The sequence below is a fragment of the Photobacterium obscurum genome (assembly GCF_026191635.1).
GTDB classification, from domain to species: Bacteria; Pseudomonadota; Gammaproteobacteria; order Enterobacterales; family Vibrionaceae; genus Photobacterium; species Photobacterium obscurum.
The window spans coordinates 288,358-376,288 of record NZ_JAKRRW010000005.1 but is presented as its reverse complement, the minus strand read 5'-3'; the positions used below and the strand labels follow the sequence as shown (position 1 = coordinate 376,288).

General features: G+C 48.1%; 64 protein-coding genes and 1 riboswitch. Of the genes, 30 read left to right on the top strand and 34 right to left on the bottom strand.

What is annotated here, in order from left to right; translation table 11 throughout:
- Both MD588_RS09635 and MD588_RS09630 read right to left on the bottom strand, forming a co-directional pair.
- Positions 1-621 (bottom strand): thioredoxin domain-containing protein (locus MD588_RS09635; protein WP_265696927.1); only part of this gene is annotated, 621 nt, incomplete at its 3' end.
- Positions 622-661: 40 nt separating this feature from the next.
- Complete coding sequence (locus MD588_RS09630; protein ID WP_265696926.1) at positions 662-1,822, bottom strand: ADP-ribosylglycohydrolase family protein; 1,161 nt, start codon at positions 1,820-1,822, stop codon at positions 662-664.
- 532 nt (positions 1,823-2,354) lie between these two features.
- Here MD588_RS09630 and MD588_RS09625 point away from each other — a divergent pair.
- Positions 2,355-2,735 (top strand): VOC family protein, encoded by a 381-nt coding sequence (locus MD588_RS09625; RefSeq protein WP_265696925.1) that lies wholly within the window; start codon positions 2,355-2,357, stop codon positions 2,733-2,735.
- Positions 2,736-2,909: 174 nt separating this feature from the next.
- Here the strand turns inward: MD588_RS09625 and MD588_RS09620 are convergent, their stop codons facing one another.
- From MD588_RS09620 to MD588_RS09610, 3 genes are all read right to left on the bottom strand, one after another.
- Positions 2,910-3,224 carry a heavy metal-binding domain-containing protein gene (locus MD588_RS09620; protein WP_265696924.1) on the bottom strand — a complete coding sequence of 105 codons (315 nt, stop codon included), beginning with the start codon at positions 3,222-3,224 and terminating at the stop codon, positions 2,910-2,912.
- 69 nt (positions 3,225-3,293) lie between these two features.
- Entirely contained in the window at positions 3,294-4,265 is a 972-nt protein-coding gene (locus MD588_RS09615) for a Gfo/Idh/MocA family protein (RefSeq protein WP_265696923.1), read from the bottom strand.
- Between the two features lie 186 nt (positions 4,266-4,451).
- Positions 4,452-5,189, bottom strand: coding sequence for a dienelactone hydrolase family protein (locus tag MD588_RS09610; RefSeq protein WP_265696922.1), 738 nt, complete (start codon positions 5,187-5,189; stop codon positions 4,452-4,454).
- Positions 5,190-5,375: 186 nt separating this feature from the next.
- On the opposite strand from MD588_RS09610, the gene MD588_RS09605 reads away from it, so the two are divergent.
- The gene (locus MD588_RS09605; protein WP_265696921.1) at positions 5,376-6,347 is read left to right on the top strand and encodes a glycosyl transferase family protein; all 972 of its coding nucleotides are present in this window, start codon (positions 5,376-5,378) and stop codon (positions 6,345-6,347) included.
- Positions 6,348-6,497: 150 nt separating this feature from the next.
- Here the strand turns inward: MD588_RS09605 and MD588_RS09600 are convergent, their stop codons facing one another.
- Together MD588_RS09600 and MD588_RS09595 are read right to left on the bottom strand one after the other, a co-directional pair.
- Positions 6,498-8,501, bottom strand: a complete 2,004-nt coding sequence (locus tag MD588_RS09600) for a methyl-accepting chemotaxis protein (RefSeq protein WP_265696920.1) — start codon at positions 8,499-8,501, stop codon at positions 6,498-6,500.
- Positions 8,502-9,120: 619 nt separating this feature from the next.
- Positions 9,121-9,882, bottom strand: a complete 762-nt coding sequence (locus MD588_RS09595; protein WP_265696919.1) for a TIGR01458 family HAD-type hydrolase — start codon at positions 9,880-9,882, stop codon at positions 9,121-9,123.
- Positions 9,883-10,088: 206 nt separating this feature from the next.
- On the opposite strand from MD588_RS09595, the gene MD588_RS09590 reads away from it, so the two are divergent.
- From MD588_RS09590 to trmY, 4 genes are all read left to right on the top strand, one after another.
- Complete coding sequence (locus MD588_RS09590; protein ID WP_265696918.1) at positions 10,089-11,216, top strand: bactofilin family protein; 1,128 nt, start codon at positions 10,089-10,091, stop codon at positions 11,214-11,216.
- Positions 11,217-11,857: 641 nt separating this feature from the next.
- Positions 11,858-12,820, top strand: a complete 963-nt coding sequence (locus tag MD588_RS09585) for a TDT family transporter (protein ID WP_265696917.1) — start codon at positions 11,858-11,860, stop codon at positions 12,818-12,820.
- A 140-nt stretch (positions 12,821-12,960) separates the two neighbouring features.
- On the top strand, positions 12,961-14,304 hold the full coding sequence (locus MD588_RS09580) for a nicotinate phosphoribosyltransferase (RefSeq protein ID WP_265696916.1): 1,344 nt from the start codon (positions 12,961-12,963) through the stop codon (positions 14,302-14,304).
- 254 nt (positions 14,305-14,558) lie between these two features.
- Positions 14,559-15,155: a tRNA (pseudouridine(54)-N(1))-methyltransferase TrmY gene (gene trmY, locus MD588_RS09575; protein ID WP_265696915.1), complete on the top strand. Its 597-nt coding sequence runs from the start codon at positions 14,559-14,561 to the stop codon at positions 15,153-15,155.
- A gap of 1,091 nt (positions 15,156-16,246) precedes the next feature.
- Here the strand turns inward: trmY and MD588_RS09570 are convergent.
- From MD588_RS09570 to MD588_RS09550, 5 genes are all read right to left on the bottom strand, one after another.
- Positions 16,247-17,440, bottom strand: a complete 1,194-nt coding sequence (locus MD588_RS09570) for a NupC/NupG family nucleoside CNT transporter (protein WP_265696913.1) — start codon at positions 17,438-17,440, stop codon at positions 16,247-16,249.
- A 486-nt stretch (positions 17,441-17,926) separates the two neighbouring features.
- Positions 17,927-18,799: a nuclear transport factor 2 family protein gene (locus tag MD588_RS09565; RefSeq protein ID WP_265696912.1), complete on the bottom strand. Its 873-nt coding sequence runs from the start codon at positions 18,797-18,799 to the stop codon at positions 17,927-17,929.
- Positions 18,800-18,882: 83 nt separating this feature from the next.
- Entirely contained in the window at positions 18,883-19,758 is an 876-nt protein-coding gene (locus tag MD588_RS09560) for an AraC family transcriptional regulator (RefSeq protein ID WP_265696911.1), read from the bottom strand.
- 165 nt (positions 19,759-19,923) lie between these two features.
- The gene (locus MD588_RS09555) at positions 19,924-21,225 is read right to left on the bottom strand and encodes a Na+/H+ antiporter NhaC family protein (RefSeq protein ID WP_265696910.1); all 1,302 of its coding nucleotides are present in this window, start codon (positions 21,223-21,225) and stop codon (positions 19,924-19,926) included.
- Positions 21,226-21,484: 259 nt separating this feature from the next.
- Positions 21,485-22,411 (bottom strand): aromatic alcohol reductase, encoded by a 927-nt coding sequence (locus MD588_RS09550; RefSeq protein WP_265696909.1) that lies wholly within the window; start codon positions 22,409-22,411, stop codon positions 21,485-21,487.
- 298 nt (positions 22,412-22,709) lie between these two features.
- Positions 22,710-22,809, top strand: a riboswitch (purine riboswitch).
- 25 nt (positions 22,810-22,834) lie between these two features.
- On the opposite strand from MD588_RS09550, the gene add reads away from it, so the two are divergent.
- Positions 22,835-23,830 (top strand): adenosine deaminase, encoded by a 996-nt coding sequence (add, locus tag MD588_RS09545; RefSeq protein ID WP_265696908.1) that lies wholly within the window; start codon positions 22,835-22,837, stop codon positions 23,828-23,830.
- 146 nt (positions 23,831-23,976) lie between these two features.
- On the opposite strand, the gene MD588_RS09540 is transcribed toward add, so the two are convergent.
- Entirely contained in the window at positions 23,977-24,906 is a 930-nt protein-coding gene (locus tag MD588_RS09540) for a LysR family transcriptional regulator (RefSeq protein WP_265696906.1), read from the bottom strand.
- 112 nt (positions 24,907-25,018) lie between these two features.
- Here MD588_RS09540 and MD588_RS09535 point away from each other — a divergent pair, with 112 nt between their 5' ends.
- The 3 genes from MD588_RS09535 to lpdA all read left to right on the top strand — a co-directional run bounded on the left by MD588_RS09535 (position 25,019) and on the right by lpdA (position 27,970).
- Positions 25,019-25,312 carry a putative quinol monooxygenase gene (locus tag MD588_RS09535; RefSeq protein WP_265696904.1) on the top strand — a complete coding sequence of 98 codons (294 nt, stop codon included), beginning with the start codon at positions 25,019-25,021 and terminating at the stop codon, positions 25,310-25,312.
- 62 nt (positions 25,313-25,374) lie between these two features.
- Positions 25,375-26,031: a nitroreductase family protein gene (locus tag MD588_RS09530; protein WP_265696903.1), complete on the top strand. Its 657-nt coding sequence runs from the start codon at positions 25,375-25,377 to the stop codon at positions 26,029-26,031.
- A gap of 529 nt (positions 26,032-26,560) precedes the next feature.
- On the top strand, positions 26,561-27,970 hold the full coding sequence (lpdA, locus tag MD588_RS09525; protein WP_265696902.1) for a dihydrolipoyl dehydrogenase: 1,410 nt from the start codon (positions 26,561-26,563) through the stop codon (positions 27,968-27,970).
- Positions 27,971-28,109: 139 nt separating this feature from the next.
- On the opposite strand, the gene MD588_RS09520 is transcribed toward lpdA, so the two are convergent.
- Positions 28,110-29,303 carry an acetate/propionate family kinase gene (locus MD588_RS09520; RefSeq protein ID WP_265696900.1) on the bottom strand — a complete coding sequence of 398 codons (1,194 nt, stop codon included), beginning with the start codon at positions 29,301-29,303 and terminating at the stop codon, positions 28,110-28,112.
- 363 nt (positions 29,304-29,666) lie between these two features.
- Here MD588_RS09520 and fabV point away from each other — a divergent pair, with 363 nt between their 5' ends.
- Complete coding sequence (gene fabV, locus MD588_RS09515) at positions 29,667-30,869, top strand: enoyl-ACP reductase FabV (protein WP_265696899.1); 1,203 nt, start codon at positions 29,667-29,669, stop codon at positions 30,867-30,869.
- A gap of 210 nt (positions 30,870-31,079) precedes the next feature.
- Here the strand turns inward: fabV and fadA are convergent, their stop codons facing one another.
- From fadA to MD588_RS09500, 3 genes are read right to left on the bottom strand one after another with little or no spacing between them, the layout of a single operon-like run.
- The gene (fadA, locus tag MD588_RS09510; RefSeq protein ID WP_265696898.1) at positions 31,080-32,249 is read right to left on the bottom strand and encodes an acetyl-CoA C-acyltransferase FadA; all 1,170 of its coding nucleotides are present in this window, start codon (positions 32,247-32,249) and stop codon (positions 31,080-31,082) included.
- 14 nt (positions 32,250-32,263) lie between these two features.
- Positions 32,264-34,405: a fatty acid oxidation complex subunit alpha FadB gene (gene fadB, locus MD588_RS09505; RefSeq protein ID WP_265696896.1), complete on the bottom strand. Its 2,142-nt coding sequence runs from the start codon at positions 34,403-34,405 to the stop codon at positions 32,264-32,266.
- A gap of 26 nt (positions 34,406-34,431) precedes the next feature.
- The gene (locus MD588_RS09500; protein ID WP_265696894.1) at positions 34,432-35,739 is read right to left on the bottom strand and encodes an acetyl-CoA hydrolase/transferase family protein; all 1,308 of its coding nucleotides are present in this window, start codon (positions 35,737-35,739) and stop codon (positions 34,432-34,434) included.
- A gap of 479 nt (positions 35,740-36,218) precedes the next feature.
- Between MD588_RS09500 and MD588_RS09495 the strand changes: the two genes are divergently transcribed.
- The 3 genes from MD588_RS09495 to MD588_RS09485 all read left to right on the top strand — a co-directional run bounded on the left by MD588_RS09495 (position 36,219) and on the right by MD588_RS09485 (position 40,731).
- Complete coding sequence (locus MD588_RS09495) at positions 36,219-37,241, top strand: linear amide C-N hydrolase (protein WP_265696892.1); 1,023 nt, start codon at positions 36,219-36,221, stop codon at positions 37,239-37,241.
- Between the two features lie 248 nt (positions 37,242-37,489).
- On the top strand, positions 37,490-38,542 hold the full coding sequence (locus tag MD588_RS09490) for a helix-turn-helix domain-containing protein (RefSeq protein ID WP_265696891.1): 1,053 nt from the start codon (positions 37,490-37,492) through the stop codon (positions 38,540-38,542).
- Between the two features lie 158 nt (positions 38,543-38,700).
- A complete protein-coding gene (locus MD588_RS09485) occupies positions 38,701-40,731 on the top strand; it encodes an oxidoreductase (protein ID WP_265696889.1) in 2,031 nt (676 codons plus the stop codon).
- Between the two features lie 82 nt (positions 40,732-40,813).
- On the opposite strand, the gene MD588_RS09480 is transcribed toward MD588_RS09485, so the two are convergent.
- A complete protein-coding gene (locus MD588_RS09480; RefSeq protein ID WP_265696887.1) occupies positions 40,814-41,479 on the bottom strand; it encodes a CatB-related O-acetyltransferase in 666 nt (221 codons plus the stop codon).
- Between the two features lie 98 nt (positions 41,480-41,577).
- Between MD588_RS09480 and MD588_RS09475 the strand changes: the two genes are divergently transcribed.
- Together MD588_RS09475 and yieH are read left to right on the top strand one after the other, a co-directional pair.
- Positions 41,578-42,048, top strand: a complete 471-nt coding sequence (locus tag MD588_RS09475; RefSeq protein ID WP_265696885.1) for a hypothetical protein — start codon at positions 41,578-41,580, stop codon at positions 42,046-42,048.
- Between the two features lie 193 nt (positions 42,049-42,241).
- A complete protein-coding gene (yieH, locus tag MD588_RS09470) occupies positions 42,242-42,937 on the top strand; it encodes a 6-phosphogluconate phosphatase (protein ID WP_265696883.1) in 696 nt (231 codons plus the stop codon).
- A 60-nt stretch (positions 42,938-42,997) separates the two neighbouring features.
- Here yieH and MD588_RS09465 read toward each other — a convergent pair whose 3' ends face one another.
- Complete coding sequence (locus MD588_RS09465) at positions 42,998-44,251, bottom strand: tetratricopeptide repeat protein (protein ID WP_265696882.1); 1,254 nt, start codon at positions 44,249-44,251, stop codon at positions 42,998-43,000.
- Positions 44,252-44,485: 234 nt separating this feature from the next.
- On the opposite strand from MD588_RS09465, the gene MD588_RS09460 reads away from it, so the two are divergent.
- Together MD588_RS09460 and MD588_RS09455 are read left to right on the top strand one after the other, a co-directional pair.
- Complete coding sequence (locus MD588_RS09460) at positions 44,486-44,881, top strand: DUF3302 domain-containing protein (RefSeq protein ID WP_265696880.1); 396 nt, start codon at positions 44,486-44,488, stop codon at positions 44,879-44,881.
- Positions 44,881-46,011, top strand: coding sequence for an HlyD family secretion protein (locus MD588_RS09455; protein ID WP_265696879.1), 1,131 nt, complete (start codon positions 44,881-44,883; stop codon positions 46,009-46,011). Before MD588_RS09460 ends, MD588_RS09455 begins: the two co-directional genes overlap by 1 nt.
- A 106-nt stretch (positions 46,012-46,117) precedes the next feature.
- Here MD588_RS09455 and MD588_RS09450 read toward each other — a convergent pair whose 3' ends face one another.
- The 5 genes from MD588_RS09450 to MD588_RS09430 all read right to left on the bottom strand — a co-directional run bounded on the left by MD588_RS09450 (position 46,118) and on the right by MD588_RS09430 (position 54,407).
- Positions 46,118-47,212 (bottom strand): porin, encoded by a 1,095-nt coding sequence (locus tag MD588_RS09450; RefSeq protein ID WP_265696878.1) that lies wholly within the window; start codon positions 47,210-47,212, stop codon positions 46,118-46,120.
- Positions 47,213-47,688: 476 nt separating this feature from the next.
- Positions 47,689-49,185 carry a sodium/proline symporter PutP gene (gene putP, locus MD588_RS09445; protein WP_265696877.1) on the bottom strand — a complete coding sequence of 499 codons (1,497 nt, stop codon included), beginning with the start codon at positions 49,183-49,185 and terminating at the stop codon, positions 47,689-47,691.
- Between the two features lie 157 nt (positions 49,186-49,342).
- Entirely contained in the window at positions 49,343-50,041 is a 699-nt protein-coding gene (locus tag MD588_RS09440) for an aldehyde dehydrogenase family protein (RefSeq protein WP_265696876.1), read from the bottom strand.
- A 28-nt stretch (positions 50,042-50,069) separates the two neighbouring features.
- Positions 50,070-53,198, bottom strand: a complete 3,129-nt coding sequence (gene putA, locus MD588_RS09435) for a bifunctional proline dehydrogenase/L-glutamate gamma-semialdehyde dehydrogenase PutA (protein WP_265696875.1) — start codon at positions 53,196-53,198, stop codon at positions 50,070-50,072.
- 423 nt (positions 53,199-53,621) lie between these two features.
- A complete protein-coding gene (locus MD588_RS09430) occupies positions 53,622-54,407 on the bottom strand; it encodes an AraC family transcriptional regulator (protein WP_265696874.1) in 786 nt (261 codons plus the stop codon).
- A gap of 777 nt (positions 54,408-55,184) precedes the next feature.
- On the opposite strand from MD588_RS09430, the gene MD588_RS09425 reads away from it, so the two are divergent.
- The 4 genes from MD588_RS09425 (at position 55,185) to MD588_RS09410 (ending at position 59,015) form a co-directional block, all read left to right on the top strand.
- Positions 55,185-56,141, top strand: coding sequence for an AEC family transporter (locus tag MD588_RS09425; protein WP_265696873.1), 957 nt, complete (start codon positions 55,185-55,187; stop codon positions 56,139-56,141).
- Between the two features lie 107 nt (positions 56,142-56,248).
- Positions 56,249-57,436, top strand: coding sequence for a putative manganese transporter (locus tag MD588_RS09420; RefSeq protein WP_265696872.1), 1,188 nt, complete (start codon positions 56,249-56,251; stop codon positions 57,434-57,436).
- A 517-nt stretch (positions 57,437-57,953) separates the two neighbouring features.
- On the top strand, positions 57,954-58,664 hold the full coding sequence (locus MD588_RS09415) for a helix-turn-helix transcriptional regulator (RefSeq protein ID WP_265696871.1): 711 nt from the start codon (positions 57,954-57,956) through the stop codon (positions 58,662-58,664).
- 186 nt (positions 58,665-58,850) lie between these two features.
- On the top strand, positions 58,851-59,015 hold the full coding sequence (locus MD588_RS09410; RefSeq protein ID WP_265696869.1) for an addiction module component: 165 nt from the start codon (positions 58,851-58,853) through the stop codon (positions 59,013-59,015).
- A gap of 77 nt (positions 59,016-59,092) precedes the next feature.
- Here MD588_RS09410 and pdxH read toward each other — a convergent pair whose 3' ends face one another.
- Positions 59,093-59,728: a pyridoxamine 5'-phosphate oxidase gene (pdxH, locus tag MD588_RS09405; RefSeq protein WP_265696868.1), complete on the bottom strand. Its 636-nt coding sequence runs from the start codon at positions 59,726-59,728 to the stop codon at positions 59,093-59,095.
- Positions 59,729-59,929: 201 nt separating this feature from the next.
- Here pdxH and MD588_RS09400 point away from each other — a divergent pair, with 201 nt between their 5' ends.
- The 3 genes from MD588_RS09400 to MD588_RS09390 all read left to right on the top strand — a co-directional run bounded on the left by MD588_RS09400 (position 59,930) and on the right by MD588_RS09390 (position 65,599).
- Positions 59,930-61,741 (top strand): sensor histidine kinase, encoded by a 1,812-nt coding sequence (locus MD588_RS09400; protein ID WP_265696867.1) that lies wholly within the window; start codon positions 59,930-59,932, stop codon positions 61,739-61,741.
- Complete coding sequence (locus MD588_RS09395) at positions 61,738-63,090, top strand: sigma-54-dependent transcriptional regulator (RefSeq protein ID WP_265696866.1); 1,353 nt, start codon at positions 61,738-61,740, stop codon at positions 63,088-63,090. Before MD588_RS09400 ends, MD588_RS09395 begins: the two co-directional genes overlap by 4 nt.
- Before the next feature lie 526 nt (positions 63,091-63,616).
- Positions 63,617-65,599 (top strand): bifunctional diguanylate cyclase/phosphodiesterase, encoded by a 1,983-nt coding sequence (locus MD588_RS09390; RefSeq protein ID WP_265696865.1) that lies wholly within the window; start codon positions 63,617-63,619, stop codon positions 65,597-65,599.
- 156 nt (positions 65,600-65,755) lie between these two features.
- Here MD588_RS09390 and MD588_RS09385 read toward each other — a convergent pair whose 3' ends face one another.
- From MD588_RS09385 to MD588_RS09360, 6 genes are all read right to left on the bottom strand, one after another.
- Positions 65,756-67,426, bottom strand: coding sequence for a DUF342 domain-containing protein (locus MD588_RS09385; protein ID WP_265696864.1), 1,671 nt, complete (start codon positions 67,424-67,426; stop codon positions 65,756-65,758).
- A 652-nt stretch (positions 67,427-68,078) separates the two neighbouring features.
- Positions 68,079-68,477 (bottom strand): hypothetical protein, encoded by a 399-nt coding sequence (locus MD588_RS09380; protein ID WP_265696863.1) that lies wholly within the window; start codon positions 68,475-68,477, stop codon positions 68,079-68,081.
- A 350-nt stretch (positions 68,478-68,827) separates the two neighbouring features.
- Positions 68,828-69,568: a phosphatase gene (locus MD588_RS09375; RefSeq protein WP_265696862.1), complete on the bottom strand. Its 741-nt coding sequence runs from the start codon at positions 69,566-69,568 to the stop codon at positions 68,828-68,830.
- Between the two features lie 79 nt (positions 69,569-69,647).
- Positions 69,648-71,729 (bottom strand): tRNA(Met) cytidine acetyltransferase TmcA, encoded by a 2,082-nt coding sequence (locus tag MD588_RS09370; protein ID WP_265696861.1) that lies wholly within the window; start codon positions 71,727-71,729, stop codon positions 69,648-69,650.
- 409 nt (positions 71,730-72,138) lie between these two features.
- Entirely contained in the window at positions 72,139-73,119 is a 981-nt protein-coding gene (locus MD588_RS09365) for a ParB/RepB/Spo0J family partition protein (protein ID WP_265696860.1), read from the bottom strand.
- A gap of 8 nt (positions 73,120-73,127) precedes the next feature.
- Positions 73,128-74,342 (bottom strand): AAA family ATPase, encoded by a 1,215-nt coding sequence (locus tag MD588_RS09360; protein WP_265696859.1) that lies wholly within the window; start codon positions 74,340-74,342, stop codon positions 73,128-73,130.
- Between the two features lie 332 nt (positions 74,343-74,674).
- Here MD588_RS09360 and MD588_RS09355 point away from each other — a divergent pair, with 332 nt between their 5' ends.
- The 5 genes from MD588_RS09355 (at position 74,675) to MD588_RS09335 (ending at position 84,711) form a co-directional block, all read left to right on the top strand.
- Complete coding sequence (locus MD588_RS09355) at positions 74,675-74,878, top strand: hypothetical protein (RefSeq protein ID WP_265696858.1); 204 nt, start codon at positions 74,675-74,677, stop codon at positions 74,876-74,878.
- Between the two features lie 739 nt (positions 74,879-75,617).
- The gene (locus tag MD588_RS09350; protein ID WP_265696857.1) at positions 75,618-77,618 is read left to right on the top strand and encodes a replication initiator protein RctB domain-containing protein; all 2,001 of its coding nucleotides are present in this window, start codon (positions 75,618-75,620) and stop codon (positions 77,616-77,618) included.
- A gap of 230 nt (positions 77,619-77,848) precedes the next feature.
- Entirely contained in the window at positions 77,849-80,137 is a 2,289-nt protein-coding gene (locus MD588_RS09345) for a patatin-like phospholipase family protein (protein WP_265696856.1), read from the top strand.
- A 402-nt stretch (positions 80,138-80,539) separates the two neighbouring features.
- Positions 80,540-81,613, top strand: coding sequence for an efflux RND transporter periplasmic adaptor subunit (locus MD588_RS09340; RefSeq protein ID WP_265696855.1), 1,074 nt, complete (start codon positions 80,540-80,542; stop codon positions 81,611-81,613).
- Positions 81,613-84,711, top strand: coding sequence for an efflux RND transporter permease subunit (locus tag MD588_RS09335; RefSeq protein WP_265696854.1), 3,099 nt, complete (start codon positions 81,613-81,615; stop codon positions 84,709-84,711). Before MD588_RS09340 ends, MD588_RS09335 begins: the two co-directional genes overlap by 1 nt.
- A 36-nt stretch (positions 84,712-84,747) precedes the next feature.
- Here MD588_RS09335 and ptcA read toward each other — a convergent pair whose 3' ends face one another.
- The 3 genes from ptcA to arcC all read right to left on the bottom strand — a co-directional run bounded on the left by ptcA (position 84,748) and on the right by arcC (position 87,740).
- Positions 84,748-85,794, bottom strand: coding sequence for a putrescine carbamoyltransferase (gene ptcA / locus MD588_RS09330; protein WP_265696853.1), 1,047 nt, complete (start codon positions 85,792-85,794; stop codon positions 84,748-84,750).
- A gap of 345 nt (positions 85,795-86,139) precedes the next feature.
- Positions 86,140-86,760, bottom strand: coding sequence for a TetR/AcrR family transcriptional regulator (locus tag MD588_RS09325; RefSeq protein WP_265696852.1), 621 nt, complete (start codon positions 86,758-86,760; stop codon positions 86,140-86,142).
- A gap of 65 nt (positions 86,761-86,825) precedes the next feature.
- Positions 86,826-87,740 (bottom strand): carbamate kinase, encoded by a 915-nt coding sequence (gene arcC / locus MD588_RS09320; protein ID WP_265696851.1) that lies wholly within the window; start codon positions 87,738-87,740, stop codon positions 86,826-86,828.
- Positions 87,741-87,931: the final 191 nt, after the last annotated feature.

Genomic DNA, 87,931 nt, shown 5'->3' with positions numbered 1-87,931 from the left:
GTTTAACTGAGCATCCACGCGAGCTTTCAATGTTTTCAGATCGAGTTGAGCGCCGCCAAGATGCGTCAAAGCATGCTCAGTTTTCAGAAAAAGTGAAGGGAACCCCGTCCCAGCTTGCCGCGCAAATTCGAATGATTTTTCGGTCATCTCAACCAACTCTGGTGTCGACAATATCAATTCCACCTCTTTGGCATCGAAGCCGCTTTCCTGAACCACGTCAAGACAGACCGACAATTCGGAGATATCGCGCGCCTCTATGAACGCCGCATCGATGAGACGCGCCGCAAAGCCAAACTCAGCCCCTGGCGTTTTCATCTTGACCGCGTTGATCACCTGACACGGAACCAGGCTGTCCAGATGCCCGGTTCCCAGAACTTTGGAGAAATAATCGTCGGCAAAATTAACGCCGAACATCTGCTCGACGCGTGCTGCGATTGGACGCTTTTCCTCGGCAAAATTAGGTCCGGTAACTCGGGCGGGATGAAACAACCCACCCGTAACCAATGAAAGCTCCAGACGGTCATCACTTTGAAAATGAGCGACAATCTCATGCATGATGCCAGAAAATCCGAAGCACCATCCACATTGCGGATCCATCAGATAAATAAGTTGAGTACTCATACTTAAAATTTCCTATTTTCAATCATCTTTATTATCAAGTTCATGAGTCGATTAATGTCTGTAGGAGTTCATCGACTTCTTGCCTCTGTGTAAGATTCTCAATCCATTCGAGGGGAATTCCAGTTTCTCCACCGATACCATTGGTCGCCCCAAGAACAGCACCTAAGAGGATAGCTCGACCACAAGAATCCCCCCCAGCGTAAATATTTTTCCGGATAGCCTCGCGATAAGACCCCGATGTGATCAGATTATGAATAACACTGGGAATACCGCAGGTAAGGTTACAGCTCATGCCAAATTTGGAAGTAATCACCGTAGTGGTTTCGTCCCTAAGAGATAAGGCTTCGTCGATCAATTTGGTCACAATGGGATCCGCGTTATCGCATCCGGTAGAAATAGCTGCCAATGGGTCTGCATAGTAGATTGCCGCTTCCATGATAGACGCCGCTGTGTGGCCAAATAGTACAGCTAGATCATTGTCGTTGGTGACGCGAACAGCAGATTCAACAACGTCATGCAACGCGCTGTCTCCTGCATAAACGGAGACTAAAGCAGGTAATTTGGAGATAGCAGGCAATTGCTCGTCATTAGCACCATGGTAACCAGATATATTTTCCACTTCGGCGGCAATGTTCAATGCGTAAGCTACCATTCTATTGTCATCATGGGTCTGCCTGGTGGCATCTTCCACCTTCTGACGAAGTTGTTCACCTTTGGCCTGTTTGACGTTCGCGAGAACTTTGGTGATCATCATGCGCTGCGTGTTGTCATCCCCGCCAAATGGGATCGCTTTTGCGCGTTTGATTACGTCATTTTCTGCTCTGGTAATATTGTCCAGGGTGTCGCGTGTTGCATGGTCGATGTACCCGACATAATTCCCACCATATCCAAAATGCTCGCGAAAAGAATCCTCGTAATGTGTTTTGTTGTAGCGGCCCCCGTTTGCAACGAGTGAACGCATAAGCACCATTGATTGCTCTCCATACTGTGAAAAATCCCCAATCCGCTTACTTCCATGGGCAAAAAAACCGGAAACGTTGTCATAGTCACTAAGTGTTGGAGGGTGAAATTCTGGGGAGTCCGCTGCAATCTCGCGGATACGTTCCTGATCATACAACCAATGGAAACCAACGGAGGCTGCATCAGCGACCAATGCCCCCAAAATAGTATTTCGCAAACGATTTTTTCTTTCTTCGTACATAACAACTTCTCCCTCTATTAATGCTTATGGGATAGTGCTCTGAACCAGTAGAACTGGACAGACTAAGCATGCTGTTATTCGTGATTAACCTATGAATTAATTTTTGGTCTGCTTTACTTAAACTATACCCTTATAAAATCATGGTCATCTACCCATGCTAATTTTAGGATAACATTCAGCTTTCATTTGCCCATAGTAATAATAAAATCCCAATGCAAACTTAAATTAAATATTCACTTTGTAGTAGATACAGGGTTCGAATAAAAACCTATAACAGTTCTGCTTTTTTATACCAGATTTGCTTTTTAAGCAGCCTCACAGAGTAAATATTTAGTTTTTATACTAATTTCACTGTCTTCATATATTTTTAAGTGATTTTATAGAGAAACATAACAAAGAGTTAAACGATATATTGTCACTTGTTATATAAACTAAACTAGTAAGTTCATTAACAATGGTGATTATTATAATATTTCTAAACTTAGTTTTGGGCTAATGTTTGAGGTGGCATAGCACACAAAAGGATCTCATGATGTTAAATAACCCTATCGGTTGGTTTGAAATCTATGTAGACAATCTAATGAGAGCGAAATGCTTTTATGAAGCTGTTCTAGGCGTTAATTTGGAACATATGGATAACCCGGCTAACCCAAGTATTGATATGTGGGGCTTCCCTTCAAACATGGAACAATATGGTGCAACTGGTGCTCTAGTCAAAATGGAGAGGGACTCTGCTAGGCGCAATAGCACGATAGTTTATTTTTCTTGTGAAGACTGTGGAATTGAAGAATCGAGAGTTGTAACTGTAGGTGGAAATATCCAACAGTCAAAAAAATCAATTGGGCAGTATGGGTTCATGTCTCTCGTAATAGATACTGAGGGCAATATGTTTGGCCTACATTCGATGAAGTAAAGTGGCAATATCTAAAAATAATGCGGCACTCCTGCTTAGAGCATTCATCCTAAACCTATAATATAAATACATATGTTCTTCAAAATAAAGCCCCCTAACGGAGGCTTTGATTTGTATCTATTTTGTTGCTGAAAGCGGGATATGCTTTCAGCGACATATTTTAAAGCACATAACTCAACGTAGCTTTACCGCGGTACCATAGACCAGAATTTCAGAGGCACCTTGCATAATTGCACTGGTGGTAAACCGCATATTCACAATCGCATCGGCGCCCATGGCTTCCGCCTCGGCAATCGCCCTTGCCTGCGCCTTTTTACGGGCCTCGGTCAGCATTTCGGTATAACCACGGATCTCACCACCGAAAATCGTTTTGAAACCCGCCATAATGTCACGACCGACATGCTTGGACTGCACGACATTCCCCGTTACCGTCCCTAGCACTTCCTTAATAGCCTGATTGGCAATATCAGGTGTTGTTACACACAACATACATCCATTCCTCTCGATAAAAACAACGTTTCTATTTTTGACTCAAGCGCAGCAGAAAGGTTCACCGACTCAGTTAGTTAGGATTTGTTCCATCACCCAGCTGGTATGGGCAGCACTCACTCCGGTTGATGGATGGCAACCCTGCCCTTGCAAATGACGCCGGATTGCCGCGACGTGATATTGCTGAATATGCTTGGGATTTTCAACAAAGCGGCTTTGTTCGCCGTCCTTGGTTATCAAGTTAACTGGCGCCTCATCAAAAACAGAAAACACCAATTTGCCCCGACTGCCGAGGATCTCGACCCGATCTTCCCGTTTCAAAGTGCCAAAATTCCAGCTACCGGATCCCGTCACCCCGCTCTTATGCTTCCAGCATCCCGTCACGGCATCACTGGCAGAATAGAGGCCCTGCTGGTTTAGGCTAAAGCCGGTTGCTTGCTCAACCTCGCCCAGTAAATACACCAGCAGATCAATACCGTGGCTGGCGAGATCATCGAAATAACCACCAGCAGCGATCGCGGCATCCGTTCGCCAGTTATATTGCCCGGAGAGATCAAGAGGATTGGCAGGCTTATTCAACTGCCAGCTAACATGACGTACATCGCCAATTTTTCCGTCGTCCAGCCAACGCTTCACTTGCTGAAAACGAGGAAGAGAGCGCCGATAGTAAGCAACAAACAAGGGCAGTTGCCGCTGCTCAAAAGCCGTCACAATAGCGGTACAATCTTCATACCTTGGTGCCAGTGGTTTTTCGATACAACAAGGTTTTCCCGCCGCAGCGACTTTCAACGCATAGTACTTGTGACTGTCCGGTGGCGTGGCGATATACACCGCATCAACGTCTTCATCATTGATAAGCTGTTCAGCATCGGAGTAATACTTTTTCACCCCGTGGCGCTCAGCATAGTCACGGGCTTTCGCCTCGTCGCGTCGCATCACAGCCACCAGCTCAAAACCGTCCGTTTGCTGGTAGGCCGGGCCACTTTTCAGCTCGGTAACATTACCGCAGCCAATGATCCCCCAGCGGGTTGTTCGTCCCATGTTTAGGCTCGCTTTCCTTTCGTGGTATATCCACTCAGCATGAACAACAAGCCACAAAAAATCAATGGAAGAGTCTTGGTATAACAGTGATTTATAGCTACATCATCAGAGGTGTGCCGATAATGGCTCTCCACGATGACGCAACAAATGCATCAAGCAACAAAGAACCATAAGGAGTTCGTCAATTTAGTTTACCGCCTTGAGGTAGGCCAGAAAGCGCTGCCAGGATTTGTAATCCGCCACCTCGCGATAATTGTCTGAACCATAGACGGTAAATGCATGAGGTGCGCCACTATAGACAATCATTTCACTCTCTAGCGAACTTTTCTCCAGCTCCTGAGCCAGCGCTACAAGATCCGACATCGGGATCGCTTGGTCGGCAGCACCATGCATGATCAGCAGGCTGGCTTTGGTTTTCGAATAATCCTGCCCCGCAGGGGTTTTCAGGCCACCGTGAAAGGTCACAAAGCCTTTCATATCCGCCCCCGACCGGGCCATCTCCAATACTGCCGCACCGCCAAAACAATAGCCTATTGCTACCGCCTGATCAGTATTAGCACCTAATGAGTCAGCCATCGTCATCGCGCCTTGCAGCAAATCCCGCATTTTCTGACGGTCCTTATACAGCTCACCGGTGTGCTGGCGCTTATCCTCAACCTTGGTTGGCCTGACACCGGCGCCGAACAAGTCGGCGGCAAAAACCGCATAACCTTCCTCAGCCAGCATCTGAGCCCGCTTCACTTCATAGTCGGTTAAGCCATCCCAGTCGTGTATCAACAGCACCAACGGCGCCTTGGCATCGGGCGAAATATAGTAACCTTCATACTTCTCGCCATTGACCTTATAGCTAACGGAGCGTCCTTCCGCTGATACCGTAGAGGTAAAAAGCAAAATTAGCACTGCAATCATAAACTTGATATTCATCGAGCCACCTTAGACAGTTGCGGTGATTTCTAAGCAGTCCTATCAGTGTAGGTGATCTACAACCGCTCACTCGAAGCAATAAATCCACTAGCACCGGCTAGCCGCGATGTTGATAGCCCAATGTTCAGCAACTTGAGACCACTTGGGTATACTATGATCCAAATAACTCAATAATCAGGGATTGAAATGCCAGCCTTTTCAGAATTTATTAAGCACGTGGGCCGCGGCGAGAAAGGCCGCAGGCCACTTACCCAAGAAGAAGCCCGCGAGGCACTGACGATGTACCTTGACGGCAAGGCGGACCTGCTTCAGCTTGCCGTGCTATTAATGCTACAGCGCGTGCGCTGCGAAACCGGCGAAGAAGCAGCCGGCTATATTCAGGCCCTGCGCAGCCGAATCGACACCGACTGGCAGACACTGGATATCGACCTCGACTGGCCGTGCTTTGCCGGTAAACGCCGCCAGCCACCCTGGCTGCTATTGGCCGCTAAGTTGCTGGCGCAAAATGGTATCCGGGTACTGTTGCACGGCCATGCAGCAGTTGATGCCGTTAAGTATCAGATTGAATCTGCCTGCCCAGATCTTGGCATAAGACAGGCTGACACACCGGAGCAGGCCAAGTTGATCCTTTCGCATGACAACATCTGCTATGTGCCTCTTTCCGCCTATTGTGAGCCTTTAGTCGATCTGCTGGCGTTACGCAGCAAAGTCGGCCTGCGCACCCCACTCAATACCGTCGCCCGCGCCCTTAACCCATCTGCGGCACCTTTTGCAATCCATGGCATCTTCCATCAGGGCTATGAAAAACTGCATGCCGAGGCTGCGGCTTTGGTTGGGGATGCCAATATGGTTGCCTTCAAGGGCGAGGGGGGCGAAAGCGAGCGCAGTCCGCGTACGGCATGCCGCATTGCCGGAGTATCTAACGGCCAACTATTCAATGAGGAGTGGCCAACCTTCCTTGAAGGCTCCTCCGGCAAGCATGGTGAGATCAGCGGTGAGTACCTACAGAAGGTTTGGGACGGTGATATCGACAACAACTACGGTTCTCATGCGGTTGTCTCAACCATGGCCATTGTGCTCAAAATGATCCAGGTATGCCCAGATCAACAATCAGCACTGGTTCAAGCCCAGCAATGGTGGGATACACGCCACCAATAACCCTCCCCCTCAGGAAAGTGATCTGCGCCTGTATATCAATAAAATCCGGCAACACTCTTAAAATTGCAGACAACATTCTTAATCATGAATATAAAACACCGGGCTAAATAGCCCGGTGTTTTTATCCACCATGAAGCAGCTAATCTCGGCTTACGTGCCACTAATAGTAAAAGTATTCACTTCATCAACTAGCTCGGTCATACGCAGTTTCACCTGCTCCATCTCATTCTGAATATCGACAATGGTATGCTTAGTATTGTTGGCCATTTCCAACAGCTCATCAATATCCGTATCGACACTCTTCGCGGTTTGTGATTGCTGATTCGTCGCTGTTGCAATACTGAGATTGAACTCTGCGATTTCGTTCACTGTCACAATCAGGTTTTCCACTCGGCTCTTGGTATCTGACACCACATCCTGAGTTTCATAACTGGCTTCTCGGCTTTGCTGCATATTATCGAACGAGTCTTTCGCATTCTGATCGATACCATTGAGTAGCTGACGAATATCTTCCGTTGACTGCTTGCTGCGCTGAGCGAGCGTCCGAACCTCATCAGCCACCACGGCAAATCCTCGTCCCTGCTCACCAGCGCGGGCCGCTTCGATTGCAGCATTCAATGCCAATAAGTTGGTCTGCTCTGAAATAGCATTAATGGAATCCAGAATTTCCGACACATTACCCATCTGTTTTTCTAGGGTTTCGATACAGCCGTAGGTCTGGTTAACGCTCTCAAGCAGCGTCGTGGTCGAGCTAAATGACTGCTCGCTCTGCTTATAGCAAGACTCGGCATTCGCTTTCACTGAGTCGGTACCACGCTGAGCTTCGACGGTAATATCAGCCACCTGCTCGCTGGTTTGCGACATCTCGGTCATCGCAGTTGCAATATTATCGCAGCGCAAATGTGTCTTCTCACTGGCATCACGGGCCTGCTCGACAAGACCAACCATCGCAACCATTTCATCCTCAGTGCGACTGGCGACCTGATGCGCCTTATTTAGCGTATCACTGAGACTCGCCGCCAATTGGTCAATATGACGCGCGATCTGGCCGAATTCATCTTGGCTGTCATCGGAAAGGCGGATCGTCAGATCCTTATTGGTCGCCATACGATCAAGTTGAGCAGTGAAACTTTCAACCCGGCGGCGTAGATTAATCACTACCTGAATCGTCCACAAGATCAGCGGCAGAACGATCAGCAGTGAAATCGCGATATAGATAATCCGCTGCATGCTGGCATCGGCATGATCCTGAGTCGCAACCTCATTAATGGTGGAGGTAAAGTCATCACGCAATGCTTTTACCATACCGATCCGCTCAGTTGCCATCGCAAACCAAACCGATGCTTGCGGCCCATCAATCGCCGCTAAACTATTCTTCTGCTCAAGATACTGCTGCTGAATCGTCATGACCTGCTGCCATGTCGGATTTCGGGTAATTGATTGCAGACGAGCTCGCTCATCCCCCTTTAGCAGCATCTCCGCTTGCCTCAACGCATAGCGCTCGGCTTTGATGTAGGATGTGATCTGCGCATAGCGATCAAGCGTCGATTTTTTGCCGGCAAACACGCCATTAAGTGCACCTCGCGACATCCCTGCCTGCTCTTTTATCACCAGTAAAGAAAGCAACCCCTGTAGATCCTGCTTCAGTAAGGGATTACTCACCTGGGACATCACAATCGCCAGGTTATCCAACGCCAGACGGTTTACATTGGAGTAATAAGCAAAAGGCGAATCCACTAGGTTGAGACTGTCAACCTGAGAGCGGATGGCCTGCCGGTTGTCTAATTCACCACGGACCTCCCTCAACAATGTTTCCACCATCGTCAAATCAAGACTATGCGGTTGAAAAGCCAGTAGATTATTGTAGGCAACATCAGCTAACCGGCGTTGCTTAAGCAGCGCATCACGTTGCTTGCCTTGCCCTTTAGCTGCAATAACCCCCGCAGTCAGGCCACGCTCCACCGCAAACTGGTGCGCGACTTCGTCATAGAGATTAAACAGCTCGACCGTTTCCTGCGAAACTTCCGCGCTGGTCAAGCTCTCATTGGCCCCCTTTATCTGCATGCCAATAAATACCAACAGTAAAATCGTTGGAATTATAAAGACAATAAAGAGCGTTGTTCTAATGTTGAGCAAACGGGCCGGATTAAACATAATGTCGCCTCATAGCGTTATAGTTGTTTTCATTTCTAAAACAAAAATAGCAAAAGCAACAGCCATGCCAAAATACTCTATTAGTATAATTCCGATAATCATGACCTAGCTCAATCAGCGTCAAAATATTGGCGTAACACGTCAAAAAGGAGCTACTCAAATTATTAAAAAACAATAGGTTACGGAAACCTTCAAATATAGACCACCACTCTCAGTAAATGGTGTTTCATAATATGCACATTTTCTCACTGCGACGACATTCTGATAAGAATGTTAATAACAAATTACCAGCAAGTTAAAACACCAGGTATTTATCCTCCTTACTTCGGGTTTCCGACAATCCATTATCTGCACTTGCCTGACACACAACTCCTCCTCTATACGAGGCTCTGTTTTAAACGCTGAAAAAGTCATCAACACGCTGTTACATTTACCATAAAGTTACCCACTGTTTTTGTGGATAAAGTTATTTATATCTTTAAAAACATGATGTTAATAATTGCAATGTTATTGGTGGGATTTATTGGCGAATGTTTGGAAACTACAAGAGATGAGTAAACACCGCATGAGCTGAAAAATAAAACCACGAGGATTGGCAATTTAACTAAGCCCGGCAAATTTAGTTCTGACCACTCAACGCAATATCCACCGCCTCGACCACGGAATCCACACACCGAAATGGCTTATCAACCAAATGTTCATCGCCCGGTTGGTATTTTCCTGTTTTCACCAAGCAGGCTTGTAATCCGGCGTTTAACGCCCCTTCGACATCGCCAAAGACATCATCTCCGACCATTAACGTTTCTTCTGCCGGCGCTGCTGTCGACGCGACAACCTGGGCAAAAAATTCAACAGAGGGCTTACCGACAATAATCGCCTCGGTGGCTGCGGCGTACTCGATCGCCTGAATGAAAGGGCCCGCATCGAGATGTAATTGACCCCCGAGCTTAAAATACCGGTTACGGCCAATACCAATCAACGGCGCGCCGGATTGGCACAGCTGAAAGGCAAAATCCAGAGCCCGATAGCAAAAGCCTTCTTCTGCATCGGCAATGAGCACCGCATTTGGCTGAGATTGATCGATGTCAGAAAATTCTGACCGGATATTTTGATGGAGCAGGCAATAGGGGCGCCATTGGCGCTGCTTAACCAGAGCCTTGACCGCTGCGGGAGCCGTATAGATCTGCCGCAAATGAATTTTAAAACCCAATTGGGTCAGATCGTGATAGATCTGAGCGCAAGTCTTACGTGACGTATTGGTAACAAAGCGAATTTCCAGATCGCTAGCCTGAGCCTGCGCAATCGCCTCAACAGCCCCAGGGATAGCCTGCGTACCATCGTAGAGCACACCACTCAGATCAAAAAACAGAGCCTTGTACATGCTGCCAGTCTCCTTTTTACTTTCTAAAGTATAGAACTCAAAACCCGCTTCACTTCACCCTCATCCCCTCAAAATTGCCTGAAAACTACCGTAAATTTCCACTGGTTTGCTCTTGCGCATTGTTTGAGTATTCATTGATTGTACGGCCGTTTTTCTATCCTAGAATCAAGGTGGTTAGGCTCGTGTATTTTTTGAGGACAAGGATAATGAACAAGCGAACTTCTCCCAAGTGGTATTTTGTTGCTGCTATGCTAGCCCTGCTATGGGGAGCCATGGCTCAGGCACAGGTAATGGACGAAACTGTCCTGATCCGCACCCCTGTTACCCATGATCTGTATATCGCTGGACGACATGTAGAAATACAAGCTGAAGTGACTGGCGATATCGTTGCAGCCGGACAGCTAATCAGCGTCAACGCAACAGTTGAGGGTGATATTATTGCGGCCGGTGAGACCATTAACCTGCAAGCCCGGGTAATGGATGATGTCCGTGCTGCCGGTCGACAAATCATTGTCAGTAACGAGATTGCCGATCACATCGTTGCTGCTGGCGAAAGCATTACTTTAGAATCAAGTAGCCGGATTGGCAGCTGGGCATGGCTTGCCGGCGAGACAGTCCGGATATCAGGCCTGATCGAGCATGAACTTAAGGTTGCGGCCAGAAAAGTGATCATCAGCGGAGAAATAAAAGGGGACGTCGAACTGTTCGCCGAACAGATTGAGATTCTTGAAGGAGCCCATATTCACGGCGATCTGATCTGGTACAGTAAACAGGCGCCTATGCTCCAAGAAGGGGGAGTCATCGGCGGCCAGGTTATTGAAAAACCGTTTGAACATAAAAAGCATGATCGGGGCATTCCTCTGGCTGGCACCGCGTTTCTGACCATCAGCCTGATGGCTACCGGAACTATAACCTATTTGCTGTTCCCGCGGCTAACAGAGCAAGCCAATACCGAACTGCAACGCAGTCGCTGGCTGAGTCTTGGGCTGGGACTTGCGGTGCTGCTTGTCACCCCCATCGCTATCATGTTGCTGTTTGCCACCGTCATTGGCTCCTTGCTGGCATTGGCGCTCTTGGCCTGCTATCTGGTAATGGTATTGTTTAGCGTGGTGATCAGTATTTTTGCCGTTGGCAAGCAAGGTCTCCGTATTACCGGCAGGGACGAGGGCGCTGGCAAAGGCCTGCATATTCTCGCCTTTCTCATCGCCGTCATTGCAATTGGAATTTTGCAACTGATCCCAATCATCGGAGGCTTCATTCAACTTGCTATCGTACTCTTCGGGCTAGGAGGGCTATCATTGGCACTTTATCGCGGCAAGCCGCTTTCCGTCTGAACGGTTTGATTTTATATCATCATATCGACAGCAAAATACAGACAGCCCCAACGTGGGTTCTGTCTGTGTTTTTTCTTTATGATCATAAATATAGACAAAAGAAAAGCCACACCGTTGCAGTGTGGCTTGATTATATTTCTTGTATCACCCTAGTCTACCTACTCAGCACACATAAGGCGTTTACAATGTACTTTTTCTACCTTGAGGCTTCGCCACTCATTACGTTGAGTATGCCGTGCCCGATGCAGTCACTTCTTTAAATCGGACATCTCTATAGTTTGGCGAAGAAGTATAAATATCTTTTTTTGTCACTTAACCAAATTGTAAGTCACTAAGCAATAAAGCACTTAGCTTTTCGCTTTGTTACTGTTGATTCTCATCAACATGAAATCTGCACCCTTGAACCTATTGAATACAGCTTAATCCTCCAGAAGCTAAGCAAGAAATGGCTCATCACAGACTTCAATTTAAATATGGTATGAAATTCTACTTTTAGCAACTTCAATTAGCGAAAAAGCTGTTGGAATCGTGACGCACAGCACTTTTCTGCCAGGGTCAAACAAGCGCTATTGAGGGCTGTTCTGGTGTAAAATTCACCACTATACCCCAATTTGCTCATTCGATAAGGAAATCGAAATTTCATGGTGGCAATCCGAAATGCTCTGCTACAAGTACCTACGGCACAAGCTGCACTGGCCCTGGCCACAATAGGAACAGGACTCGCATGGTCACTATTCTTGCCCGGTGGCGGAGAACTGATCCGCAGTCTCTGCGCCTTAATTGGCGCCACCTTGCTGATGCCCGTGGTACTCAAGTACATTTTGAACCCACAGCGATTTGTTCAGGATCTGCGCCACCCTCTGTATGGCAGCCTGATGGCTCCAATGACCATGACAGTGTTGGTTCTGGCTGACTACCTGTCGTTAATCCATGTCGAGAGTGCCCGCTTGCTCTGGTATCCGGCATTACTCCTCCACTTCGCTATGCTGGTATACTTCTTTTGTTTTCAGCTGAAAAGGTTTCGCCTGACCAACCTCTACCCTAGCTGGTTCCTGTATCCTGTCGGGGCTATTAGTGGCACTTTGGCAGGGCCGCAGCTGGGTCATACTGACTTTGCCATCACCATGACCAACACTTGTGTGGCAATCTACTTCCTGATGCTACCCGTGGTACTCTACCGGCTTTGTTTTGCCGGGCGCCTACCTCGCCCGGCCAGACCGACACTGGCAATAATGGCTGCGCCCGTTAACCTGTCTCTGACCGCTTACCTGCTCAATGTCGACCAACCGGATCCGGTACTGACCGGCGCCTTGGCCGGAGTCGGTATTACCATGACAATTCTGGTCTACCTATGCTATTTCAACCTGCTCAAGCAGCGTTTTCAGCCGTCACTCGCCGCTGTTACTTTCCCGTCAGTGATCAGCGCCGTCGCCCTTGAGCGCCTAACCCAGTGGCTGGTTATCGATTTCCCCCACAGGGCCTGGCTGGAAAACCTTGGCTTATTCGAACTGATGGTCGCAACCGGACTCGTCATCTGGGTTGGTTGGAACTACATTGGCTACTACTTGCCCAAATCAACAGCTTCCAAGCAGCTATCCACGTAAGCGGATTCGGAGTAGAACTATTTCGCCGAACCAAGCCTGTGATAACAAGGTTAAATCAGCCCTTTGTTTATCTCATAAGAGCGTGAAAATGAACTAGCCTATAGTAATGGCGTAAAAATACCATGAAGAGGACAGGGTAAATGGCATTCTATGATAGCCCGCAGCTGACCGATCTTTACCAGCTGACTATGGTGCAAAGTTACCTTGATCATGGCATGGAAGACACTGCGGTCTTCGAGTTTTTCGTGCGCTCCCTGCCACCTAAGCGCAACTTCTTACTGGCCGCCGGGCTGGAGCAGCTACTGGACTTTCTTGCCCATGCCAGATTCGATAACACTGAGTTGAAGTATCTGGCCGATAGTGGTTATTTCAAGGAAAACCTGATTGAATATCTGGGCAATTTCCGCTTCACTGGGCAAGTTGATGCGATGCCGGAAGGCAGCGTGTTTTTTGCCAATGAGCCGATAGTGCGCGTAACAGCACCGCTACCGCAGGCGCAGCTAATTGAAACGCGCCTGATCAATCTGCTGCAGTTACCAACCCTGGTTGCTAGCAAAGCCGCCCGGTGCCGGTTAGCTGCTGACGATCAGCAGCTGGTAGACTTTGGCTTGCGCCGAGCTCACGGCGCAGATGCCGGGATGCTGGCGGCCCGTGCCAGTTACGTGGCCGGCTTTGACGGTACATCCAATGTCCTCGCCGGTCAGCAGTATAGCATCCCGATTTATGGCACCATGGCCCACTCTTATATTCAGGCTCACGACTCGGAACTAGAAGCCTACCGCCACTTCGCAGACAGCCACCCGGGTAACCTGGTACTGCTGGTCGATACCTACGATACTTTCCGAGGCACCGAGCGTGCTATCGAATTGGCGGAAGAATTGAAAGCCAAAGGGACAACGGTCAAGGCCTTACGGCTCGACAGCGGTGATGTAGGCGATGAGGCTGTGATGGTCAGAGAACTGCTTGATCGTGCCGGACATCAAGAGATTGGTATCTTTGCCAGCAGCAATATCGATGAATACCTGATCAAGCAATTTCACTACGAAAGGGCCCCAATCAACGGTTATGGTATCGGCACCCACCTGATAACCTCAGAAGATGCCCCTTATTTAAATTGTGCCTACAAGCTGCAGGAATACGCGGGGATCGCTCGCCGCAAACGTTCATTCGGCAAAGCGACCTGGCCCGGCAGCAAGCAAGTTTACCGTCAGCTGGGAGAAGACGGAAAGTTATCCTACGATGTACTCAGCCTGGCTGGCGAGACAGTCGAAAGCGGACAGCCGCTGCTACAGACGGTGATGCAGAACGGTAAGCGGCTGGCTGAGCCGGAGCCTCTCGAGACGATACGCCAGCGGGTAAAACAACAGTTACCGACGCTCACCACAGACCTAGCACACTTGTCACAGCAGGCCAGCTTCGAACTGAAAATCTCACCGGCCCTGCAACAACTGACTCGCGAGACTGACGAACGCTTTAACTTCTGACTTTAGGTGCTCCACTCTGGCAACTCAAGGACGAGATCCCGGGATCTTCCGCTACAACAGTGGCCGGATGGAACTAATCGCCCATAAAGGACAAAATTTAAGCCACCGACGACCGAGTACAGTGAACGCTCGGATTATTCCAGTTACATCCCCCACTAAAGCTGTGATAATAGGGCAATACGATGCATGGCCACCCAAGTGCCACAGCATCGGTACTTATAAAGTACAGACTCAAACCAGTAGGATTTTCATCTATGCGCGCCTTTGTATTACGAGCCCGATCAGCACCTACCGACAGCCAGCAATTATTGGCTTCGGTTGGGCAAGAGGCCCACACCGAAATTTTAGCCCACACCCTGATGAACACCATCTTTGTTGCGCAGTCGCACCGCGAAGATGTCGTTGTGTACCTGGTACTCGAAAGTACTAAGGACTTCTCCCGTACTATTCGCTTTAGCTCTAACGATCTTAGCAATATTGGTGGTTTTCACGAACAAGCTTTGCTCGATATGGTCGCCAAGGCATTAGATATCTCTCAGGGAATGGGCAAGGAACAAGAGCGTAATGTCGACGCGGGTATTACTGTGCGCACCATTAGCTTTGAAAAACTCGTACAAGAGTTAGCCCAAGACTATCAGTTATACATGATGGACAAGAAAGGGACGCCAATGCGCGAGCAGGAATTTGCAGCCAACCCATGCTTCTTGCTTACCGACCACATCCCGATGCCGAAGAAAAGCTTTAACAGCTTGAAGCGCCTCGGCGCTGAAAAAATCAGCCTTGGGCCTAAGATGCTATTTGCTTCCCAGTGCGTGGTACTGATCCACAATGAGCTGGATCTAGCTCAATAGTTAGATTAAAAAATCCATAAACGAAAAAACGGCCCTGAGCTAGTGCTCAGGGCCGTTTTCCGTTCCGTAATTATCCTGTGTTCCAAGCAGGATAAGCTGGGTGCCCCCAGCAAGATCAATTCGGCGATATTTCGCTCCCGAGATCTTTGCCGTTCCCCTTCCTACAAAAAGGGCAACCGCATAAATGTTTGCGATTTGATTCGCTCAAATCTGGGTATAACTTATCATATATTTTTAGTAATGCAAAAAATATTTGAATGATTACCACCAAATTTGATTTTCATCATCCGATTTGAAAGTTGCTACGCAATCAAGTTTATATCACTTTACAAATCCATTTTTTACCCTTCCAAAAGGTAAGCAACTTGGGATCATTTGGTAAAACAAATAGCCAACACATCACCCATGCTTATACTTACCATCCATTTAAGTTATTAATATTTAATCTTTTTATTTTCAAGAGTTATACTACACAACCCATCAAACCCGAACCGTACCAAGCATGACAAACGAACATAAATGAATGAAATTAATGAGCAGTATTGTCAGAGTTTCCACCGAAAAAAACAAAAGCCTCACTCATTGTCTAATTCAAGGTATAAACAAAGAGCGAGCACTCTCAAATTTTGTTGAGTTTTTTACGTAAAGATATGTAACAGCACACCTTTACAACAGCGACAACCGCCTAGATAGCTCTTGACCCACCAAGCCTACTTCAGTTGCGCCATGGTATTTTGATAAAGTGGGATCCGAAATGTTTGGCCCATCAGCACTCAAGGCGCTCATAAGCAGAGAAATAGTAAGAAATTTGCTGTTCATAATCACTCCGAGAGAATGGGTAAGTTCCAGGATAGAATAAGCCACAAAAAAAGCAGAAAAAATCAGGTTTGCAGGATTAAAGTCTCAGGTAAACCCTTCGTCGGCTTTGGCATGCTTGGCCAACATGGCGCTTTCGCTGCATCGCATCAGTCAGTACTCAGGCTACTTATTCGCGCTCCTGAAAGCACAGAGAAAGGAAAGCCGTTTCTAAAAGCAGATACAAAAAATGCCGGCGCATGGCCAGCATTCTTAATGCAATAGTTGAGGAAAGCTTAACTGATCATAACGTTGGCAATCATTGCCGACAGTACACTCACGAGCGTCGAACCGTATAGCAGACGCAGACCAAAGCGTGCCACCATGTTGCCTTTCTCTTCGTTTACCCCTTTTACCGCACCGGCAATGATGCCGATAGAGCTAAAGTTTGCGAAAGAGACAAGGAAAATCGATAGTGTGCCAACCGTTTGAGCCGATAGGTTCGCCATTTTGTCCTGCAGTGCCATCATTGCCACAAACTCGTTGGAAACCAGTTTAGTCGCCATAATGCTACCAGCCTGCAATGCCTCAGCTGAAGGTACACCCATTAGCCATGCAACCGGGTAGAACAGGTAACCGATCGTATCTTGGAAGCTGATACCAAATGCCCAGGTAAATGCTTGGTTAACCATCGCAATCAGCGAGATAAAGCCGATCAGCATCGCTGCAACAATCACGGCAACCTTAAAGCCGGTAAGGATGTATTCGCCTAGCATTTCAAAGAACGTCAGCTTCTCTTCGCCACCGCTTTTCACCAGATCATCGAAGTCCATTTCCGCAGCATGATCATAAGGGTTAATGATCGACAGAATAATAAACGTACTGAACATATTCAGGATCAGTGCTGCCACCACGTATTTAGGTGCAATCAGCTGCATGTATGAACCGACAATAGACATAGATACTGTCGACATTGCCGTTGCCGCCAATGTATACATGCGGCGCTCTGACATTTTGCTAAGGATATCTTTGTAGGTGATGAAGTTTTCGGACTGGCCTACCATCAGCGCACTAATCGCGTTGAAAGATTCCAATTTCCCCATACCATTTATTTTCGAGAGTACTAAACCAATAAACTGAATAACCACCGGCAGAACTTTAATGTGCTGAAGAATACCGATAAGCGCCGAGATAAATACAATCGGCATTAGTACATGCATGAAGAAATCGAACTGACCAATATTCACCAGGCCGCTAAATACGAAGTTGGTCCCTTCCGCAGCAAAGGCCATCAGGCTTTTAAATCCATCGGAAAACTTAGTCACGATGCCGGTTCCGGCCGAGGAACCGAGAAGGAAATAAGCAAGCCCTAACTCAATCACAAAAAGCTGAATAATATAACGAATTTTTATGCTCTTTCGATCTTTACTGGCAACCAATGCAAGAGCGGCCACAACCACGAGGCCTAAAATGAAATGTAGATAAGACATGTAAAACGTACTCATTGGTGATTTATCTCAAATTATTTTTGTATGTTCTTATATTTATTTCACCAATAAAGTGACGGGCATCTCACTTTGTATTCTGTCTATTTCACCACCACTTTGAATAAGTCATGAAAGAATATCCATATACCTTCTAGGAACCAAAACAGCACATTTGGCAGGCACTCAGAACAGATGACAACCACTATCGTCGATGCAACCACCAATAGTGCAATCTGATTCCTATAAAATACAGCATTCCAAATACAATCAATTCAATTTGGTAATCGTTATTTGCCCTGTTTTTTCCAGAAGTCATCTTCTTATCGCCATAAAAAAGCCCTGAATAAAGTCAGGGCTGATTTTCATCAAATATTAGGTAGCCGCACCGATGGTCAATTAATACCCTATCAGCAACCGTTGGTTTGCTTATGGGTTAATCAATAGGCTCGTCTAAACATATCGCTGTTTTGATTTTAGCTTCAAAAATAATTATTCAGATTTAAAGCCAAATTTTCCGTTATTATTTTTCCACTGATCTTTTGCCGGAATTGGCTCGATAACATCCCAGTGCTCGACAATCTTGTTTTCTTTAACACGGAACAGGTCGTAGAAAGAAACATGCTTGCCGCCGAAACGTCCTTCGCTGATAGACAAGACAAAGTTACCTTCCCCAAGCACGATATGGTTCTTGCTATATACCATCGTGATACCTTGGTCTGCCATCGCTTTCAATGCCTCACCAAGGCCACTCAGGCCATCAGCAATTGCTGAGTTATGCTGCAAATAGTTTTCTTCGCCCTCATCAATAAAATGCCCAAGCTGGGAGAAGTCCCCTCTCATCAATATAGTGTCGACAAAATCAGCGACTAGGGCTTTGTTTTGCTCGGTCTTGCCTAAATCAGTGACTTCGGTCTGGCCATCAAGCTGAGTACGGCCGCTTGGGTTTGGCGCAGCTTTCTCGGCCAGGTTATCCCAGTGCTCAACAATTTGGCCGTCTTCAAAACGAAACACATCAAATCCCACCTTGGGACCAAAGAAATTGTAATCCGTATGGGTAAAGACGTAATCACCATCTTGGAACACACGCTGAACATCAACTTTCGCACTGCCTTCAGGAAGCACCTGCAAGACGGCACCAAAACCGGCCAAGCCATCGCCGACAGCAAGGTTATGTTGAATATACTTATCTGGATTGACATAGCTGGCGGCTTGCTGATCGCCCGTTTCAATACTGTTGAGCAGCGCGACAGCCTTTTCTCGGTTAGATAGGGGCACATCTTTTTCCTCAGCTGTAATTTGACTGGTGCATGCCGCGGTCATTAGAACACTGGCGGCAATAACCGCTGAAATACCTTTTTTCATAACACTTCCTCTTGTTGAATTGAGGAAATTGTAATGAAAGGGAGGCAGCCTCACATGGTCAGTACAGGTAGGATAATGGTCAATTACGAACCATCAAATTGTTTGCGAAAACGGGCGGGGGTAAGCAAGGTATGCTTCTTAAAGTACTTCACAAAGTTACTGGCATCCTCGAACCCTAGCTGATAGGCCAGCTGCTGGGTGGGCAACCCATCAAGCACCAGCCGTCTTTTGGCCTCCAGGATAGTATAGGCATCGATAAGCTGTTTGGCTGTCTGGTTGGTTGCCAACTTACAGATCTGATTTAAGGTCTTATAGGTTGTATGCAGCCGCTCGGCGTAATAGGTGGCATCTCGGGTGCGATGAAAATCTGTTTCAATCAACGCCACAAATCGAGTGAACTTACCGAGTTGATCTTTGTTTAATCTATCATTGTGATTCTCGGGCATCACCCGGTGCAGTATCAGCGACAGTGAAGAAAACAGAAACATCACGATCAGAGGGTTCGTTTCCTGATGCACTAGCTCCTTGCCTATTTCAGCAAATAGCTTTTCGCTACTGCTCAAAGTATCGGGATCGGGCGTAAAAACGGGTTGATAGGCATAGTCTAAGTGAGTGGGTGTAAAACCAGGTAGCCGCATGTTAGTAACCGCTTGATCGATAAATGCTTGGGTAAAGAGCAGCACTTTTCCTTTCGGGTGGCGGTTTAGATCAAAAGCATGAACCTGATTTTTCTGAACAAAAATATAGGAGCCTGACTCATAAGGGTAATTAACAAAATCGATCAGGTGGGCCCCTTCCCCCTCTTCGATATGAATCATAAGGTAGAAATTAACACGATGAGGCAGGGCGGGGTTATGATCGAGGCTATCTTTACGCTGATACAGCATTTCAAGATCGATCACCTCAATTTCGCTGTTTGCTGTTTTAGCGTGGTTAAAGCCAACTTCTGGGATATTCATTTCGCAACAACAATTCCAATAACTTTCAGACTATTTTGAAGCCTAGGGTATACCCTTAATAACTTACACCCTTAACAGAGAGACACCCTAGCCTACATCACATAACGGCAGGATCCTGCAGCCGCGCTCGCAAATTCAAGCACGATAGTGCCACCTTATGACAAATTAAACGCTGCTGCCAACCACAAGATAAAACATGAGTGACAATAGCGCTACCGCCACCGTGTAAGGCAGCTGAGTCGCGAAATGCCGTTCTGGGGTACAGTCTGCCGCTGTTGATGCAATGATCACCGAATCAGATATTGGTGAGCTCTGATCGCCAAATACCGCCCCGGAAATAACCGCGGCAATGGCAAGCGGTATAGAAAGACCAATACCAACGGCGAGAGGAATAATAATTGGGATCATAATGCTGACGGTTGCACCCGAGCTGCCAGTGGAAAACGAAATCAACACACAGATAACAAAGATGGATGCCGGCACCAACCGAACAGGAAGCTCGCCAGAAACAAAACTCGCCAAGTATTTTCCCGTTCCGAGCTCTCCCGTCATACGGCTTAATGAAAAGGCTAACGTGAGCAAAATAACCGCTGGCAGCATGTCTTTCATCCCCTGAATGCACCACTCTACGTAACGGTGCAGCTTAACCTGACTGAAGCAAAAGTAGCCCCCGGAGCCGATCAGCGAGATAAACCCACTCCAATACACGGCCGAAGCGATATCACCCGCGAGAATGTCACCATTACCCGAGCTGTATGTGATCACCAGAATAGGGATCAGCAACATCGCAATAGGCAGTAAAATAGCCCATATACTGGTTGGCGGCGGGCTCTCCACTGCGCACGCAGTATTATCACTCTCAGCCTCGGACATACTCTGGCTTCTGGCAAAATCATGCTTGAACAGCACCAGCAAAGGCACGATTAACAGTACGCTAATGGTGTAAATCTGATAGGGCAATGCGGACAACACATAGTTCATGGGCGGCTCGGTTAACAGGCCGTTTTCAACCTGAGCCATAATCAAGCTAATCAAAAAGATCCCTGCACCACTGAACGGTACCAGCCAAGCTAGCGGTGCTCCTGTGCAGTTAGCCACGAATGCCAGTTTCTCGCGTGAGACATGAAACCGGTCAAACAGCGGACGGCCAATAAGCCCAATTAGCATCATTGATCCCACGCCCTCAAGACACATCAAAAAACCAAAAGCAAAGGTGATCAGCTGGGCACCTTTTTTAGACTTCACAATATTTCGTTTGCGTGTCAGGTGATAAATAAGCGTCTCGATACCGCCAGACTGCTTCATCACGTTGATAATCGCGCCGATCATCAAAATAAAGATCAAGCTTTTCACTGAACTTGATGACTGAAAAATGTCAGCAATCGCATTAAAGCTGTTGGCAATACCCTGCAAAACATTTTTCGACAGCAGAATAGAGGCGGCCATGACGCCTGAAAAGATGGCCACGTAGACCTGCCTTGTGGCTATGGCGAGCAGTATTGATAATGCTGGAGGCAACAGGGTTAACCAAGAATCCATAATGAGTGTTATATCTCTGAGCTATTGATACCGTAGATATTAATCACCAGGCTCATCACAGGCGCGGTCAATAACAAGCGAAATATGGTCAATATCGAACCTTGACTCTTTCACAACCCCCTTAGCCGCAAAAAGAGAGCCCCAAAGCTCTCTTTTCCGTTTAGTTACGTTGGCAACCTCGCAGCTGCTAGTTCTCGAAAACAAACCGCCCGTCACTCAATGCGTCTTCTGGTCGTTTGCAAACATAATCAGGGTATAGCTCAGTGGTTCGAAGGGTTTGATCGTTAAAAGCGGCTAATTTGCCAATCACATAAATGACGTAATTGATCCCCCATCGCTCTTTATCCGTTTCTGCCCCTTTCTTAGCACTAATCTCATCCCCGGCGCTCTCTTTCATTGCCGTAATGTACTCTGAAGAAAAGTGCTCATACTCAAACGGGTAATCTGGCCAATTTTTTTCAAGCAAAGCCAACATCGCTTTCTGAGTCAGGGCGTTATTGTCAATCTGAACACACTTGTTGAGTGTTCGTTCATCGGTGACAGCCATTGCGGCAAGGTAGCCAATATCTTCAATATCATGGGTATAAATAGGCAACTCAAGATCGTCAAATGTCGTGATCTTGCGGAAAAAGCGCAAGTTTGGCAGGAAATAGTCGAAAATGCCGCCGTTGTAGAAAAGCGTCCAGCCAATTCCCGACTGCGTCAGCAAGTCATGGAAGCGCTTCTTGTTGTCGAAAACCTCGCCATCGCCCATTTCTAATGCCTGGGTATGGGCACCAAATTCAGTCGGAACAAACCGCTTCACACCGGCTTTGACCGCGGCTTCGAGCCAAATAGGCTCAGATTTCTGGATAATTTCTTTTGCGCCGGGTACCGCCACGACCAAAGTATCGACCCCTTGCAGATGCTGGGATACGGAGTCCACATCGTGCATATCAGCACACTTAACGACCTTTGCTCCCTGCGCTTCGAACGCCGCCAGTTTTGCCTCGTTGCTCGCTGTTTTCGCCCGGGTAATGATAGTGACGTGATGCCCTAACGAGAGCAACCCCCTCGTCAAAGGAGTTCCGATTTGACCAGTCGCACCAATAACAGCAACATGTTGTTTGTTCATAGAAATCTCCTTTCGGCTTTACTTAATATTGTCGATAAAGCGAATATGGCATGGATACGGTAGTAACCGTTCGGGCCTTACCCGACCTTTTTCTGTCACTCAGTTTAATGAATTCCCCGCACCAGCTCATGGTTAGAGCAAGCCGAAAAATGGTTAATACCGAACCGGAAAGCCGTTAGAAGCTACTTGGTGAGATAGCGCCATGATTTTCAGCAAGTGGCGCGATAGAGCTTGATAGAAGAAAGGTAGGAGCTTGCACGCTAACCACCTAAATTGCAGGGCATCGTTCACAATGATAGACTCATTCGTCAAATTACTTCGTATAATCCCAATGATATGGTTTGGGAGTTTCTACCAAGAGCCTTAAACTCTTGATTATGAAGTCTGTAACTTTATTTAACCCTACGATAAAGATAGAGGCTCATGAACTATTTTAACCTGCCAAAAATCGACCTCCATTGCCACCTTGACGGCAGCGTCCGTCCACAAACCTTTATTGATCTGGCTCGCCAGCAAAACTTGCCGTTGCCCAGCGAAGACATCAATAAGATCAAATCATTAATGGTTGCTCCTGAGACTTGTCAGAATCTTGATGAGTATCTGATGCGGTTTGACCTTCCGCTTTCCGTCATGCAGACAGAAGCGGGTATCGAACGCATCTCTTTTGAAGTGTTTGAAGACGCTGCAAAAGAGAATGTTAAGTATTTGGAGGTACGCTTTGGTCCTCTGCTTCATCTTCAACAAGGCCTCACTGTCGACCAGATAATTGGCAGTGCCGTAAAAGGCATGAAAAGAGCTGAAGAGCTGTATGACATCAAAGGCAATTACATTCTGTCGATCTTGCGCACTATGCCGAAAGATCGAATCAACGAGGTCATTGATGCCGGTGCAAAATATCTAAATAACGGCGTGGTTGCATTCGACTTGGCAGGTAGCGAACTATCGGGATTCTGTCATGAGTTCATCCCCTATGCCCAATATGCCATCGAGAAGGGATATCGGGTTACCATCCATGCTGGTGAGCAAGGGGATGGCCAGAACGTACATGATGCTGTCTCGCTACTGGGCGCTGAACGTATCGGACACGGCATCCATATCAAGGGCCACGCACAAGCCTACGCGCTGGTAAAAAATGAAGCTGTCGCCTTGGAAACCTGCCCAAGCAGCAACATCCAGACCAAAGCCGTGGACAACCTTAGCAGCCACCCAATCAAAGCGTTCTACAAAGATGGTGTACTGATCACCATTAATACTGACAACCGTACTGTCTCTAATACCACGATGACCGATGAAGTGCGTAAAGTAGTAGAGGAATTCCAGCTAAGTCGCGAAGATTACTTTGAGATCTATAAAGTAAGCGTTGAGCACTCCTTCGCTTCCGAGTCGGTAAAACAGCACCTGTTGAAATACGCAGAATAAGCCCTCAGGTACTGAGCTCTCTACCGACGAGTTCTCTTAATATCCACACCATAAAGGCCGCCAGCAGCAACACTGGCGGTTTTTATTATTTTAGTTTCAAGGCTGGCGAATATTTTAAGGGCGGGGTGAAGTAGGCTTCTCGATATTCAATCAATGTTCACTGATCCGTGTTCAATCTTTAAATTACCTACCTCTTCTTCACATTTACGGCGAAAAAAGTCTCTCAACATCAGCATTGCCGGGGTGACTTGGGTTCGACTCGGACAAATCAACCATAGGCTTAAAGGCGGGGATTGAAATTCAGTGAGGAGTTCGACAACATTGCCAGCGCGTAAGTCCGCAGCCATGTCCAATCGAGATTTTAAAGCGATCCCTTTGCCTGCAACCGCCCAGCGATGGACAACATCCGCATCGTTGCTTACACGATTGCCAACAACCCTGATATCGTACTTACCGTCATTGTCAAAAAACGCCCAATGATCAAACACGCTGTTGCCTATCCGATAGAGTAAACAATTATGCTGATATAAGTCTTTAGGATGCTTTGGCTCATCAAATTTAGCTAGATATTCTGGCGCAGCACATATCACACGATCAAGCTTTGCGATAGGAAAAGCGACCATCGATGAGTCCTCTGGTTCACCATAGCGAAGTGCCATATCAACGTTGTCTTGGTAAAAGTCCGCCAGCGTGTCGCCGACATTAAGCTGGATAGACAGTTCAGGGTGTAAAGCAATGATCTCATCCATCCAGGGCAGCACCAGGTTTCGACCTAAGTCAGAAGACGCCGACAAACGCACTTCACCTGCAATTTTACCCTGCATTTCATTCAGTGAGGCTTTACCTTTTTCAAGCGAGGCCAAGGCTTCACTGCAATACAACAAGTAACGCTCGCCTTCAGCGGTAATACGCAACTTACGGGTTGAACGTATAAATAGCTGAACCCCCAGCTGCTTTTCCAATCGTTTTAATGCTGCACTGGCAGAGGGCGGCGTCATATCCAATTGCTGAGCGGATGCGGTAATGCTGCCGGTTTGGGCAGTACGAACAAAAAGAGCGAGATCGGCAATATTCATTATCAAAAAATTTTTGAAACTGTTTAGTGGATTACCATCTTTTTAGCATATCCGAGATGAACAATAATGTCTTCCCACGATGAATTGATGCCTAACTCAAAGGAAATCTCACATGACTAAGACACTAACGATTGTTGCTCGAATTGAAGCAAAAGCCGATAAAGTGGATTTAGTAAAGTCTGAGCTACTAAAGCTAATCGAACCGACTCGGAAAGAAAAAGGCTGCATCCAGTATGACCTACACCAAGATGACAGTAACCCTGAGCTTTTTATTTTCTTTGAGAACTGGGAAAGCCGAGAGTTATTGCAAGACCACTTGAACAGTGCTCATCTAAAAACCTATGTCCAAGCAACCGAAGGCTCAGTCGCCAGCTTCACATTACATGAAATGACGAAGATCGCTTAGTTTGGCTGAAAGAAACCCATCGCTCACCGTAAACAAGCATTGCTAAAAGTTAAGGATACCTAATGACTCACCCAATTATCGGCGATTTAACTTCGCGTTATACAACCAAAAAATTCGATCCTGCCAAAAAGGTTTCTCAGCAAGATCTTTCAGTAATAATGGAAGCCATTCGTTTATCAGCATCTTCAATAAACTCCCAACCTTGGAAGTTTATTGTTATCGAAAGCGATGAGGCCAAACAACGCATGCATGATACCTTTGCCCATAAGTTTCAGTTCAACCAGCCCCATGTATTTAACGCGTCACATATTATTCTTTTTGCCCACAACCCTGCCTATACGCGCCTTAACTATGAGGCCGTTGTTGATAAATGGATTAAAGACAAACGCACCAAGCCGGAGGATAAAGAAAGTGCATTCGGCGGATTTGCTTTTGCTGAACTGAACACGGATGAAACGGGCAACACTGAGGCATGGACTAAAGCCCAAACTTACCTAGCCCTAGGCAACGCACTGCACACCGTTGCGCGTTTAAATATCGACTCTACGCCAATGGAAGGGATCGACAGTGAAATGATTAGCAAAGAGTTTGCTAAAGAGCTTGATGGCCATGTTTGTCACGTTGCGCTTGCAATCGGGTATCGAGACGAGGATGCAGACTATAACGCGAAAACGCCTAAATCTCGCCTGGCGATGGAAGATATCATGGTAAGGCTGTAAATAACGTTTTCAGCATATAGGTAACGAACACCTCTCAGAAAAGAAAAACGGCCCAGAGCTGATACCCGGGGCCGTTTCGAATTCAGTCATCACCCGTAGAGCCAGAATCAATTAAGCGTACAGCAGTTCCATTGATTCTTTTGCCGACCCACTCTTCGTTGGTTGGCAAAAGTATTGTATTGCAAGACAGCGTTTTTTGAGAAAAAACATGTAGGTAAATTTGTGCTGATTCCACTGCAGAATTAAGGCGGAAATGGTCAATTCAAATCCAACCTCAGAAATTTCTTATCGCTATAACGCCTGACATTAAGAACAAAAGTTTCCTATAGGAAACTTTTGTTGATCACCCTATGGCTGATGCGTATATTAAACGGACAGCTAGTGCAAACCTTAACCAGGCAACTAAGCGTAAAACCTCGTAATACATGGCTGGTAACAACAATTACTTAAGGATAACCACTATTCGTTGGGATGCACCGACGGGCATTAGCCTCACGTCCTGACAATACGGATACTAAAGGAGAATCAAATGACTGAAGCTATCAACGTCGATGTTGCTGTACTTGGTGGTGGACCAGGTGGCTACACCGCTGCTTTTCGCGCTGCGGATCTGGGATTATCAGTATGTATCATTGAACAACAAAAAAACCTTGGAGGGGTATGCGTTAATGTAGGCTGCATTCCTTCAAAAACATTACTGCACGCTGCTGCGATCCTTGAAGAAGCCAAGGACACAGAGCTTATGGGCATTAGCTTCGGTGAAACAAATGTTGACCTAGGTAAGTTACGAGACCACAAAGAAAAAACCATCACTAATTTGACCAGTGGACTGGATGCTCTTTGTAAAGCCAGGAAGATTATCAAAGTGCAAGCGAGGGGCTACTTTCAGGATAAAAACACACTTAAAATCGAAGGTACTGGCGGTCAGTTGGTGAACTTTAAACACGCAATCATTGCTACAGGATCACACCCATATTCACTACCAATCGCGCCTGACGATACCCGTATCTGGGATTCTACTGAAGCATTAAATTTAAGTAGCATACCCGAGAAACTGCTTATTGTAGGTGGTGGTATTATCGGCCTTGAGATGGCACAGGTCTACTCCGCACTCGGTTCAGAAATCACGATTGTTGAAGCACTTGAGCAAGTCATACCCCAGGCAGATAAAGATGTCGTTCAACCCCTGCTCAAAAAGCTGAAAAAAGAATACCGAATATTTACTAAAACTAAAGTAACAGAAATGCAGGCTCAGAAGGCTGGAATTCAAGTTACCATGGATGGAACCAAAGCACCGGAGTCAGAGATCTATGATGCCGTACTGGTGGCCGTTGGTCGTAAACCAAATTCTCATGAAATTGGTTTAGAAGAGCTAGGGCTCCAGGTCGATGAAAAGGGGCTAATCCCAGTTAACGAACATATGCAGACTATTTTTCCGCATATTTACGCCATTGGCGATATCGTTTCTGGGCCTATGCTTGCTCATAAAGCTACCCATGAAGGTAAAGTGGCAGCTGAGGTCATCGCAGGGCATAAGGTGAGCTTTCTCCCGATGACAATTCCTTCGGTTGCCTACACCAACCCTGAAATCGCCTGGATGGGACTAACTGAAAAAGAAGCTAAAGCAAAAAATATTGAATATCACGTAGGTAAAGTGCCTTGGATAGTCAGTGGCAGAGCTCAGAGCGTTGGTGCTGCAAACGGGGTAACTAAGGCATTGTTCGATAAAAAATCAGGAAGGCTCATCGGTGCAGGAATATGCGGTGTGAATGCAGGGGAACTGATTCACGAAGCGGTGATGGCGTTACAAATGGGGGCTACGGTGAAAGATATCGTTAATACTGTTCACGCTCATCCGACACTGGCAGAAACGATGGCCTTTGCCGCTGAACTGGTGGATGGCACCATTACTGATATGCTACCTCAAAGGAAACGTTAGGGCGAAGAGTGATCTTCCCAGCAAGATTGGAGCAATGAGCTAGCTTTAACGAGATTATTAACGTCCATGAAAAAACGGCCCGGAGCTGATGCCCTGGGCCGTTTCGAATTCAGTCATCACCCCGTAGGGCTAGAATCAATTATGCGTGTAGCAGTTCCATTGATTCTTTGGCGATTACCCACTCTTCGTTGGTTGGGATCACCATCGCAACTGGCGTGTTTGGCTTGGTGATGATGCCACGGTTGCCAAAGCGAGCTGCAGCGTTTGCTTCTTCGTCTTCACGGTAGCCGAAGATCTTCAGGTTCTCTAGGATCTTGCTACGGATTGGCATAGAGTTTTCACCGATACCCGCAGTGAAGATGATGCTATCAAGCTCATCCAGTGCCACCATGTAAGAACCGATGTACTTAGCTACACGGTAACAGAAGATTTCAAATGCCAGGGTTGCACCCTCGTGGCCATTTTCCATCGCTTCGATAATACCGCGGCAATCGCTTGTCAGGCCTGAAACACCTAGCAAACCAGATTTCTTGTTCAGTTCGTCGAACACTTCTTCCTGAGACCAGCCTTTTTTCAGCAGGAACTCGATGATGCTTGGGTCAAGGTCACCACAACGTGTACCCATCATCAGGCCAGCAAGAGGAGTAAAGCCCATGCTTGTATCAACACTCTTACCGTTCTTAATCGCACAAACCGATGCACCGTTACCCAGGTGAACAGAGATAAAGCTGCTTTCGTCAACTGGCTTATTGATCATCTTGGCTGCTTCACGGCTTACGAAATAATGGCTCGTACCGTGGAAACCATAACGGCGGATACCGTAATCATTGTATAGCTTCTGAGAAATCGCACCCGTGAACGCCTTCGCTGGCATAGTCTGGTGGAATGCAGTATCAAATACAGCATACTGAGCCAGAGTAGGGAAAGCTTTAATCGCAGCGCGCATACCGATAACATGAGCAGGATTATGTAGCGGAGCCAAGTCGCTCAGCTTCTCGATTTCTTCAAGAACGCTATCATCAATCTTAACAGTTTTCGTAAACTTCTCACCGCCATGTACAACACGGTGACCTACAGCTACGATATCCTGTTTGATACCAAGCTCTTCAAGCAGGGCTACGATACGGTCAACTGCTTGCTGGTGGTGGTTACCAGAATCGTTTAGTTTGTATTCTTGTTTCTCGCCGTTGATTTTCCAGCTGACAACAGCTTCAGGAAGGCCGAAACACTCACCCAAACCACTCAGTGTTGCTTCGCCGCTGACAGTGTCGATTAAAGCGAACTTAAGTGAAGAACTACCGGAGTTGATTACAAGAACTAAAGAATTGCTCATGGTTATCTCATCAGAATATTTAGGGCTATAGGACAACTTGTTGTCCCGTTACACGTCTTTTTTAGACAGCAGAGGAAAATGTGTGGAGCAGCATTTTCTCGGCATTATATGTTTTAGTACATTATTCAATTTTTTTTGAATAACTCAACTTTTGTTTTCAGAAAATTGAAAAAAATTGAAAAATCACTGGTTCAGATCAAGTTTGAAGCAACGAAAACGATTAACTTTGTACAAATTTCGCTCTCAGCTTAAATTTTTGTTGAAATCGATGTGCAATAATTCAACTAAAGTAAGTATCAATTTGAATATGCCATGACATGACCTATTCAAATTGAAATTCATGAATTCAGGATACCCATAACGATGATCATCAAACCGGTTATAAAGGGAGTGGTAGCCCGATCAGCACACCCTCTCGGCTGTCAGGAAGCCATCCAACGTCAAATTGCTTACTGCCAATCTTCGTCCCCGATAGCAGCAGGCCCCAAACGGGCTCTTATATTGGGAGCCTCTTCCGGTTTTGGCCTCGCTTCGCGGATCAGCCTGGCATTTGGTGGCCCCCGTACCGAGACCCTCGGAGTCTCTTTTGAGCGCGGTCCATCAGACAAAGGCGTCGGCAGCGCTGGCTGGTACAATAATATCTATTTCAGGCAAGCCGCCGAAGCCGCCGGGCTCAAGGCTACCAACCTGGTCGGTGACGCATTTTCCCAAGAGCTGCGCCAGCAGGTTGTCGAACAAATCAAATCGGAGTTCGGCGGAAAAATCAATCTCGTTATCTATAGTCTAGCGTCCGGCGTTCGGCCTAACCCAGAAACCGGCGAGTTTTGGCGTTCAGCCATCAAACCTGTCGGGCAGTCGGTACACGGTGCCACTATCGATATTGAGCACGGCAAAATGCTGGAAACCACGTTACCACCAGCGTCCGATCTGGAGATCCACGATACGGTGAAAGTCATGGGCGGCGAAGACTGGGCTCAATGGATGCAGTTCCTAGCCGACGAAGGTGTGTTAGCCGAGGGATGTAAAACCATCGCCTATTCCTATATTGGCCCGGAATTCACCCACCCAATTTACCACCAAGGCACTTTGGGCATGGCCAAGCAGGATCTCCACCGTAAAGCCGATGCCATCCACCAGCAGCTCCAGGCCATTAATGGTGGGGCCTATGTTGCCGTCTGCAAAGCACTTGTCACCAAAGCCAGTGTTTTCATTCCCGGGCTTTCTCCCTACCTGCTGGCACTGTTTAGAGTGATGAAAGAAAAAGGACTGCACGAAGGCTGTATCGAACATATGCAGCGGTTGCTCAGTAGCAAACTCTACCCGCCTTCTGGCAAAGTGGTAACCGATGCCGAGCGAGAGATCCGAGCAGATGACTGGGAGCTACAGGAGGATGTGCAACAGGAAGTCGCTCGCCTGATGGCACAAATTACGCCGGAGAACTTTAAGCAGCTGGGTGACTACGAAGGTTACCGCAATGACTTTATGCAGCTGAACGGTTTTGGCTTTGACAATGTCGATTACCAGCAGGATATCAGCTTGGATTTTCTCTATAGCCTCAAGCCTTAATACAGCAAAACAGCACGATGCCTGATACTGTCGGCGCTATCTGGCATCATGAAATGAAGGCAGGCATAGCTTGTTCAATACCCTGTTTATTCACCCCACATATTTAGCTGAAACCATTGGCTGAGAAAGGTCATCAGGCAAGAAATAAAAAAGGGGCTCATCAGAGCCCCAAGGTCGGTATTATCGAACGTGATAATATTAAATGCCGTCTTAGTCCTTTACTCTCTCGATGATCGTTGCAATGCCTTGCCCCATGCCGATGCACATGGTGGCCAGGCCATAGCGGCCGTCACGCTGCTCCATGACATTAAGCAGGGTACCGACTATTCGTGCGCCTGAACAACCAAGCGGATGGCCGAGAGAAATGGCCCCCCCATGCAGGTTGACCTTCTCGTCACGGCAGTCCCATAAATCCAGCTCGCGCAAACATGGGATCGCCTGGGCGGCAAAGGCTTCGTTCACCTCGGCAAAATCAATATCAGCCATAGTCAGCACCGCTTTAGCCAGCGCTTTTTGCGTAGCTGGCACCGGGCCATACCCCATGATTGCGGCAGGTACCCCTGCGGTCGCCGTAGCAATCACACGGGCACGGGGAACTACCCCCAGCTCTTTGGCCTTCTCTTCGCTCATCACCAATAAACATGACGCACCGTCTGATAGCGCAGATGACGTACCGGCGGTGACCGTGCCATTGACCGGATCGAAAACCGGACGCAACTTGCCCAGAGATTCTTCGGTAGTTTCCGGACGAATGACCTCATCATGCCTAACCAGGATTGGGCGACCATTTTCGTCATGACCCATCATTGGAATGATTTCGTTGTCGAAACGCCCTTCGTCGGTAGCCTGCTGTGCCAGGCGATGGGAGCGCGCGCCCAAGGCATCCTGATCAGCACGGCTGACGCTGTGCATCTTACCGAGTGCCTCGGCAGTCAGCCCCATCATTGCCGATGCCTGTGCCAAGTTTTTATCATTGGCCGGGTTGAGGCTGATCCCCTTCGTCATCGGGATATGCCCCATATGCTCGACCCCGCCGACCAATACGATATCCGCATCATCAGCCTTGATGGCCCGGGTCGCGATATGCAGGGCGTCCATGGATGAACCACACAAACGATTTACCGTAGTGGCCGGCACCTCGACCGGCAAGCCAGCCAACAGCGCCGCATTACGGGCTACGTTAACGCCCTGCTCCTCAGTTTGCTGCACACAGCCCCACACCACATCATCCACCATCGATGGTTTAACATTAGGTTGGCGTTTAAACACCGCCTTCATCAGGTGTGCTGACAAATCATCGGCACGGGTATGGCGGAACACACCGTTTTTAGAACGCCCCATAGGGGTACGGATTGCATCAACAATTACGACATTTTTCATCTTAGTTACCCCTATTACGCGTAAAACTTCTGGTTATTCAGGACTCGCTCAAGCAGCCCCTTTGGTGCTTCATAGAGCTCGCCAAGGTGTTTAAACTGCTCGGCGGCCTCAAGCAGCTGATCAAGGCCAAGCTGATCCATGTAGTAGAACAAACCACCACGGAATGGAGGAAAACCGGTACCGTAAATCATTGCAATATCGGCTTCTGCCGGCGAAGCAATAATGCCTTCATCCAGGCAGCGAATGGCCTCGAACATCATCGGCAGCATCATGCGCATGGTAATGGTGTCACGGTCAAATTCCCGCGTAGTTTCACGCTGCGAGGCTATCAGCTGGTCGGCAGCCGCGCAGGCCGCAGGCTTAAGGCGGCCTTTACGATCTGGCTGGTAGGCATAGAAACCCTGGCCGTTCTTTTGTCCGTAGTGTTGTTGGTCGACAAAGGCCTGAATAACATTGACAGCGGGTTTAGTCATACGGCCGGGGAAGGCTTCGTCCATAACATCCATACAATGCGCAGCGGTATCAAGACCAATCACATCCAGCAGGGATGCCGGCCCCATCGGCCAACCAAAGCCTTTGCTCATCACCTTGTCGATCGTCTGAATATCACCGCCATCGGTCACCAGCTGGTTAAAGGCATGGAAATACGGAGTCAGGCAGCGGTTGACCAAAAATCCCGCGCAGTCATTGACCACTACTGGTGTCTTACCCAGCTGGCTAACATACTTCACTGCCCGGCTGATCGTGGCGTCACTGGTTAGCTCACCCCGGATCACTTCTACCAATGGCATCTTGTGTACCGGGTTAAAGAAGTGAATTCCGCAGAAGTTATCTGGCTTTTTTAGGGCCTTAGCCAATCCGCTGATCATCAGTGTCGAGGTATTCGAAGCAATGATCGCATTCGGCGCAGCCTGCTCCAACTCAGCTAGTACCGCCTCTTTGACTTTCGGGTTTTCGACCACCGCTTCGATGATCAGGTCATTGGTTTCCAGTGCATTATTGTGCAGAGTTGGCTGAATGCGGTTTAAGGTCTCTCCCATTTCCAACGGTGTTTTGCGACCACGCTCCACCTGTTTGGCCAGCAGTTTGTTGGCTTCCGTCAGTCCCAGAGCCAGACCGGCCTTATTGATGTCCTTCATCACCACGTCAGCGCCTTTGTCAGCCGTTACATAGGCAATGCCACCGCCCATGATCCCGGCCCCAATCACACCGACTTCGGCGACAGCCTCAGCCCCTTTAGTCAGTGACTTGGTCTTGGCTTTAACCGCCATATCACAGAGGAAGACGGATACAAGTGCATCGGCAACACCGCTGTTGACACACTTGGCAATACCGCTGCGCTCAAGCGCCAGTGCATCTTCACGGCCGCATTTGGCCGCTTTTTCAATGGTATCCAGGATTATGGCAGGCGCCGGATAGTGTTTACCAGCGACCTTGGCCACCATACCGCGGGCAACATTGAGTGACATCGCCAGCTCATAGTCATTTAATCTCAGTGGTGACTGTTTCTCTTGCTGACGGCTACGCCAATCTAGCTCGCCGTCAATACATGACTGCAATACGGCTTCTGCCTGCATGATAGGATCTGTGTCTGGGGCGATCACACCGTCGACGACATGATGTTCCAATGCTTTGTCGGCGCGGAAATTCTTACCAGTGGTCAGCCACTGTAACGCCGTATCGACACCAACCAGGCGAGGCAAGCGAGTCGCGCCCCCCCAGCCAGGCATGATCCCGAGCTTCACTTCCGGCAGGCTGATTTTAGCATCGGGCGTCGCCAGGCGATATTCGGCCAGTAGCGATAGCTCGACACCGCCGCCAGCAGCCACACCGTTGATGATCGCCACCTTAGGCATCGAAAGATCCTCGATGCTGTTATAAATACCGTGCACCCACTCAAGGTAGTCAACCACGGCAGTTTCGCCGCCATTAAACAACGCGCGGAAGGCTTTTACATCGGCGCCGGCACTGAACAGCGCCTTGCCTGAACGGATGATCAAGCCCCGGATCGCGCTCTGTTTGATAACTTCCACACAGTGCTGCAGTTCTTCCAGTGCTTCTTGGCACAAGGTATTGACGCTATCTGGCTTGGCATCAAAAATCAGTTCAGCAAACTGGCCGCGGGCAGCAACCTGAAAATAATGTCCTTGGTACATAAATGATTCCTCAATAAATAGTCAGGTTACTTACGCAAACCGCAGGCTTTTGCTTGCTCTTTAAGCTGGTCTCGGAAGTCCGGGTGGGCAATGTCAATCAGCGCCTCAGCGCGCTGTACCGTCGTCAGGCCACGGAGGTCGGCAATGCCGTATTCCGTCGCAATCAGATGGACGTCATTACGCAGAGTCGTCACCGGTGTGCCTTCCGGCAAGGCAGAGCGGATTGTCGACTCGATACCATTTGCCCCCTTATAAGTCGAAGCCATGGCGATGATCGACAGGCCACCATTGGACAGGGTGGCGCCGCGAACAAAATCAACCTGACCACCGGAGCCTGAAATCTGGGTGTGGCCTACTCCTTCCGAGGCAACCTGGCCGGTAAAGTCGGTCATAATGCAGGTGTTAATTGAGACAAAGTTATCGTTCTTGGCAATTTCATTCGGATGGTTCACCACCACCACATTGCCGATTTCAATATCAGGATTGTTGTCAACATAATCGATGAGCTCCTGCGAGCCAGCAGCGAAAGCGGCGACGATCTTATTCGGCTTGTAGTTCTTGGCTGAGCCGTCAATCGCACCGGCTTTGCACAGCGCCATCATCGACTCGGTAAACATCTCGGTATGAATACCCAAGTTTTTCCGGCCTTTTAGCCCCATACCCAACGCGTTGGAAATTGTGCCAATACCAATCTGAATCGTGGCGCCATCTTTGATGTACGGCAGGACATGCTCAGCAATCGAAATTTCGATATCGGACGGTTCAACCGGTTTCGGGCCGGCAATCGGGTGATGGCCTTCGGCAAAGAAAGAAATATCGTCCACATGCAGTAGGTTTTCCGGGTTTCCGATAAACGGTTGGGCCTTGTTAACCACCCCGATCACCAAGTCCGCGTTCGGCAACAAATGTTTGTTTCCCATACCGCCACAGGCCCCCATGCTGACAAAACCGTCCTCGTTCGGCGGGGTGACTTCAACCACCATCACATTACAGCCAGCCGCATCCAATACCGAGCCGACATTGGAAAGATGGTAAGTAATAATTTCGACATTGCCCTGGTGCTGGAATTTTTTCTCCAGTGGCCCCATGAACAGGCTGCGGTAGGTGAGGTGGCCGCGATATTCAGGCTTGAGGAATTCATACGGATAAGTAAGTAGGCCTGAATATAATTCAGTACCTTGCAACATCATGGCTGTTTTTTCTAATTCTTGAAGAAATAAAACAGGAACAGATAAATAACCACCAGCCCAAATCTTATCGCCGGATTGTATTTTGCTTGCCGCGTCAGCCAGTGAAATTAGCTTACTGTCGTAGCTCTGCTGCCAAAGTGCCATATTGACCTCTCTGAGATATAGCGACTTATTTATCCCTCCTCAAAATCAATAAATATCCTTTTATATTGGCAGGAAGATAATAAGTCGCTGATGTAGGATTCAGAAGTTATTCCATATTCTGCTCCTTCAATATATTCTGAGTAGATGCGGTTAACTTGGCATTTCAGGCCAAAGATATGACAACACAAGTCACGGAGCATAAGCATGAGCTTGCTCACTAATCACCTAAACCATCTAATCCGTGACGATCTACACATAAAGTGCGTTACTGAAGACTGACTAAATTTATCGCTTGTCATTTTAGGACAAAGATTTGATGCAACAGGCCATCATTGCCAAATATCGACTTTTATCAATATTATTTTCTTCTTATTTTCTAATATGGAAAACGAATAAGCCACGCAAAGAACACATCCATAAATCCAATAACCAGCTGGCACACTCAGTTTTAATTAATATTTAAATTTCGGAATATAACGATGAATAAAATTCTAATCGCGACAGCTATTGCCGCGGCTTCAATTACCACCGCATCCCAAGCCTGTACCTCTATTGCGTGGAATACTGACTTTGGCACCTTAACAACCCGTACCAATGACTGGGTTGAATCAACATCTCCGGTACTCGGCACGATAAAGGCCGGGAGCAAGCGCTACAGGCATGGTGTTGAGGGCAACGGCGAAACCTTTACCACCAAATACGATATTATTGCCGTTCAAGCCTATGGCGGCCTAGTTCATGACGGTGTCAACAGCGAAGGTATGCAGGTCAATGGACTGTATTATTCGCCGATGACAATGGATGGAAAAGGCAAAAATAGTATTTCCCAATTTGCCTTTGGTGAATATCTGATTTCACAATTTGCCACCATCGAAGAGGTGGTAAATAACCTTGAAACCATCAAGACAGAAATGGTCTCGCATCCAACGCTACCTAAAGCCCCGACCTTCCATTGGTCACTGACTGACAAAACTGGTGACCGGCTGGTTATCGAACACGACAAAGACGGCATCACTTTGTACCGTGGCAAAGAGGCAGCGGTAATGACCAACCAGCCAAGCCAGCAGGTCCACCTTAATGCCTGGAAAAAAGCATCAAGCAAGTTCAGCCAACCAAGTGCCAATGTCAACTATGGCTCGACAGGTAACAACAACTCACGTGACCGCTTCTTATACTCGTCTTACTACAGCGAACAGCTCAAACAGCCAAGTTCATCATTCAACGGTATGATGAAGCTTGCCGGTACCGCATTCCGTGTGCCGCATGATGCTGCCAACACAATTGAAAATGGTGTCATAACTGGCTATGCCACCGAATGGCAGCTAACCCAGAACCTAACTACCGGTAAGGCTATCTGGCAATATACGTGGAACGAGGCCTGGACCCAGGTACAGTTTAATTTCTACGATATTCTCAATTCTGGTAAACAAATTAACTTCAACCTCGATAACCCGGCATTGGCAGGCGATATTACCGCACAGATTATTGCCACCGGCCAATAATTCTGACTCACTCCGTTAAGTTATTCCGATTAAACCCCTGGCGCAGCCATACAGGCTGTGCCTGAACAGCATTGTCCATATCAATCTCCCGGCACACAACCATTAATATGAGTGTTGATTAATATAAAAAAGACCCGTTAAGCCAAATCGTACTGTGTATTCAATCACAGAGTTAACGTACTTTTTTTCTAACTCCCCCAGCAAAATAGTAATATTTTCTCAACTCATGCCACAGCAAAAGTCAGCCCATGAAGAAGTGTGAATCCGCTCCATTACCCACCTATTCCATCCACAAGGGCTGGTTGCAGCTTCTGCAGAAAACCGCGCGCGAATATGGCCTTAATTGTGATGATTACTTTCCGCCGCAACCTCACAGTGATGGATCACAGCCTTTGCTCGATGTGCGTGACGTACGCCAGATCCACCATCGCATGTTTCAGGACAGCAAAGACCCGTTATTTTCCGTTAAAGCTTCACGCTGGGTCTCTCCCCTGACTTTCGGCAGCTATACCCTGACACTATGGACAGCGCCTAACCTCAAAAGCCTGCTTAAAGATGCCTGCAACTTTAGCGTGGCAATCGGCTCGCCGATCCAGGTGCGCTTGCATGAAACACCTCAGGGCGACGCCGAGCTGTGGATCATTAATAACGAACCATTGAACAAAGAATCCCACGTCACCTATGTCGGAGTAACCCTGTACATTGCCACGATGATCCAGATTATCCGCCAGGCTTCGCTCAGCGACATCCCTGGTTTGGAGGTGAAATTAATTCACTGGCCGTTTGAAGCACAGGTTCTCCCTCAGTTTGAAGCTGAGATGAACTGCAAAATATCCCTTGGCTCACCCATCCGCAAGCTCTGTATCAAACGGCAGCATCTCTTCACCCCCCTGGCAACCAGCGATCCTGAAATCTACCCCAGTACCCGTGCTCTGCTGCGCAAGCGAGCCGCCGAACTGGAAACCGGCGATGTGGTATTACAGGTCTATAACACCCTCGACAAATTACCGACCTTGGCCAATATTTCCGGGGAGAAGGTAGCGGCAAAAATGCTGATCAGCATCAGAACCCTCAACCGGCGCCTGGCCGAAGTAAATACTTGCTATCGCGGAGTGGTTGAAAAATACAAGCTGGAAAAGGCGCTGCACCTGCTTAACCAGCCAAATATCAATATGACAGAAATTGCCTTCCAACTCGGGTTCTCCGACCTCAGCACCTTTTCCCGTGCCTTCAAACGCTGGACCGGCACCAGTCCAACGCACTTAAATCGCAATGAATCAGAGAATCAGATTAAGGTATAGGGATCTGCGCATGATCTGAATCAAACAACACAATGTTGGCAGCATATGTAATGCTATTGTCCTAAACGGCAAAGTCAGAGCAAGACATTCTTGATTTAATGAGTTCCAGTTGATGCGGTTACCCCGGTAGCTGCCATAAAAATACTGGAGCTTTAGCTATGATGAAACAAGCGCATAAAGTGTTATTTGAGCCAATGAAAATTGGCTCGGTAAAACTCAAGAACCGCTACTCGATGGCCCCGATGGGAACATTGGGTTGTGTTGATGGTGACGGTGCCTATAACAGCCGCGGCATTGACTACTATGTGGCCCGAGCCAGAGGGGGCGTCGGTCTGATCATTACCGGGGTTCAAATGGTCGAGAACGAACTGGAACAGTTCCCGATGCCATCACTGCCTTGCCCAAGTTACCACCCGACCGCCTATATCCGCAGTGCCAAAGAGATGACAGAGCGAGTCCATGCCTATGGCACCAAGATCTTTGCCCAGCTTACCGCTGGCTGGGGCCGTTCTTGTATTCCGGGCTTTACCCCCGAAGAGAAGTCAATTGCCCCGTCGGCCGCCCCCAACCGCTTTGATCCGACCATTGCCCACCGAGAGCTGACCACCGAGGAAGTCAAATACTTTATCGGTAAGTTCATCGAGTCGGCTGTCATCGCCCAGAAAGCCGGCTATGACGGGGTTGAGATCCATGCGGTGCACGAGGGCTACCTACTTGATCAGTTCACCATGAGCTTCTTCAACAAGCGCACCGACCAGTATGGCGGTAGTTTCGAGAATCGCTACCGCTTTGCCGTAGAGATTGTTCAGGGTATCAAGGCCATGTGCGGCAAAGACTTCCCGGTATCGCTGCGCTACTCGGTGAAAAGCAATATGAAGGGCTTCGGTCAGGGGATCCTACCAGGCGAGCAGGCCGAAGAAGTCGGCCGTGATATGGAAGAGGGCCTCAAGGCTGCCAGACTCCTGCAGGAAGCCGGCTACGACGCTCTCAATGTAGATGCAGGCACCTACGATGCGTGGTACTGGAACCATCCGCCTAACTACTTCCAGCCAGGCATGTACCAACCTTACTGCAAGGCTGTGTCTGAAGTCGTAGATATTCCTGTGATCATGGCTGGTCGAATGGAAGATCCTGCACTGGCGGCGCATGCGGTCAACGAGGGGATCGCCGACGGGATATCCATGGGGCGTCCACTTCTGGCCGATCCGGAAGTCGTCAACAAGATCCGCCGTGACCGTTTCGAGGAAGTCCGCCCGTGCCTGTCGTGTCACTTGGGCTGCCTTGGCCGAATGGCCGAGGTCGGCAATATCTCCTGCGCCGTCAACCCGAGCTGTGGACGCGAAGAAGAGTACAAGCTGACGGCAGCATACCAGCGCAAGAAAGTTGTGGTGGTCGGTGGCGGTGTTGCCGGTATGGAGGCTGCACGAATTGCCGCGGAGCGCGGCCATAACGTCGTGCTGATGGAAAAATCCGGGGCACTGGGCGGGAATGTCATTCCTGGCAGCCAGCCGCCGTTCAAACACGATGACAAGCTTCTGCTCAACTGGTTTGCCAGTGAAATGGAACGCAAACACGTCACGGTACGAATGAATACTGAGGCCACCAGACAAACGATAGAAGCCGAACAGCCGGACAGTGTGGTGTTTGCCACAGGATCACGCCCGATGCAGTCTCACTGGCTTGAAGGCAGAGAGCTGCCGCATGTGATGATGGCGGAAAAAATGCTGATGCAGCCAGAACGACTCACTCGCAATCAGATCATCGTCATTGGTGCCGGCCTGGTCGGGGCAGAAGCGGCTCTGTGGATGGCACAGCAAGGTAAGCAGGTTACCCTCATCGAAGGGGATGACGATATTATCGGCGGCCCTCACGGCACATGTTTTGCCAACTACCAGATGCTAAAAGAGCTGCTCATAGCAGAGAACGTGGATGTCCAAACCTCTACGTGCCTGCAAGCAATCACCGAATCCGGAGTGATTGTCCACCCCGCAGATAATGCAAGCGCAAGCCGAGAAATTACCGCTGACCATGTGGTGCTAGCCATGGGCTATCAGGCCGAAAATAGCCTGTACCATAAACTGGGCAACGAGCTGGATGTCGAAGAGGTTTTTAATATCGGTGACAGCCAGCAGGCGCGAACCATTATGGCTGCGATCTGGGACGGCTACGAAGTCGGCCGGTCGCTGTAAAGTGCTCTACGTTTTACTCTATGCCAAAGAGTAATATGTATTTGGCCGCCCGAACTAACCGGGCAGCCTTTTTTACGTGCGGCTATAACGACTCGAAGTGACGGTAACGCTCGAACAACGCCTCGATATCACTGCTGCACATTAAATCCATATTGCGCTGCAGCGTTTCCAATGGCCAATCCCACCATTTCATCTCCAGTAACAGATTGATTTGCTCATCGCTGAACCTTTTCTTTACCGCTTGCCCGGGATTACCCACCACAACCGAATAAGGCGCAACATTTTTGGTCACTACAGCACGGGCACCGATCACCGCCCCGTCTCCGATGGTAATACCGGGCATGATGACGCACTCCGTACCAATCCAGACATCATTGCCAATCACCGTATCCCCAGCACGCTCGAAGCCAGATTTTACCTTGCCGCCAAACTGGCTGACATCGAAGGGAAACGAAGACACCCAGTCATGGCGATGGCCCTGGTTCCCCGCCAGCATAAATGTCGCGCCTGAAGCAATAGAGCAATACTTGCCAATCATTAACTTATCAACATCGCCAAATATTCCCGACTCCCACACCGCCCGGCTGGAATGATCCCCCAGCAGGTAGCGAACACATTGATCTTCAAAATGCTTATCGTGGTAGTAACCGGAGTAATAAGTATGTTCCCCTACAACAATGTTCGGATTTTTCACATGGTCTCGCACCTCATAGCCGCCAAGCCATGAAGGAAATATGGATGATGACATAGCCACCCCTTTTATTATTTGCCACCGCTTGAACAGTTGCGTTGATATTTAGAGTAAAATGTCCAATTCAACAACTCTCTCCTATCGAGCGAAACCGGATGCAAATTGAACAACTTTATTCAGCCTATCTTGGCGAACTGTACGGCATTGCTTTTTTCACTGCTTTTGCTGAAAAGTATAGTGATGATAACCATATCAACAAATGGCAGACACTGATCCAGATAGAGCAAATCACCGCTCGGCACCTGAAAAAAGGCTTAGAACGGCTGGGAAAAGTATGCCCTGATGTACACATGGAAATGATCGAGAAAGGACGCCGTGATGCTGAGCATTGGCTAGCTCTTGACTGGGAAACCCTCATCAACACCATGACACCGTGGGTCGAAACCTATGCCCTCAAGTATCGTCAGCAAGCAATACAAGCCACTGAGCATCAAGCACTATTTCAATTAGTTCAAGAGCATGAGGATGCCATTTTAGCTTTTTTGCAAGCCGAGCAACGACAGGGGATCGACAGCCTTGCTCCACTGGAAACGTTCATTGGCCGTTACCGTAACACAGTATTGTAAAGCGCCACACAGCTAATTACTTAACACCCAATGCCTGTATTCCTATACAGCATCAGTCTCAATTCTCAGAATCTCTTGAAAAAGTCTGAGTAAGCGAGATAAAGATAACAAAACCTCAATATGCAAGTTGTAGAAATCAAGAGTGTGTATTAACAATGGGGGTCAGTGACAGCAGCCAATTGGAGTGCCTTTCATGGATGGATTCGAACAACGCGCAACAACCAAAGAACCAGATATAAGCTGTGTTATTTTTGATTGTGACGGCACCCTAGTTGATAGTGAAATTCTTTGCAATCAAGCACTTGTAAATGTATTCAGTCAGTTTGGCGCGAAACTAAACCTTGAGGAGTGCCTCAGCCATTTTAAAGGCGGGAAAATGGTCGACATCCTGACCGAAACCCGGGATCGCGCAGGTATCAGAGCCCGTATCGATGACCTAGAACCGCTGTACCGGGAAGAGTGCCGCCGACTCTTTGAGCAGGGGCTAAATCCGATAGAGGGCGTGCCGGAACTTCTCGAAACTCTTGCAGCTAAAGGCTGCGATATGTGTATCGCCTCCAATGCCCCCATCAGCAAAATTGAGCATACCCTGGCCCTTACAGGCTTGCTGCCCTATTTTGAGGGAAAGCTGTTTAGCGGTTTTGAAGCCAACAGTTGGAAGCCAGAGCCGGATATCCTCCATTTTGCGGCAATGAACATGGGAGTTAGATTGCAAGAATGCGTGTTCGTGGACGATACGGTCAAAGGTGTTCAGGCTGGTATCAATGCGGAAATGCGCACCTTTCATTTTGCCGCCACACCGCATTCAACGCCCATCAAGCATCCTCATGTCACGACAATTACGGCCATGCCGCAATTGCTGGAGCACCTGTCGTTCAGCACGCAGTAACTCCAACAGCCGCTCCCCACCAGACACAAAAAAGGCTCGGAAAACCGAGCCTTTTACTTATCAAGCCTGCGGCTTATCGTTTTCAACCGCAAAGCTATCCCATGATGTCGCCCAATTTTGCTGCTGATATTCCTTAGCTGCCGTCTCATTTTTCGAGGCAGACAAGTCTGCGTCCGCCACAAATGCTTCTGCTTCAGGATTGGTTAGTGGCTTTTCCGGCTCACCATCGGAATCATCCCCCATATCGGAAGTAGCCAGCTCGGTTTCGGCATCAAAATCCCCTGCAACCAGGGCCGCCAGCATCTCCTCTGTTGGGCGATAGCCCTGCCGGCCGTATATCTGATCCAGCAGCTCAATCACGGCATGGGCCGGTACCGGCTGTTGCTTCAATATCTTATATACCGACTTGGCAACATTTTGCACACTCAGTATCGATTCGATACCGATATGCTGTACCACATCATCACGCGCCGTTTTGGCCTCTTGATGACCGGATGCATGGGCTATCGAAAACCAAATGTAAGCAATGGCAGCATCATTGGCACCGGCACCAAGGTGCATCTTAGCCGCAAGAAACTGTGCCTCGGAACTACCCAGCTCGGCAGCCCTCTCCAGCCAGTAAATAGCGCGATATTTATCTTTCGCTACCCCGACTCCGGTCTGGTAGCAAAATGCCGTTTTAATACATCCCTTTACATCCTGGTTTACAGCCGCGCGAACACGCCAGCAAAAAGCCATCAAGGGATCCGGCTTCGGATTAACCTCCGCCACATACCAGTCACCAAGAAAAAGCTGCGCCGTAATATGCTCAAGCTCTGCAGAAGCGATAATGTTCTCAATCCCCGCCTCGGTATCGATATCTGTACCAAAACCCCGAATTTTATAGCGTCCAAGTTCAAATAGCGCTTCGGCATCCTTACTCTTAGCTCTGACGACATGCTCCCAATACAGCGACTTCGCCTCGCCTTGCGGATCATCAATATCCAACCGGCACAACCGAGCTAGCGCATTCTGGGCGATATCATTATCCAGATCAGCCGCCTTACGGTACCACTGGATCGCTTCACGAACATTGGTCAGTTCATATTCTTTTGCCAGTGATAACTGGCTAGAGACATGGCCGGTTTGCGCTTTAAAAATCTTTTCCTGACGCTCCGCCACCTTGGCTTTTTCCAAAACCCGCTTGTACTTCTCGTCTTTAAGGTGCTGTTCTTTAGCTGCGTGTTGCTGCTTTTTCACAGCAGCGAAATAGCGCACGACAACCCAAATCAATACCACAGACGCAACACCTAAGCCTATTACTATGTTTGGCATAGACCCTCATGAAAACAGTCTTCAACACTTTCTATAACGGCCAGAAGCCGAAAATCTAAAGCCATTATGCCTGATGCTGGTACTTCCGGTGCAAATTCCCACAAAGAAAAGGGATATAACGTGGCAACAACAAAACACGTAAATAAATAGTTAAGTGCTATTTTTAATTATGTCCCGATATTTTCAATCAATTGTTTCTGTTAATACTTTTCAACAGAAACTTAAGGAGCATGGATGTTTCTCGATTATTTCGCATTAGGAGTATTGTGCTTTGTCGCTATCTTTCTGTTCTACGGAATAATAGCGATCCATGATATCCCCTATGAGATCTCGAAAAAGCGCAATCACCCCCACCAAGATGCGATTCACTACGCCGGTTGGGTCAGTTTATTTACCCTACATGCGCTTTGGCCGTTTCTGTGGATTTGGGCCACCTTGTGGCGAGAAGATCGCGGCTGGGGATTTACCAAAATACAAAACGAACAGCATGAACTTCACCGAGAAGTCTTCGTCCTCACAGAGCAAGTTGAAAAACTAACAAATAAAGTCGCAGGATTAGAGAGCCAACTGGCCCAACAGTCCTCTAGCCGCTCCCCGCAATCACCACCAGATAAAGGGGAGGCTCAGTAATGGATTTATTGCTCGTTCTTACCTACACCGCATTGTGCATTGCAGTTTTCAAAATCTTCCGTATCCCCCTCAACAAATGGACGGTACCCACCGCCGTGCTTGGGGGCATCGTGCTGATCGGGACCCTGATTTTGCTGATGAACTACAACCATCCACATACCAACTACGGGGGGCAGTTTTTTGTAACAACTCCCATTGTTCCTGGAGTTAGGGGTAAAGTCACGGAGGTGCCAGTCACTCCCAATAAGCTTATCAAGAAAGGAGAGATGCTATTTAGAATAGACGCAACGCCTTTTGAAGCAGAGGTCCAATTGCAAAAGGCTGCATTGGCCGAGGCCAAGCAATACGCATTGGGGCTCGAAGCAACATACAGATCCGCCCAGGCAATCACCGCAAAAGCCGTTGCCGAGCGCGACCGTACCTTGCAACAATTCAAACGCTATGAAAAAGGCTTCAAGCGTGGCGCATTTACCAAAGCTGAAGTCGATAACCGCCGCCAGTTCTATCTGAGTGCCGAGGCTGCACTTGCCGCTGCGCGGGCCGAGGAAGGGCGGGCAAAGCTGGCCTATGAATCCGAAATCATGGGTGAGAACACCAGTATCGCCAAAGTTCGGGCCCAGCTCACTCAGGCGGAGTTTAACCTAAGCGAAACCGTTGTCTATGCCCCCACCGATGGCTACGTTACCCAAGTTACCCTGCGGCCCGGCATGATGGCGGTGCCGCTGCCATTGCGTCCGGTAATGACATTTGTTCACCAGGAAGAACAGTTTTTTATCGGCGCATTCCGCCAAAATTCCTTGCTCCGCCTGGAGCCGGGTTTCAAGGCTGATTTTGTTTTTCGGGCTTTGCCCGGCAAAACTTTTAAAGGAGAAGTGGTTGAAGTTTTTCCCGCCATTGGCGAGAGCCAAATCCAAGCCGCAGGCGTGCTCTATGGCAGCGATCTGTTACTTCGCCAAGGCCGACCGTTGGTAAAACTCAAAATTCTTGATGACCTTACTCCCTACAAGTTGCCACAGGGCACCAATGTCGAGATTGCGGTCTACTCTGACAGTTTCGAGCATGTCTCCGTCATGCGAAAAGTACTGATCCGGATGAAAAGCTGGCAGAACTATCTGTTCCTTGATCATTGATCCGTCACCGTAACAGGCAAGTATCGCGCGCCACCCACTAGAGCCGAACAATCAAAAAGGGCTGATAGATACGTCAGCCCTTTGTGTTTCGAATCAGTGCCCTGTTCTAGAGAACATAAGCGAAGTTAAAGCCGCCACCACTATCAGTACGACTAGATTGACCTCGGAACTCATCAAGCTTGTTATGTTTGGCTTCAAACGACAAAATTGTTTTTGGCGTGAACGCATAAGACAGGCCGAGCGCATACACCTGGCGGTCACCAGTTACATCACCTTCGCCATCAAAATCAACGTGCGATGCGTAGGCAAACGGGCGGAAACCCGACTCAAAAGCATAGTGGGCATACCCATCCACCGCATTGGCATCAGCCCACTGTGCAGTTACTGAATCACTTGATGTACCAAGCAGGCCCGCTTTGTGGATGTTTTCGCCTTGGGTATAGACTGACGCTAATTTCAGGCCTCCACTGATATACTGGACTCCAATGGAGAGTGCAGCCTGCTTGTCGCCGTCTTCAAGGCCATTGATATCAGTAGCGCCATCGATCTGTACTTTGTTTTCGAGATAAGCCACACCAATGCTCAGCCCAGAGTCAAAATCATAGCTGGTTGATGCCGCAAAATTATCATCGCGTTTCGCCGTTTCATCGTGTGCCGATTCGCCATTGCTGGTAAAGCCGTAATGAGCCGACACATTAAGGCCATTTTTGCTGTAACGGTATGCCACCAGATTGTCACCACGGCCCGTTGCTGCGAAGCCACCGTCGGTACCTTCAGAATAAATAGGTGTCGCATCCGGGTCGATGATAATAAGATTATCCATGTAGCGGGCTACGTCATGATAAGCCGACCACTGCTTACCAAAACGCAGGCTTCCCACCTCATCATGGTTTAAGGTGAAATATCCCAGACGGTTTCGGAAATTATCGCTGCCTGAGGTAGGATTATTCAAAAATTGATCCCATTCTAACTTGGCATCCAATACCCAGCCATCTTGTAGCCGACGTTCAGCACCGATATTTAAAATACTACGGCTAGCAGAGAAAATATCATCTTCGCCCCATACAGGCTGAAACGCATCGAGAACAAAGACTCCGCCGACATCAAGCTTGTTTTGTTGATCTTCATAAAGGGTGAAAGCAGAAACTTGTCCAGCAAGCAAGGCTGCAGGAATCAATACGGCTGATAATTTTAGTTTCATTAATAAATACTTCTAATGATGATTTTAACAATAGTGCGTGATTGCCAAAATAAACTATCAGATCCCCCGCAGAGATGTAATAGGGAACTAGTACGATAGTTTGATAGAGTTCGTGAATAATTCAGGAAGGAAATTAGCTTATAAAACCGTAAGCTATTAAAAAGCTGACAAGTAACTTATTCGTTTGAATTTTATATCTTATTTATTCGTCACGAATTCAATTGAAAAAATTTAAATTATTTAACTCTGAACGACATCAAAGAACGAAATAGCCATAACCACCAACTCGAAGTGATCATTATTTGCACAGCTATGTTGAACTTGGATGCGCGTTAGTTGTTTGCCATTGTTAGAAATGATTTAGTCTTATTCTTACCAACACGCAGGGCTCATATTATGGCCACGTATCCAAATATAAAAAACGGCACCTGATCGCTCAGATGCCGTTTCATCGACTCAACTAATCCAGCTGGGGATTATTTAAATTCTACAAGGTTCTTCTCGTAGCTTTCGTACTGAGCCTCGACTTCTTTCGATGCACCGCCGGTCATTACGCTCACCGCAATAATTGATACAGTAGCTAAAATAACGCCCGGAACAATTTCATACAGGTCAAAGATACCGCCAGTTAGCTGCTTCCAGATCACAACCGTCATCGCACCGATCACAATACCCGCCAAGGCACCATTACGGTTCATACCTTTCCAGAATAGGCTTAGTAACAATGCCGGGCCAAATGCCGCACCAAAACCAGCCCATGCATAAGATACCAGACCGAGTACCGTACTATCTGGGTTCATCGCCAGGACAAGGGCGATAACAGACAGAACGATCACCGCCACACGGCCAACCAGAACGATCTCTTCGGTCGATGCCTGCGGACGGAAAACCTGCTTATAGAAATCTTCCGCCAGTGCCGATGAAGAAACCAGCAGCTGGGAGTCAGCCGTACTCATAATTGCCGCCAAAATTGCCGCCAGTAGAATACCGGCAATCACTGGATGGAAAATAGAGTTAACCAGCAACATGAAGATACGCTCGCCATCTGCCAGATTGCCGGCAAGTTGGTTATCAACATACAAGATACCCACTAGACCAACCAGGATCGCCCCCGCCATCGACAGTGCCGTCCAACCTACAGCAATACGGCGAGCCGTAGCGATATCGGCATTAGAACGTGTTGCCTTAAAGCGAGCCAGAATATGCGGCTGGCCGAAGTAGCCAAGGCCCCACGCAGCAAGCGAAATGATCGCAATCGCCGAAAGAGGCTCACCTTTCACGTCATTGAACAGTGTCATCAGCTCTGGGTTCTTCGCTTCCAAAGCAGCTGCCAGATCACCGATACCACCATTCATCGCCGCGATAGGAACAATCAGCAGTGCTGCTGACATCAGCAGGCCCTGAACCAAATCGGTCCATGAAACCGCAAGGAAGCCACCGAATAGGGTATAAGAGACCACACAAATCGTACCGACAACAACGGCAATGCTGTAATCCAAACCGAATACGGTTTCAAACAGCTTACCACCGGCAACCAAACCTGAACTGGTATAGAAAAGGAAGAACAGCAAGATGAAGAATGCTGAAATGGTTTGGATCAGTTTAGATTTGTCGTCAAAACGGCGAGCCAGGAACTCGGGCAGCGTCAGCGCATTATCTGTAGTAATACTGTATGTCCGTAGGCGCTTGGCACAGATCAGCCAGTTCAGCCAAGTGCCGATTAGCAGGCCACCTGCCAGCCAAAGCGATTCAATACCTGCGGCATAAGCATAACCCGGCAGACCCAGCAGCAACCAGCCGCTCATATCAGACGCACCGGCAGACAGTGCCGCAGGCCAAGGGCCTAGCGTTCGGCCACCAAGGAAATAGTCAGCTGAATTAGATGTACGTTTATAGGCAATATAACCAATTGCCATCATACCGATTAGGTAAACGATAAACGTTCCCGTAATAGCAAAGCTATTTTCTATCATTGTTGAGTTCCCTCACTTTAAGCCCCCGTTCATTGCGGGGGCTTTTCTTCGATTTATGGTGCTGAAAACATTTCAGCCGAGTTGTCACATGTACCCTTTACTGCGCTTCGAATCATTCAATGCACTGTAAGAACAGTATCTGTGATAACAACTATGGTTAGTGTTCTTCACCGCTCCCCAATTCAAGCAATGTCGCGTTGCCGCCAACAGCTGTGATATTGATGGTTCGTGTTCTTTCGGTCACGAAACGCAGCGAGTACGTTGGGCTACCAATAACAGGTAGTGACTCGCAATCAGTCTCGCTGATTAACTGAGCCAGCAACCCGTCTCGAGCAGCCAGTTGGCGAGCTAACGCCTGAGATGTCGACAGCTTTCCGGCATAGGCCACACCTGCAACCACAGGATGGCTAACCAGATCAGCAAGCTGATCGCTATCAATTGCAGTGATGACACCGCGCGCACAACCGCTTTTTTCCAGCTGTGCGACTAATTCACCCGCCGACAGTACAAAGTCTGAAGGCAGGCAAATGAAAAGTGTGTTACCTGTCACGAGAACAGCAGCAATTTGTCCCGCGACTGCCACCAGTGGTGTGTCAGCATCGGCAGTCACAATAAAACTGCCGCGCCCGGCGCAGTAAAGCTCATTGGTTTCCCCGGTCGGCCCTGGCATCAGCAGTGTTTCCGCGACATGCTCGGCAGCATTGCGGCATTGATATTCCACCATCGCCCGAACCTCAGGCACCAATTGTTCTGTCCAGCGCTCCAGAATTTGAGTGCGTGCTTCATAGCCCAAACCATTCCAGCCTTCCCAGGCCGCAGAGCTGTTATCTACTATTGCTTGAATACTTGTCGTCATCGCTATTTCCTTCTCAACTCGGCGGCCATTAAGCGCTAAACACATCTTTGGTAAAACGGTACAGGTAGTGCGGACCACCGGCTTTCGGACCGGTTCCCGACAGCCCCTGACCACCAAACGGCTGTACCCCGACAACGGCGCCAACCTGATCACGGTTGATATAGCAGTTACCGACACGGGCACGTCGCTCAATGTGACAATAGGTACGTTCGTTACGACTATGGATACCCATCGTCAGACCAAATCCGGTATTGTTGATTTGATCGATCACTTGCTCCAGCTCACTGGCCTTAAAGCGAACAATGTGAAGGATCGGGCCGAAGTTTTCGTTCTTCAGTACCTCGATGCTTGGGATTTCAAACGCCGTCGGAGCAACAAAGTCACCGTATTGGCACTCTTCATCCAACGTGGCCTGAGCAACAACTTTGGCCTGGTTTTTCAGCGACTGGATATGTGTCAGCAGCTTTTCGCGGGCCTGGGCATCAATCACCGGGCCAACATCAGTACTGTGAAGCTCCGGTCGTCCCACCGACAGCTCAGCCATCGCTCCTTTGATGAGCGCAATGATGCGATCGGCAATATCTTCCTGGACAAACAGTACCCGCAGAGCCGAGCAGCGCTGGCCGGCAGATGCAAAGGCTGAACGCACAACATCACGTACCACCTGCTCAGGCAGAGCAGTACTGTCGACAATCATGGCGTTCTGGCCGCCGGTCTCAGCGATAAACGGCACCGGATCGCAATCACGGGCAACAAGCGAACGGTTGATCAGCTGCGCCGTTTCGGTCGAGCCGGTAAAAGCCACCCCGGCAATACGCGGATCAGAGGTCAATGGTGCCCCCACCTCTGCGCCGTTACCCGGAACGAACTGAATAGCGCCGGCCGGTACCCCCGCTTCCAGCATCAGCTCAATCGCGCGGAACGCAATCAGCGACGTCTGTTCAGCCGGTTTAGCCACCACGGTATTCCCCGCCACCAAGGCAGCTGAAACCTGACCGAGGAAAATAGCCAGCGGGAAGTTCCACGGGCTGATACAAGCAAAGACCCCACGCCCCTGATAGCTCAATAATTTACTGGTGCCATCAAAACCGATGACGGTTTTGGCTTCGGCAAAATCAGCTTCCGCCTGCGCCGCATAGAAGCGACAGAAATCAACCGCTTCTCGAATTTCATCAATACTGTCCTGAATGGTTTTGCCCGCTTCGCGGTGGCACAGTGCCACTAACTCGCCGGTATGCTGCTCTAGCAGATCAGCCAATTTGACGAGACACTGGGCACGTTGTGCGGCTGGTAGCTGTGACCATTCTGGGAACGCTTTTGCCGCGCTATCAATCGCATTGTCGACCAGATCGGCATTGGCAAAGCTTACCGATCCGACCGATTCGCGGCGGTCATAAGGGGCGGTGACCGCCTGCTCATTCCCTGATAGCATTTCTCCGTTAATGATAGGCCCAGCCTGCCACTGATGGTGGCTAAAGGCCTGGACGGAATCGGAGAACGGGCGCCATTCCGCTTCGATATCGATATTTACACCAGCTGAATTTTTTCGCTCTTCACCAAAAATCTGAGGTGGAAGCGGGATCAGGCTGTTATGCAACGTCGGGCGCGAGCGCAGTTCATCAACCGGATGATGAGTTAGGGTTTCAACCGGACAGTTCGCATCCACCAGGCGGTGAACAAACGAGCTGTTGGCGCCGTTTTCCAGCAAGCGGCGAACAAGGTATGGCAGCAAGTCTTTATGACTACCGACCGGCGCGTAAATACGGACGTTGGTTTGGTGCATATCCATCACGTGGTTATACAGGGCATCGCCCATCCCATGCAGACGCTGAAATTCAAAATCACGGTTGGTTGTCGCCATCGCCATGATGGCAGAGACGGTATGGGCATTATGGCTGGCAAACTGCGGGTAAATGACCCCACGCAGATGTTCAGACAACAGGAACCGGGCACAGGCTAAATAAGAACTGTCGGTCGCTTCTTTTCGGGTAAATACCGGATAACCAGAAAACCCGCTCTGCTGAGAGAGCTTCAGCTCGCTATCCCAGTAGGCTCCTTTAACTAGGCGCAGCGGGATCACATCCCCCTGCTCTTTGCCCAACGCAGCAATCCAGGCCAAGACCGGCAATGCACGCTTAGAGTAAGTTTGAACAACCAGACCGAAACGTCCCCAGCCTTTCACAACATCAGAGCGGTAAAGCTTCTCGAACAGCTTCAGGGAAAGCTCAAGGCGATCAGCCTCTTCAGCATCAATGGTGATCCCGACATTCAGTTCGCGGGCACGTTTAAGCAACGACAGCACCGCGCTATACATCTCGTCCAAAACACGTGCTTCATTCGACACGTCGTAGCGCGGGTGCAGGGCCGACAGCTTAATCGAAACGGTAGGATCCGGCGATTTAGGGTTGCAGCCCTTTTGGCTCGAGTATGCATCTCGGCCGACAGCTTCGATGGCCATGATATAGTCTTTGAAATACTTCTGGGCGTCCTGTGCCGTCAGTGCCGCTTCACCCAGCATGTCGAACGAATATGTGAAGCCTTGATCACGCTTGTCCTTGCCATTCTTCATGGCTTCGGCGATTGTGCGGCCAAGAACAAACTGGTGGCCCATGATTTTCATCGCCTGATTCATCGCTTGGCGGATCACCGGCTCGGACATTCTGTTGACCAGACGGTTAATGACGTGACTTGGCGTGCCGTCTTCCTTGGCATCCATGGTAACCACTTTGCCGGTCAGCATCAGGCCCCAGGTCGACGCATTGACGAATAATGAATCGGAGCTTTTCAGGTGCGATTTCCAATCAGCCACACTGAGTTTGTCACGGATCAGTGCATCGGCCGTAGCCGCATCAGGGATCCGCATCAACGCTTCGGCCAGGCACATCAGCAAAATACCTTCTTTGGTATCTAGGCTGTACTCCAGTAGCAGCGCATCAATCATCTGAATAGCGTTCTGATCGGCACGTACACGCTCGATCAGCATCGCAGCTTGTTCCGTGGTGTATTTACGTTCTTGCTCTGAAGGCTCAGCCAGAGGCAGTAGCTGCTTGAGCCACTGAGACTCATCAACAGAATAGAGCGGCGAAATCAATGACCAGATTTCATCTAACGGTCGCTCAATAAATGATGGCTGAAGTACATCTGCCGCATTGAACATAATCAATCCCTCAATAATGACCCTGATTGAATACCAGCATAATAAATTGCATGGATGCTTCGCCCAGGATAAATGTTACACCAGTGTTACTATTGAGGGGATTTTATTTTCCACAGCTCCGATAGTCTTGCTATATTCTCCGATAATTTTTAGAAAAAGTCCGGTTTTTAACAAAAATAGACACAAAACCTAGCAAAAATTTTAGTTTCATATAGCGAACAGCCAAATTCAAAAGCCCAGAAGCTGCCGATAAAAACGAATAAAACAAGCAGCCTGACAGAACAATGATCAAGGAAATCTGACGTAATCATGCAGAGGGGATAGCAAAGGTTCAGGAATATAAGCAAGAGGGGAGTAAGACAGGCTCAAGTTTCATAATCAACTTAAGCCACTGATTAATAATGGTTAAAATATAGAATTAGACTAGCAGTTATCTTTACGGTAACGAGCGGGAGGCCTGCCGTAGAGACGAGAGAAGGCTTGGGTAAAGCTGCTTTGGCTTGCAAAACCGGAGCTTTGCGCAATCTGAGCCAGGCTCAATTGGGACTCTTCAATGAGCTGCTTTGCCATTTCCAAACGTTTTTTTAAAACATATTGATGCGGGGTGACACCTGTCTGCTCTTTGAACAAAAAATGAAACTGGCTTTCACCCAAAAAGACCAGACCAGCCAACTGTGTTACTGATATTTTACGAGTAAGATGCTGAAGTATGTACGAATCGATAATATCCATATTCAGCCGTTGCGACTGACGCTCTTCATTTAACGGCTTGAAATGGCGCTGCAGCACACACATCAAGGTATCGGTACAAGCCTTGCTAAGCAGCAAGTCATCCGGGTGAGCCGTCATCTCCGCAGTCAGAGCCTGGATCAGGTTTTGCGCCTGGCTATCAAGATGAAAGTAGCTGGACTGTTCGAACAAGCGCTCCATCCTTTCCATAGAATAAGAAGGCTGCACCTGATCAACGGGGACATTTAACACCAGAATCTCATTTTTGCCGATCCCCGAGAACGCATGTTCGGAATCAGCCGTCACCAGACATCCCTGGCCGGGACAGACCAGATTACCGTAGCCTTCGATATCAAATTCAGTCTGCCCGGATAAACCGATCACCACCTGGTTATAACCATGGTTATGATGATCCATTTGCTGTGGCAAAGCGACAATCTCTGACGGCTTAAAGTTCGGTGATTTGGGCTTAATATTCATATGTCATTGAAACATAAAATGTGCGTTATCTGATTTTGGCTCAGAATAACATATTCGCACCAGAACCCGATGCATTAAATGGTTCTCAATCCAACTGAGAACGGTTAGTAAGTCGATAAATTGACTTGATTACCTAATTAAACGCTGCATGCAGGGGTATGGCTCGGTTACATACAGCAGGATCATCTCGTCAGAACCTAAACGTACTTACAATATAATTATAGGAAATGCCAAAGATCCAACCATCGAAGGCGATGCCAGCATATACGGAAAAATGATCAAGAGTGGCATTTTTACGGCTGATGTCATTTCAATTTTCAACATCGTGTACATTTGGCGACTCCTAATCTGCTTTGCGACTCTTATTTATGTTGGTTAAGCTTTAATCGCTGTAATAACCCACGCTAAAAAGCGAAATAATTTTTATATTTTTCAATATATTAAAAAATAACGCTAGTTCATGCTTGCGCCGAACAAAGCAGAAAAGCCGCCCTCAGCAGGGCATCTACATCAAACTTACGATCGCCACCTTGATCATGCTTCCATTTCAATAAAGATCAAAACAAGGATCCTTCTTGATCATCGTTCCAATTGAAATGACACTGGCCGTTAATTCGTCTGGCTTGATCATAGTTCCACTGTAATTCAAGGGGTTACAATAGTATTTATGCTTGAAATATCAACAGCTTATTTTTAGACACCGTGACTACGCCCGTTATTGTGCCAACAACAGTCCTTTTTGTGTTACAAATAGATCGCACAATAAGGATATTGATAATGAACGAATTTCTGACTCAGCTTAACTACTCTTTTTCGGTAACGGGCCCTATTTTCATCATGCTGGGGCTTGGCATCGCACTAAAACGCTACGGACTGATTGAAGATAAGTTCATTGAGAGCGGTTCCAAATTGGTGTTCACGGTGACGCTTCCGGCACTGCTGTTTCTCAGTGTGGTAAAAGCCGACTTGCAGCAAATCGGTAACGTCAACCTGCTGATTTTTGCTGTTATAGCTAACACGCTGACTTATTTGCTTTTTGAACTGCTGGCTCATTGGTTGATTAAAGATAAACGAGAATCAGGAGTGGTTGTTCAAGGCGCATTTCGGGCTAACACGGGGATCATTGGCCTCGCCTATGTCGCCAATGCCTTTGGTGAAACTGGCTTGGTCGTTGGCTCGTTGTATGTCGCTGTGATCACTGTCCTTTATAATATTCTGGCAGTGATCACCCTGACACGCTCTTCGCCAGGCAGCCAGTCACTCAGCGTTGGCTACTTGCTCCGCTCGATCGTCAAAAACCCATTGATCATCAGTATTTGTGCTGCTATCCCGTTCTCACTGTTACAGGTTGATATCCCAGGGATTCTATTAAAGTCTGGCAGCTATTTCGCCGATATGACCCTGCCACTAGCCCTGCTGTGTACCGGGGCTAGCCTGGATCTCAAACAGCTCAGACAAGATTCATCCAACGCGAATTATTCCACCTGCGGCCGCTTGATCATCGCTCCGGGATTGATCAGCCTGGCAGGTTATTGGCTGGAATTTAGAGGGCTGGAATTAGGGATAATTTTCCTGATGAGTGCCGCACCAACCGCTGCAGCCAGCTACGTCATGGCGCGTTCTATGGGGGCTAATGCCAAACTGGCAGCCAATGTGATCGCAATGACTACCTTGGGCTCGTTGTTTACCTGTAGCCTCGGGATCACGCTGCTATATAGTACTCATTTGCTGTAATTGTTCTTCCCATACTCATGGTATCCGATAAAACACTTGCAAATTATTATCATTAAGATTTAAATGATAATAATTCTCACTTGCATTAGTGTTTTTCGGAGTCCATTATGGCATCAATACCAAAAGCCATTAGCCATCAGCTTCAAAGCCCCAAATGGCAGCTGGCAAACAAGCGCCTAATTTTACCAGCAGTATTAATCGCTCTGCTGGCAGCACCCAGTACCCACGGGCTTACGGTATCAGTTTTGTCCGATGCGTTTTGGCAAGTTGCCAGCTACGTCGCTGCAACTCTCTCTCTGTATCACTTTATTTCAGCCAAGTTGAACCAAAGTCGCGGTCTCAATAAGGTACTCGAAACCAATTCTCGATATCAGGTGCTATTTGCCTCCTTTATGGGAGCGCTACCCGGATGTGGGGGAGCGATTGTCGTGATCACCCAATTTGTGAGTGGCCGGCTTAGCTTCGGGGCTGTCGTTGCCGTATTAACAGCAACGATGGGCGATGCCGCTTTTTTACTGCTTGCAGCCGATCCAGGCACAGGGTTAATGATTGTCGCTATCGGGTTTGTCGTCGGTCTATTTTCAGGTGCGGTAGTTGATGCCGTGCATGGCATTGACTTTATGCGCCCCAAAACGTCGAAAGCCAAAGACGCAGCAACTAACAACCATGCTCACGACAAAAATCAATCAGTATTGAAACTCCAGGGGTTGTTCTGGAAGTGGGCACTGCTACCAGCCACGGTTATTGCCATCATGGGGTCGCTTCAAATAGATATTGACCGATTTTTCCACTTAAAAGCCGGCACCATCAGTTATATTGGTGCCGCTGCGGCGCTGAGCGCTATGTTACTCTGGGCAACAAGCCGCGAGGTTACCGATTATCAATCAGCGGTTGCAGAAGAGCCCAAAGACAATAGCAATTTTTTCCAACGAATAGCGCAAGACACCAACTTTGTCACCAGCTGGGTCATCGGAGCATTTTTACTGTTTGAACTGACAGTTTTCTGGACAGGGCTGGATCCTGCAGCCGTCTTTTCAAACTGGGCAGTATTATTACCCCTAATGGGCATTCTAATCGGTTTATTACCAGGCTGCGGGCCGCAGATCCTGGTAACCAGCCTATATATCACTGGTGCTGTGCCACTGTCTGCACAACTAGGCAATGCAATCAGCAATGACGGCGATGCGCTTTTCCCGGCAATCGCACTCGCCCCTAAGGCCGCGTTAATGGCTACGCTATATTCGACCTTACCGGCGCTAATCGTAGCCTATGGCAGTTTTGCCTTTTTTGAATAATCACCCAGCCATATCGCATACAATACAGCTGGCGGGATAATTCGGTTTCTGACTTATCCCAGAGATTCAACACCTTGCACAAAAACAACATGCACATAATCGCTTGTATAAATTACGCTATGAAAAGCCATTCAGAATAATATCGGTATGTCAATAGGTGATTTCCCCCCTTATTAATTCTGGCGCCCTCGGTTATAGTTTCTCTCGTAGACAGGGAACGCACTTCACTGTTGTCTGTCTGCAGTATCCAGCATTGGATACATGCCAATGAGGTTTACTTTGATATACACCCTCATATCAGAGAAATGAACTTGATTGGATACCTCTTCTACACGTCGTACAGGATTGTGCTCTTCGGAGTCAAACTCTTGTCTTTGCCGGCCTCTTTAGGCCGGCCTTTTTTTAAATTCTTACAAAAAATTGTCCATTATTCCGTCATACGGATATTGTAAGATTTCTTCTTTCTATTAAACTCTGTACAGTTCCTTTAACCCGCCCATTTCATCAGGCATAAATAGTGAAAGATAAAGTCGACCCACCGCTAATGCATATGTTTAATCAGCTTCCCGGTTGCTGGGGATGTAAAGATAAAGATTCTGTCTTTGTTTACGCCAATGCTGAATACGGAAAAATTATTGGTGTCGATCATCATTTAGATTGTATTGGCCGAACTGATTTCGATATGCCAAGCCCGACAGTGGAGTGTGCTGATTCTTTCCGTGAACAAGATAACTTGGTTATTTCCACGGGAAACCGAGTACGAGTTCTCGATATCCATCCATATTCCGACGGAAGCTGGCGTGCACATTTATTCACGAAGACACCGTGGAAAGATGAACAAAACGATGTAATTGGGACAATCTTCTCAGGTGTGGAACTGAAAGATACTGCCATTCTTGAAGTCGGGCACTGGATATGCCGAGCGGCGGGTTTAAGTAATAAGGAGCAAGCCTCCTTCAACCTCGATATCCATAATCAACCTGTTAGCCTTAATACCCGAGAGTCTGAAGTGCTGTTCTTATTGCTCTATGGCAAAAAACCGCAATACATCGCTAAAGTTCTCAATGTTTCAGTGAAAACAGTTGAAAACTATGTCCTGCGTCTGCGTGAGAAGTTCAATGCCAATTCAAAAGGTGAACTGCTGGATCTCGCATTGGACCTTGGTTTTGGCTCCCACATTCCCGAAAGTATGCTCAAGCGCCAACTATCGGTAATCCTTAAAGAATAATTTTATTTGCTTGTCGTACCCGCGGCTGGTGCATTCTTAGATTTAAATTTTGCAAATTAAACTCTGTTTCCAGATCAAATTTTGCTGGCCAAAGTCCACCTACAATAACGCCAGACTTAATTAACCATTATTAATATACGGTTTTAAACATCCGTACTTAATATTATATTTTAACTGGAAATCAGTATGAAACTATTCACTATTACTTACGTTGTACATCCACATTTTAATATTCCGTGTAAATATGAAATTTCAGCGGAAAATGAAATCGCTTCAATTCAATCAGCAGAAAAAGCTTTGAAAGTTCGCCACCCGGAAGGTGTGAGTATAGTGACAAGCAGCCAGCGCTAATGGCCCGAAGTTATTCATCTGCACAAATAAAAAAAGTGTAGCCTGATAGCTACACTTTTTTTTTAACCTTACAGAAATTAAGGAGCCAGGCGCTCTATCTCCCAGTGTTCACCTTCCTGACTATACAAGAAACGATCGTGAAGACGATTTTCTCCTCCTTGCCAAAACTCTACAGAAGTCACTTTCACGCGATAACCGCCCCAAAATGTCGGAACAGGCACCTCACCAACGGCAAACTTTTGCTTAAGCTCCATAAATTTTCCTTCCAGAGCCTGACGCGCCGAAAGCCGGCTACTTTGCTTACTGGCCCATGCTGCAATCTGGCTTTCTTTAGGGCGAGATGAAAAGTACCTAAGCACTTCCAGTTTCGACAGTTTCTCGGCTTCACCGGTGATGTGAACCTGGCGCTCAATATCGTGCCACGGGAAATGCAGACTGATTTTCGCATTATGGCTAAGGTGTATCGCTTTGCGGCTACCCAGGTTGGTATAGAAGACAAACCCTTCTTTATCAAAATGCTTCAACAACACAATACGCTGATAAGGTTGGCCATTTTCATCTACAGTTGCCACTGTCATGGCCGTAGGATCACTCAATTTGGCATCAATTGCCTGCTTTAACCACTTGTCGAACAAGCTTAGGGGTTCGTCCGGTAAATCATGACGACGTAACCCACCTCGCGTGTACTCGCGACGAATATCAGACAATTCCATTGTTATCTCCGCTTATTTGTTATTCGGGGAAATTGTGCGCTTTGCGCCATGGAAAAACAAGCGCCGCTGCCGAGTTGAACTCATTTATCCGCTATTTATACTGTTTATTATCCAGCACATTTCATCTCTGCTACCTGGCTCGTGTTTTCAGACGGCAAAGTTTGATATATCAAGACCATAAAAACCCCTTGGTATCTTCAAGTGCACAAAAGTAAATGGCTCGTCCTTATCATCGCTATTGGCCTGGCACTCAGTGTCCTGATCTCCCAACTAACCTATCAGCAAGTAAAACAACATCTCGCTGATAAAGTCACACTGGATGTAGACCAGCTCGGACAAAAACTTGATGCCCAGCTAAATCGCTACAGTAAACTGCCCGAAGTACTGGCAAATGATCCCCGTTTGCTGCGCCCCCTGCTGGCTGACACACCTCATCCTGTAGCTGCTCAATTGCCTTCCACCAATCATCTATTGCAGCAGTGGAGCAAAACACTTGGCGCAGACACCATTTATCTGATCGATGCTCAAGGCATGACTGTGGCCGCCAGCAACTGGCAACAACCGGACAGCTTTGTCGGGCAAAACTATGCCTACCGCCCCTATTTTCGGGATGCGATCTCCGGCAAACCCGGCCAGTACTTTGCACTGGGGGCAAGTTCAGACAAGCGCGGGTACTATTTTTCTGCCCCGCTCTATTACCAGCAACAAGCTATCGGTGTCATTGCTATCAAAGTCGATTTATCGCTGATCGAAGATATCTGGCAATACAAGGAGATCGAGTATGCAATTGCCGATCAGCTAGGCGTGGTGTTCTACAGCTCGGAAAATAGCTGGTTATACCGCTCGTTAATTCCGTTGGAAGAAAATCAAAAACAACAAATCTTGGCATCACGACAATATGGTAGCGCCAAGCTTGATCCCCTAACCCAATATTCAAATCTGTCGGAGTTTAATCAACGTGAAACCAGCGACATTAAGCTTCCTTCGCAGAACAGAAGCGATACCTATGTGGTAGCCAGCCATGACATGGCTCAGGCTGGCTGGGCAATTTACGGCTTCAGTCCGATAAAAGCAGCCTATCAATATGTCATCCAAGCGGTACTGATGTTCATTGTGTTTTATTCGTTACTGTGTCTTGCCATCACCTCGTGGTGGCAGACACTAAAAGCACAAAAAGCCCTGGCCCAGCTAAATGATCGCCTCGAACAACTGGTCATTCAGCGAACCAACAATCTATTGGAAACCAATCAGCAATTACGCGACACCATTGAACAGTACGAGCGCACGCAGGCCGAGCTCAAGCAGACCCAAAGTGAACTGGTGCAAGCCGCGAAGCTCGCGATGCTGGGCGAATTATCTGCAAGTATCAATCACGAAATAAACCAACCACTGGCAGCCATGCGTACCTATGCCGAAAACTCACGCAAGCTACTCCAGAAAGAACGCTATCAAGCCGTTGCCGGCAATATTGATGAAATCATCAACCTCAACCAGATGGTGGCTGACATTATTGCCAGGTTCAAAGTGTTTGCTCGCAAGGCCAATGAGGCGCACAACCACACGGTAGCAGCCGATTCAATCCGCTCGGCAATCAGCCTATTGCGCAACCGACTCATCAAGCAGGGGGTCATTCTGCGCGTGGGTGAGCTTTCTCCCGACATTATAATCAATGCTGATGCGGTGCAGTTTGAGCAAGTTATAATCAACCTGCTGCATAATGCGATTCAGGCATTAACCTCGGCCCATCAGCCTCAAGTCGGCATCGTGCTCGAGGCAAGCGAAAAATGGGTAGAAATCAGGGTATGGGACAACGGCCCAGGGCTCGACGACGATCAAAAGAAACGGATTTTCACGCCTTTTTTCACGACCAAACATGACGGCCTGGGGCTTGGGCTCACCATATCACGCCGGATCATCGAGGCCTTCTCTGGTAGCCTTGGCGTTATCGATCACCCTGGTGGAGGAGCCGAATTCGTTATCAAACTTCCCCGCAGCACAGAGGACAACCAATGAACAAACAAGTTTTTTTTATCGATGACGAAAAATCCATCCGTGATGCACTGGGACAGACATTGGAGCTGGAAGACTATGACGTCAGCCTTTTTTCCAGTGCCAAACCGGCATTGGAAAAACTCGAAAGCCATTATCCCGGCGTCATTATTTCGGACATAAACATGCCGGGAATCGATGGCATCGCTTTCCTTAAGCAAGCATTAGCCATTGATCCTGAATTTTCGATTATTTTGCTCACCGGCCATGGCGATATATCAATGGCCGTCGATGCGATGCGTCTTGGCGCCTACGACTTCCTCGAAAAGCCATTCTCGACCGACAATCTGCTCGAGATCGTCCGACGTGCTGCTGATAAACGGGAACTGGTACTCGAAAACCGCGAACTGCGCCGGGAGCTGGAAGCACAAAGCGGCCCGGGACCGCGCATACTTGGTAACAACCCGCAGGTAAAGCAACTGCGGCGCATTCTATCCCATATCAAAGATACGCCAGCCGACGTCATGATCCACGGTGAAACCGGCACCGGCAAAGAGCTTGTCGCGCGTTTTCTTCATGATCACAGTGTTCGGCAGAATAAGCCCTTTGTCGCCATCAACTGTGGCGCCATTCCCGAAACCATGATCGAAAGTGAGTTGTTCGGCTACGAGCCTGGCGCATTTACCGGAGCCCAAAAAAAGCGGGTCGGAAAGATAGCCCATGCCAACGGCGGCACGTTGTTTCTCGATGAAATTGAGTCGATGCCGATGTCTCTACAGATCAAGTTATTACGGGTATTAGAGGAGCGAAGCGTCGAACCGCTCGGCACCAATAAGTCCGTCCCACTGGATATACGGATTATTGCGGCAACCAAAGAAGACCTGAAGTTGATGAGCGATCGCGGACAGTTTCGCCATGATCTCTATTACCGCCTCAATGTCGTCAGTGTCGATATTCCGCCCCTTCGCGAACGACGGGACGATATTCCGATGCTATTTCAAAACTTCACCCGCTCGGCCTCAACCCGCTACGGAATTGAACCGCCATCCATCAGTTTGGAGCAACAGCAAAAATTACTCGATCATGACTGGCCAGGTAATGTCAGAGAGTTGCGAAACCTCGCCGAACGACTGGTTTTGATGGGGGATACCTCAACGCTCAGCGACAGCAACCAGTTCAGTGAGGAACCGCTAACCCACACTTTGGCAGAGCGAATGAATCAGTTTGAGTTTACCTTGTTAAGCGACGCCTTAAAGCGACACAACGGCCGGCTGAAAGAAGTTCAGGCTGAATTGGGGCTGGCGAGAAAAACGCTGTATGACAAAATGAGAAAACATAATATCGACAAAGATGACTTTAAGGTCACCGGCTAAATTCGTCCAGACAAAGTGATAACCAATTTCTATCGCCCCGCAGTTATCACTTTGTTTGCTTCCTTAAGTGCTATTGCTCTGCCCCTCCCATGCCCTCACAAGGTTTGCGCCAACACGCGACTTTCATTTCAGCCAGCACACTATCCTCACCACAGCCGTCACGCTCTTTAAGCGAGGAAATCAGTTTAGATGTATCCCCCGACGCATGCCGAGAAAGTTCTATCGCACAGTGAAACAAGCAATAACGTTACAAGATTACTTAGAAGCATCTTCAGGAACCGCTATCGAGGCTTAAATCAGAGCATTGAGACGTTTGAACTTTTGTTAAATTAAATCAGTTGATTATCTAACTATTTTCTCCATGGAGAATCCATTAGCAATTGACCCAAATATCATCAACGACGCGACAGGATCTACATTGCCAGGCAGCCGCGAAGGAATAATCAATAACAAGCATCAAACTCAATATTGCTAGCTAAATTATCTCGCTAACTCATTAAATAACCGCCTAGCTAGAGTACTTAATATGACCTTATACAGACAGTTAATCACATGGATTCTGGCAATTATCATACTCTTTACGCTTGCTGTTACTGCCATTCATTTCTCAGTGCTTCATTCCCAGATTCAGCAGCAACGCATTAACAATATCAATCGTGATCTTCTTAATGCAGAACTTGCGCTACAGTCTCAGCTCAGCGCAGTTAATAGCCAGGCACTCGAGCAAGTGATTGATCAACTATTTACCAATCATAGCTGGCAGAGCCTGAGCCTGTATTTGCATCAGACAGACAAGACCTTCAAACGTGAACGTGTAGCCGTTGACGTCGCTACACCAGAATGGTTTATTAAACTTGGCCTATTTCAACAACACACCGAAACACGTTCAATCAATCACGGTCTAGAACCGCTTGGTCGCCTTACAATAACAACCAATACTGCGCAGGCTTATCAGCAGTTATGGCAGGCAAAACTCAGCGTGCTCAACCTGAGTTTAGTGTTGCTTACCCTTGCCGGCACAATCGTTCTGATAGCCCTCAAGCGTAGATTGAAACCGCTGGACAATCTTGTCCAGCGTGCCAAGGGGATCACCAACAACCAATTCGGCCATCCTATTCCGTTGCCGGCCGCGCAAGATTTAAGAACCATTGTCAGGGTTATCAACCACCTTACCTCACAGCTGGAGGTAAACTTCAAGGCGCAAGCTAGGGAGGCCGTAAAACTCAGAGAGCAAGCCTACCGCGATTCCGTGTCCGGGTTAGGCAACCGTAGCTTTTTCATCAACCAGTTAAATTCGTGGTTGTCAAAATCGCACAAAGGTGGGTTAGCATTACTGAAAACGACCATCATCGATGACTGCTACCGCTACCAGGGATTTGATGCTGGCGATCAGCTGGTAAAACACATAGCAACAGGACTCAACGAGGGAATCATTTATAGTGACATCACCCTTGCGCGACTCTCTTATGACGAGTTCGCGCTGCTTGCGCCGAACATTAGTGCCGAAAAGTTAAGAATTGTCGGAGAAACCATGTTATCCGTTATTGATGAATTAGCGACAACCAGTTCATCCGACGATCCGCAAACCGCCCATGTCGGCCTGTTAATGAATAACCAATCATCAACGTCGAGCACCTTACTAAGCCAACTTGATAATGCGCTAACCAAAGCCGCGCTTACGCCTCAACGGCCAATTGCACTTATTGAAGAGTCCTCGGCCCATACCGCACTGGGTAAACAGCAGTGGAAATCGCTGCTGTTAGAAGCCATTGATAATGATTACTTCACCTACCATTACCAACCGGTAGTCAATGACAACAACGGGATTTATCAGCACGAGGTTTTCACCGCAATCAAAAAGCGCGGTGAGGTTTATACTGCCAGTCAGTTTCTCGGGGCAATTGAAGACTTAGGTGTCGGCAGTTTGTTTGACCGCCATGTCGTCGCCCAACTGATCAACCGACTCAATGCCGACCACCAACTCGGCCCACTTGCTATCAATATCACCAACAGTAGTGCCAACGACCCGGCATTTATTCGCTGGCTCAGCCAGGCAATGGAAAGAAACCAAGCGCTGTCATCGCGCCTGTTCTTCGAGCTATCAGAGTCATCCTTTGTACGCCATCCGGACTCAACCGGCCTGCTATGCTCGGCTATCCGGTTTTATAAGTTCAGATTTGGTGTCGATAATTACGGCCGTCATTTTAAGTCACTGGACTATCTAACCGAATTTCGCCCGGATTATGTCAAAATTGATTTTGCCTATACCCATCAGCTCAATGACCAAACGAAGTCAGGTGTCTTGTCATCAATATCTCGCACAGCTCACAGCCTGAATATCATTACCATTGCCACGCGAGTTGAAACCGAAACCCAACTTGAACGCTTATCCGATCTATTTGTCAGCGGGTTCCAGGGCTTCATCATCGAGCATAAAAACAAAACTACCCACAAGAAGAACAACAATGAGCAGGGACGAAATGACAAACCGATCATTGCTGAGCGCTAATTTAGGGTGAGCATTTTGTATCATTACGGCGATATCAAAAAAGCCATTTACAGTGTAAATGGCTTTTTTGATCGCAAAATTGTTCATCTGTTTTCAGGGACGTGTCATTTTTCATTAATGAGGATGACATTGAGATTTACAGTGTAAATAGAAGGTTTAGAGAGAGAAACGTTGTAAAGAACGTTCCATACATTGAAGCTTTGATGGGCCATGTTCTTGTAGGATATTCAATTTTTCCTTCTCGACCTGACAAGCAACCCCTGAGAACAGACGGCTGTGTGCTGTGATCGCAACATGACTCAAGAGCTCCTCATATTCGCTCTTTAGCTTCAAGTAGGTTGATTTAAGTTCTTTCAGTCTGTGTTTATGAATATGGGCCGTATCTTTGACTTTATCAATCAGCTCAGGAGGACGCTTGTCACTGGGGATCTGGAGTAACTTCAGCTGGGCTTCTTTTATTTTGCCGAGCTGTTCTTGTTCATGTTCGGCAGCATGATAAGCCGTATGTAGCTGATCACGTATATCGGAATACTTACTAAATGCAACGATTTCTGTCGGGACTCCAGCAAGCGCACCAATATTCAGCGCACTCACACTGTATCCTGCTTCAACGTATCCGCCACTCAGGGTTCCATGGCGCTTCGCTTCATCAATAACACTGACTTCTCCCTGAGCTCGGATGATGCAGTGTAGCGCATGGAGAGAGAAGCTGACATCCTCGCCAGCATCAATCTCAACAAATTGAGCAAACTTGCTTGTCACCTTGCCGCCAGCCTGCAAATAACAGCCAAGGTGCTTCCCTTCCTGCTGTCGACCAATAATACCTTTAATTACCGCGATATCACCGCCGGCCTTCAGTGTACCTAGTTCAACAAACCCAGTGACCGTTATATTGCCGCTGGCACTGACTTTCATCCCAGGCGTTACATCACCGGTGATCAGTACACTACCATCAAAGTTAATGTGCCCAGTCGCAACATTAACGCCCTGGAGAGTCAGCGCATCATCAATCTGCATCCCATACTCTTTCCTCACTGGCATGCCCGCCTTCGTCGCAACCAGCAACTGATCATCACTTTCGCTGATTTCTGTCCCTTCACCTGGGATATAATCATGCTCTTTCCCCGGAATGGCTTCCATTTCCTTTCCTAGGACATTAAAACCTGCAATACCGGGGGTTGCTGGAATACGCTTCATTATCGGCTGCCCGGGTTTAACAGTAATGATTTCACCTAGGTCGCGCATGTCGACCTTACCGTCCTCCAGTGATTGTGGACGCAAAATACGATGGCAGGCATCTTCAACCAAAGGCTTAAACACCGTATCAGTGCCATGTGAAGGCAAACGGCCAAAAGCGACAGGCAAGGTGAGCTTGTGACCCGGTGGTAGCTGACGAGACTTAGCCAGTAACGCTTGCAACTGGGTTTTACGGATTCCTTTAACAATATTATTTTCTTTTAGGGCATTAATCAGCATCGGCCCCTTAATCGGCGTCCCACCATAAGCGCCTACAACCGTAATAGATGCCTTCATCAAATCAGCCTCTGTTTTGATCATCAGGCTAGCATCACGGCGCTCGGCAATAACAATTTGCTGAGGTTCTGGTTCGTTATCTGCATTAATAGAGGGGGAGTTAAGTCGCTCTAAAGCGGAATCGATTGCGTTTTCAAAAAGATAAAAGCTGCTTGCGCCAACTTCAGCCAATTGCCTTGCAATATCACTACGCGAAAACTGGGTATCAGGGGTTTCAAGCTTTTCATGATCTGATGTCACAAACAGACAAACCGTTTGACCATCTGGAGACAGCTGAAGAAGCTGTTGCGGCATAAGAACTCCTAACACTAACCCGGTTGTACGCTTTAGCCCGGCATCGAATAACGAGCAACCGTACTTAAAAACCCATATTAACCTAACCAGAGCCGCAGTATGTACACGCTAAGTCACAGAACTGTGAGCAATTTAGCCCACAATTGTAAGAAACGATACATAGACAAACATATGTCCCGTTAAGCGGAACAGCGAGCGGCCCAAGGGCATGTCCCTTAATTATTTCCACCATCGTTTTTGGTCCAAAATACCGTTAGCAATCGAAATGGTGATGAACATCATTGAGGGACAAACCCTGGATAGATCCATTGCTGACAAGTGAGCCATTAAAGCAAAATTTAATGACTTCAACATATCAAGCCGCACTGAATAACAACCGAGCTAAAACAAAATGGGTACTTTGTGACACCGATTTTTTTGTGTATGGGTAGTAAAATACCCATGCCAATTTTAGCGACAAACAGCAAATGGAAATAAACCGTTATATATCAGAAGGTTATGAGCTTTCAAGCACAGGTGGAGAATTGGCACATTATTCGCAAATATAGAGTAAGTAACCTCGGACTGCACATTATCCATTGCTGTTACTTCCCCCCGATTGAACAGCAATTATTTAGTCCAACTTGCCCCGGTCTTCGGGGCTATTTTTTACCTAATCAAAATCAACAACCAGACGCATTAGCTGCTCGTCAGTAAGCCATGTATTGGAATGAAACTGATAACAATACAAGGATGTGTCGTGGCTTGCGTGCTCGGTTGGTGTCAAATAACCCGCGAATTGATAACAGCCAAGTAACGTCATCTCGTAAGAAGCCTTTAATTCCAACGGTGCATTCGCACAGAGGAACATGCAACACTTGCTCAGACGAGAGATTGTGACTCTAGCTCCAGCATCGAATTTGCTTAAATCATGATGTAGTGAATACCGGTGCAAACGGGCAGCTAGCCCACCTTTACCAGGAGAGAAGGCGATATCCGGCTGCACACCGTGCTGATACGCCGGCATCATTAACTTCTGAAGGGCTTTGTTTTGAACTTTAACTAAACTCATGGCACCCCCATAAACTATTGTTCCAATCCACTTTATGGGCTGAATTTTACCGCAAAATAATTCTCCCTAAGTCTTTTAACTCTAGACTAATTTTTGTAACCGATACTAAATTTTTTGTCCTTTTAATTACCGAATATTATACGCTTTATAAAATCAGCGCTCTATCAGGTTAATTAGTTTCGAACAATAGTCAGAGGTAGGGAGAAGAAACGGCGAATCAAAACCAAATACATGGTGGGAAACTGCAGCAAGAAAGTCACACAGCTAGGCAAGAAAAGTCAATTTACACTGTAAACCATGTCAGGCACTATTAACTGAAAATGAATTTACAGTGTAAATATCAAAAGGACTTACAACGATGCAAATTCCGTAATTTCACTCTGGCCACGCTCCTGAAGGAAATCAAGGAAACAACGCGGATGGTGAGTCACCACCTGCTGAATGGGAAAATCAACCTTGGCTAATAGCTGACTGGCATGGCGGAAATTACCGACATCATGGGCGAAATGGGCATCCGAGCCCGTGGTTATTCTGGCTCCCACTTCTTTGGCAAAAGCCGCTATGTCCTCACAACGAGATTCACTCCCCTTACGAGAACCACACAATGACGAATTATTTATCTCGATAAGAACATTGTGCCGAGCTGCGGCAGTGATCACCGATTCAAAATCAAAATCAAAATTTGGATTACCGAGATGCCCCAAGGCATGAGCCGCCCCCGATTGAATCACGTTCAATAACGCTTCGGTGTGTAACCCCGTCGAACCAGGTGAGAAGACCGGCTCATGAAAGCTAGCAATAACCCAATCTAACGACTGGACAATACGAGGATCCAGATCTATCTCACCCTCAGTATTTAAAATATTCGCTTCTACCCCGCGAACAATCCCGACACCATGGAGAAAGCGAGGCAGCACGCGCTGGTTGGCAAAATGCCAAAAATGCGGAGCACCCGGCATTGTTGGCGCATGATCAGTGACACAGAATAAAGACAAACCATTGTCTGCTGCGGCATGCGCATTTTCAAGCAGCGTACTATAAGCATGGCCGCTGGAAATGGTATGGGTATGGGTATCAATCACAAACTTCATAAACTGGATCCTTACTCGCTTAAATTCGGTTAATCCTAAATACGTGCCATACCACTAAACTGGCTTGAGGTACCCAGCTTCAACATAGCCGGGTAAAAAATTCGCGCATCGCGTGCTCTGCCTTTTTTCGGCTAGCATAACCAAAATCAGCAACAACCTTCGACCACGGCTGTCGTTGGAAAATTTTGGCAACGGCAAAATATGACACTTCGCTCAAGGCATCATCATCTGTCAGCAATAGTCTGGCTAACCCTGTTTCAAGGCTGGCTATCACCAAGTCGTAACCGAGCCCGCCTTGGGAGAAAACTCTTAGTTGATGTTCAACCAGCGGAGTCATGGGCGGTAATGGAAAAGCGTCTCGGCTCAGGGCATACCGATACAGCTTAACAAACAGCTCGCAATCAAGCTCGGAGAATTGTTCGTAACGTTGGGCTTGAAAGTTCACCGCGAAAACATCACCAGCGCTATGAAGCCAACATTCTGCGGCGGGGGAAAGAGGTTGCACACACAAGAGCGAATGGGCACCACTTGCAGCATCTTTGGTTACACCCAAGCGTACAGGCGAATAACCGGCCTTATGCCAGAAATCAAATAACTCAGAAACCAAACCAAAACTTGTACCAAGGTAATCTAGCTGATGCTCAACGGCCCACTGCTGGCAAAACTGCAACAGCGCCAACCCGAGCCCTTGTTGTTGTCGCTCAGGATGTACAGCAATACGCATAATACGCGCGCAGCGCTGAATGGCTGCTTGCTCAAAGCCGACATGGGCGGCTACGGACTGCGCCAGCAAATGTCCCTTCGGCCGACGTTTTCCCATAAGGATTTGCTGCGCCAAATCAGGAGAAAAGCCACCTTCAAGACTCAGAAGACAACAACCGAGGATCTCGCTGCCGGACTCCGCCACGACCAACTGAACTGAATCATCATTGAGCAGCTGAACAATATCTGCAGGCGATGTTTGATAATGCGCATTGACCAGTAATCCGAATAACTGGGATAGACGCAGCTCATCGTCAACCAAGCCATCAGTTGGTAACACTCGGTAGCCAATAGCAGGCTCGGCCTCAGCGCTCAGATCAAGAACGGCATATTCGGCATCCAAAAGCAGCGCCTTAAACACCCAACGTTCTAGTGGATCATCGTCAGCCCAGCGAATTGGCTGCGCTAATCTCAACTGACGCCATTGCGGAGTCATGGCATCTAATTGCTGGCGGAACTTAATAGCAAAACCACGTCCCGTACCCTCATAACCATGGACGGTACTGGCAAACGCAATCCGGTTATAACGGGACAACAAGCGGTTCAGCATCGGGGCCGGAATAGCCGCCGCTTCATCGACGATCAAAAAATCCAATGGCACATTGTCGTTAAGCAGTGCATCGGGGGAAAAAAACTGCAGCTCACTCTCTGCGAAATTGAGTTGTTTTTTCTGGTCGTAATCGAGCTCAAGCCGACGCGCCACATGGGAAAATAATGTATCCGCATTAGCAAAAGCAGGAGCGGTTACGCCGATACGGATCTTCCTTTCTATCATCAGGCTGGCAGCAGCAATGCCCAACGCACTCGACTTGCCTCGTCCGCGATCAGCTGTCAATACCAAGGGCCGTTTGCGGTGTCCCGTTACAACACGGCGGACAGCCATCACAGCCTCATACTGCTCTACAGTCAGACAACCATACTCTTCATCCGTATATTCATTACAGTCAGAGTGTACAGCAGGCAATGCAGGAAAAGGCTGGTCTTGCTTGAGACGGAAGACTTCTGGCATCGATAGCAGGCGAGACAGGCGGCGGGTAAACGGCTGTTGCTCGCCACAGTGACTGAACCACTGAGGTGGGACAAGCATCAGTAAAACGCCCCCACCAACTATTGTCCCCGATAGTGCGCCGAGCGCCTCAGCATCAAATGCCTGATGAGCATTATAAACTAGGCAATCGCACTCTTGACCAAGTAGCTTCTTGGCTTTTTTCAGCGCTATCGAGGGCATATTTTCCGGGGCAGATTCGCCAGCCCAGAGAGGCGATGCATAGTGAGAGGCAAAAGTTTGGGCGACTTTCTCTCCCCACAAGACATCGCCTTCAACAGCAATAAGATAACGGACGTTGGCCCGCTTAGCACTGTTGACTAGCGCGGTACTAAAACCAGTAAGATCAGACATCACAATACTCGACAATTACTAACGTCGTGATAATACCATGGCGGAGATCATGAGCGTCAACAATCCCCATTCTGATCTAATACCAAGCTGAATAATTATCTGGCCTATCAGCAAGATTGAAAAGACTCTGATACAAGGCGCTTGATTATAGGCGTATTCATATCCATCAAAATCAAGCAACACGGTAGCTGAACCTTTGCAACTCGCCCTTCGGGAGCACGCCAGCCGCTCGATATCTACCGCAAATTTTTTTGATGTAGAACCACTATATCTTTATCAATTTGGGTTGCTCTCAAACGGCAGGTAGCGCTCTGATTGGATCAGATAATTGTTCAGTTTGGGATAAAACAAATAAACTAAGAGCAAAAAAAACCACGCCGGAGCGTGGTTTAGTCAGGAAGGCTGAACACTACTTTAGATAATCAGAGAGGTAAGCAAGAATTTCATCGGCCTGCCTTTCTGTCAGCTTTTTCAATTTCAATTGCAGCTTATCACCATCGCGGGTAAAGCTGACCTTTCCTTTGATCAAATCCTGCGCCTTGGGCTTTGGCGCTTCAAGCTCGACCTTCGGCTGAAGTGCATCGCTGATCTGCTCAAGCTGCATCGTCACTTCACGGGTAATACGGGTAATGCCCTGAGCATCAATCTTCTTCCACATCGCTGTTTCGCCGTCAGTCAGTTGGCTAACCAACTGCTGCTGCTGTTCGTCATTCAAGCCGAAAAACAAACGGTGTAGCTTAACAATGGTCGGACGGCCTAACTCGCCAACACTTGGGTAAGCCATAAGCAGCTCCATCGGCAAGCTTGCCGCTTTCAACGCACCACTCACGAGGGCTTCGCTGCATTGGCAATATCTCGCCAGCTCTTTCTGATCGGCTACTTTTCCGGTCGTCAGCAGCAGCTGCATCTCCTTCCCTCTTTCATACAATGAAAGTGGCTTATGGGCATTGGCGACATCGGATAAGAATTTGGCGTGCTCGCTGTTGATCCCCTTGGCAACATAGATGAGAAAATCCTTCTCGGCCAAGATACACGACATACGGCGACGACTACCATCAAGCACCTCGATGTTACCGTCATCCAACCAGCGACCTACCGCAGGATATTGCTGGCCACGATCTTTCAGTGTGGTCAAAATATCGGCTAGGGCGTGCTCATTAAGGAAAGCCTGCTCACGGGCGTTTTCCGCAAATACACGGGTTTTTTGTTCTACGTCGGTAGCATTAATCTTAACCAGCTCAAAAGCAACAGTGTCTTCACCGGCGACAGCCAGTTCAATCACCGAGGCTTTATCACGGGCTGCAGTTTGCGCTTCGGTTACATTAGTCGCGCGGCGTTTATCTGCTTTTCCGAACAGACGAGCATTGAGATCTTTGGTTTTAATTGCCATCTGTTATGTTACTCCTGATTTAAATTTGCCCAGTGACTGTGCATAACGCGCTCTAATTCAAGCCCGACACGCTGGATCGCATCCTGAGCCGTGGACAAGGTTTTCTTGCCACCTTCAAATTCAGCCGCAGTTAAGTCAAACACCGTACTGTATGTATCAGCACAGGTTTCAAATGCACGGCTACGTGGTACTGTTGCCATCATTACCTGATCGCGCAGCAGATAATTCATTTCAGTGAGTACTGATACCTGCTTCTTGTTATCGTCTTCAAACATCGTCGGCATCAAACGGATAAATTCAAGTCCGTGCCACTCTTCCGGGAACATTTCATATACCGTCGGTAGATGCTGGAAAAAGTTTACCGTCGATGCCCAGTCAAGTCGCTTGGCAGCACAAGGGATGATCAGTGCATTGGAAGCATACATCGCATTCCAAACCAGCGGATCGATATGCGGGCCAGTGTCAATCATAATCATGTCGAACTGATCGGCAATCGGGTCAATCACCCGCTCTTTGAGCAAGCGTACGATATCCAAGTCCTGGTTGACCGCCAGATCTTGCCATGCATCAGCATTGAACATTGCATCCTCCGGGAAGGCAGCAATCGTTTTCAAGTTCGGGTACTGCGTTGGCATCACCACGTTATTCATCAGGAAGTCTTGGTCAATTTCCTGGCCTTCCGGTACATTGCCCAGCATGACATCGACTGCAGAATAAATCGTTTCCTGATCACCAACACTGATCTGTGGGTTGAGGAATAGTCGCAGCGAGCCCTGCGGATCTAGGTCAATCAAACAGATACGATAACGTTTATCCAGATCCAGTGCCAAGCAGGCAGCCAGGTGTACTGCCGTCATCGACTTGCCTGTGCCACCTTTTTGGTTCTGAACATTAACGATCCAAGGTTTGCGGCCCGCACCCTCACGCTCATAAAAAGCCGGTTTCTTGGCTGCTTCCATCAGCTGATGGGCTTCTTCAAGCGTAATAGAATAATGGTTGGCATTATTCTTGGTGAACTGATGACCAGCAGCCTCCATACGTGAAATGGCATCATCCAACTTACGGCGAGTAAGGCCAGAGCGCGTTTCCATCAATGCTTTCGACATTGGCGGGAAAAGCTCTTCACGACGCTCTTCTAATACGATTTCGATTCGGTCAGCCTGAACCTGTTTAGTCTGCTCCGCAATATTGAGCAAATTTTGAATCGTCTGTTCCCTATTCATTGTTATTGTTCGCCATAATTAGTATTTGGCTATATTGTACAGCAAACAACACCTTAGACAATAAAAAGCTGAACATATCAGTGTGATATTCATCTCAAGTGAAAATACGAAATAAGAGCAAAAACGTCTCTTCGGGCCAAATTCTTTCGCGAAAAGTTACCTATAACTAGGCCTAAAATAACAAAAGATGAAAGTGTTACAGCGTCACTATTTTACAATGTAAATTGTCATTCTTCCGGAAGCGTATAAATATCGGAACAAATTACGGAAGGTGTCATTTCAATTTGAAAATGCTTAAAACCTAGGCTCACCATAAAATAAGTGATTTCATCATGACACAAGTGTTTTTTGACAAAATCAGCATGAAAACAAGGAAATTATGGCCACCAAGTCATTTTCGAGCAACAATCAACCAATCTGACTTGATCATCGTTCCGGGATTAATCGTTATTTCAGAAACGATGATCAAGGAAAAATACGATGTAAATTTGTCTGCGGGAAGCTGCGGGGATCAGCCTGAGCACACGGAAAAATGATCAAGTGGATGATCATAGTTCTTTGTACGCGATTAACTTCACTCGGAAGCATGAGTAACAATCGCTAAATTACGGTGATTGCAGGTTGCAACTGGCTTCGGCGCCCATATTTTTAGCTGAAACTCTATTAAATCAACGTAAAGAACCAAAACAGTGAAAGAATTGAAATGCACTGCAGCAGACTTGATCATTGATCCGGGCTCGGACACATGCTAATTGCGAAAAAGATTACGGTAAGTTGCATTTCAATTTTGGCTAAAATACACCCAGACCGAGATAGACAACTTGGATCAATGGTCGAATTGACATTGCTATGATCATTTTTCCGGGCGAAATTGGTCAGTATAAACGGTTAAACAGGATCATCTGAGCGATCTCACTGAATAAGCCTGTGGATAACCTGTAATAAATACATGATCATTGTTTCAGGATTATATTGATCATCGTTACGGCCGTGTGATGATCATCCTTCCAATCGCGGTTTGATCATCGTTTCTGGCTATTTATGATCAGTGTTCCGAGAGTTCTTTGATCATCTTTCCAGTGCGCCTAAAATTAAAACCACTTATAATCATCAACTTACGGCAAATCTTTCGCTCGGATCATAAGATCACCATATCAATAAGATCAAAATAAACAGAAAGATCAGTATTTAAATATTTAAATAAAAAGAGCTTTCTTTCTTGATCTTTTTCTATTAATCTTTTCGGAAAGATGATGGTTCTACGGCTAATGACAAATGAAATCCCCTGGCAACACCGATAATAAGAACATTGAAAAAATATTGATCCAGGCTCCACGATCCCACAAAGATGGTCACCTTTTTGCTATTCCATCAGCATTGGTCGACTGGTTGCCGCAATATCAGCACTTCAAAGGTGTTACCAAAAGTATTATCGAATTGCTTAACCTCATTTCATTACGTGGCCTATCAAGCCAAGACGGTATGGTGTCGACGACTGAACTGGTCGAAGCCACAGAAGGTCAGTTAACGCGTGCGGCTATCCAGCAACGGTTACGTGCTGCCGTTACGATTGGCTTGTTTAACCAGCAACCGGTAAGGTTTGAAGAAGGTTTGGCTGGTAAAACCATGCTGCATCATTTTATCAATCCAGCACTGCTGATTTCTCAGCTAGGAACCGGCAGCCTTAATTCAGAACAAAGCAAAGCCAAGGAAAAACAGAAACGTTCTAAGGCGCTAGCGCAAAACCATGTTAACCGACGCCTGCTGAATGAATACGGCCTTGGTACACCACCGACAATGCCTGACGAAGCCGATCAAATTGTAGTATCGCCAACAAGCTGGGCTGGGATCATTGATCAAGCGTTGGCACCGCCACGAACCAAGAAAAGCTACCAGAAATCAATGGTGGCGATCAGCGGTACCAAAGCGATCATAGAAACACGATCTTCCAAGTCGATCATGACGGTCGATGATCTGATGACCTTGTTTGCGTTATTTACGCTAACGGTTCAGTACCATGATCACCATATTGCGGATTATGAGATCCAGTCCCGAAGTATGGGCAACAAAACACCGGTTTACATCACAGATATTCTTGCTTTGCGAGGCAAGAAAGACAGTGGTCCGGCTCGGGATTCTATACGCGAAAGTATTGATCGGATTGAATTTACAGATTTTCAATTGCATGAGCTAACCGGTCGCTGGCTAAGTGAAAACATGCCCGAAGGCTTTAAAAGTGATCGCTTCCGTTTCCTGGCCCGCACGATCACGGCCTCGGAAGAAGCTCCGCAGGAAGGTGAAGACGGAGAGATCCGGATCAAGCCCAATTTGTACATTTTGGTGTGGGAGCCTTCATTTTTTGATGAATTACTAACTCGGGACTACTTCTTCCTGTTTCCGCCGGAAATCCTTCGTCAGCATACACTGGTATTCCAGTTGTATACGTTTTTCCGAAGCCGAATGTCTCGTCGGGTCAACGACTCGATGCTGCTTAGTGAGCTGAATCAGAAACTGGCACGCAATATTGAATGGCGGCGCTTTTCTTCGGATTTGATCCGCGAATTGCGTAAATTGGCAGAGGATAAGATCACGGATCATGTGTTTGCGGTGAATTTGTGGGGTTACCATTTGACGATCTCGCCGCTGGAGCAAGATAAGCGCTACTGTGATTATCAGATCGATATCAAGTGTGATGCCGACGAGGTGATCCGTTACTCCCGTGCCAAAACAACCAATGAAGGCAAACGGACGATGGCGCCGACGATGCCGAACCCGCTACGTAATGAGATCATGCCCAAGCAGCAGCTTGATCAGCTTTCCGAGATCATTGATGGTGAGTTTGAGCCGATCCAGCGTAAAGAAGGCCGAACTAAAGGGCGATTAGGCCGCCGGGTTAAACTCAGAAAGCATTTGGTTGAGATCAATGCCGACGAATTAACGATCATCTTATCGAAATATACTTCTTCAGAAGCCCTACAACGCAGTATCACGGCTTTATCGGCAATGACTGGACACTCGGCTACTTCTATAACGGAAGAGTGTAACAGCTTGCTGGAGAAGCTTGATTGGCTTCGTGTCGGTGGCGAGGTCGTTACCTATGACACCTTGAGCAAGACGATTGAGCTTTATAACAGCCAACAGGACGAACGTCATCTCTCTATTGAGCGATTGATTTCGGGACTTGCCGTACGGCGTAAGGTTTGTAAGCTGGTACAGGAAGGCCATATGAACGAACAGGTTATGAAGGCGCTTGATGATGTAGCTCGCGGGGTTTAACTTCTCTTAATATCACCGGATATGATATTTACACTGTAAATTAAATGACCATTGTGACTGATAATTGCACTTGGCGCACAGCTGGATAGTCGGGAAAGAACCTAGGTTCTTTCCCGATTTTTTTTGGCCGAATGTTTGCTGGCTATGAGAAGTGAAGCGGTTGCGCTGATATCACTAGCAAGGTAGCGTATTACGCTAAGTCACTGTTCGATAGTGCGAAGGGAGTCAAAATGTCTTGGTTGAGTGAAAGCCGTCGCGGTTTTTGGGGAGTGCTGCTAATCCTTGTTGGTTTGAATACCTCGGTAGCACAGGCACAGAGTTCCGGTGATACCGAGCGGGATAAGATCGGCTTGGTGTTGAGTGGGGGAGGAGCCAAAGGGGCTGCCCACATAGGTGTGCTTTCTGTGTTGGAGGAAAATCGGATTCCGGTCGATGTGATCACCGGTACCAGTATGGGTGCCTACGTCGGTGGGATGTATGCGATGGGGTTGTCGGCCGAGGAAGTGAAGACCCGGACCCTGGCCGCAGACTGGCAAAGCGGCTATGAAGATCGTGCCAGCCGCAATGATCTTGTTCTCCGGCGAAAGAAACAGAATGATGACTACCAGGTATATGCCGATATCGGGGTGGATATTGATGGCGAGTTTCAGGCTCGATCTGGGGCATTTCAAGGTCAGGGGATGGCGGTATTGCTGCGTTCCCTGACAGAGAATCTGCCCGAGCTATCTAGTTTCGACAACCTGGCCATTCCATACCGCGCGGTGGCGACAGATATTGCCAAAGTTGAACCTGTAGTGATCAACAATGGCCACCTCGCAACGGCTATGCAGGCTTCAATGACGGTGCCTGGGGCGTTGAAGCCGGTGCGCTGGAACCAGCACCTGCTGGTGGATGGTGGGGTGGTAAACAATATGCCTGTTGATGCGGCTTACCAGTTAGGGGCCGATGTGATTATTGCCGTTGATCTGCGCGATGCTTTGTTTAGCGAAGCCGAGCTCGATAGTGCGCTCAATATCATTGCCCAGCTGACAACTTACATGACCAACAGCAGCGCCGATCAGCAGAGAGCGCTGATGCAGCCTGATGATATTTATCTCCTGCCGGAGGTCTCATTTATGTTGGCACCTGACTTTGACAAGATGGAGCTGGCCTATAATGCCGGACGAAAAGTCGCGCTCGATGCACTGCCCGACCTGCTTCGCTACCAACTTCCACCAGCAGACTACCAGGTATATCTGAAACACAAGCATGATCGGCGCAGCCAAGTGATCGCCAATACGGCTTACTATATCGACAGAATCGAGCTTGAGAATAATACCCTGCGCTCGGATCAAGCCCTGATAGCCTTGCTTGATCTGGAAGTCAGCCGGGTCGTGTCGAATGAGGAGTTGGAACAAGCGGTCAACCAGCTCAACGCCCAAGATATTTTCGCTCGGATTACCTATCAGATAAAACAACGCGAAGACGAAAATGTTCTGGTGATGAATATCAACGAAAAATCCTGGGGACCGGGATACCTCAATTTTAAGTTTGCCTTTGAAGACGACTTTGCCAACCGCTCTGATTTTTCCTTTGGCGCGCAATATATCTATACCAACTTGACCGACAAAGGGGGCGAATGGCAATTCGAGTGGCTGCTTGGCAGCTGGAAGGAAGTGAATACCGAGTTCTATTTTCCCCTTGATTATAATAAGCAGTTTTACAGCTCGTTTGGGATTGGCTGGAACCGGGAGGTGAGGGAGTTCACTCTGACCGAAGAGCAGAGCGAGGAGATTGGTTTTGATGGCAAAAGGGTGATTGATACGGAGTATGAGCACTATACCGGTTTTGCCGAAACGGGGTGGAACCTTCAGCCTTGGAGTGCCGTAGCAGTGGGTTACCGCGGCTTGTCGGGGGAGGTCAATGAGATCGATGGTATCGACCGGCAGAAATACACGTCACACGGCCCATACCTGTCATTCGTGTATGACGATCTGGATAATTTTTACTTTCCTTCTCACGGCTTTATGCTTGAGGCTGAGATTGGATTCGGAAAAAGCCGCAGTACATTAAACAACGACGACTCAGTTGAGGGTGACAATATTTTCTATGATGCGCAGCTTTTCAAACCGTTTAGCTATCAGCGTCATTCGTTGCTGGCAATAGCGAAAGCCGGTGGCTCGGATTCTGAAGAGTTGATCCCTATCTATGTTAAAGATCTCGGAGGTTTGTTTAATCTTTCGGGCTTCCATCGCTACGAGCTTAATGGACGCTATCGCATCTTGGGGACGCTGATTTATCGCTATCGCCTGTTGGATAATCATTTCGGTGCCTTCTCTGCGCCTGTGTATATCGGTGGTTCGCTTGAGCGTGGCGGGGTATGGGATGAGCGAAGCGATATTGGCTGGGAGAGTAGTATCGGTGCCGCGAGTGTCTATCTCGGGGTCGATTCGCCGCTCGGGCCGCTGTATTTTGCCTATGGGCAGGCTGAGGGCGGTGAGAGCTCATTCTACCTCTCTGTCGGCAGTACTTTTAACTAGAGACTTTCACTCTCTGTAATTAGATGAATGTTTTGACATTTTTCTGACAATGTCATTTCCGGAGCGGGCACAATGGTTGTGGATATAACCTTTGTCCCTTTCGATGAGAAAGATGGAGATTCCCGGCATGGATGTCGGGGCTTTTTATCTTGTCACCCTCTCGGAAAGCAATATATGAGTTTTTTTGCGAGCCCCTAACCGGCTCGCTTTTTTTTTTGCCCGTCATTTGACTTCAATCGTTCCCAGCCCCCGATATCCTGAAACTTCAGAAATAACCATAAAATTACCATTTATAGTCGCACTATACTTAAAGCGTTGAACCTGAAGCTCAATGTTAATACATACCGCCGTACTATTCGGACATTGCGTGATAGCTCTTCTTATTTTTACCAGGCTGGGACCATGAGAATAACCTTGATCATTGGCTGTATTTTGCTGGCCGGTCTGGCGGCAGGAATTTGGTACAAAGAGCAAGCCCGAAGCCAGACGGCATCCTTGTCGCGTGGGGAGAAACCGAGCGTAGTGGTCGCGTTAGTTGTAAAGCAAGATGTCCGCCGCGAGGTCGAGGCCTTGGGCACGGTGAAATCCCGCGAGTCGGTTGTGTTGTCGGCCAAGGTCACCGAGAAAGTCGACAAGGTGCACTTTTCGGATGGCCAGCAGGTGAAGGCGGGAGAGCTGCTGGTAACCTTGCTGTCGGGGGAGCAGAAAGCCAAGGTGCGGGCAGCCAAGGCCAACCTTAAAGAGCATCAGCGGGAATACAAACGAATTGAAGGGCTTGTAAAGCGCAATACAATTGCCAGCTCCGAGCTGGACAAACTTTTCACTGATATCGAGGTTGCCCGTGCAGTGTTAGCCCAGAACCAGGCCGAGCTGGAAGCGCGGTTTATTCTGGCTCCCTTTTCCGGCTTGCTGGGATTTCGCCAGATCAGCCCCGGGGCATTGGTGACGCCCGGTACGGTGATCACCACACTCGATGATCTGGCTAAGGTGAAGCTCGATTTTACCATTCCGGAACAGTTTATCGGTGAGTTGCAGCTTGATTCTATCATCGAGGGCAGTGTGGCGGCATTCCCCCAACAGCAGTTTTCTGGCCTGGTTACCAGTATCGATAGCCGGGTCGATCCGTTGACCCGGGCGATTGTGGTTCGCGCTGAAATTGACAACCCGCAACTGTTGCTGCGTCCCGGTATGCTGATGACCCTGAGCCTGATTGTCGAGCAGCGAGAAGGGCTGGTGGTACCAGAGGAAGCCTTGGTACCTCGTCAGCACAACAATTACCTGTTTGTGGTCAACAGCGACAGTGTGGTCGAACAGCGTCGGGTTGAAGTTGGTTTCCGACGTCGGGGAGAAGCTGAAATTCTCAGCGGGGTCACGGAAGGCGAGCGGATCATTATCCGTGGTATCCAGCGGGTACGCCCCGGCCAGGCGGTTGAAACCCGCCAGAGCGAGCGCTTCAGTTATCAGGAGGCAGGCTGATGCTATTGACAGATATCTCGGTCAAGCGACCGGTATTTGGGTCGGTGATCAGCTTGTTGCTGATCACCTTCGGCCTGGTGGCCTATGAAAAGCTGCCGCTGCGGGAATACCCCAATATTGACCCGCCTGTTGTGACGGTATCCACCAGCTATCGCGGCGCCTCGGCATCGATTGTCGAGACCAGTATTACCCAGCTGGTGGAAGACCGTATTTCCGGGTTGGAGGGGATACGAAATATCAGCTCGCAAAGCCGGGATGGCCGCTCGACGGTGACGCTGGAATTTGGTATTGGACGTGATATTGATGCCGCCGCCAACGATGTTCGTGATCGGATATCCGGGATCTTGAATAATCTGCCAGACGAGGCGGAGCCGCCAGAGGTTCAGAAAGCGGCTGGCAGCTCGGAAGTGATCATGTGGCTGAATCTGGTGTCTGATCGGATGGATACTCTGGAGCTGACCGATTATGCCAGTCGTTACCTGGTCGATCGGTTCTCGGTGATAGACGGGGTTGCCAATATCCGGATCGGTGGCGGGAAGGAATATGCCCTGCGGATCTGGATTGACCGGCAGAAGTTGGCGGCCCGTGGGCTGACAGTGTCAGATATTGAGGGGGCACTGCGTGCCGATAATGTCGAGCTGCCGGCTGGCTCTATCGAGTCGCAGAGTCGGCAGTTTTCTATCCGCACTCAGCGCAGCTTTATTGATCCGGAAGACTTTGCCCGACTGGTGGTCGGGGCCGGGGCGGATGGGTATCTGATCCGGCTCGGTGACGTCGCGCGGGTAGCACTGGCGGCCGAGGAAGAGCGCATTACTTTTCGCGGTAATACCCAAGACATGATTGGACTGGGGATCAACCGCCAGTCGACGGCCAATACCTTGCAAGTTGCCAATGCCGTCAATGCCCTTGTGGATAAGATCAATCCGACTCTGCCCGAAGGGATGGAAATCAAACGCTCCTACGATTCGTCGGTATTTATTCAGGCCTCTATCGATGAAGTCTACAAGACCCTGTTTATCGCGTTGTTGCTGGTGGTGCTGGTCATCTACCTGTTCCTCGGCAGCGTACGCGCCATGCTGATCCCGGCCCTGACGCTGCCGGTGTCGTTGATTGGTAGTTTTACTGTGCTGTATGCCCTTGGCTTTACCATTAACCTGCTGACACTGTTGGCATTGATTCTGGCCATAGGCATCGTGGTCGATGACGCAATTGTGATGCTGGAGAATATCCACCGCCGGATCGAGCTTGGGGAGCCGCCGCTCAAGGCAGCCTTTCTCGGTGCTCGTCAGGTGAGCTTTGCGATTGTTGCCACCACTGTGGTGCTGGTATCGGTTTTTCTGCCGATTGGCTTTCTGGAAGGGGATCTGGGCAAGCTGTTTCGTGAGTTTTCGATAGCCATCAGTACTGCCGTGATTTTATCATCACTGGTTGCGCTGACCCTGAGCCCGATGATGGGGTCGAAAATCATGCGCCGGGTCGAGCACGAGCCCTGGCTGGTGAGGAAAGCGGCGGCTGTTCTTGGTGTGGTGACGGGGTTTTATCGCCGCTCGCTCGACAGCTGGCTAAAGCGTCCCTACCTCATCGCGGCAATTATGGTGGCTGCGCTGGCTGGCAGTACGTGGCTGGCAAGCCGGATCCCGTCTGAGTTTGCCCCGCGTGAAGATCGGGGGGCGATGTTTATTATCATCAATGGTCCGCAGGGGGCCAGCTATGAGTTTATGCAGCCTTATATGAATGAAATCGAACACCGGCTAATGCCGTTGGTGGAGTCAGGGGAAATCAAGCGGCTGCTGGTGCGAGCGCCGCGTGGCTGGGGACGGATCGAGGACTTTTCCAACGGTTTTGCCATTGTCGTTCTGGAGGACTGGGCACAGAGGCGTGATGCCTTCACTATTATCGGCGATATTCACCGCCGGCTGTCTGATCTGGCAGGTGTCAGGGCCTTTCCGGTCATGCGTCAGCCGTTTGGCCGCGGTGTCGGCAAGCCGGTGCAATTTGTCTTGGGGGGCGGCAGCTACGAGGAGCTGGTGTTGTGGCGGGATATCCTGCTGGATGAAGCTGCTGCCAATACCGGGTTGACCGGTGTCGATCATGACTACAAGGAAACCAAGCCCCAGCTTCGGGTGGTCATTGACCGTGACAGAGCCGGAGATCTCGGGGTGTCGCTGCGCAATATCGGCCAGACGCTGGAATCGATGCTCGGATCGCGGCTGGTGACGACCTACAAGTGGCGTGGTGAAGAGTATGATGTGGTGGTTGAAGGCCAGCGCGAGAGGCAAAACACCGCGGCGGATCTCAGCAACCTGTATGTTCGCTCGGATCGTACGGATGCGTTGATCCCGTTGTCTAGCCTGATCACCGTCGAGGAGTTTGCCGATGCTCCGCAACTCAACCGCTATAACCGGGTGAGGGCGATCACCATAGAGGCCAATCTGGCCGATCACTATACCCTGGGAGAGGGATTGGCCTACTTAAACGATCTGGTCAGGCAGCATCTTCCTGCCGATGCGGTTGTAAATTACAAAGGCGCCTCGCAGGATTACCAGGACTCCAGCACATCTGTTTTGTTTGTGTTTATTTTAGCGCTGTTGGTGGTTTTCTTGGTATTGGCGGCACAGTTTGAAAGCTACATCCATCCGTTGGTCATTATGCTGACCGTCCCTTTGGCCACTTTTGGCGCCCTGCTCGGGTTGTACTTCACTGATCAAAGTTTAAATATATATTCGCAGATAGGGATCATCATGTTGATTGGTCTGGCAGCAAAAAACGGGATCCTGATTGTCGAGTTTGCCAACCAGCTTCGGGATCAGGGGATCGAGTTTGAGCAGGCGATCATGGATGCTGCTGCGGCTCGTTTGCGGCCTATTTTGATGACTGCAATCACGACGGCGGCAGGAGCTGTGCCTTTGATCATGGCTACGGGGGCAGGGGCTGAAACCCGGTTGGTGATAGGGGTAGTGGTACTGACAGGGATACTGGTGGCGACCTTCTTTACTTTGTTGGTGATCCCGGTGGTGTACTACCTGCTGGCCCGCCATACCCACAGTCCGGAATTTGTCTCGCGTGAACTTGAAAAACAGCTGACTACGCTGCCATGAGCTTAGTAGCCAGCTTTTGATACGGTTCTCGCTAGCTTATAGCGTATTTAGGAAGCCTTCGATTTTTGCTTTGTGTTCAGCGATGGTTTCCTGGCTTGGTTGTTGAATATGCTTGTGGCTGAAGTATACCAACAGTGCCATTTGGGCCGTTAATCGATTTTCAGCTTCATCAAAAATAACTGAGCGTGGTGATTCCATGACTTCGCGAGTACATTCGCGCTGATCATTTGCTGGCAGGCAGTGCATGAACATGGCGTCTGGCCCTGCTTTGTCCATCATTTCCTGGGTGACGACATATTCGGGGATGAAGGTCGAAAGACGGATTTCTTTTTCGTCTTCTTGGCCGAACCAGTAAAAACTATCTGCGACGATAATGTCACAGCCGGCAACTTCATCAGTATTGTCGGTGATCACCAGTTTTCCGCCTGATGTTTCGCAGTTATCCAACGCGATATCAACCCACTTTTGAGGGGCTTTAAAGCGCTCAGGACAAATATGCTTAAATGTCATGCCAAACTTGGTGCATGCAAACATTAGTGAAGAAGCGACATTGGTTGCATCGCCGACAAAGGCTACTGTTAAATCGCTCAGCGTTTTGCCCTCAGGAAGGTGCTCAAGCATGGTAAACAGGTCGGCCATAATCTGTGTTGGGTGCAGCCAGTCACATAATCCATTGATCACTGGGACACTTGCTTGTTCGGCCAAACCAGCAACTGTACTGTGGTCGTCAACTCGTGCCATGATCACGTCAACCATACGAGATAACACGCGGGCTGTATCTTCCAGCGATTCTTTTGCGCCCAGGTGGATATCTTTTGGTGACAAGAACAGGGCGTGGCCGCCAAGCATGGTCGCCGCTGTTTCAAAAGAGACACGGGTACGAGTTGAAGGCTGTTCAAAAATCATGGCAACAGACTTGCCTTTGAATAACTGCGGTAGGGCATTGTCACGGCGGGCTTGTTTTAACATCGCCATTAGCTCGAGAATATCGTTCAACTCCTTTTTCGAATAGTCTTGAGTTTTTAGGAAATGACGTAGGCCTATTTTATTTAGTTCTGTTGCACTTGACGATGGAAGTTTCATAATATATCCCTTCTGTTTAATATCGTATTAGCATTGTTTCGACTAGCTAAAAGAGTGATGATTTAGAGGTTGTTGCTTCTCTTTATGTTTTTATTATCGTTAGTTGAGCCATATAATTCTTAAACTAGAATCACTAATCGATTGATATTAAATAAGAGGTGAAAACTTCCTGTTATTTGTCACAAATACATGTTGGTATGGGCGTTATTATTCGATATTTGATTCTAATATTATTCTTGGAAAGAACAGAATAAGTTATTCTCTATGGGCAATAAAATAAGCGCCGATGACTATAGTCACCGGCGCTATATTGTCTATCTGTATTGTCCATCAGGTGGTAATAATTTACATCGTTGCTTCGGCTGGAGGTCTGACTAGGTTTTTAGGCAGGTATGTGCCTAAATATGCTTCGGTAAGCGTGATCGCTTCACGTGCCATTTCCGGAGGAATATCCCCATTCTCGCGGTAGTTCATTGAGTAGACTTTATCGGCTACCTGCAGGGCTATGGCGAAAATATTCACATCGTTAGGCAGCTCTGGCAGAACGAAGTATTGGCGATAGATAGCTTCGACATGCTCAGCAAGCAACAGGTCGTTTTGGGCATCTGCATGGCGGATCGAAGCATAGGTATGCTGGCCAAGCAAGATGCGCTGTACTAAAGGATTACTTCGGTAATAATTGACAAATCCTTGTTCAATCATCCGGTTAATGTCACTCCAGTGATGGATCTCTTCCGGCTTGACTGCTTCTTGCAAGACGGTGGTGAAATCAACAAATATCCCTTCCATTAATTCGTAGATCAACGCCTCAATGTTGGGGTAGTGATGATATACCGTCGAGGCAGCGATTGCGGCTTCTTTGGCAACGTCATAGATAGAAATAGAGTTTACATCGCGTTGTGCGACCAGATGGGTTACCGCTTTATGAATTCGATCCAGTCGCTGCTCTGTTGATTCTTTTTTCATGGTCTTCCCTGTTATGGCCTGCCGTGTTCTCGGTATATGGTATCTAGGTCGCTATCATTCATCTATTATGCACGAATATGGGTGCCGGATTGATGTGCCATAATTTCATACGCTTTGTGTAGCGAGCCAATATGTCCTATTCCCAATGTTGCAGCGGCAAAGTCGCAGCAGGCATTGACTTTCGGTGCCATCGACCCGGCCGCAAAGGTATATTGCTTTAGTTCGTTGACGCTGACATCGTATAGCGGTTTTTCGTTCGGTGTGCCCCAGTCAACACAAACGAAATCCCCGTCAGTCAAAATTAAAAAGTGTTGGGCACCAAGCCGTTTGGCCAATACCGCGGCAGACAAGTCTTTGTCTATCACAGCTTCGACGCCTTCATATCCCTGTTGGGTATGAACAACCGGACAGCCACCACCACCACAGCATATTACCGTATGGCCCGCGTCCAATAGTGTGCGGATACTATCAAGTTCAAGAATTTGTTGAGGGTATGGAGAAGGGACGACCCGGCGCCAGAATTCACCGTCTTGTTTGACGGTCCAGCCATATTGCCGAGCCTTGTCAGCCGCGGTTTGCTGGTCATAGATCGGGCCGATAAATTTATCCGGGGCGTCAAATGCAGGATCATTTTCATCGACGGCAATTTGTGTCAGAACGGTACTGAACTTGCCGTCGGGCAACGCTCTCTTCAGCCCTTGGGCCATCATATAACCGATCATGCCCTGGGTCTCTGCACCAAGTACATCGAGTGGATAGGGCGGTGCATCGGTGTAGGCCAGGTTTTGCAATGCCAATAGCCCGACCTGGGGGCCGTTGCCATGCACGATAACTACCCGGTACTCTTCACTCAACTTTGCCAATGCCTGGGTTGCAATCGCGATATTGCTAAATTGGTTTTCATAACTCATTAGCTCGCCACGCTGGAGCAGCGCATTGCCTCCGACAGCCACAACGATGATCGGTTTGTTATTATCCATTGCCTTCTTCCTGTCACATTAATGATCTGAATAACCGTGTTGGTCTGCATCAAAATGTATCTCCTTAGGGAATTTTATGCATTTGATCAGAATCAATTTTATCGTCTAAGAGCCATTGGAGGTGGAGATATGAATTTCAGGTCACGCCTTTTCCATAATTAATCGTCGCCTAGCCGATAAGTGATTCTAAT

Bases quoted from the DNA above. Each gene is read 5' to 3' on its own strand.
- MD588_RS09630 (WP_265696926.1), bottom strand. From the start codon at position 1,822: ATGTACGAAGAAAGAAAAAATCGTTTGCGAAATACTATTTTGGGGGCA.
- MD588_RS09625 (WP_265696925.1), top strand. From the start codon at position 2,355: ATGTTAAATAACCCTATCGGTTGGTTTGAAATCTATGTAGACAATCTA.
- MD588_RS09620 (WP_265696924.1), bottom strand. From the start codon at position 3,224: ATGTTGTGTGTAACAACACCTGATATTGCCAATCAGGCTATTAAGGAA.
- MD588_RS09615 (WP_265696923.1), bottom strand. From the start codon at position 4,265: ATGGGACGAACAACCCGCTGGGGGATCATTGGCTGCGGTAATGTTACC.
- MD588_RS09610 (WP_265696922.1), bottom strand. From the start codon at position 5,189: ATGAATATCAAGTTTATGATTGCAGTGCTAATTTTGCTTTTTACCTCT.
- MD588_RS09605 (WP_265696921.1), top strand. From the start codon at position 5,376: ATGCCAGCCTTTTCAGAATTTATTAAGCACGTGGGCCGCGGCGAGAAA.
- MD588_RS09600 (WP_265696920.1), bottom strand. From the start codon at position 8,501: ATGTTTAATCCGGCCCGTTTGCTCAACATTAGAACAACGCTCTTTATT.
- MD588_RS09595 (WP_265696919.1), bottom strand. From the start codon at position 9,882: ATGTACAAGGCTCTGTTTTTTGATCTGAGTGGTGTGCTCTACGATGGT.
- MD588_RS09590 (WP_265696918.1), top strand. From the start codon at position 10,089: ATGAACAAGCGAACTTCTCCCAAGTGGTATTTTGTTGCTGCTATGCTA.
- MD588_RS09585 (WP_265696917.1), top strand. From the start codon at position 11,858: ATGGTGGCAATCCGAAATGCTCTGCTACAAGTACCTACGGCACAAGCT.
- MD588_RS09580 (WP_265696916.1), top strand. From the start codon at position 12,961: ATGGCATTCTATGATAGCCCGCAGCTGACCGATCTTTACCAGCTGACT.
- trmY (WP_265696915.1), top strand. From the start codon at position 14,559: ATGCGCGCCTTTGTATTACGAGCCCGATCAGCACCTACCGACAGCCAG.
- MD588_RS09570 (WP_265696913.1), bottom strand. From the start codon at position 17,440: ATGTCTTATCTACATTTCATTTTAGGCCTCGTGGTTGTGGCCGCTCTT.
- MD588_RS09565 (WP_265696912.1), bottom strand. From the start codon at position 18,799: ATGAAAAAAGGTATTTCAGCGGTTATTGCCGCCAGTGTTCTAATGACC.
- MD588_RS09560 (WP_265696911.1), bottom strand. From the start codon at position 19,758: ATGAATATCCCAGAAGTTGGCTTTAACCACGCTAAAACAGCAAACAGC.
- MD588_RS09550 (WP_265696909.1), bottom strand. From the start codon at position 22,411: ATGAACAAACAACATGTTGCTGTTATTGGTGCGACTGGTCAAATCGGA.
- add (WP_265696908.1), top strand. From the start codon at position 22,835: ATGAACTATTTTAACCTGCCAAAAATCGACCTCCATTGCCACCTTGAC.
- MD588_RS09540 (WP_265696906.1), bottom strand. From the start codon at position 24,906: ATGAATATTGCCGATCTCGCTCTTTTTGTTCGTACTGCCCAAACCGGC.
- MD588_RS09535 (WP_265696904.1), top strand. From the start codon at position 25,019: ATGACTAAGACACTAACGATTGTTGCTCGAATTGAAGCAAAAGCCGAT.
- MD588_RS09530 (WP_265696903.1), top strand. From the start codon at position 25,375: ATGACTCACCCAATTATCGGCGATTTAACTTCGCGTTATACAACCAAA.
- lpdA (WP_265696902.1), top strand. From the start codon at position 26,561: ATGACTGAAGCTATCAACGTCGATGTTGCTGTACTTGGTGGTGGACCA.
- MD588_RS09520 (WP_265696900.1), bottom strand. From the start codon at position 29,303: ATGAGCAATTCTTTAGTTCTTGTAATCAACTCCGGTAGTTCTTCACTT.
- fabV (WP_265696899.1), top strand. From the start codon at position 29,667: ATGATCATCAAACCGGTTATAAAGGGAGTGGTAGCCCGATCAGCACAC.
- fadA (WP_265696898.1), bottom strand. From the start codon at position 32,249: ATGAAAAATGTCGTAATTGTTGATGCAATCCGTACCCCTATGGGGCGT.
- fadB (WP_265696896.1), bottom strand. From the start codon at position 34,405: ATGTACCAAGGACATTATTTTCAGGTTGCTGCCCGCGGCCAGTTTGCT.
- MD588_RS09500 (WP_265696894.1), bottom strand. From the start codon at position 35,739: ATGGCACTTTGGCAGCAGAGCTACGACAGTAAGCTAATTTCACTGGCT.
- MD588_RS09495 (WP_265696892.1), top strand. From the start codon at position 36,219: ATGAATAAAATTCTAATCGCGACAGCTATTGCCGCGGCTTCAATTACC.
- MD588_RS09490 (WP_265696891.1), top strand. From the start codon at position 37,490: ATGAAGAAGTGTGAATCCGCTCCATTACCCACCTATTCCATCCACAAG.
- MD588_RS09485 (WP_265696889.1), top strand. From the start codon at position 38,701: ATGATGAAACAAGCGCATAAAGTGTTATTTGAGCCAATGAAAATTGGC.
- MD588_RS09480 (WP_265696887.1), bottom strand. From the start codon at position 41,479: ATGTCATCATCCATATTTCCTTCATGGCTTGGCGGCTATGAGGTGCGA.
- MD588_RS09475 (WP_265696885.1), top strand. From the start codon at position 41,578: ATGCAAATTGAACAACTTTATTCAGCCTATCTTGGCGAACTGTACGGC.
- yieH (WP_265696883.1), top strand. From the start codon at position 42,242: ATGGATGGATTCGAACAACGCGCAACAACCAAAGAACCAGATATAAGC.
- MD588_RS09465 (WP_265696882.1), bottom strand. From the start codon at position 44,251: ATGCCAAACATAGTAATAGGCTTAGGTGTTGCGTCTGTGGTATTGATT.
- MD588_RS09460 (WP_265696880.1), top strand. From the start codon at position 44,486: ATGTTTCTCGATTATTTCGCATTAGGAGTATTGTGCTTTGTCGCTATC.
- MD588_RS09455 (WP_265696879.1), top strand. From the start codon at position 44,881: ATGGATTTATTGCTCGTTCTTACCTACACCGCATTGTGCATTGCAGTT.
- MD588_RS09450 (WP_265696878.1), bottom strand. From the start codon at position 47,212: ATGAAACTAAAATTATCAGCCGTATTGATTCCTGCAGCCTTGCTTGCT.
- putP (WP_265696877.1), bottom strand. From the start codon at position 49,185: ATGATAGAAAATAGCTTTGCTATTACGGGAACGTTTATCGTTTACCTA.
- MD588_RS09440 (WP_265696876.1), bottom strand. From the start codon at position 50,041: ATGACGACAAGTATTCAAGCAATAGTAGATAACAGCTCTGCGGCCTGG.
- putA (WP_265696875.1), bottom strand. From the start codon at position 53,198: ATGTTCAATGCGGCAGATGTACTTCAGCCATCATTTATTGAGCGACCG.
- MD588_RS09430 (WP_265696874.1), bottom strand. From the start codon at position 54,407: ATGAATATTAAGCCCAAATCACCGAACTTTAAGCCGTCAGAGATTGTC.
- MD588_RS09425 (WP_265696873.1), top strand. From the start codon at position 55,185: ATGAACGAATTTCTGACTCAGCTTAACTACTCTTTTTCGGTAACGGGC.
- MD588_RS09420 (WP_265696872.1), top strand. From the start codon at position 56,249: ATGGCATCAATACCAAAAGCCATTAGCCATCAGCTTCAAAGCCCCAAA.
- MD588_RS09410 (WP_265696869.1), top strand. From the start codon at position 58,851: ATGAAACTATTCACTATTACTTACGTTGTACATCCACATTTTAATATT.
- pdxH (WP_265696868.1), bottom strand. From the start codon at position 59,728: ATGGAATTGTCTGATATTCGTCGCGAGTACACGCGAGGTGGGTTACGT.
- MD588_RS09395 (WP_265696866.1), top strand. From the start codon at position 61,738: ATGAACAAACAAGTTTTTTTTATCGATGACGAAAAATCCATCCGTGAT.
- MD588_RS09390 (WP_265696865.1), top strand. From the start codon at position 63,617: ATGACCTTATACAGACAGTTAATCACATGGATTCTGGCAATTATCATA.
- MD588_RS09385 (WP_265696864.1), bottom strand. From the start codon at position 67,426: ATGCCGCAACAGCTTCTTCAGCTGTCTCCAGATGGTCAAACGGTTTGT.
- MD588_RS09380 (WP_265696863.1), bottom strand. From the start codon at position 68,477: ATGAGTTTAGTTAAAGTTCAAAACAAAGCCCTTCAGAAGTTAATGATG.
- MD588_RS09375 (WP_265696862.1), bottom strand. From the start codon at position 69,568: ATGAAGTTTGTGATTGATACCCATACCCATACCATTTCCAGCGGCCAT.
- MD588_RS09370 (WP_265696861.1), bottom strand. From the start codon at position 71,729: ATGTCTGATCTTACTGGTTTTAGTACCGCGCTAGTCAACAGTGCTAAG.
- MD588_RS09365 (WP_265696860.1), bottom strand. From the start codon at position 73,119: ATGGCAATTAAAACCAAAGATCTCAATGCTCGTCTGTTCGGAAAAGCA.
- MD588_RS09360 (WP_265696859.1), bottom strand. From the start codon at position 74,342: ATGAATAGGGAACAGACGATTCAAAATTTGCTCAATATTGCGGAGCAG.
- MD588_RS09355 (WP_265696858.1), top strand. From the start codon at position 74,675: ATGACACAAGTGTTTTTTGACAAAATCAGCATGAAAACAAGGAAATTA.
- MD588_RS09350 (WP_265696857.1), top strand. From the start codon at position 75,618: ATGAAATCCCCTGGCAACACCGATAATAAGAACATTGAAAAAATATTG.
- MD588_RS09345 (WP_265696856.1), top strand. From the start codon at position 77,849: ATGTCTTGGTTGAGTGAAAGCCGTCGCGGTTTTTGGGGAGTGCTGCTA.
- MD588_RS09340 (WP_265696855.1), top strand. From the start codon at position 80,540: ATGAGAATAACCTTGATCATTGGCTGTATTTTGCTGGCCGGTCTGGCG.
- MD588_RS09335 (WP_265696854.1), top strand. From the start codon at position 81,613: ATGCTATTGACAGATATCTCGGTCAAGCGACCGGTATTTGGGTCGGTG.
- ptcA (WP_265696853.1), bottom strand. From the start codon at position 85,794: ATGAAACTTCCATCGTCAAGTGCAACAGAACTAAATAAAATAGGCCTA.
- MD588_RS09325 (WP_265696852.1), bottom strand. From the start codon at position 86,760: ATGAAAAAAGAATCAACAGAGCAGCGACTGGATCGAATTCATAAAGCG.
- arcC (WP_265696851.1), bottom strand. From the start codon at position 87,740: ATGGATAATAACAAACCGATCATCGTTGTGGCTGTCGGAGGCAATGCG.